Origin of the sequence: Candidatus Photobacterium acropomis (assembly GCF_030685555.1) — a bacterium.
GTDB classification, from domain to species: domain Bacteria; phylum Pseudomonadota; class Gammaproteobacteria; order Enterobacterales; family Vibrionaceae; genus Photobacterium; species Photobacterium lucens.
In genome coordinates this window covers 173,015-288,357 of the sequence record NZ_CP131608.1, presented here as the reverse complement: position 1 = coordinate 288,357, position 115,343 = coordinate 173,015, and the positions used below count along the sequence as shown (strand labels likewise).

Genomic DNA, 115,343 nt, shown 5'->3' with positions numbered 1-115,343 from the left:
TTTATCTGTTAGCGCTTTATATGAAAGAGCATAACATTGAATTTAATGCTGGCGCTCACATGTTCATCATCACAGGTGGTGGCTGGAAAACAAAGCAAAAAGAAGCGCTTAATCGTCAAGATTTCAATCAGCTATTAATGGAAACATTCAACCTTTTCCATGAAAGCCAGATTCGTGACACCTTCAACCAAGTAGAGCTAAACACTTGTTTCTTTGAAGATAACCGTCAACGTAAGCATGTTCCGCCTTGGGTATATGCTCGTGCACTTGATCCTGTCACGATGATGCCAGTTGAAGATGGTCAAGAAGGCTTAATGAGTTACATGGATGCCTCCTCGACGAGTTATCCAACCTTTATTGTAACGGACGACATTGGCATTGTGCACAACATCAAAGAGCCGGATCTATTCCAAGGAACAACCGTTGAAATTGTTCGCCGTTTAAATACCCGAGAACAAAAAGGCTGTTCATTATCGATGGCGACCAGCTTGAAATAAGCAACAGGACTGAATGATGATTTTTAATTGCAAAATAATAAAAATTGAAGCATCTGATAGCCATGTTTTTAAGGTGTTTATCAAGCCAGACCAATGCTTTCAATTCAAAGCCGGTCAATACGCTATTGTCTATTTGAATAATAAACAGCTACCTTTTTCTATTGCTAACAGTCCAACCTGTAATGAATTAATTGAATTGCATGTTGGTGGCTCAATCAAAGAATCAGCTATAGAAGCAATTTCGCATTTTATCGATGCGTTTATTCATCAAACCGAGTTTAAGATCGATGCGCCACATGGTGATGCTTGGTTACGTGATGAGAGTGAATCGCCACTATTACTAATCGCTGGCGGCACAGGCCTATCGTACATCAATAGCATTCTTCATCATTGTGTTTATAAGCAGTTATCACAGCCTATTTACCTTTACTGGGGGGTAAATAACCATCAATTGCTTTATGCAGATCAACAACTTAAATCATTAGCTGACCAGTTTCCCAATGTGAAATATGTGCCCGTTGTCGAGCATGAACACACAGAATGGGACGGCAAAATTGGCAATGTCATTGATGCTGTAATGGATGATTTTGCCGACTTATCTGACTTTGATATTTATGTTTGTGGTCCATTCGGTATGAGCCGAAGTGCGAAAGATATTTTTACCACAGAGAAAAAAGCCAATGTCGGAAAAATGTATTCTGATGCGTTTAGTTATATGTAGTTAAAAATCATTCATCTCATTATTTATGGTTTTTATCTCAATCAGTCATTAATCATTATTTTTACTCTATTTATTGGGTAACTGCTGGCTTATGCCTGATAAATAGAGTTTTTTATAGGGATAGTATGTTTACAGGAATAATAGAAGCAGTTGGAAATATCAGCGCCATTATTCGTAATAACGACGATATTTCAATGGTTATCAATACCAATCGGCTTGATATTTCGGATGTAAAACTTGGCGATAGCATTGCTAGCAATGGCGTTTGTTTAACCGTATCTAAATTAACGCCAACTGGATTTGTTGCCGATCTTTCAACAGAGACATTAAAGCGTACTGCTTTTCACAGTTACCACGTTGGACAAAAAATCAATTTAGAAAAAGCCATGTTACCCACCACACGCTTTGGTGGTCATATCGTTTCTGGGCATGTTGATGGTATTGGCGACATTATTGAGTTAAAGCGAAAAGGTCGCACCCTTGATATGTGGATTACCGTGCCAATTCACCTAAAGAAATTCGTTTCCGAGAAAGGTTCAGTCTGCGTTGATGGAACCAGCTTAACCATCAACGCTGTGTATCAAAATGTCATTAAATTAACCATAGTCCCTCATACGTTAGCTAACACGACACTTGCCAATGCCACCGTTGGTCAAAAGGTCAATATTGAAGCCGACATGATGGCACGCTACCTCGAACGATTAATCAGCATTGATAAACAAGAATCTAAAAAAAACACTAACGTCTCTATGTCTATATTAGAGAAGCACGGCTTTATCGTATAACTCACTTACGCTGTTGATAAAAAAGGACCTGTTATGACTTTAAGTAGCGCCCAAGAAATCATTAATGATATCCGTCTGGGTAAAATGGTGATCTTAATGGATGATGAAAATCGCGAAAATGAAGGCGATTTGATCATCGCCGCTGACATGATCACCCCTGAAGCGATTAATTTCATGGCGACTCATGGGCGCGGGTTGATCTGCTTAACGTTAACCAAAGAACGCTGCCAGACCTTAAATTTACCGCTTATGGTGCAAAACAATCACGATAAGTTCTCAACTGCATTTACCGTTTCAATAGAAGCTGCCACCGATGTTACGACCGGGATCTCTGCTTATGATCGTGCGAAAACAGTACAAGCCGCCATTGCTCCTAATGCCAGTGCTAATGATATTGTGATGCCAGGTCATATTTTTCCCTTAATGGCGCAAGATGGTGGCGTATTAATTCGTGCCGGTCACACTGAAGCTGGCTGTGATGTTGCACGTTTAGCTGGGCTTGAAGCCTCTAGTGTTATTGTGGAAATTCTTAATGAAGACGGCACGATGGCACGCCGACCTCAACTCGAAGTCTTTGCTCAAAAACACGGTTTAAAACTGGGAACGATTGCTGATTTAATTGAGTATCGTACCCAACGAGAAAGCCATATTGAACGTTTATCAGAAAGTGAATTATGCACTGAGTATGGTGTTTTTAACTTAATCACCTACCGTGACACCATTGATAACCAACTGCATTACGCATTATGTAAAGGTGATATAAACCCTGATAGTGAGACCTTAGTCCGTGTCCATGTTAAAGATACACTGAAAGATATTTTGCATACTGGCGCAACGCAATGGTCTCTACAAGCGGCCATGCAGCGCATTCAAGCCGACGGTGGCGTATTAGTGATCATCAGCCAAATTGAGCCCTCAGCGATGATCCTAAATCAAATAAACCACTTAGATTCAGAGCATCAAGCAAGTTCACCTTTACCTATCGCACCGCAATCCCGACAAATTGGTTTAGGATCGCAAATTCTGTCTGAATTAGGGCTACGCAAAATTCGTTTACTGTCTTCTCAGAGCCAACAATATCGTTCTTTATCAGGATTTGATCTTGAGGTTGTGGAATATATTTGTAACTAGTAAACACTTAGATATTATTGATTCATCATTCTTTTTTACAAATACACTTAGGAAGCTCCATGAATATTATTGAAGGTGCGATCACAGCACCCCACGCCAATGTCGCGATCATCGTTTCTCGTTTCAATAGTTTTATCAATGACAGTCTATTGTCTGGTGCATTAGATACCCTACAACGCCAAGGTCTTGTTAAAGAAAGTAATATTACCGTTGTTCGTTGCCCAGGAGCATACGAGCTACCTTTACTGGCGCAACAACTGGCAAAAAAAGGCAGTTATGATGCCATTATCGCTTTAGGCTCAGTGATCCGTGGCGGTACTCCACATTTTGAATATGTTGCAGGTGAATGTAATAAAGGTTTAGCGCAAATTGCGTTAGAGCATCAAATTCCAGTCGCGTTCGGTGTCCTTACAGTGGATTCAATCGAACAAGCCATTGAACGTGCAGGAACAAAAATGGGAAATAAAGGTTCAGAAGCGGCATTAAGTGCACTAGAAATGATCAACGTGCTAGCGGAAATCGAGCCTTAATTTCCTTATATTTTCACCCGTCATGATGGCTATGATGCCCTACTTCATCATAGCCATTGCCCTTCTAAAGCAATGAACTCAAATAGAATTACTAGGAATATTATGATCACGGTAAGAGCCCGAGTGCCTTTTAAAATCGGGCAAAAAAGTCAGATCCCAGCGGAGTTATTGTCGTTTCATGGCTTTAATTCAGGTAAAGAGCATGTCGCAATTATTTTTAAACAAGCAGATACCACAACCGCCCCTTTAGTTCGCTTACATTCAGAATGCTTAACTGGTGATGTCTTTCATTCTTCGCGCTGTGATTGTGGCGAGCAGCTCAACGAAACAATAGAAAAAATGCACCAATTCGGTGGGATCATTTTATATCTACGTCAAGAAGGACGTGGAATTGGTTTATACAATAAAATCGATGCCTATCACTTACAAAGCCAAGGCATGAATACCTATGAAGCCAATAACCATTTAGGTTTCGCAGATGATCTACGAGATTTTAGTGAAGCGGCAAAAGCATTAATGGCATTAGGCATAAACAAGATCCGTTTAATCACTAACAATCCAAAGAAAATCAATGAACTTCAACAACATGGCATTGAGATCATGGATGTGGTTAACACTCAGGTACACATCAAACAAGACAACGAAGATTACCTAAAAACAAAAGCGTTACACGGCCATCACAACCTCTCTTTATGATCAGCGCAACACGTATATTGAGCGCCCCTAGACAAGAAATTAACGCCGACTAATATTGCGCCATTTAACAATACGTCACCCCTTATGTTAAATGGCGAAAAAACAACCAACCGCTAAATTCACCGCACAGAGTTACCCACTAAATTTGTGGATAACACAATATTACCTTTACTTTTCAACACATTAAGTTTTTCAATAGAAATACGTAATAATCATTACTATTTTCGAAAATATTAATAAATCCCCAAAACGTAAAAAGCCGCACTATTGCAGTGCGGCTTGGTGTTGCTATCAGTGTACTTACTCGGCACACCAATATTGTTACGCTTCGCCACTCATTACGTTGAGCTTGCCGTGTTCGACATAGAAGGTTCGAACCGCTATTTATTGGCGAAGAAGCAAATTTTTAAAAGGTGTCACTTACCAAATTGTTAACAACTAAGTTTTCACTTAGAAGCTTTTACATGCGTAGCTCTTACGATGTTGCTTTTTACTGTGTTGCTTTGTCTACTTTTCACATGTTGCGCGATGCAACTGAGTGATTACTAACAACGGGTCAAAGAGGTCTATTAATAATCACTGATACCTGTACCCGTGAGTCTATGAAATCAGCTTCAATCCTCCGTAAGCTCGAGTAACTATCTCAATACAGGTTAAATTAAATATGGTCGATAATCGCCAAATAGGCAAATTTATCATCTAAAAAATCAGCATTTTCTAACAATATCATTATTTTCATCTAGTTAAGTTCCGTTTTTCTCGTCATTTATTTCTCTTACTCGCAATAACATAGACACTCTTGATCTATTTATCGATACTGACATCAAATTTTATGTTGCAGATACAACAAAGTGAGAATATCATCACTCTGTATTTTGTTGTATGGGTAACAATAATGAAGAAAAATATTTACGCCATCATGCTATATAGCGTCATTGGTTTTGCACTTGCCTTCTCTGCGTTTTTATTAATTGCAGATAACGTATCGCCATTTACCACACAAGCCACCTTGTATAAATCGGTGGTTAATATTGCCCCTGAAGTCTCTGGCAATATCACGCATGTCGATGTCATTAATGGTCAACACGTTAGCGCCAATCAGCCTTTATTTTCTATTGATGCCAAGCCTTATCAAATTGCCGTTGAACAAGCAAAAGCGGAATTACAGCAAGCCAAAGAAGCCAATGCTGGCACATGGCAACAACTTGCAGCAGCAGAGCAAGTGGTATTGCAGAAAAAAACCTTATGGAAAAATGCGCAGACCAAGCTAAATCGCTATCAAACCTTGAGCCATAAAGGCTTAACCACTCGCCAAGAGTTAGATGATGCCATCAGCGCTGCAGATGTAGCAAAAAGCGCCATTTCAGCAGCACAAGCAGATGTACTTAAAATAAAAGCGACGCTATCAGGTAAGAAAAACACCGCAGCCGTTGAACTAGCACAAGCTAAATTGGCACGTGCTGAGTGGGATTTATCTAATACTACGGTTGTGGCAAAAACAGCGGGAACAGTAAGCAATTTACAATTAGATGCAGGGACTTATGTGAATAAAGGTACCCCTATCCTTTTTCTTGTGAATGAAAAGAACAGCTGGTTAAGCGCTGATTTTAACGAAAAAGGTATTGCCCATTTACAACCTGAAAATCATGTATTGATAAGTTTTGATTCCCAACCTGGACGTGTATTTAAAGGTGAAATAGAAAACCAAGATCGCGCCGTGTTTGATGCTAGCAACCCATTAACGCAATTATCAACGGTCAGTAACGATTCACGTTGGATCCGCGAACAACAAAAAATCCGTACTCGCATCGCAGTCAACGTACCGCAGCAAGACGTGATTTCAGGCTCTCGCGCGAGTGTTATCGTGCTCAATGGTAATCCTATTTTAGATGTGATCAGTAGTGCTTGGATCCATGTCATTGCCCTATTCCGCTACATCTACTAAGCGATAATCTCAGGTGAGTGAAGTATGAAACAGTTAATTAGTACAGATGCACTACGCACTAGCTTGATTGTATGTATCTGTATGATGTTCGGAAAACTTTTCCATGTTAATTCACATGTCTATTTTGCTTTATTTCCGATCATCATCGCGACAAAAGTCAAAGACTACAGTTGGAAAGGATTGAGCAAAACCTTCGCCTTGGTATTGCTATCGGCTTACTGTGCGGTTTTCGTATCTGAGGTTTTTAGTGATCACCCTTTTATTATTTGGACGATCAGTATCGTACTCTTCGATCAACTAAGAAAACGGGCAGATTCTCCAGCCAAAGTGGGCGCACTGTTCATGCCAACCATTAACTGGATTTTAAATGTTGTCTTTGCGCTACATACCACTATGGATATGCCGCAACGTTTACACGAAGTGGGACTCGCAATTGTGGTGAGTATCTGCGTTACCAAGCTGTTTTTATGGCTATTGCCACCTAAACCAAAGGCAGGATTTGGCAAACCAAAATCAACGCCCGTTACTGCTAAACAACGTTTAATATCAGTCAGCTTAATTGGCTTGGGTCTTGGCTTTCTAATGATTGTCGATCTGGTTTCTGGTGCATTTTGTATGGTGCCTGTGATTGCAGCAGCCACACAAACCAGCCGAAAGGCTTATTTAAACGTAGTGAAATCACGCTTTATTACCCAAGTAGGTGGATGTGCCATTGCTGCGGTATTTATGCTATTTATCGCGGGCTATCAAAGTAACATTATTCTTTACGGCTTAGGGCTATTTGCGCTTATCTATGCCATTACCCATAAAATTTACCATGATCAAGGTCCACATCAAGAACTGCACGCCGATATATTACTGGCTACCATGTTGCCCATTCAGCTTTATATGTCGAACAGTGAGTTAGGATTAAGTAGCACTTTTCTTCGTGGATGGGAACTTAGCTGTACTTTAGGTATATTGGCACTGTTTTATTTTCTTACTACAACGAAGCAACGTTATGTCACAGAATTACACTGATATTCCAGCACTCAATGAAAGCCTGTCTTTTACTATGGGACTGGCTTACAAACAGTTTCGCAGCCTTGCTACTTCTGCGTTAGCCACTGAATTTGATATTACGTTAGAAATGTTAGGTGCATTACGTGTACTAGGGCATTTAGGTGAAGTTCCGCAACAAGCGGTTTCTGATGCGCTTCATCGTGAACGCTCAGTCACTAAACGCTTAATCGATAACTGCATTAAACGTGAGTTAATTACGGTTAAGAAATCAGAGCAAAATAAAAAAGCACGCTATCTGGTGATCACTGAAAAAGGTCACGACATCGCACAAAAAGCAACGCAATGTGTCGCCAATATCAATCACGATTTCTTCGCCCCATTAAGCGATGAAGAGCGTGATATTTTATTCAAACTTAACAAAAAATTAATTCGCCACGATATACTCGTTAATTCGTAATTCATTTCAGGGACAAATACGATATGGATATTTTCGTTGTCGATGCTTTTACCAACCAACACTTCAAAGGTAACTCGGCGGCAATCATGCCAGTTACCACTTTTCCAGAAGCCGCATTAATGCAGCGTATAGCGGCAGAGAATAACTTATCAGAAACGGCTTTTATCCTCCGTAACAGCGAGAATAATTACGCTATTCGTTGGTTTTCACCACTAACAGAAATTGATTTTTGTGGTCATGCTACCCTCGCATCGGCATTTGTTTTATACGAGTATTACAACCTCAAAGGCAAGATCACCTTTACCACAGAGCACGTCGGCACACTGACAGTAGAACAAAACCATGATGGCAACATTGAAATGAATTTTCCTTGCCAAGCAGGTCTGGAAGTAACGCCACCGAAAGCATTACTGGATGGTCTGTCGATTGCGCCTATCAAGGTGTTACAAAATCGCCAAGCCTACATAGCAGTATTACCGAATGAGCAAGCAGTACACGATATTGTCTGTGATTCAGAGCGACTTAAACAGTTAGCGCCTCACGATATTGTAGTAACAGCCCAATCATCCCAATACGATTTTGTATCTCGTTACTTCTGGCCCGCTAATGGGGGTTATGAAGATCCTGTAACCGGATCTATTCATACTGCACTTGCTCCTTATTGGGCACAGCAGCTCGATAAACGTGAATTAACCGCTTATCAAGCCTCACAACGTGGTGGTGTTTTACACTGTAAAATGATCGAAGATGATCGAATTATCATTTCTGGATCGGCAGTACTATATCTCCGTGGCAAGGTTTACTTATAAGCCTGAAAAAGTGCCAATATCAACAAAGGAGAGATAACCGTTCTCTCCTTTTTTACCGATACTGTTTTAGATTTACTGGCTGTAATCATTTCTTCGAGCAAGATCACCTGTCAGATATTCAATAAACTCGATCTCTAGATTGTTATCATCAAGAAAATAGACGCTACGACGATAAGGGTGATCGCCGCCCCAATGATCTAATTCATAGCCTGCATTCTTAAGCCTTGCGACGGTTGAATCGACACTTTCTACTACAATACCTAGATGCTTAAAACCAGATTGATCGCCTTTCCAATCTGGCACTTTCCCAACACCACCCGAGCTAATGGCAATATAACTGTGTTGATCACCAATGTGATACCAATGGATCGGTTTACCAAACCAATCATCCAGTTTTCCTTCTCCACGTACCTCCCATTTAGGTAACGCCGTTAATAAAAAGTGGATGGTTTGCTCTGGCTTTTTAAGTTGAATATTGATGTGTTCTACATATCCGTTCATGACGTTATTTCCTTGTTGTTATTAAAGTATGTCGCCACTTTAATTCCTCAAGCTAACTTGAGGTCAAGAAGATCATAAAGTTAAAAACCAGCCACAATTAGCAGCATAAAAACGCATATATAAAACATAGAACCGAATAAACACCTATTATTTAAAAACTTATAAAATTAAAAACCAATCTATTAAATATAAATATGATCAGACGAATTACATCGCAATTTAAAATATATTTAATTAACAAATTAACATTAAATTTCAATATAATAGACACACTTAGAATATATAACCACAAAAAGACAGAATGAAAGAATTAATCAGAAATATAATTATTCTAATTACATCATTTATATTGATAGCAAGCCTACCTTTAATCATCGGCATCTTTATCATTTAACGCTATATATTGTTCTCTAACTTTATACGTAAATGAAATTGCTCTATTACTGATAACTAGAACATCATTTAAATACCGTTCTATTTAGCAAAGGAATAATATGACAGCCAAAAATACTTACGAGCCATTTCAATAAAAAACACAACCTTAATGAAAAGTTCATTAATAGAGTGTTAAAGCGATAAAAGAAATAACTTTTAAAACATTATCCTATTCGCTTTTTATAAAACTTCATCGCTATCTTAATTTCCGTCCAATCAATAATATCAAATGGAAAGGATTGAAATGAAGCATACCCTCCGCCCTAAACTCAAACGTTATAACAATAAAATCATCCTTGCTGGCTCTTTAATGCTGACAGCGATGCCAACCTTGGCAGCTAACGTAAACATTGCACCCTCACAACAATCTCCGATAGCCAAAGAGAAGACCCCCATGTTTGTCAGCTTCGGCTTTGACGATAATGTCACTGAAGATGGACTTGCTTGGGTGGTAGACATGCTGGCGTCTTATAGCAACCCACAAGGTCACGACACTTATGCAGGAAAACCGCTATCAGCCAGTTTCTTTGTTAACTGTGCCACAGCAAGAGGCAATGAGGCGATCACCAACCTGTGGAAACTCATGAAATATCAAGGTCACGATATTGGTAACCACAGTGAAAGCCATCCACATGATGGCGCGGGGACAATGACAGCAGAGCAATGGGACAGTGAAATTGCAACCTGTAACCGCTTTTTAACGGCCTCAGAGCAAGAAGACGGCATAGGTGTTGAGAAAGTATATGGTTATCGCGCCCCATTTTTAACTTATAACGACAACTCACTCACCGCACTTATCAATAATGGTATTAGTTATGATGTTAGCTTCCCTGCTGGTATTTCGGGGGATCAAAATGGCACCAATAACCTTTGGCCCTACACTTTAGATAACGGTAGCCCTGATCATGATGTTGCGGTTAATGGCGGCTGGAAACCTGCCATCAATCATTATCCGGAGCTGTGGGAAATTCCACTACATACACTGATTGTGCCACCGAATGATGTCGTTGCCGATTACGGCTTAAACTATTCATTACGTGACAAAATCGCAGCCCGTGTACCTTGGTTTGATACACAATCAGGAAAAGGCGATAACTTTGACTGGAACCTTTACTCAACACCGACCTACTTTGCCGCAGGTCTCAATGCCAATGATGTGCTCGCCATATATAAGTACAATTTAGATCTACGCCTTGCCGGGAACAAAGCACCTCTCGTGTTAGGACTACACTCTGATTTCTATGGCTACTTAAACGGTGAAGAACACGGTGATAAGCCGGAAACCACCGTAGCATCACGCCGTTCGGTACTCACACAATTCATCGCTTATGCCTTAAGTAAACCGGAAGTCCGTTTCGTTAATCACAAACAGCTGATTGATTGGATGGTAACACCAGAGCCACTCACGCTATGTGCCGATAAGCAATGGCAACCACATGATACCTATCAAAAAGGCGATACCGTTGTATTTAATGATAAAACCTATGTCGCTAAATGGTGGACAAGCCATCAAATCCCCGACTTATACCCATCAGCACCTTGGCAACCCCTGCCACACTGTATCATGCCCAAATAGCAACATAATTAGCTGATATTCAAATAAGGAGGCTCAGTCCTCCTTATTTTATTTTGCGATCTTGAGCGTAAAAACAAACAAAACAACGCAAACGATTGCCATTAATTGCATTAAATCGTGCTCACATCACATTTATTTACCACTAGAAAGTTACTATGCAGCACGGCAATTCCCCACCGTTATTTCTATCAATAATATGGATAATTGAATGAAACTAATTAAAACTCTTGCTGCTGTTGCGATTTCATCTGCTTTATTAACAGGCTGTGTATTTGAAAGCGACAACGATGTGATCCCTGTTCGTGAAGTCTCTGTTGCTACGTTTAACCTGTCATTTGACCGCTTTACGTTTGAACAACTTGTCGATGAGATGCAAACAACACCGTCTGTACAACAAACATTAGTGGATGGTTTTATTGCCAATACGCTAAGTGCTGATGACAAAGCGAAAGCACTAAAGATCATTCAAATCAGAAACGTTGCAGCCATTATTCAAAGCCAACGCCCTGATATTATTTTACTGGCAGAATACAATAACGATGGTACAGGCGATGACTTATCCGCCTTAAAGGGTTTCCAAGATAACTACTTATCAGTAGGACAAAGCCTAAATAGCATTGATGGTGGCAATACCCTATCACCAATTCACTATCCATTTACCGAAAGCTATGCAACAAACACAGGTTTAATGAGTGGCTTGGATCTGAATAACGACGGGAAAGTAAATAGCGGTCCAAATGATGCGTGGGGCTTTGGTCAATATCATGGTCAGTATGCGTTTGCTCTCATGTCTCAATTTAAAATTGATAATAAAAACACTCGTACTTTCCAAACTTTCAAATGGAAAGACTTACCGACAGCAACCATGCCTGTGATCAACAACTGTAATGATGAAAAAAATAAAATTCCAGCAGGCATGAGTTGTGGAGATAACTGGTATAGCGATGCTGAGTGGCAACAATTACGTTTATCATCGAAAAACCATGTTGATGCACCTGTGATTATTCCAACACCTTCTGGTGATCAAGTAGTACATATTCTCATGTCACACCCAACACCACCGGTATTTGATACTGTTACAGAAAATAACAAGCTGAAAAACCGTGATGAAATCCAATTTTGGACTGACTATATCGATGGTGCTGAGTTTATTTACGATGACAACGGTAACAAAGGCGGCCTAGCGGATAACGCCAAGTTTGTGATTGTGGGCGATCTTAATGCCGATCCTGAAGCAGGTGACGGCTTTATCGAAACCATCGATACCCTATTAAAGCATCAGCGTGTGAATCAAGAAGCGACCAATGGCGCTTATGTTCCAACCAGCTTTGGTGCTGAATACTGCTTCCCAAGTGGTGAATGTCGCCAAGATAACCCATACCCTAATCGTTTAACCAGCACCTTTGGTTTACAAGTGGATCACGCAATTCCATCAAGTAATCTAAATATTGTTGATTCTGGTGTGTACTGGCCTGCACCGAACGAAGCTGGCTATTTACTGATGAACGATGAGCGCATAGGTAAAGGCAAGGGTAAAGATATTTCATCGGATCACCGCATGGTATGGCTAAAAGCCCGTTTTAATTAATCCATCACGATAAAAGCCGATCATCAGATCGGCTTTTTTATCTCGTTATCATTTATCCGCAGCAGAGAGTAACTTTTCTTCAAATGATAAAGTGGCGGCATTATGCTCAAACACCACACCTGAATGCGATCGTTCTGCCGTTTTTCCTTCCATATAACGATAACTTAATACTTGATTCTCATTCATCGTATCAAAGCTAACATTGCCTTTAAAATCGCCATCTTTAGCCAATGCCATAGAGTTAAAGAAGAAAATAAAAGCCGCTAAGATTGATGTTTTAAATACAGTTTTCATACTCATTTCCTTTTAACTACAGAGAAAGTAATTTCTTATTGTGTTCAACAACTTGTAAAGATACCGCTAGGAATAAAATATCTTTCACTAAAAAGAATGATGTCGTAGGAACACCATCAACCATTTTCCATGTATCAGGCGTTGTGAATAAAAAGCTTAACGTCACAATTGAAAGGACACTCGCTAGAACACCGAAAAACACCCCAGCTTTTGGATTAAAGAAGCTATAAATCAAACCAACCGCAATGATGATTTCACTGATACCAACTAAATTTGAAACACCCTGAACAGATAAAATGCTATATAGCCAGCCCATAAGCGGGTGGTTTTTCACTAATGGCTCTATTGCTGCTGCTTCTGTGGGAGTAAATTTAAAAATACCGATCCACAGTAAAAGTAAAACAACACCGAAAACGCCAGTTTTATAGCTTAAAGGCGTCCTAACCCAACCCGATGACTGCTGCTTTATATTATTCATATTATTTACCTACCAAAAACAAAATTAAACTAAACGGTTTAGTTTAATTTATGTGCTAATTTATCACCTGTCAAGATTTTTGAACTAAACAGTTTAGTTTGATAAAATAAAAGGCAATGACGATTGAGGTAGCTATTTATGTCCAAACAAGAACAAAAGAAAATAAATATTATCAATAAAACCATTGAGTTATGTTCTAAATATGGTTTTCATGGCACCAGTATGGACAACATCACGTCAGCAACGGGTGTATCGAAAGCAACTATTTATAAGTACTTCAATTCAAAAGAGAATTTAATAGCCGAAGCGCTCGCAATCTTTAGCCAACAAGCGATTGAAAAACTGGAATTACTTTACAGTGATAACACCCTAACGTTAGAGCAAAAGCTGTCTAGCCGATTTGATGGACTATTAGACTTGTTTAATCGACATGCTTTTCATGGCTGCTATTTTCAATTGGCTTACAGTGAATTTAATCAAATTGATCCTAATATCGGCCAAATTTGCAGCGGCTATAAACAAAAACGATTAACAATGTTAGATGAGTTATTGCAGAACGAAGGGATAAAAGACGCAACATACAAGGCGAAACAAGCCGAACTTATTTTCAATGGCTTACTTGCTACTTTGCAAATTACAGAAGATCAGTCCCTGATCCCAATCGCCAAAGACATGTATCTGACTGCGATATTAAAAAGCTAATACTGCGATTATTTTATTTGCATTTTTGAGGTCAAAACAAAATAGCACTCTTGCCATTATCGCGTATATTAAATGATAACGACTATCATTTAATTAGGCGGTATTTATGGACACAAGCGAACTACTTCCACTCTATGTTGTTATATCTCTAGTTTTGTTTCTGTTTTTTGTCGTGTTTTTATACATCCAACTTTCCATTAAAGCGAAAAAAGACAGTATTGGTGGCTGTTGCATAAAACAAGTGAAAGACGAGACAAAAAGTAAAACCGATACGCCATAATTTTTCTAAAGAGTCACACATTATGTGGCTCTTTTTCTTTATGACATCAAACATTTCTCCCTTCTTTATGTTTTCTTTCCCTAACAATGGCATAGTTATTTAAAACCTAATAAGACGAGTAACACATGGAATTGAGTGTAGGACAAGTTGCGAAACGCGCAGGAGTCAGTGTTTCGACATTACATTTTTACGAACAAAAAGAACTGATTATTAGTTATAGAACGGCGAGCAATCAACGTCGCTATAAGCGCTCTGTACTGCGCCGTATTGCTGTAATTAAAGCGGCGCAAAATGTCGGTTTAACGCTGCAAGAAATCAAACAAGCCTTAGCTCATATCCCATTAAATGAGAATGTGAAAAAAGAACAATGGGAACAACTGTCTACGATTTGGCATCAAAAACTTGAAGAAAAAATGCATGAATTAAAGCAACTTCAAACTCAGTTAGGGAGTTGCATTCAGTGTGGCTGTTTATCAATGGAAAGTTGCGCGCTGTATAACAATAACGACAGCAATGGGATCATGACAGCAGGAGCAAAACTCAGCGCTCCAAAATAATAGAACGTGTATTAATAGAGAAAAACTATAGTTCTACCTTACGGAGCATAACTTATCAAAATTAAAACAGTCGCTAAGCATCAATGCCCTACCGCATATATTCCACTCAGTTTTCATGTAACTAGCACTTCGTAACGCGTTGTTGCCCCTTTAGTATTTAGAACAGATACTCATTCTTATAGTTTTCTATTTAATAAGACTAATTAAATACATTTCTTACTTTCTATATTTCAAATAGACACTTTGAAACAAAATAATGCAATCAAGCTCATGATATTTATGAATTAAAGTGATTATGATTGTGATGCTTTAGGGAGCTTATTTTGCGTGAAAGTAAGAAGGCTTATTAATGCACTATTAAGCTTCAAATGCGAGCCTATGTAATTCTTACTTAATGGATTTAAATAGAAACAAGGAGAAACGGCATGACAAACGAAGATCTAAGTGTAAAAGCGTTAGCAGCAGTATTCTATGAATTGAATAAAAAAGGAATAGATATTGGATCAATTAAGCAATCAGCAAAAGCCGGAGTAATGGGAACTGAAAAATATGCTCCAGCAAGTACTGCTCATAAACCAAAGGTTGTAGACGTAATCGAAAAAGCGTATGAAAGTGCTCAGTACTACATTGGACTAGATGCCTAACAATAAATTCATGAAGAGTTAAGTTAGTTGCTGTGTTGCTCACTACTTAACTAAGCTTCATATGAAAATCGAGGAAACAATATGTCTTTTATTTATCATACTCATAAGTTTAGAAACGCTCTGGCGTACTTAATTGAATTTGAGTCGTATAAGTTACTCGATTGTAATGGATGGGCTTGTTTGAATAGTTTTCCAAGCGGAAGCTGTGGAGTCGTATCTGATTTATTAGGTACCTACCTAAAAGAGAAAGGATTTTCTGGTGTTAAAGTCATTCGTGCAAATACACAGAGTGAGATATTCCCGGGTATAAATTCACACGCTTGGGTTGAAGTTAATGGAAAGTATGTAGACATCACTGGTCATCAATTTCCTCAAGTATCTAATTCTCGCATTTCTATTCAGGATAAACATCCGTCGGGTTGGTTGTACCGCTATGCTCAAGAAGCGAAAGGCGACTTTGCCTATGATGAAGGCGAGCCATCAATTGACATTTACACTGAATTGTATCAATTAGTAGCGCAGCGAGCGGAGAGCATGTAACAAATAAGAATATGTGTCACTCTGCCGACACTATCCAAAGTGTTGGACAAGCCCAAATAGAGCTGTATCCATAACACGCTTTTGTCCAAAAATAGGTTAGCTCATGGGTATGTATAGCTTTTAAAAGATAGATAGCATTTTCTGGTAATAATCAAAACGAAAAAACGGCTCGATGCTTAAGCAAAGAGCCGTTTCTCCGTTCCATATACTTTGGGGTTCCAAACCAAAGTATCACCCGAGCCGTTCCACTCGGAAAATCATTGCGTTACTGCAAGTTATGCGTGCAATAATGCCATTGATTCTTTTGCAATTACCCACTCTTCATTAGTTGGGATAACCATTGCAACTGGCGTGTTTGGCTTGGTGATCACACCTTGTGCGCCAAAACGTGCTGCTGCATTTGCTTCTGTATCTTCTTGGTAACCGAAGATCTTCATTAGGCGAAGAATTTCGCTACGGATTGGCATTGCGTTTTCGCCAATACCGCCTGTGAAAATCACAGCGTCTAGCTCATCTAATGCCACCATGTATGAAGCAACGTATTTCGCAACACGGTAAGTAAATAGTTCAAATGCTAGCTTAGCACCGTGGTGATTTGGATGGGTCTCATCTTCCATCGCTGCAATAATGCCACGACAGTCGCTGGTAAAGCCTGACACACCTAGGAAGCCAGAGTTTGTTACTAGCTCTTTCTCTAGACGATCTTGCGTCCAACCTTTCTTCAATAGGTACTCAAGAATACTTGGGTCGATATCACCACAACGGGTACCCATCATCAAACCAGCAAGTGGCGTAAAGCCCATTGATGTATCAACACTTTCACCGTTTTTAACCACACATACTGATGCGCCGTTACCTAGGTGAACAGAAATGAAGCTTGAAGCCTCAACTGGCTTGTTCATCACTTTTGCAGCTTCACGTGTTACGAAGTAGTGGCTAGTACCATGGAAGCCGTAACGACGGATGTTGTACTCTTTGCTAACTTCTTGAGAAATTGCATAAGTATATGCTTTTTCTGGCATTGTCTGGTGGAATGCAGTATCAAATACCGCGTACTGAGACAATGTTGGGAATGCTTTGCTTGCTGCACGCATGCCGATAACATGAGCAGGGTTGTGTAATGGTGCGAGATCGCTTAGTGATTCGATATCAGCGATAACTTGCTCATCAATTTTCACGGTGTGAGCAAATAGGTTACCACCTTGAACAACACGGTGACCAACAGCCACGATGTCTTCTTTCATACCTAGCTCATCAACAAGCGCTACGATACGGTCAACAGCTTGTTGGTGGTGGTTTTCTAAACCGTCTAATTTGTATTCGTGTTTTTCGCCATTTACTTTCCAGCTTACTACTGCTTCAGGGAGGCCAAAGCACTCACCAAGGCCACTTAACGTAGCTTCACCGTTGACAGTATCAATTAAAGCAAATTTAAGTGAAGAACTACCAGAATTGATTACAAGAACTAAAGAATTGCTCATGGTTATCTCATCAGAATTTTTAAGGGCAAATTTCGGATATTGCTATCCACCTTGAAGCCAGCTCACTGAAAATGTCGAAAAATATATCTATCAACAAGCTTGCCTAACCATCTTACTCAATTTTATTTGAAAGTCTCAACTTTTGTTTTAAAAAAGCCTCAAAAATTGATTTTTTACTGGTTTAGATCAATTTTATAACTAGAAATCGATTTCATCCGCATAAAAATGCACCAAGCATTCAAATTTAGTTGAGTATTTACCGTAGAGTAAACCATAAAAAAGCGGTTTCAAGCATCTAATAATTGTAAATCTATGTAATATTGCGCTGTATCAGGAGGTTATAATAACAAAAGAGAATAAGAGAGGTCCTCTACAAGGAAAACATCAATCCCTTAGAGAATATTTGTGGATTTTTTTGCTATATTCAATTTTTTTTGATGTGCGTTAAATAATGTTGATAAAGCGCATCCACTTGCGAGCTACACATCAACGGCATGGCTGCTTTTAACTCGTCTTTTGACCAATGCCACCATTGCATTTCCAATAACATTGCTATGTGGGGCTCTGAAAAACGTTTTTTCACACAGCGTGATGGATTACCGACCATGACGGCATAAGGTTCTACATCTTTCGTTACTACAGCACGAGTCCCAATCACGGCACCATTTCCAATCGTAACGCCAGGCAGAATGACACATTCCGCGCCCAGCCATACATCATTGCCAACGACGGTATCCCCTGCTCGCTTGATCCCTGACTTTACGCCTTCGCCAAATTCCGCAAAATCAAACGGGAAGCTGGAAATCCAATCATGTCGATGACCTTGATTACCTGACAACATAAACACCACGCCTGATGCAACTGAGCAATAACGCCCGATGATCAATTTATCAACGTCACCAAAAATGCCCGATTGCCACACTTCTGCACTGGATTTATCACCGAGTAAATAGTGGACGCATTGATCTTCAAAATGATGTTGGTGGTAATAGCCAGAATAGTAGCTGTAGTCTCCCACATCTATATTAGGATTTGTGATGTGGCGTTTGATCTCATACCCCCCTAACCAAGAGGGAAAAATAGTGGGTTCCATATCAAACCTTCTTTGTTCTTTGTGCAATAAACTATGTATCCCCAAGTGACTTCAATGACATGTACCCATTGCTGCAAGTTATTCTCATTGAATCTAGTACCTTGATGCGACTTAGGTATATTATCTGGTGGTACTCATCAATTGGGATGTAATAACAATGATTGCTCAACTTTATACCGCTTATTTAGGTGAACTTTACGGCATTGTTTTTTTTAAAACCTTTGCTGAAAAGTATAGTGACGATAGCCATAACGACAAATGGCAAACATTAATAAAAGTAGAAGAGCTAACAGCCCAGCAATTAAAAGTCGGGCTTGAAGCACTGGGACATCCTTGCGCTGATTATGATCAAGAGATGGAGCAAAAAGGCTTAGCGGATGCTCAAAAGTGGTTATCACTACCATGGAAAGAGTTAGTCGATACTATGGTGCCGTGGGTTGCTCCCTATCAACAGCGTTACCAACAACAAGCCGATGAAGCGACTAAACACCAAGCCCTCTTTACTCTTGTCGCAGATCATGAGAATGCGATCTATGACTATCTGCTCGCAGAGCAGCGTAATGAAGCTAACAGCCTTGATATATTGACTGCATTTATTAACAAATACGCATAACTCAAATTATGAGCAAGGTTTTACTATTAAACCTTGCTCCATTAACCATCTAATAATTAAAGAAAAATAATTCATCCGCCTTACTTTTACACCTAATTTCTAACAGTTTAATAACTATACTCTTTCATTTCCCTGACAAATGAACACTGTTTTAAATAGAGAATACCCCCAACTTATTCACCCAATGAATAACTCGTTACTGAAACGAAGCCACGGTTTAATTAAGGAATCTGACTTTGAAAAAGAAATTACTATTACTTTCTCTACTTGCTTCAACATCGTTAATCGGCTGTAAAGCACTTCCTATTCCATCAAATGCGAACATGGCGAATCCCGCTGCCACTTACTGTGTGGATCACGGCGGTCAGTTCTTAACGAGAAAAAACATGGATGGTAGTGAAACGGGCTTATGTCGTTTCCACGACGGAAGCCAATGTGATGCATGGGCATTCAAACGTGGTACCTGTAAAGCAGGTGCAGATGCACCCATCGTTTATGGCGCGACGCAATAAATAATCACTCTCATCACTAAAAAATAAACATCGGAAGGTAAAATATGAAAAAGTTACTATTAGTTGTTGGTTTACTACTTTCAAGTTCTGTTTTTGCACACGGTAACCCAGCATCAGATTACTGTGTACACCATGGCGGTCGTGTTGAGCTGCGCACACCTATGGGTGGTAATGGTCAAGTGGGTTACTGTGTATTTAACGACGGTAGCGCATGTGAAGAATTTGCCTTTATGCGTGGTGATTGTAAACCATCAGGTAAAACCCGTGAGCAACGTATGGTTGAGCACTGTATCAACAAAGGTGGTTACGTAACGGGTAATTCTTGTAAGTTCACTAAATGGGGTACCACTTGTGAGCTACACGATTTCTACAACCACAAATGTAGCAAGAAAAAAGGCTACAAAGTTTGGTAATAAGCAAATAAAAAGAGGGAGCACTTCCCCCTAGCTCCCTACTTTTATGATGAACAGCTCAACTACGGTTGGGCTGTTTTTGTTTCTTTCTCTTTGATGGTTTGAGAAGAGCTTGGTATGGCTAATGATGGACTCGACCATTGAGTGCCCCAATCATTGGCATTTAATGGCTCAGATGTCGGCTCATCATCCGCCACTAATTGTTGCGTTTCTTCAACCTCTGTTACTTCGCTCTCTGATAATAAGCTCTCCGTTGGAGGTGTTAATAATGATGCCTCACACAATAGTTCGATATCAGCCAAGGTTGGACGATAACCTTGGCGAGCATAGATATTATCAAGCAGCGCAATGATGGTATGAGGTTGAACTGGTTGCTGTTTTAAAGCCTTATACACTTCTTTCGCTATGTTTTGCACATTGAGAATAGATTCGATGCCAATTAGAGGTGCCGCTTGATCTCTTGCTTGACGAGCTTTTTGATAACCACTGGCATAAGCCATCGAAAACCAAATATAAGCCACCGCAGCATCATTCGCAGTTGCCCCTAAATGCATTTTCCCGACCAAATATTGCGCTTCAGGATGATTATGTTCAGCGGCTCGCTCTAGCCAATATTTCACTTTCTGCGGATCGGCAATGACACCTAGCCCCGTTTGATAACTAAAGGCGGTTTTCATGATGCCTTCGACATCATTTAATTTCGCTGCACGCACTCGCCAGTGAAATGCTTTATATGGCAAATAATGATCGGTATCTTCAACCGCGTACCATTCAGATAGAAACAATAATGCAGGCAAGTGATCAAATTCCGCAGCTTGCAGTATGTTCTCAACACCTAACTCACTGTTCGCCTCTACGCCTTTTCCTTGGATCAATAACAGACCAAAATGAAACAGTGCTTCAGGGGTATTTTGCTTTGCCTCAATCAATGCCTGCCAATAATTAGCTTTTAGTAATGCTTGTTTATCGGTGCTATCACGACGATACAAACGAGCTAAGGCATATTGCGCGATTTCATTACCTTGATCTGCGGCCTTTTCATACCAAGCTATCGCCTCTTTTAAATTGGTGTTCTCATATTCTTTCGCTAACGATAATTGGCTGGGGATATGTCCTGTACTGGCTTTATAGATCTTCTCTTCATGCTCAGCTTGTTTGGCTTTTTCCAATACTTGCTTGTACTTAATATCTTTAGCAACCTGCTGTTGTTTTTCTGTTTGCTGCGTTTTTTGCGTCACAAAATAGCGTGAAATCAACCACCCTAAAATGATAATCGGAATAATAAACAGCCAAATTAGATGAGACATACATCCTCATGCATATGGTGGAATACTATTGATGATTATCGGCTAACAGCCAATAAACTAAAGCATTTGACTGTCAGCATTAGACCTTGATCATTGTTCCGTGACTCGAGCTTTGCGCATTGCATATAGCTAAGCAAGATAAAAGGATATAAAAGCCTGAACTATAGGCTAATTATTGATTTTTACTCGGTAGACTACCAAGCCTGATTCACCACCTAATAAAGAGCCATTGAGCGACCACAAAATATCACCTCGATAACCAATATTATTACTCCCATTTGGGGTCGCGACATTACAGGTAATCGAGGTCGGCAGTAATAATGGATCACAAACAACCACTTGCTGGATCACGGTAAAATCAGGCGTACTATCATGAAGTACCATATCTTCTATTGTTCCAGTTCCGGTATTAGTAAAACGGAGTCGGTATTCAAGAATATCGCCAGGGTTAGCAACATTGCTGATCCCTTCTGGTGTCCCTTGGGTGATATTACGAACTGTTTTAGTGAGTTTTAAGTGTCCACTATCAGTAAATAACACTGAAATGGTGTCGTTATTATTTAGAACCTTAGTCACACCGTGATTTACATTAGCGCTGTCTTCAAACGTCATATCAGCACGAACAAAATAATCGAGCATGGAGTCAACGCTAATTGCGCTGGGTGAGAAGATTTTACTGATCACACAGATCTGCCCATTCGCTCGGCCCTGATACGGATTAGCAATTGGTGTATCATCCGGATCAAGAGTGGCATCACAATTCTTGTCTTCATATAGCATGACATTCCAATCAGGGTTATTCGGTGAGCTTGTTTCATTTTCAAGCGTAATACGAACGATACCTGCGGTATATGTGGTTAAACGGTGAGAAAGAAGTAACGTACTCGCTGTTTTCATCACTTCAGAGTAATTAGGTGAGAAGGTCGGGGCTTTAACTTTACCAAAATTTAAGTTATCAACCTGATCACCAGCTTGAGCGGTGATCGCCATAATATTATCGGTAACATCAGGATTAGTGAGTTGGCTAATACTACTGTCACTTTGCTCACTAATATCAATCCATGGAGATTGAGCCACCACCTTCACCAACAAATTTTTATTGGCGTATTTAACCGGTAGGGTAAATTGATAAGCACCGCTGCCAGCAGAAACCGTTGTCGCAATAATATCGCCAGTGGTAACGCCTGACACACCCGTGTCATTGAAAATCACTTGAACAGTAAAGTTTGCAACCCCCTCTTCACCACTTTCAATCACCCCATTGTGAGCAATACCTGCGATATTTCCGCCGTTATCGTTAAAGATCTTCCCACTTAAAACAATCTGATTAATGATTTCAAATTGATGATCTTCTACCTCACCATCAGAGACATCCGTATTAGCATCTAATGCGCCAATAGCATCAGTGGTGATCCGTAAGCGAACATAACTCATGCCAGAATTGGTTGTTATATCAAGCCCATTCCATGTCAGTAACGCACTACCCTCTAATGTGGTTGAATTATCATTGCATGTCGCTGATGTAAACTCATCGCCATCAAATGTGCCATTACGATCGCTATCTATCCACCCATATACTGTGGCACCTAAATCTGTGCCATCAAAATCATTACACGGCACCGTTAAGCTATACGCAGCCGCATTAGCATTACTGTTAACCAGTATTAACCCCTCAGCTAATGCATCTTCATCATCCGGCGTGATCCCTTCATTATCATCATCTGTGGCATTATTATTGTTATCTATACCGTCAGTAAAACGATCCTCTTCATGATCCGGTGGCACTGCGCCTAAGTAGATATTGACGTTATCTCCTCCGTTTGCCCCTGCCTGTAAACCACCATAACTGCTCGGTGCATCACCATAATCCACTTTGGTTGAACGAAAGACATAGGTACAGTTGTAGTTATTGCCATTAGTCACAGTCAGAGGGTTTGCACATGAAAACGACACCAACTCATAATCTGCAGGTCCAGTCCAAGTAAAACTATAATTACTCGGTGTCATCGCTTTACTGTCACCAGATGTAAAACTAACCGCAATATTGCTGGTATCTGTTGCGATAAGTGAGAAATCAGAAGCTAATGCAGAGCCCGTTTGAACAACAGCATTTAAGGTAATATTGGCTTGAACAAATGAATAAGCACGAAAACGTACCTTGTCTAATGCTGCACCTTGTCGACCATTAAAACCCGCTAAGGCTTGTCCTGCTGGCGCAACAATACGGTTATAGTAAGTCCCCGGATAGTTACGATCTGGACCTATTTTACCTGTAGAAGGTGAAGCTGGTGCTGCTGCAATTTCTAACCGCTTGGAGATTTGATTATAAGTAACTTGCGCGCAGTAGAGTCGAAACCAACCCATTACTGGCCAGTCTGTTGTATCAGCATCGACACCAACAACTGCCTGATTCGCTGGACAAGATCCTGTATATAATGTGCCATTAGGAACGGAGCCACCTCCCCACCCAGTGACACCAACCTCGGTTAATGTTGCGTTATTATTCACGACAGTGATTTGAGAGCAACGACCACGTAGCGCAATACCATCAAGGTTTCCCCCTGTATTTTGATTATAAAAATCAAAGCCAGTCATTAATTGACCTGAAGGACAGAGCTTTTCAGGAAATTCCCCACCACCATTACCACCGATATCAACCAAAGTGCTTTGATAAACCAATCCAACACCTTCTGCAGCGTCTACTGGCTTCATCATTGATAAGAAAGAAAGGAAAAAAACAGTAGCGACTACTCGCATAACGCAACGCATCATAAAAACCACCCTAGCTTTATAATCAATAAGTTAGAACTATCTTCTTTATAGTTATTCTTAATTTGAAAACAGACTTAGCATGGTTGAGTATATTTTATTAACAATATGCACTTATCTCATTAGTGAGATATGTAATGAATCAATAAGACAATTCTCAGAACAATGATCAAGGAAAGGTTGTTCTTAATTAAGATAAAGATCATCGTTTTTAGTATTACTATTTTATTTTAAAGATCCTTTTAAATCTTATAGTTATAAGATATAGCCATTTGAGTACAAAGATCCTTGATCATGCTTCCGATGTGCCAATGAATGATAAGCACCCCATCTTTTCATCGATATCCTAACCACATTGATTTTTAAGTATTTTTTTATCACATTTTTCAATGATCTTGCCTTGATCATCTTTCCAATTGATCTGACAAGTACCGTTAATTAGCCACTCATGATCATCGTTCCGATGTAAAATCAACAAGTTAAGAATCTCGCTCTTTTATTATCAATAAATTCATCATTCGATCGCTTTGATATTCGATAATCAAATATCTTTAACCGATAATAACTGACGCTATTTAACTTCATATCGACCTTAAGGAAAATTAACAACATGGATCAACAAGCGCACATAGCCACATTTATAGAGCAGCATCATCTGCTAACTTTATGTGCTTCTTTTCAGTCAAACTTATGGTGCGCCAATTGTTATTATGCTTTCGATAAACAAACAATGGCGTTATATATTATGACCTCACCTGAAAGTAGACATGGTAAGTTAATGATATGTAATAAATTTATATCAGGAACTATAGCACCAGAGCCTGATGACATTAATGATATCCAAGGAGTTCAATTTTCAGGCGAGGTTAAACTACTTGAAATAGAGGAAGCTAAAAATGCTGAAAATATCTACAATCAGCGTTTTCCAATTGCAAAAAAGATCCCATCAAGTTTATGGAAAATTACGCTAAATGAATTAAAAATGACGGATAATAGGATAAAATTTGGATTTAAGCTTAGTTGGCAAAGATATTAGCTTTGTTTATATTTTAAAAGCATAGATTTCAATTTTACAAGTTTGTCAATAGGTGATTTCCCCCCTATTTTGTTAACAGAAGCTTAGTTATAGTTACTGCCGCTGGTTATTAGGTGTTTTCATCTAAAAAATTAGCATTATCCGAAAGGATTGATCAGAAAAATATAATATGCACCCTCAATTATATTTTCTGATTACCTCTTCTACACGTCGTACAGAATTATGCTCTTTAGAGCCAATTCTTGTTTTGCCGGTCTTTATGACCGGCTTTTTTTTGCTTTTACGTCTAATATATAAGCACCTTGTCACCTATATATTTACAAAATTAATAATCTAATTAGAATATCGGGGTTGGCTGTATTTTTAGGCAATATATGAATTATCAAAATGCTTCCTTTTCACCCCAAATATTCGACCAATTACCCGGTTGTTGGGGATGTAAAGATATAAACTCGACATTTGTTTATGCTAACCCTGAATATGCAAAAATGATTGGTTTCGATAACCATCTGGATTGCATAGGCAAAACAGATCATCAAATGCCAAGTACAACATGCGAGTCGGCCGAACAATATAAAGAACAAGATCTCATGGTTGTCCAAACTGGTAAAACCATTAGAGTGCTAGATATTCATCCTTACCATGACGGTAAGTGGCGAGTTCACCTTTTCACAAAAACACCATGGCGCGATCATAATAATCGTATTATTGGCACTATTTTTTCAGGTATCGAGCTCAAAGATACAGCGGTACTTGAAGTGGGTCATTGGCTTTGTCGAGCAATCGGCCTGGCAAAAGAACAGCAAGATCCAACTCAATTAAAAATTAATGTTAAAAAAGAAGACATCGGATTAAATACACGCGAATCTGAAGTGCTCTTTCTTCTGCTCTATGGTAAAAAACCACAATACATTGCCAAGACGCTCGGAGTAGCGGTAAAAACAATAGAAAATTATGTTTTACGCTTACGTGAAAAGTTTAATGCTAATTCTAAAGGTGAACTTTTGGATTTAGCATTAGAGTTTGGGTATGGCTCTAATATTCCTGAAAGCATGTTAAAAACACAACTTTCTATTGTCTTAAAAGATTAAGCAGCAAATAAAAAGAGCAGACTTTAAATCTGCTCTTTTTATTTTTATGGTGCTAAACGATCAATTTCCCATTGTTCAGTTTTATCATGATATAGAAAACGATCATGTAATCGATGCTCACCACCTTGCCAAAATTCAATTGAATTTACTTTAACTCTAAAACCACCCCAAAATGTCGGTAGTGGCACTTCTCCTGCTAAAAACTTCTGTTTTAATTCAAAGAATTTACCTTCAAGAGCTTGGCGTGCAGTTAAACGCTGGCTTTGTTTACTCGCCCAAGCAGCGATTTGGCTCTCTTTCGGACGAGAAGAGAAATACGTTAGCACTTCACGTTTTGATAAAGGCTCGACAACACCTGTAATATGAACCTGACGCTCAATCATGTGCCATGGAAAATGTAAGCTAATTTTATTATTTTCTTTGAGTTGTTGCGCTTTTCGACTACCTAAATTGGTATAGAAAACAAAACCGTTTTCATCAAAGTGCTTTAATAAAACAATACGTTGAAATGGCTGACCATGCTCATCAACTGTCGCAACTGTCATCGCTGTTGGATCAGGCAATTGAGCATCTACCGCTTGCTTTAACCATGCTTCAAATAGCACAAAAGGATCGGCTGGTAGATCATCACGACGTAAGCCCCCTTTTACATACTCTCTACGGATATCAGCTAATTCCATTTTAATCTCCAGAAGTATAAGTTTTTTATTGCTTAAATCTTAGTCATGCCCTTTTGGAAGCAAACACTATTTTCTTATGAATATAGGGCTTATTTGCAAAAAGAAATAGACTCATCTATCGAATTTCAACAATAAATGACAAAGAGTACAGTGGCATTTAAAGAGATTTGATAAATTAGACTTAACAATAATTATGATTTAGTCAGCATAAGAATCTATTTCTTCTTGCATTTATGTTGGGCTAGTACTCTACCTTGGTGCTCAGACTATGACACTCTTTAAACGACAAATAATAAGTATTACCACACTAATGTGCTCTGTACTTGCACTCTCAGCAGGTTCGCAATTATATACTGGTTATAATGCAGTCAGCGATCAGCATATTTCCAGAACAAGTGAAGATATAAATCGAGCTTTAGATACATTACCCCCAAAATTATCAATACTTGATAATCAAATAATTACTCGCCGTCAAGAAAGTGAACTGGTTGAAGTTTTAAATTATCTTTTTCCAGTACAGCATTACAATCATAGCGCATTATTATTTGCAGATTCGACACCACTGATCCGCATAGATCATGATCGTAGTATCAATAATGTTCCGCAATGGTTTCAATCCTTTTTTACTATCCCAGAACATATTGAAAAACGTACCGTTAATAACAATAACTATGATGTGGGTATTGTTGAAGTCAGTGCTTCACCTCGTTGGGCTTATACAAAATACTGGCAACTCTTTAGTGACACGCTTATTTATCATTTTATTTTAATGCTCGCTGGTGGCGGTCTTATCTATTTGATAAGTAAAAAACATTTTGCTTCATTGCAACGCTTAACCACACGTGCTCAAAACATTGATAATCTTAATCAAGCCCCACTGTCATTACCTGAAGAGTCAGATATCAAAGCCATTGTGCGCGCTTTTAACAAGCTGACTCATCAGTTAGATATGAATTTTAAAAACCAAGCAAATGAAGCGGTTAAACTTCGCGAACAAGCTTATTTAGATCCAATATCTGGATTAGGTAATCGAAGTTTTTTTATTCATCAAATCAGCTCTTGGCTTGATGAATCACATAAAGGTGGTTTAGCACTCATTCAAACAACACTGATCAGTGATTATTATGAACATAAAGGTTATCAAGCCGGTGACAAATTAATTAAACAAATTGCATCACGCTTAAATGATGTGATCACCTACAATGATGCCACAATCTCTCGCCTATCACGTGATGAATTTGCCATTTTGATCCCTAACCTTTCTTCTGAAAAGCTAGCGTTATTGGGCAAGATGGTTTTAAAAATCTTTACTGATGTTGAACGTAATTCAGACATTGATAGCGCAACAACAACCGATATTGGTTTGGTTTATAACGAAGCACGTTTAACCCCTAGTCAGTTACTTACACAACTTGATAATGCACTCACTCAGGCAAAACTCACACCTCATGAATCCATTGCATTAATCAAAGATCCAACCAGCCACGATACTCTAGGTAAACAACAGTGGAAACAACTGCTAGAACAAGCCATTAATGAAGATTTATTCCAATATAAATTTCAGCCTGCAACTCTAGAAAATCGTAGTATCTATCATTATGAAGTCTTTACTGGTATTCAGAAAAATAAAGACTTCTATTCTGCTGGACAATTTCTTGGTGCCATTGAAGATCTTAAAATTGGTAGTTGGTTTGACCGACATGTTATTGTTACCATAATCAACCGCTTAAACGCAGACAGAACCATTGGCCCATTTGCGATTAACGTAACAAATAGCAGTATTACAGATCCCAGTTTTATTCGTTGGTTAGACAAACTATTAGCGAACAATACTCAGGTTGCCTCTCGTTTGTTTTTTGAATTACAGGAAATCAGTTGTATTCGAAATACTGATGCAACCAGCATTTTATGCAGTATGATAAAACGTCACCGTTTTGGTGTGGGTATCGATAATTATGGTCGTCATTTCCAATCTCTTAATTATTTAAAAGAAATCAATCCTGACTACGTTAAAATTGATTACGCTTATACCTATCAGTTAAATGACCAAACAAAATCAGCCGTTCTTTCCTCTATCTGCCGAACTGCACATAGCTTGGACATAAAAGCGATAGCAACTCGTGTAGAAACAGAAACACAGTTAGAACGCTTATCAGATTTATTTGTCAGCGGATATCAAGGATTTATTACAGAGAAATACACTCAACTTGAAAAGGTATAGTATTTACACTGTAAATTAAAAAATAAAACCAGCATGATTGCTGGTTTTTTTATACGTAAAAAACTTACTAATATTAAAACATTCATCATCGACCTGCTCCACCATTCGACTTTACTAAACTGCGTATAACAAGTGAATGAGGACAATTCGAAAAAGCTATACACAATATCGTACAAACCTATCTACTAAGTGTTTTACCATCCCATTAATTATTGAATAGCGTCAACAATAATCACTTCTCCAGATAATCAATGACTATAATCCCAAGCATATGAATCCTTTCCCTCAAACGCTAAACGTAATATCAATTTACACTGTAAACTTACCAGCTCAAATTTAATCGATTCTGTAAAGACTTTTACTCCTCTTAATTTACAGTGTAAATACAGTTAAGCATTTACCCCACAAACAAACCAATATACAAACAACTGCATACAAATAATAAGAGCAAATTTATTAAGCGTTTAAAACCATAGATTGAAAACACCTTCCCTGAGTATTGAGTATTGAGTATTGAGTATTGAGTATTGAGTATTGAGTATTGAGTATTGAGTATTGAGTATTGAGTATTGAGTATTGAGTATTGAGTATTGAGTATTGAGTATTGAGTATTGAGTATTGAGTATTGAGTATTGAGTATTGAGTATTGAGTATTGAGTATTGAGTATTGAGTATTGAGTATTGAGTATTGAGTATTGAGTATTGAGTATTGAGTATTGAGTATTGAGTATTGAGTATTGAGTATTGAGTATTGAGTATTGAGCAGTGAGCAGTGAGCAGTGAGCAGTGAGCAGTGAGCAGTGAGCAGTGAGCAGTGAGCAGTGAGCAGTGAGCAGTGAGCAGTGAGCAGTGAGCAGTGAGCAGTGAGCAGTGAGCAGTGAGCAGTGAGCAGTGAGCAGTGAGCAGTGAGCAGAAATGCTAATGGCAAGATTTACAGTGTAAAGTCATTCATGAATTTACACTGTAAATAAAAAAGTAAACCAATTTACACTGTAAACAGTCTTCTTCTATGGTGATAGTTAAACATTACTATCGCTATCCAATACAAGATAGTGACCTACAAATGTCCGTAATGCCGCTTCAGCCTGCTTTTTACCAGTAAAACTAAACCGACTCACCACATCAGACCAAGATTGTTTTTGTAATACTTTTGCTACAGCCAGCAATAATTCGTCAGAATAACTTTCCTTATTATTCAAAATAAACTTGCTCAACTTCATTTCTAAACTCGCGACGACCGTATCATAACCGAAACTGCCATGAGCAAAACTAGCCAATTGCATCGTAATTAATGACGGAGATAAAGAGTAAGAAACAGAACGTTGGGCACTGTGACGATATAATAAAAGAAACAATAACGGTGATAGTTCTGAAAACTGCTCAACTCGTTGTGCGCTAAATGTCGCAGAGAACAATTGCTTTGCATCATCCAACCACAATGAATGACAACCAGGATTAATGGCTTTGACCATTAACAAAGAATGATGACCACTGGCACTGTCTTTAGTAATACCTAATCGAATCGGTTCAAACTGAGATTGAGTCCAAAACGAAACCAACTCAGGCGTCGAACCAAAACTGGTTCCGATATAATCCATTGCTTGAGCTTTCGCTAATTGCTCTGCGGCCTCAATTAATTGCTTTCCAATCCCTTGTTGTTGCAACGTTGGTAAAACTGCAATACGTAAAATACGATAACAACGTTGCATTGCTGCCGTTTTAAATCCTAAATGAGCGGCAACCGATTGTGCCAGTAAATGCCCTTTGGGACGGCGTTTACCTTGCACAACATCCGTTGCAAGTGCTTCATCAAAACCACCTTCTTTGACCAATAAACAACAGCCAATGATCTCACTACCAACACGAGCAACAATGACTTGCTGACTATCATCATTTAGCAATTGCTGAACATCATTCGGTGATGTTTGATAATGAGCGTTGATCAGTAAACCAACCAGCTGAGACAATAAATCAGGCGTTCGCAACAACTCCGATTTGTCGAGCAAACCGTATTGAGTCTCCCCTTTAGAAAAAACGGACAGCATTGAATGTTCGGCATCAAGCAATAATGCCTTAAATACCCAAGCTTCAAGGGGATCGTTGACAGCCCAACGAATAGGTTGATCAAGGTGCAGCCCACGCCATTGCGGCATTTTCTGATTGAGTGCTTGTTTGAATTTAATTTCAAAACCTCGTCCCGTACCTTCATACCCGTGAATTGTCGTGGCAAAAACAAGACGATTATGGGCATCAAGCAATTGAGATAATGTATCTGCCGCAATAGCTGCCGCTTCATCCACTAAGATAAGATCGAAGTCTCGTGCTGTTTGACAAATCATATCAGCAGCGACAAAAGTCAATTCACTACCCTGGCAAATAATACGATGAGGATGAGAACAATCAGGTGCGACTAGTCGTTGGGTAGCATGTGAAAAGAGAGTCGAAGCACAAGCAAAAGACGGGGCTGTAACGGCAATTTTTATTTTGCGCGATCCCATTAACTCAGCAGCAGCAATACCTAATGCAGAAGATTTTCCTCGGCCTCTATCTGCTGATAACACTAATGGTCGTTTACGATGACCAGTACTGACTTTTAAAATACCCTCAACTGCCAATTCCTGCTGTGTCGTTAAACAATATCTAGGTGCTGTCGATACATAGTCACTTACGGAACGCTCAGCTATCGAAGGGAAAATCAATGGTGGTATTGATATATTTTCAGTTAAGGTGATCACCTCTTCCATCGCAGAAACAGCCGCAATATGTTGAGTAAACGGTAGACATGATTGCATCTCAGACCATGCTGTAGGTAGCAGTAATAACATCACTCCACCACCACGGATCGTGCCGGAAAGCGCACCGAGTACATTGGCATCTATACCATCATGAGCATTAATAATTAAACAATCAGACTCTTGCCCTAACCACTGCTTGGCATTTTTAAAACGGCATGACGGCAAAGCAATTGGTGCTGATTCTCCTGCCCATAATGTGCTTGGATAGTGTTGAGAAAACGCCATAGCGATCTCTGTTGACCAATCTAACGCCCCCTCGACAATCACTAATCGTCGACAATGGCATTGAACAGAATTATCACGTAACTGAGAAATAAAAGGAGGAAGTGAAGACAACATAAAATGATCCAAGCAACACAGATTGGCTGAGATCATAACATGCGAAAGGAAATTACAAGGTAAAAAAAACCACGCTCATTTGCGTGGTTTTTTAAACGGCTTATTTTAAGTAATCATTTAAATAAGCAAGAATGTCGCTAACTTGGCGATCACTCATTTTTTTCAAGCGCAGTTGAAGCTTATCACCATCGCGGGTGTAGCTCACTTTGCCCTTGATCAACTCTTGTGATGATGGCTTCTCTACGACCGCTTTTGGTTGTAATGCATCCCCCATCTCTTCAAGTTTTACCGTTACTTCACGAGTAATACGGCTGATCCCTTGTGCATTAATGGTTTTCCATAATGCCGTTTTATCCGAGCTTAGCTCTTGGATCATGTGCTTTTGCTGCTCAGGCGCTAAACCAAAGAACACACGGTGAAGTTTGACAATTGTTGGGCGGCCTAATTCCCCAACACTAGGGTATGCCATCAACAATTCCATTGGTAAACTTGCCGCTTTTAATGCACCACTCACTAACGCTTCACTACATTGACAGTAACGTGCTAATTCTTTTTGATCAGCCACTTTGCCGCTATCAAGTAAGTGCTGCATCTCTTTACCACGCTCATACAAACTCAGTGGTTTATGGGCGTTAGCAACATCAGAAAGAAACTTAGCATGTTCGCTATTAATGCCTTTCGCCACATAAATAAGAAAATCTTTATGGGCTAAAATACACGACATGCGACGACGACTACCGTCGAGCACTTCAATTCGACCATCGTCTAACCAACGACCTACCGCCGGATACTGCTGTCCGCGATCTTTCAACGTCGATAAAATATCAGCCAGTGCATGCTCGTTTAAAAATGCCTGCTCACGCGCATTTTCTGCAAAAACGATCGTCTTCGTACTAACATCATCAGCATTAATTTTTACTAATTCAAACGCGACTGTTTCTTCACCCGCAACCGCTAATTCAATCACAGCTGCTTTATCACGTGCTGCTGTTTGCGCTTCTGTAACGTTGGTTGCTCGACGTTTGTCAGCTTTACCAAACAGACGAGCATTAAGATCAGTCGTTTTAATTGCCATCTGTTATTACTCCTCGTTAAGATTTGCCCAATGGCTATGCATCACACGCTCAAGCTCTAGACCGACACGTTGAATAGCTTCTTGAGCGGTTGAAAGGGTCTTTTTACCCCCTTCAAACTCAGCTGCCGTTAGATCAAATACTGTGCTGTAAGTATCAGCACAAGTCTCAAATGCACGACTTCTTGGTACTGTTGCCATCATCACTTGATCACGTAATAAATAGTTCATTTCTGTTAACACAGAAACTTGCTTTTTATTATCGTCTTCAAACATAGTTGGCATTAAACGAATAAATTCTAACCCGTGCCACTCTTCCGGGAACATTTCATAAACCGTAGGTAAATGCTGGAAAAAGTTAACAGTAGAAGCCCAGTCAAGACGCTTAGCCGCACATGGAATGATCAGTGCGTTCGATGCATACATTGCATTCCACACTAATGGATCGATGTGAGGACCTGTATCAATCATGATGATGTCAAATTCATCAGCAATAGGATCAATCACTTTTTCTTTTAGTAATCGAACGATATCAAGGTCTTGATTTACAGCTAGATCCTGCCATGCATCAGCGTTAAACATCGCATCTTCTGGGAAAGCAGCAATGGTTTTTAAGTTAGGATATTGGGTTGGCATCACCACATTATCCATCACAAAGTTTTTATCCATCTGCACGCCTTCAGGCACGTTATCCAGCATCACGTCTACGGCTGAGTAAATAGTTTCTTGTTTACCCACACTAATCAAAGGGTTCAAAAACAAGCGTAATGAGCCCTGTGGATCAAGATCGATAAGACAAATACGGTAACGCTTATCTAAATCTAATGCTAAACACGCCGCAAGATGAACCGCAGTCATCGACTTACCCGTACCACCTTTTTGGTTCTGCACATTCACAACCCAAGGTTTACGCCCTGCACCTTCACGCTCATAGAAAGCCGGTTTTTTAGCCGCTTGCATTAATTTATGCGCTTCTTCTAAGGTAATAGAGTAGTGGTTTGCATTGTTCTTGGTAAATTGATGGCCATCTGCTTCCATACGAGAAATCGCATCATCTAATTTACGACGGGTTAAACCTGAACGTGTTTCCATCAATGCTTTAGACATCGGTGGGAATAATTCCTCACGACGCTCTTCTAAAACAATCTCAATTCGGTCCGCTTGTACTTGTTTTGTTTGCTCAGCAATATTGAGCAAATTTTGGATCGTCTGTTCCCTATTCATTATCACTCTTCGCCATGATGATTGACTGGTTAACATTGTACAGCAAATACAAATTACAACAATAAAAAGCTGAACATTCAGTGTGATGTCAATCTCAAGTCAAAAAGCGAAAAAAATATAAAAAGCACAATATTTAGAGGAAATAATGCAGATAGGTTGTCATTTTTTAATGATTAATGACCTTTAAATCACGACAGATTTAAAGTGTTACAGCGTCACTTCTTTACAATGTAAATTGGAATTAGCCAGAAGAATGAGAAATATTGGCTAATTTACGGAGCATGTATTTTCAATTTCAACACCTCTGAAAAATGGATAAAAACACAGCATAATTAAAGATATGATGAAATTGCTTAATTTCATAGCCATTTCAACACTAAAACCAAATCTCTAGCTGAAATCAGTCGATTTTAAGGAGATAGAAGCGCACCAAAACAAATTTGATCATTAACACACTTGATCATTGTTCCGTCGAAATTGTCTTGATCATGAAACGATGATCAAGATAATTGCATCGCATCAGCTCACTGCATTTACAGGGTCAAAAGATCGAGGGGGCTTGGAAAAATGATCAAGATAAATAAGTAAATTTCAGTCCAATCGAATGAAAATACGGAAGCATGATAAATAGGAGATAATTTACGGAGAATGTAGATTCAATAAGGGTTTAACTGACAAAATTCATCATTAGAATAGGCATATTTATTATTCAACAACAAAAATAACGGTAAATTGAAATACACCAACACCGACTTGATCATTTTTCCGTAATAATAGGCCCAGAACTCAATGTAATATGACCGTATCAATAAGTGTATTTTCAATTCAATGCCAACAAAGCCGAATCACAACAAAGAATGATATCGGTTATAAAACCAGCAACCATCATAAATCAGCACTACAAATACAAACACTTGATCATCTTTCCAGACCAAATAAGCCTCATTTGACCACTTACTACGATAAAATTGAGCTTCAAAAAACGAACCCTGTGGATAACTCTGTACATAACCATTGAAAGAATCATGATCATGCTTTCAAACTTGTGATGATCATCGTTTCACATTCATGATGATCATCTTTCCAATGCTATGATGATCATGTTTTCAGGCTTGTTATGATCACGTTTCCGATAATGCGTTGATCATTGTTCCATAACTGTGTTTTACAATCATTTTTTAAAACAATAAGTTAAAGACCGTTTTCAAATCAGATCATAAGATCACTTAATCAATAAGATCAGAAATAAACATAAAGATCAGTATTAAAAATCTTTAAACAAAAAACTTTATTTCTTGATCTTTTTCTATTAATCTTTGCGGAAAGATGATGGATCTACGGTCAATGACAGATGAAACCACCCCGTAATAGTGACAATACCCCCGTTGAAAAGATATTGATCGAAGCACCACGATCACACAAAGATGGCCATTTATTTGCGATCCCAGCAAGCTTGGTTGACTGGCTTCCTCAGTATCAACACTTTAAAGGTGTCACTAAAAGTATTATTGAATTACTCAATATTATTTCGTTACGTGGACTATCAAGCCAAGATGGTTTGGTTTCAACAACTGAACTTGTTGAAGCGACAGAAGGGCAATTAACCCGTGCTGCGATCCAACAACGCTTACGTGCTGCGGTAAATGTTGGTTTATTTAATCAACAGCCAGTGAGATTTGAAGAAGGATTAGCTGGTAAAACCATGCTACACCATTTCATCAATCCAGCATTGCTGATCTCTCAACTCGGCACAGGCAGTTTGCAATCAGATCAGTTCAAAGAGAAAGAAAAACAAAAACGTTCAAAAGCTTTAGCGCAAAATCACGTTAATCGTCGTTTATTGACTGAGCATGGCTTAGGTACACCACCGACGATGCCTGATGAAGCGGATCAAATTGTAGTTTCACCGACCAGTTGGGCAGGGATCATTGATCAAGCATTAGCTCCGCCACGAACCAAAAAAAGTTATCAAAAATCAATGGTCGCGATCAGTGGTACCAAAGCTATCATCGAAACACGATCATCTAAGTCGATCATGACTGTTGACGATCTGATGACACTTTTCGCCTTATTCACGCTGACGGTGCAATATCACGATCACCATATTGCGGATTATGAGATCCAAGCGCGCTCAATGGTGAATAAAACCCCTGTTTATATCACTGATATTTTGGCGTTACGTGGCAAGAAAGACAGCGGTCCTGCACGTGATTCAATTCGTGAAAGTATTGATCGTATTGAATTTACTGACTTTCAGTTACACGAATTAACGGGGCGTTGGTTAAGTGAAAATATGCCGGAAGGATTTAAAAGTGATCGTTTCCGTTTTATTGCTCGTACGATCACAGCCTCTGAAGAAGCGCCACAAGAAGGGGAAGATGGTGAGATCAGGATCAAGCCGAACCTGTATATTTTAGTATGGGAACCCTCGTTTTTTGATGAGCTGCTAACGCGCGATTATTTTTTCCTATTTCCGCCAGAGATCTTACGTCAGCATACATTGGTGTTCCAATTGTATACATTTTTCCGTAGTCGTATGTCTCGTCGGGTCAATGACTCGATGCTGTTAAGTGAGTTAAATCAAAAGCTTGCCAGGAATATTGAATGGCGTCGTTTTTCTTCTGATTTGATCCGAGAACTGAAGAAATTAGCTGAAGGAAAGGTCACAGACAGCATCTTTGCGGTTAATTTATGGGGATATCATCTTACGATCAGTGCCGAGGATCTAGACAAACGCTATACCGATTATCGTATTGATATTAAGTGTGACGCTGATGAAGTGATCCGTTTCTCTCGTGCAAAAACTTACAATGAAGGTAAACGCACCATGGCACCAACCATGCCAAACCCGTTGCGTAATGAGATTTTACCTAAGCAAGAGTTAGAGCAACTGTCAGCTATCATTGATGGTGAGTTTGAGCCGATCCAGCGAAAGCCAGCACGACCAAAAGGGCGTTTAGGACGTCGTATTAAGCTGCGAAAGCACTTGGTAGAAATCAATGCTGATGAATTAACGATAATCTTATCTAAATATACCTCTCCAGAGGCGCTACAACGCAGTATAACAGCCTTATCGGCGATGACTGGACATTCTTCATCTGCAATTACAGAAGAGTGTCAGGGGTATTTAGAGAAGCTTGATTGGCTTTATGTTGCTGGCGAGAAAGTCAGTTACGAAACGCTTAGTAAAACGGTCGAGCTCTACAACAGTCGTCAAGATGAACGTCATTTATCGATTGAGCGTTTAATTTCGGGACTCGCTGTGCGGCGTAAAGTGTGTCAGTTAGTCCATGAAGGCCATATTAATGAGCAGGTACTAAAAGCTCTCGACGATGTCGCCAAAGGCATTTAACTTTATATAAACTTTCAAAAAAGAGCGTAGAAATAACGCTCTTTTTTTCATTTATTTAACGGAACAAGTCGAAGTTAGTGTATCTTATCTAGGGTACTAATAACTTTTGTGAATGTTTTCTTTATACGTTGTTTACGTGTGTAAAACATCACACTGGCGAAGGATTGATAGTGGGAAGATGGGTGTGTTGAAGCATAAATTAATTAAAACGCTATTTTGTTTTACGTTAACTGTTCAGTCGTTAAGTGTTTATGCTGATAATGCCGATCGTCCTCATGTCGATCGTCAACGTATTGGTTTAGTTTTAAGTGGCGGTGGAGCCAAAGGCGCCGCACATATTGGTGTGCTGGAGGTGCTTGAGAAAAACCGTATTCCTGTTGATATTGTCACAGGTACCAGTATGGGGGCTTATGTTGGCGGTATGTATGCAATGGGCTTAACGGCCAAAGAAGTTAAGCGTCGTACGTTCAATGTGGAATGGCAAGATGGTTATCTCGATCGTGCTGAACGAAATGATCTTACGTTACGTCGTAAACAGCAAAGTGATACATATCAATTACATACCGATATTGGTCTTGATCTCAACGGAGAGTTTAAATCAAGACCTGGTGCTTTTCAGGGCCAAGGTTTTGCCAAAATCTTACGTGAAGTCACTGATAATTTACCGTCACTCACTTCTTTCGATCAACTTGCGATCCCTTATCGTAGCGTTGCAACAGATATCGCCTCAGTAACGCCAGTCATTCTAAGCTCCGGTCATTTAGCGACAGCGATGCAAGCGTCGATGACTGTTCCTGGCGCATTAAAACCCGTTCATCTTGACGGCAAGTTATTGGTCGACGGTGGTGTCGTCAACAACATGCCAGTCAATGTTGCACAAGCGCTTGGTGCTGATGTCATTATTGCTGTCGATTTACGCGATAATTTAATGCCAAGTAAAGAGCTTAATAGTGCGTTGAATATTGTCGCTCAGCTTACAACGTTCATGACCAATGCCAGTGCGGATGCTCAAAAAGCATTGATGGATCAGCGTGATGTTTATCTTCAGCCGGATGTCACCTTCATGACGGCAGCTGATTTTGATCAAATGAAAAAAGCGTATCTGGCAGGGAAAAAAATAGCGGAATTGGCCTTACCTAAATTACGTCGTTATCAATTGTCAGAGCAAGACTATCAAGCTTATACCAAAGAAAAACAAAGTCGTCGCAGTCAATTATCTTCTGCTACGGCTTATTATATCGATGATATAAAAATCAAAAATAATACGCGCTTACCTGATAGAACCTTATTGGCACAATTAAAGCTTAAAACGGGACGCGTGATCTCTAATGAAGAATTAGAGCAAGGAGTGAAGCGACTACAAAGTGAAGATATTTATGGTCGTATTACCTATCAAATAGAGCAAGAAGATGGCAAAAATGTTCTGCATATGGACATTAATGAGAAATCATGGGGGCCGGGCTATCTGAACTTCACTCTTGCCTTTGAAGATGATTTCGTTAATCGTTCTAATTTCTCTTTTGGGGCACAGTATATTTATACCGATCTAACGGATAAAGGCGGTGAGTGGTTAACTGAGTTTACCTTGGGCAGTTGGAAAAACCTTAATACTGCGTTTTATTTCCCATTAGATTATGAGCAGAAATACTTTACCGCATTTGGTGGTGGGATCAGTAATGAAGTGCGTAAATTCTCTCGCTTTACTTTTGATAACCAAGATAAAGGGCCTGCAGAGCTTTTCAATATTGAAGCGGAATATAGCCATGTTGAAGGATTTGCAGAGCTGGGTTGGAATTTAAAATCGTCTGCTGAAGTGAAACTTGGCTATAGTGTTCAAAAAGGTAAAATTTCCGTTCAAGCTGCTGATACGCAAGAAAACTATTTCTTACATGGCCCTTATATGAACATGACGTACGATGATTTAGACAATTTCTTCTTCCCATCATCGGGTCTATATGCCAATGCAAAAGTAGGATATAACCATACTCGTAGTGAATTCCATAACCGTGGCAAAGTGGATGGCGAAACTGTCTTTTATGATCTGTCGTTCAAAAAACCGTTGAGCTATGAACGCCATACCGTTGCGTTGACAGCTAAAGTAGCTGGATCAGATTCTGATGAAATGTTACCGATTTATGCACAAGCGTTAGGGGGCTTGTTTAATCTGTCCGGTTATCACCGCTATGAATTAAATGGTCGTTACAGCGCATTTACTAGCATGGTATATCGCTATCGCTTATTAGATAACAATTTTGGTGCATTTAAACTGCCTGTCTATGTTGGTGGTTCATTAGAGCACGGCGGAGTGTGGGATAAATCCTCTGAAGTGTCTTGGGATAGTGCTGTCACTGCGGGTAGCGTCTATGTTGCGGTGGATTCTATTTTAGGGCCTGTATACCTCAGTTACGGTTTAGCGGAAGGTGGACAGAACTCATTTTACTTATCGCTGGGTGGGCGTTGGTAATAGAAATTAAGTAAAAAGCGAAACATTGGTTCCGTTTTTTTAATACATTCTGGTGATGTTATCGATATTTGCATTTCCATGACAAATATATCTGAGGTTATGACAAAATCATTTGCGATATAACCTTTGTCTTTTCGTACAGGTTATTAATAGTTTCAGTAAGGATATTGAATATTAATAACATTCTGTGTCGAATAACTTTTTAGCGAGCTTTATGCTCGCTTTTTTTTATCTAAAAAAGTTTTATTTATTTTGGTTTTTTATTTGATTAAGAATAAATAATTAGGACTTATTTGATAAGAATATTATTTCTTTTAAACAAGACAAATAAATAAATCACCGTTTCTATACTCACAAAGTCAATTTATATCCCTATCAATTGAATAATAATATATTGAGTATATAGAGGCGAACCATGAAAATAATTCGGATATTTATCTGGTTAGCAATGTTAATCAGCATTGTTAGCTGTGGAGGTGGCGGTGGTGGAGAACCACAAACAACGGAGCCGCCGAGTGATGCCGTCACCGTTGATTTTACGCCTGAGTTTAGTGCATTTCGAATGGCGATACCGGTGGCAAACAGTGGCAACGTTGGTAAAAATACCGCGACGCCTATTTTGCTTGAAGGTATTTTACAAGCCACCAATACTGCAACCAATACGACAGAACAGTTTGATTGGAAAGCGTCTTTAGATCTTAATACCTTTACAGTGAGCTCAGAAACTACGATTGGTTTAGAGCCTGGCAATTATGATCTAGTGCTAGATATTGTTCATGATGGTCAGAAATACCATGGTGAAGCTAACGTTGATATTGTCGATGGTAACTCACCTGTTGCGATGAACTTGCACCCTGTGCTTGGTAAGGTGGACACCGATGTTTCCGTCAATCCTGAAATGGCTAAACTGTATTTTAGAGTCGATCCTAATGAACTGAACTTATTAGGCTTAGGTTCACCAGTAGTAGGGATAGGGCTCGATAATAATCAAGAGATGAAGTTCTTGATTAATAAAAACACCTCTCAGTCAGATCTGTTTTTTAATATTCAGTATGGTAGCTATTTAGTTAATATTAATTTTTATGATGATACTGAAAAAGTGGGGCATTTAGAGATCCCAAATCAGACTTTGAATATTGATCAAAATACGGCTGAAGTGAATTATGATGTTGTGCCATTAATGGGTGTGACAGTTATTTCATTTAATGAGCAGGGAGATAGCACTGAAATAATGGTGAAAATTCCAAGCTCCATTATTACTCATGTGAGTCAATTAGCCGATCTGCAAACAGAAATTAAACTGTTAGATCCCGATAATATGATCTTGTTTGATGGCATGATCACCTTTACACCTGTTACTGATGATCCTGATAGCTATGTTGGGGTTGTGCCAGTGAATTTAAATTTTCAGCAGTCACAAACGCATGGTTTATTTATGACATTGAAATTCTTTGATGTTGTTGATAATCCAAATATCGCGTTTGCAACTTGTACATCAGAGAGTTTCCATTTAGAGCACAATGATAAAATGGTTGGCTGTCAGGTGACTTTTAATGATACGACAGTCGATATTGTTACGGCATTAAATGCGTACTTTGTAGTGAATGTTTACGATGTTAATGGTAACCCTGTCAAAGATGCGCAAGTCTTCCTTGATAATGCAACGACCCCAGTAGGGGTAACGGGCTCTGATCCATTTACAACCGATGGTGCTGTCGTCTTTAGTGCATCGGTCGGTGATCATGATATTACCGCGAAAGCGATTGGTTATATTGCCCAAAAAGCGGTAACAGCCAATCCTTTGAGTATTAATAATGTTGATCTCTATTTAATGACACAGGAGTCACCACCAGCAGATACGGTGGAGCCATTTAACTATGATACACGTGTTACGATGACTCAAAATGTGCTTGTTGAGCCAACGACACAACAAATTACCCTTGCCAATGACATGATGGTAAGGATCCCACCGGTTAAGATTGATTTTGAGAAAAATACAGGTGTTGCTCGGGTTATTTATAACCAAACGGGCTATCTAACCGATGCCGATCCAAGTCAGTCCATTGAACAGGTTGTGATGGATTATCTTAATGCAAATAAAGAGTTATTAAATCTATCATCGACTGATATTGCCAACGTTGAACAGCAAGTATATGAAACGGCGGCAACTGGAGCGACACGTTTTTATCTTCAACAAAAACTGCATGGACGCGATGTATTTAATGCTTTACTACAGGTTAATGTGAACCGTGATGGACGCATTTTAAGTGTGAATAATACCTTCTCGCCAAATGTTGATCTGGTGGTGGTTGATAAACATCCTCCAACAGTCACCGTTGCTCAAGCGGTGATCAGCGCAGCAGAGCGAGTTGGGATAAAAGTGCGTCATCAGCCTGTGGTTGAAAGTGAAAATCTGGCTGACGATGAACAACCGACGGTGATTGATGCTGCTAGTGCATCCAGCGAAAAAGTGGAAGCTAAGTTGGTTTATGTACCAGTGAAAAATGATGAACTGCGTTTAGCGTGGTCATTTGTGCTGTTTACGCATGATCAACGTCACGTTTACCAAATGCTGGTGGATGCGAACAGCGGTGCATTGCTTGCGTATTTTGATCAAGTTGATGAAGACAGCTACGAGGTGTTCCCATACCCGGTTGAGTCACCAAACCATGCTGCACCGATCAATACACGCCAAGTGGAAAACAATCCGGCTGCAAGCCCTGGTTCACCATGGGGCTGGCATGATCTCAATGCTACATTAGGCGCTGAGCATACCATTATGCGTGGTAACAATGTTCATGCGTATAACGATTCAGATAATTCTGGCTCACCAACGGGATTAGAACCCGATTGTATGGCTGGGCTTAACTGTTTATTCCCACTGGATTTTGCACTGCCACCAGCTGATAGCAGTGAAGCGGCAACCGCAAATTTATTCCATTGGAATAATATTATTCATGATATTACTTATCTTTATGGTTTCGATCAGGCATCGGGCAACTTCCAAGTTAACCAATATGGTGCACCGGGTTTAGGTGGCGATGATGTGCGAGCAGAAGCGCAAGATGGTGGTGGGATGAATAATGCCAACTTCTGGACGCCTGCTGATGGTACTCGTCCGCGTATGCAGATGTACCTTTGGTCGTACACCACACCTCAACGCGATGGTGATTTTGATAACGCCATTATTGTCCATGAGTATGCTCACGGTATTTCTAATCGTTTAGTCGGTGGTCCCGCAAACATTAATTGCTTAAGTAATTATCAACGCCCATCAGAGGGGATCAGTGATCTGTATGCGCTCATGATGACCCAACCTGCGGGTATGGCTGGCACTGATCCTCGTGGTATCGGGACTTACGTATTAGGGCAACCGATCACAGGTGCGGGTATTCGTCCACAACAATACAGTACCGATCCTGCTATAAACACGTATACCTACGAGAGCATTGCGTCCGGGATGTCAGTGCCACACGGTATTGGTTCGGTCTGGACTCAAGCGGTTTGGGAAGTGTATTGGGCGCTAGTAACAAAACATGGTTTTGATGCCGATCTTTACAACTACACTGGTGGTAAAGGTAATCAACGTGCGATGTTGTATGTGACGGAAGGGCTCAAAAACACTATTTGTTCGCCAAGCTTTATTGATGCCCGTGACGGTATTATCCAAGCCGCGATTGACAATTACTCTGGTGAAGATGTGTGTTTGATCTGGGAAACATTTGCTGACTTTGGTTTGGGGACAGATGCAATATCACCAAGCAATAATAGCCTAAATGTGACCAATGGATTCGGTATTCCAAATTCGTGTGATGATACTGCTGATGTATGGGTTGAAGATACCCATTATGATTACTTTGGTACAGCACCAGATACAGGAAATGAGCCTGATGCCAATATGGTTGGTAAATCCATGTGGCGCAGTAAAGCAATTTGGAATCGCGTCATCGTTGGCAGTCCTGGCCCACATCAGAATCCTGAATTTGGTCAGAAAAATGAAATTTACGTCAATGTGAAAAATCGCGGTGCAGCTACGGCATTTAATACTACGGTTGAAGTGTATTGGGCACATGCATCTACAGGGTTAACTTGGCCAGCTGATTGGACGCTTGCGGGTACAGATACGGTAGCGAGTCTTGCTGTCGGGGCTGATGCTTTTGCAACCGTGGCTTGGGAGCCGCCATCAACAGGACATTACTGTTTAGTGGCGCGTTTGGTGAATCCACAAGATCCGATGACCAACCCTGAAACTACCGATATTAACTATAACACCCGTTATAACAATAATATCGCATGGCGAAACATGAATGTTGTTGATCTCCTACTTAACTATCAAATTGATGTTTCTGTGATCGCAAGAGGTAGTGTTGATCTAAGTAATAAGATCACCCTACAAATAGGGACTCAAGCGCAGCAGAAATATCTTGCTGATGGTGGGCAGATCTTGATTAATCTTGTTGAGTTTACAGGGCAAGATCAATGGGAACACATAACTCAAATCCCATATGTGATCCGTGATTTGTATGCATCATCAAACGCAGGTTCAAATATTAATGAAGGTAATGTGAAACTTCGCTTTATCGCTGATCCTATGCCGATCACAGATAGAGAAAGTGCACTTTACCACATTGATGTGATGCAGCTTGAAAGCTCGACGGGAACCCAAGATGAAGTGGGCGGTGTCTCCTATGAAATTATCACTCGTACTTATTTAACGGATTCAGATAACGATCAGAAACCTGATTTTGAAGACGAGGATGATGATAATGATCAAGTGCCAGATCTGCAGGATGCGTTCCCATTAGATCCAAATCGTTCTTAACGACAACAAAGACCAAATCAAAGCCTCGCTTCATAGCGAGGCTTTTTTGTCGAACGCTGGTGGCTGTCGGTTTAACATCTTAAAAACAGCTGTATCAAAACATGTTGAAACCATGCAAGGCAGTAATGAAGTGTAACAGGGAATAAATGGCACAATGTTATTGATTGCACCTGCTATATGAGCTGCCTACCATGGTTAAAATTATTGTTATGGATAACTGAACATGGCTTTTTTCAAGCTTAAAATCACTCATGGTCTATCACGCCATCCAGATATTATTACCACCACTCGAGATCCTAAAAGAGCACTGCAATTTTTAAAGCATGATGTGTCACCATACTCTCGTGGCTTTACTAAAATTGTGATTGTTGATAATAAACAATATGTTAAAAGCTTAGCTGAAAACCGCACTGCTGATTTTCAGTCAGACTATGTTTATGATGGTGAATGCAGTACAAGCGTGAGTTTATTAAGTAAGTTGTTATTTCTAGGCTGGAATAAATAACGTTTATAGTTTCGGTGGCATAGCCTCATCGCCTAAACGTTGGCGATATTGTTCAGGCGTACTGCCAGATTGTTTTTTAAATGCGGTGATAAAAGGTGAGGCTTGATGATAGCCCAGTGTCAGCGCAATTTCTTTTACTGATAATCCACTGCGTAATAGATGCAACGAGTAAATAAACTTTCGTCGTTGTCGCCACTCAGTAAAACTCATGCCTAATTTATCTTTAAAGTGCCGAGCCAGTGTACGTTCAGTGGTATGCAGCTGCTTTGCCCATTGTGCCAAGCTGCGATTATTGGTCGGGTTCTTCTCTAGCTCAATCAACATCGATTGCAGCAGCTTATCATCCGTGGTCGGTAGATATTGCTCATGCTCCTTACTCATTAAGACTTGATCAAACAGGACTTTCACTAAACGCTTATCTTGTGGTGTTTCTGGATTAACGATGCGTCGTTCACGCAGATCCTGCACCATCGCTTGCATCAAAGGACTGACTTCTAATAAGCAAGAATAGTGGGGTAATGCATTAGCAAGCGGCTTGGTGATGTTCATCGAGCAGTAATTTAAGCTACGGCGTATATAACTTTGGTGCTCAACTTCTGGCGGTACCCATAACGCATATTGAGGTGGTGCAAGAAAATGTTTGTTTTCGGCTTCCAGTTCAATGATACCGCCACTGATCAGCTGCAGTTGTCCCCAAGGATGACGGTGCTTTTCTGTTCCGGTATTAGGTAAGAAAATCGTATGACCAAAGAAAATCTCACTGGGTGGATTATTATCATCAAATAAAGGTTGGTAGACGTTCTTCATAAGCCGTGACTGTATTGCGCTAGGATAAGTTGCAGTATACGCAGTTTTTTATCAGATCGGCTAGATGTGGATCGGCTATTGATGCCAACTGATCCCACACAGCTGTAGTGATTTAAGAAAATTAGCATCTAAAGGATAGCGCCCAGATGTCGCGCCGTGCTGTGTTGTTGCGAAGACTTTATATTCTAAAAAATCACCTGTCAGCATCAGGTTAAAGAGATGCTTAGCAATATTACCCGTAGCAACAGTGTAGGGCGATGTGGTGTTTAATGCCTTTGCGGTAGCGGTACTAAAACTGAGTTGAAGCTGATCTCGCTGCGCCCGTTTACTGTTATTTAAATAAGGGCCATATCCTGCCAATATTCTCGGAGTGATGTCGACTTGCTGTTGTAAGTAATAAGGCATATCGGTTTGCTTGATCAAAAAACGATAATGGTTATCTACTTGTAATTGAATATCGCCCACAGGCAGCGGGTTTTCATCAGGGCTGTGCATCCCTACGCGAACTTCATCATTAGCCATATCGATAATAGGATAGAAACTGCTATGGGTTTGCATTGGCGATAAGGCACGAACTCGACAGGTTTGCTCACCAGTTAATTCATCTATAACGGTAATTGCTTCCCATTTTGCAGGATACATTACCACGCAGCTAGTGCAGCATAAGAGTAGTAGTACAGTGATGATTGGTTTTGGCATATAACATCCTTGTGATTGTTAACGTAATATCGTTGACCTCACTTATTTTCAGTATATGCAAGCTTTAATCCATATGTGGTGAATCAGTCACTATGACTGCTTAGAGCTTTCTTATGGCGTGCGATAATGTGTAAATTATCGCTAACATGTTAAAGAGATAAACACTCTGATCATTTGTTAGTCTAGCGATCGTTTTTTTGCAAATTTAGGCTTTACAGCTTTTCAATGTGTCGGTAATATTCGCCGCACTTACGGAGAGATGGCTGAGTGGTTGAAAGCACCGGTCTTGAAAACCGGCATACGTTAATAGCGTATCTAGGGTTCAAATCCCTATCTCTCCGCCATATTCTAGAGATTCGATAAAATCGGGTTTCATAAAGAATTGGAGCGGTAGTTCAGTTGGTTAGAATACCGGCCTGTCACGCCGGGGGTCGCGGGTTCGAGTCCCGTCCGCTCCGCCAACATTTAGCTTTAACGGTAACGTTAAAGACACGAAATTATGTGCCGACTTAGCTCAGTAGGTAGAGCAACTGACTTGTAATCAGTAGGTCACCAGTTCGACTCCGGTAGTCGGCACCATTATTTCGGTGGGGTTCCCGAGTGGCCAAAGGGAGCAGATTGTAAATCTGCCGGCACTGCCTTCGAAGGTTCGAATCCTTCCCCCACCACCATGACAATTCCTCCTTAGTTCAGTCGGTAGAACGGCGGACTGTTAATCCGTATGTCGCTGGTTCAAGTCCAGCAGGAGGAGCCAAATAGAAAAGCCCGCAAGCAATTGCGGGCTTTTTTATATCTGAAATTCACCTATCCGTTTATTCATCTTTCTTGGCTTTATAATGTAGATAGCATGCCTTAATTTGTATTATTTATACTATTTAAAGTCTCTCTAACCGCTTAATAAATATCAGCTTTGCAATAATTACTAACAAACTGCATATTTGTTAATCGAGCGATCGTTTTTTTGCAAATTTAGGCTTTACAGCTTTTCAATGTGTCGGTAATATTCGCCGCACTTACGGAGAGATGGCTGAGTGGTTGAAAGCACCGGTCTTGAAAACCGGCATACGTTAATAGCGTATCTAGGGTTCAAATCCCTATCTCTCCGCCATATTCTAGAGATTCGATAAAATCGGGTTTCATAAAGAATTGGAGCGGTAGTTCAGTTGGTTAGAATACCGGCCTGTCACGCCGGGGGTCGCGGGTTCGAGTCCCGTCCGCTCCGCCAACATTTAGCTTTAACGGTAACGTTAAAGACACGAAATTATGTGCCGACTTAGCTCAGTAGGTAGAGCAACTGACTTGTAATCAGTAGGTCACCAGTTCGACTCCGGTAGTCGGCACCATTATTTCGGTGGGGTTCCCGAGTGGCCAAAGGGAGCAGATTGTAAATCTGCCGGCACTGCCTTCGAAGGTTCGAATCCTTCCCCCACCACCATGACAATTCCTCCTTAGTTCAGTCGGTAGAACGGCGGACTGTTAATCCGTATGTCGCTGGTTCAAGTCCAGCAGGAGGAGCCAAATAAAAAAGCCCGCAAGCAATTGCGGGCTTTTTTACGTTTGGATTATCTAAAATAGAGTGGAAATGTTGCTGCTTTTTACTCTATCTACCTTCCTTTGAATGTTTTGTTAAAACACATTAACGTATTAAGTGACGGGTCGTGATCTTGCAATAAATACTGTTTGCTATTACAAAGCCCGTGTTTTTCTAATGCAGCTATCCAATAATCAATACTTTGAAAGTTTCTTAATTCTGCTTGATTGTCTAGCCAGCTGACATTGATCCCAGCATTAAACACGGTATGCACTAACGAACAAAACGTGCGTTGCTGTGTTGTTTCCGCATCGTGATCTCGTAAGATAAAATAACCATCGGGTTTAAGTACTCGACAAATAGAAGCAATATAACCGTCGAGTTTATCTGGCGGGCAGTGATGAAGCCCGATGTAGCAGGTGATCAGATCTAAACTATTATCTGCAATGATATTGTCAGGGATAGGATCATAATTATTGAGAGCGAAAAACTCACCAACAGGTTTAATACTGCCACGCTCTGCGATCTCTGCTAGTGAGTGATCGGGCATGACGTCATTAGAGATAAATACCTTGCCAGAGAGCTTCAGTGCTTTTTTCAATCCATGAACATAACGCCCTGTCGAGCCGATTTCTAAATACCCTTCAAGATGATGCTTAGCTGGTAATATCACTTGGGTTTGTTTGATCATTTCCCGTTTTTGCTTCGCTAAAGCGGGTAGCGCATAACGTATATCGCCCAGTGCTGGTTTAATATCAACTAGCGCATATTGAAGCTCTTCATAGATAGCTTCATCGTTATTAAATTGCTGACATGTATCGAGGATCAGCTGGTGGAATTGATGCTCTGGATATAAGTGATAGATGTTTTGCAAAAACAGATAGAAATTATCTCGGCCTGAAATCGTGTTATAGACTTGACGAAATTCAGACTGATTAATCTCGTCTGGGCTAAATAATCGCAGATCGTCACTCTGGCGGTAGTATTTCTCCCATAGGCAATGGCGAAAGCGATAGTTGGGATCCCATTTCTCTTTTAATGTAAACAGTGCAGTTGCATTAGGGTAGGCACGATGAAACTGATCAAACCGAGCATGGGGCTGATAAGGCAGATAATAACAACCACCAGCATGAATAGCGGCTTCGATAAGCTCTCGAGTCCAAATTGCAACACGGGTTTGATCGGCAGGGCTTGCCCCTTGTTTGTAGTAAAGCACAAAGGCAAATACCTCTTCTCTTGCCCAAGCAAGCAGGGTTCCCGGATCTTGTTTAGCATGACGAATTGAAATATTGACTGTGTTTACTGCATAACGCTTTAAGATCTCTGTCATGGCAGGAGTAAACTTTCCAATATTAGCGACGGGAATAAAATACTCTTGTAAGACGTAGGTGGTTTTCTCTCGCGAGATCGGTTCTAACTCTGCCACATCATAATTGGCTTCATCATTTCGAGTTGTGATCTTGTTACGCCAATACAGCAAAGGCTCATAAATGTATTCTCGCAGCCAGTAACCAAAGGGCGCTTCTGTGATGGTCCATAGCATATATTTCTCTGCTAAATACAGCTTGCGGGCTTTTCTTGGGGCTGCATTAACGGCCTTGTCAGTGCTTTCCCATGTGATCGCTTGCACCTTATCAAAATGAGGCGGCAGCATATCAGCGTTATGAAAAACAGCATCCGAGTTGGTTTTAATATTACGATTAAAAAAAGCAGGATATTGAGAAAGCGGCATTTTGGTATGTAATCGCTCAATATGACTATCTGTGGTGAGCGATAACTCGACTTCAACAATGATCCCAATCGCACCGTAACCACCAATAGCACCATAGAATAGCTCACTGTGCTTCGTGGGAGAGGCAACAACGGCTGTGCCATCTTCTAATAACAGTAGGATTTCATTAACCGATAACACCAAAGGTCCTAAACCAACATAGCGACCATGACAATTGACGCTGAGTGAGCCACCGACCGTGAAATTAGCATAGGTCTGCATGATCTTGACTGCCAGCCCATCATCTTTAATTGCTACTTGTATATCTCGCCAACGAGTCCCTGCTTGAACACGGATCGTTTTTGCTTCGACATTAAGATCAAGAATGCGATTTAAACCTCGCATATCAATATGCAAAGAACCTTCATAGGCGATTTGTCCACCCATACTATAACGCCCACCACCAATAGATATAGGCTTAGTGGTGGTGTTTAACATTGTTTGTAATTGCTCTATTGTCCCTGGAATATAAACCTCATCCACCGCAATCGGGTAAAGCCTTGAAACTTCTTTGATGACATTGATATAGCTTGGCTGCTGGCTTGCGTGAGCTTTATCGTCTAAGACATAACGCATTCTCAGCAAGATAGGTAAGCCATGCTGTTGATAGAGTTCTTTAGAGCCTGATTGTGATACTTGGGTAAAGCCGTAATCGTTATAGAAGCGAATAGCACCTTGATTGCACTCTGTCACATCTAATTCGATATAACGGTAACCTTGCTGTTTTAATTGCAGGCAAAGAGCATCAAGGATCGCCGTACCTATCCCTTGCCCACGGGCGGACTCACAAACTGCAATATTATTGATATAAAACGCTCCCTCTGAGGGTAAAGGTACATAGCCTTCTAGCGCTTTACGTACGGTTGTGAGCAGATGAGCTTTTAATGTTAGTGGCATTGCTATTAATAGCTGGATAGCACCCATTAACTCTTGTTGTGTGAGCTGGTGGCGGGAATAACCCAGCACCGCGCCTTTGATTTCGTTGTGTTGTGAATACGTCCAACCAAAGCGATAACTAAACAAGCCACTAGAATGAGAATAGAGTTTTTGTAATACCGCTAAGGCTGTGGCTTTATCGCCAAACATAAACTGCATCAGTTCATGGCTGCTGTCATAGATACAGTGGATAAGAGCGTCGCTATTAGACGGATTAGCGCGCTTGAGTGGGGATAATGAGGCTTGCTGTTGGGTCATAGTGTAATGCTTCCTATGCATGCCAAAGAAATGATTCAGCTTTATAGTGAAAATAAGCCAGATCCAAGTCACTTAATAGCGGTATGTGTTGTTTTGGGATAGATAATTAAGCCTGTTGAAATATCTTGTGTATTTGCAAAGCTTTATAGGTATAAGTCTGGTTCATATTTAGTGTCTTGTTAAATAAAAAGAATGAGACAGTCTTGCTGCTAAACGGATGAACAGATTGGCGCATAGTGGTATGATCATCGGCTGTTTTACCTGTGATACTTGGATAAGTAATGAATTTTGACCGTATTGTGTGTTTCGACCTCGAAATGTGTTGTTGGAATGATGGCCGCACATCCAGAACCGGTGAAATCATCGAGATTGGTGTCGCTGAGCTGGATCTCAACACAGGAAAAATCGTTCGCAGAGCACAGCATTATGTGAGGCCTGCCAAAGATGAAATCTCCCCGTTTTGTACTGAGCTAACTGGCATTAAGCCTGAAATTGTAGAAAAGAACGGTAAACCGCTTTCCGTGATCTTAAAATCGATCGAGCAGAAATTTGGTGGTCGCCATAAAATTTATGCCGCATGGGGACATGATGATCGTATTTTGAAAAAAGAGTGCTTAGCAAAAGATCTGAAGGTGCCGTTTAAAGAGTATTTAAACTTAGCCACCTTATTTAAATTGCAGCGTCATGTCACCAATAAGCGCTTAGGCCAACGTGCTGCGATGGAAATTGCCGGTGTTGAGTGGGAAGGCCGTCAGCATTCAGGTTATGTGGATGCGTATAATTTGGCTCGCCTAGCTGCGACGATGTTTTGTGACAAAGAGTCCGATCAGGCTCAGTAATTGTTTGTTACCATCATTGAATGTGTTTTTGTAAAGCCGACTGATAAAGTCGGCTTTGTTGTTTATATACCCAAGTGACAGCCTTGTTCTTTTATTTATTAAAGAGTATTACCCAATGTCAGAACTTTATTCAAAACATGCCGTTAAGTACGATCAGGTGATCCAAGCGAACATCTACAATGCCATGTATGACTTTCCTACCATGAAAAAACTAATTGGTGAGGTAAAAGGCAAAGATATTATCGATCTTGGTTGTGGCTCAGGGGTTTACGCTAACTACTTTGTTCAACAACAAGCAGGGCAAGTCACCTGTATTGATTATTCTGCTGAGATGATCGAATTAGTGAAAACCAAGTTGGGGGATAAGGTGAATGCTTACTCGCACAATGTAGCAGAAGGATTACCTTTTGTTGCCGATCAAAGTGCAGATTTAGTCGTCAGTGCATTGATGATCCACTACCTTGAAGATTTAGCTGCACTTTGCCAAGAAGTGCACCGAGTACTCAAGCAAGGTGGAGAGTTTGTTTTCTCAACCCATCATCCGTTTGCTGATTTTGAATGTTCACTGTCTGGTAATTACTTTGAACGTGAGTTTATTCGTGAAACATGGGACACCGTAGGCGAGCCTGTCGAAGTGGCGTTTTATCGTCGCTCCCTGGCGGAAATTACTCATGCGTTAACCGCTCACGGTTTTGTGATTGCAGCATTAAGCGAAGGTGAGGTGTTGGAAGAAGCGAAAGCGATTTGTGAAAAGACGTATCAGTATTTAACCACTAAGCCTAACTTCTTGTTTATTCGTGCTGTAAAGGCCTGATGTATTTCTCACCTCTCTACTTATCGAGAGAGGTGAGTACTTTCTACTCTTTGATCACTTGGGTACTTTCACCACGCTCTTGCTTATCTTGTTGCTGGGCAAAATCGGCAAGTTGTTGAAACTGAGTTGGCTGCCAAACGATGACATTTTTAAGTGCTGGTGGTAGCTTGCTAAAGGTTGGTTCGTTGCCAACTTTGTGTAAATACAATTCAGCCCACTGAGTGCTGCTATCGCCGTTACTTAATTGGTTTGATAACGTCAGTGGGGTACCGCCTTTCACTCCATTAGGGTGTAACGTTAAGCCTAACTGATAGTCTCGTTTCATCACGACCCATTTTTGAGGTAAACGAGCTTCGTGATCCCACCATCGTCCATTTAGCTGCTGAATTTGGTGTTTAGTTTCTTGAGTTGAAACACTACCTAATTGTTGTAACTGTGCGGTAAATGCTGTCGTCATCGCTTGAGCAAAGCCTTCTGGTGACAACTTAGGTTGTTGGGTTAACACTTGTTTAGCCGTAATAGCACCTAACATATTGGAATAGAGATCTTCGGGTGAAAAAGCGGAGACCAACTCAGGAAAGCCGATGATAGATTGATAGCCAAACCATTGGGCGATTTCATGCCATTGTGCTAAACGAAAAGCAAGTAATGCGGCAAGCGTTAGGCTGTAATCATGCCTTTCTTGCGCAGTAAGTGTTTGCTTACTTTCTTTAAGGCGAATATGGCGAGCACGTAATTCAGCAGGTAGGATAATACGATGATCTGTACCTAGATACTGGTGGATTTGCTGATATAAGTAGTAGGTAAAATCAGCGGTATCACGGACATGGGCGGTATCAATAAATCCGCCTTTTGTCGTGTAGATCAGTCCGTTAGTTTCATCACCTAGTCCAAGTAAACTGGTGATTACGTTCTGAGAGCCATCATTGTAACGGTGTTTGCCGAGTCCTTTCTTATCAACAATATTCTCAACGGTAAAAAAAGGCACTGGTAGCCCAAGCAACTCTGTTTTGAGATCTTGCCCAAAAGCACAGCAAGGACGCACCCCAACGGGCGCATCTAAAGCATGACTATAAGGGCTCATGAGTAGCGCAATGAGGCTAAATCCTGCAAAAAATGGAGAGGTTATTTTCATTAAAAGGCTTCATTAATGTGAAAATAAAAACCTGAGCTGTCTTTACCAAGGGCATAATCAATACGAACATTGATCCGAGGCTTAAAAGCGAAACGATAACCTACACCAAAGCTAGGCAAGAACTTACTTGATAGTAACTGCTCACTTTTATTTGCAATATTACCGCCACCTAGCCAAGTCACCACACCATGACGATGATTAAAGCGATGTCGCCACTCTATTTGTCCAGATAGTAAATAACGATCACGGTATTGCCCTGTGTAGTAACCACGCATTCGTTCATCGTTACCCATCTCAGCATAGCCATACCAAGGAATATCACCATCTACTCGCTGCCCGTAGACATCCCAAGCCAGAATGTTATTGCTATCAAGTTGAACATATTGGCGGTAGTTCAGGGTCAGGCGTGTGTAATTTTGATCAGAGCCTAATGCGGTTTTGTAATCGACCCATTCCGCAAACCACAATTGTCCACGGTATGGGTTGGGTTCAAAGTCTCGGCTGTCATATTCCAACGCAATGCTTATACCACTGCTTTGTTGATTTGAAAGTTTGTGCTCACCAACCCCATTTGTCTTTTCTAAGGTTTGTTGTGAATAATGTTGATAGTCCCAACCTAAACTCACGTATTGATGAGGTAAAAACTGGTATGACACCTTTGGCGCAAGTTTGATTATCTGACCATTATACTCACGTTTATTGTTGTCGTTTTGCGCCGCAGCTTTTCCTACTCCCCAGTAATGTTGGGGGGAATGGCTGATCCATGCATCCCCAATCAAGCGCAGTTTGTCTTGCTTTAAGTAGCTGCGATTTTCAACCCCTAAACCATAAGAGCCTATTGAGGAGATGTAGGATTTGATTGCCAAGGTGGAATATGGTGTCTCTGGCGTCCAGTCGTTAGGTGAGTAAAGTCCTACTGCCGCCATACCAAACCCTACCCCTTGTTCTGGGTTAGCAAACGGCCCTGGCAATACTCCCCAATCAATACCTTCTGAAGTATCAATTGTTTCACTTGAGCCAAGTTTTTCCAGCAGTTGATCTACCCAGCCGGACTGTGCTGTTTCAGCATGGGCTAGGTAAGAAAAGCTACTAACAATCAATAACGGGGAAAGCTGCCAAGGTTTCATGGTTGATCTCTGACCTAAAAACGAAAATCAATGGAGGTGAAAATACTGGTACGATCGCCAAAGCCGGCTTCAGCCAAAAAGTACAAACTTGGGCTGACTTGATATTGCATACCTACGATTGGGTTCCAAGGTGTCGACAGTTGTTGCTCGATATGGAAAGTGCCATCTTTCACTAAAGGATGTAATGCTGCGGGTAAATCTAAATCGGTGAGTTTTCCTGATAAAGATTGCTCAACGTTTTGATACATAGCGCCACCCCAAACTCGTAGTGGTACGCCTTGTTGATAAAAGTCGTAACCGATACGAGGACTGATCACCCATGCTGATATACTGCCGTCGATGACGGTTAGCTCAGTTTCGGTATAGCTAATATCAACTAAGCCAAAGATTTGCTTATATCCCCCCGCCAGCACTACACCACCACCATATAAATAGCCATCAAGATCAAGTTTGAAGTTATCTATACGACCTTTAATGTGGTGATCTGGACGATTTGGGAATAAAGGCTTAATTGCAACATCGTAGTTTACTGCGGTCTCTGATGTGCCCGTCATCTTGCCACCGAGTACATACAGGTTCAGAAACGGAAATAACCACATATCAGCACGTAGGGTAACGACTTCACTGGTTTGTGAGCCTTGTTCAGCTTGCATATCGATATTTCGCACAAAAGAAGGCAGTTCTAGACCATTAAAGCCAATGCTCGTCACGTCAATGTTTTGCTCTAACGCCATGTAGCTTAAGTTAAAACCAATCGGTTTTGGGAGTTCATAGCCAAGAGCTTCCGCTTTTTCTTTCCAAAGAGGGAGAGTAAAAGATTGAGCGTAAGAGAAAGAAGAAGCTAACGCTAAGCTACCGAGCAGAAGAGAGTGCGTTAATCGCATGTGTGCTATGCCCATAAAAAGAGATAATGGCGCGCATTCTAAAGGGCTATTTTTATCTAGTATACGTAATAGCATGGCTATAACGTAACCAGATGTAACATAACTATACCTTTTTGTTTATAGGGCGGTTTTAAGGCTTTATTGTTTGTCTGGTTTTTATCAGTAATGGGTTATCTCGCTTTAGATTTCACTTTACCCATGTCGCTAATGAGTGCTGGAATAGCTGTAAGAAAGATTGGTAATTTATCACCTGTGAGTGGTTGTTATAACAGAAGGAAATAATGTGATTATTCGTTTAATGGAAGAGGCTGATTTACAGCAAACAGCACAGGTGCATCAACAGACGTTTGTACGTCAGCAACGCTCTTATGAGTGGATCAAATGTAACTTTAACGCTGCTCCACGTTTTTTAAATTTTGTCGCAGAGCTTAATGGGGAAGTGGTGGGTTACATTGTGTGGGGACAGAAAAGCGGCTTTCGCCCTGAAGTGATTTTAGAGTTAGAGCAGCTTGCCGTTTTACCTAGTCATCACAACCAAGGAATAGCGACCCAATTGATCACCCAATCGCTACCCCAAGTGAAACAGTTATTAGCGGAGCAAGGCAGTAAATTAAAGCACATCATGGTCAATACTCGAGCTGATAACTTTGCGCAACAGATTTATCAGAAGTTATTAGGTGCAGAAGTGGAAATGACGATCAAATCGCTCTATTCCGCTGATGAAGTGTTTATGATCGCCCGTAACGTTTGTCCGGATTAATACTGCTTTGTAGTTTATCTCTGCGTCGTATTTGCCCTCATATCTAAACAAGATAGCCGTTAAACTGGCTATCTTGTTTTGTTTTAGGCTTTATTATCAGTAAAGGCGTTTTATCGGTGAGAAAGCATATGTCGCATCAGTTAGAAGAATTGGATCTCAATTTAATACGGTTATTAAAAGCGGTGGTGGAACATCGCAGTATTAAATTGGCAGCGATGCAGTTAGGGATCTCACAGCCAAGTGCAAGCCGTGGCGTGGTGAGGCTTAAACAGTTCTTTAATGATCCGTTGTTTGTGCGCAAAGCCCACGGGGTTGAGCCATCTCCCCTTGCGATCCGTCTTGCTGATGAATTTGACAACATCTTAGCGCCAATAGAAAAAGTGTTACTGGAGTTCTCTGAATTTAAGCCAGAAACTTATCAAGGCTCGATTTCGATTGTGGTTGATCCCTATTTGATGGATGAGCACGGTCAGCACTTATTATCTTGCTGTCACAAAGCGTTTCCACAGGCGTCATTGGTATTTTCGAATTGGGATAGCGTCAGCCAAGATGACATGCTGGAAGGCAAAGTCGATTACTGCATTCTGGATCAAGAAACGGACATTGCGAAAGACATTTACATGCAGCCACTCTTTAAGGAAAAGCGAGTGATCTTGGCGAAAAAAGATCACCCGACACTTCAGCTAGATAGTAATGATTGGGCATCGGTGGCGTCATTACCATTAGTCTCGCTGCCAGCACCTGCCGCTTACAAGCCGTTGTGTACCGTTGAATCTGAATATCAGCGCATGGGTTATGAGCCAAAAGTGTTACTCAAAACCTTCAATTTACGAGTCGCTTGCCAAATGCTGTTAGAAACCAATGCGATCATGTTTGCCAGTGAAAGTACTGCCGATTTAATGTCGGAATTATATGCCTATCCGATGCCTGTGGTGAACCGTAATTTCAGTCATTTTGTGGTCTCAGGTGGCTATCTTCAAACCCATCGTAATTATCCGCTTTACCAACATTTACATCAGGTGATACAGGCTGCCTTCGGTTAAATGTTTTGATCATTTGTGTTTCATTTCCCCACTAAGAGATATTCAAATTTGAATATCTCAATTACCTATTGCGCTTTTGTGCTCTGCGGTAATCTTGCTAGTAGATACATTAACTTTATGTATTTTCACTATGAGAATGCGTGAAATTTGATGCTATCTACCTAAAAAATAGCATAGCGGAGTCAATCATGTGGTTAGCACGGATATTCTTATTATTAGCCATTGCCGCAGAAGTGGCGGGCACCAGTACCATGAGCCTTATTTCCAGTGAAGGGGGAAATTGGGGTTACTGGGTGATGTATGCACTGATTTGTGTGTCGTATTTCTTCTTATCATTGGCAGCGAAAAAGATCGCTATTGGTGTGGCCTATGCGGTTTGGGAAGGGCTAGGTATTGCGCTTATTACAATGGTTTCAGTGTTTGTGTTTGATGCACAGTTAAATACGCAAGAGCTGATTGGTTTAGCGATGGCAACCGTCGGGATCGTATTAGTGACACTCGGTGAAAGCCATAACGATAACAAAAGTCATTCGCCCACCAGCGTGTCGGCATAACAACAGGAGGCAATAAAATGAGTCAATTTTTCACATTATCATTTGGTTTTGTTGTCCTTGCTGCGTTTGTCGATATTTTAGCGAACATGGCATTAACCCGATCAAACGGTTTTAGCCGTAAACGCTGGGGCATTACTGCCATTGTGCTAGTCATGTTGGCATTTACCCTGTTAGCGCAAGCGGTGAAAGAGATCGACTTAGCGGTAGCGTATGCGTCATGGGGAGCGATTGGTATTTTAGGTACGGCGATAGGTGGCTCGCTACTGTTTAAGCAAAAACTTAAGCCTATCGGTTGGGTCGGGATTGCAGTGGTGATCGCTGCGGTGATTGTGATGAAAACAGCGTAATGCGTCTTTCAAAAATATATAAAGAAAGCCCAATGCGATATTTAATCCATTGGGCTTTTTGCTGCCTTTCTCTGCGCTGAATATTGGGAAAAAGCATTACTCGCTGAAATTCAACATGTTCTGCTCGAATGGCTGAAATAGCCTTGCTTTCAGTGCTGATTAATATGTCCGACAAAAGAGTTATGATGTCCGATCAGAGATATATGTATCTTAAAAGACGTGACAGAATAGCCTCGTTAATGATTCAGATGTAGGTATCTGGACTAGAATAATTTGAGAAAGGCAGACAATGTTCTATCTATTACCCTTAATTACCGTTGCAATATGGGCAGGGAACGCCATTGTCAACAAGATGGCATTCAGTGTCATTGATCCCGGCGCAATATCGTTTTATCGCTGGTTCTTCGCATTAGTCATGTTAACTCCTTTTGTTGCTAAATCTGTTTGGCGTGATCGTGCGGTGATTAAACCTTATCTAGCGAAATTAGCATTCCTTGGTTTATTAGGCATGGTGCTAAACCAATCGTTAGGTTACTTCGCAGCAGCGACAACCACGGCAACGAATATTGCGCTGATCATTTCATTAGTGCCTTTGATCAGCATGTTCTTGAGCGTACCGTTATTAGGGCAGCGTTTATCACCGTTTGCCTTAGTTGGTGCAGTGCTATCACTGAGTGGTTTAGTGTTGATGCTAAGTCACGGTCATGTAGAAAGTTTAGTGTCGCAAGGTATCAAGCAAGGTGACTTCTTAATGCTGATCGCAGCGTTAGTTTATGCACTATACTGCGTGCTACTAAAGCGTTGGAAAATGCCGTTCTCGACGTGGAAATCGGTATACGTGCAGTGTCTATTTGCGGTCATCATGCTAACGCCACTACTACTTAGTAGCGATCGTATGGCAATCACCGCACCTGCTGTACCGCTGATCGCTTATGCTGCATTGCTTGCATCAGTGATTGCGCCTTGGTTATGGATGCTATCAATTGAACGTTTAGGTGCCGATCGCACAGCGATGTTCATGAACCTATTGCCAATTATGGCAGCAGGCATTGCGAGTGTAATGCTCAACGAGCAATTAGAGTCTTACCATTACATTGGTGGCATCATGGTGTTAACTGGTGTGGCACTGGCTCAGAAACGCATTAAGGCGAAGAAAGCGAAAGTGGCAATGACCCCTGCTTAAGCTCTAAGTTGATATAAAAACGCCGTTGTACTCAAGCTTATTCAAGCTGTGTACAACGGCGTTTTTTTATGTCTGATTTTTACGTCAGAGAGTTAACTTGAACCATTAAAGGAAAGCTAACAATGGTGAGATACAGAGTAAAATACCAGTAATAATGATCAAGTAGGTCGCTGTGCCTTTGTATTTGTTCAATGTTGGCACCTTGTACACCAAGTATGCTGGGATCAAACAGCCAACGATGCCGAAGATTGGCGAACAAATAGAAGTGAACGATAAGATCGGTAGATTCAATGCCACTGCCGTCCATGCGATCAGAATAATAAATACCGTCGTCAGTTTATTTACTAGCTCTGTATTGATTTCTTCATGGGCATACTTGCGTTCAAGAATGTTCATTGCCAGCCCTTTACACGCTTCTTTAAACGCCAAGAACACCCCAAAGAACGACGTCACGACCGCAAAGATGTTGATCACGATACCCACAATCGTTGCCCAGCTACCCGGGAAGTAGTGAGCAATCATTGCCAATGCCGAGATATTCTCTTTCATGGCATGTTGGGCTTCCGTTTGGCTGATAGCAAAGGTAAACGACACTGCAAAGAAGAACACCACCACAAACAAAATACTAAAGGCAATGGTCATCGCACGTGAGGCTTTATAACGCGCCACTTCAATGGATTTTTCATGTGAACGGTATGAAATCACCATTGGGCTTAATGATTGAATAAACAAAATCGAGGTGAGGGTAAATGGTAAGGTGATGATCGCATCTTTGATCATCTTGCCCCAGTCTCCCATTGAGGTAATGTTGCCAAAATCCCATTGTGGGATCAGCAGTACGCCCATCACAGCGACTAAAGCAATCACGGTAACTGCCATAAAGCCTGAGATCTTAAATAGGAACTTTTCACTTTTCGAGCCGATGTAACTCAGCAAGCAGATCAACGCTAAGCCATAGAAAATATTGTGGTTTAAACGGCTCTCGGTTACCCCAAAGGTATGTAAATAAGAGGCACTGTCATTGGTAATGGCAAGGGAGTACACCAATACCCAAATCACTAGCATGATGAAATATAAAATGCCTAAGGCGATACCCCAGTTTTTACCAAGATAACCACTGATCACCCCAGGGTAGTCGGTACATTTTTTTGATTCAGCAAGAGTATTGATAAAGAGTTTCTGAAACAAATACATGGCAGGGTAGCCAATGACAGAAGACAGCAAAAAGACCCATAGGCCCATTACGCCAACTTGCACAGGGAGAAAAACAATCCCAGCGCCAATTGCCATACCGATGCTCATTACAATCCAACCAATATCAACACTGTCGAACTTAGTGGCAGCTTTCCATTGTTGAGGTGTCATGTTGGCTTGTTGATAGAGAGGACGTTCTTTATCAGAGAGGGTGGTGTCTACTTCAGATTTAGTCATATATCCCAGCTTATAATCATTGTTATGCTGACAGCGAATGATCGGATTATGGATCTGGTGTTATATTTCCTAAATAACTAAAAGTAATAACATATCTCTTAAAAAGATATAGAACAGGTAATTTCCTGCTTTTAATGATTGTTTTGTTTTTAGTAACTAACAAGGAGGAAAACTTACTCTTTTTCAGAAGAAAAAAGAAAAGCTATTTAATTGCAGGAAAGTACCACCAGCGAGCTATCAAACGCTGGTGGTGTGAAGAATGATTACTTATTAACCATGATATCAAGGATTTGAACATCAGTATGGGTCATCGCCCCATTCGCTAGTGCTGACAAGTTACGAATAGTGCTATCAACATCATCCGCCACAATGCCTTCACAGCCTGTAACTCGAATACCATCTAATGCCATTAATGCCGATTTCACCGCCGAGCCTGCTGCAGAAGAGACTTTCATCGCACAGCTTGCTTTTGCACCATCACAAATGATGCCCGTAATATCACCGATCATGCTACAAATCGCGGCACTGATCTGTTCAAAGTTACCACCTAATAGCCATGTAATACCTGATACCGCACCCATTGATGCCGTGGTTGCACCGCACAATGCCGATAACTTGTTTTGATGACTCTTAATATAAATCGCCATTAGATGAGACAGCATCAAGGCTCGAATTAAATGTTCGCGATCAGCGTTAATAAAATCAGCAACCACAACCACAGGCATGGTCGCGGCAATACCTTGGTTACCAGAGCCAGAGTTACTCATCGCAGGCTTCATTGCACCGCCCATACGCGCATCAGAAGCGGCAGCAGTACGGCGTAAAACATCCGTTAATAGACCGCCAGAGAGTAAACCACGATCAACATTGCGCTGGAACGTTGCGCCAATTTCTAACCCGTATTTGCTGTTTAACCCTTCATGCGATAGCGCATCGTTAAGCTCGAAGGCTTGTTCAATAAACGCAATATCGTCAAGCGGTGCTTGGGTGGCAAAATCAAATACATCTTGCGCACACGTATCAATAAAAGGATTGTGATGGTTGTCGTCAGCTTGCTTGGTTTGCGGCTGTGCTCGGAACGTCGTAATGCCATCAAGCTCAATGGCTAATACTTGGGTATGAGTATCAGCAATCGTCACCATAGCGCAGTGATCTTGGCTGTAGATACTCACTTGGGCATAAAGAATGTTGCTGACATCTGCCACACCAACACTTACTTTGTTGGCATTTAATAACGATTTAGCTTGTTCAACATCGCTGTCGGTAATGTCTTTTAATACTTCTAATTGTGCTTGGCTGTTACCTGCTAGGGCACCAATTGCAGCTGCGATGGCTAAACCTGCCATGCCAGTGCCCGGTACCATTACTCCCATGCCGTTTTTCATTAGATTTGGTGATACTTTCACTTCAATGTGAGTGATGGTGCGATCTTGTGATGGAAATTGCTCCATCGCGATAGCTGCGGCAAGCGCCACAGAAACAGGTTCGGTACAACCTAATGCAGGAACCACATCACGTTTGATCACGTTAATAAATGCAGGCCAAAGATCCGTTCTCATCACAACCACCTTTACACTCCAACAGGAGAAAAAATAAGACCAAAAGAAGAAATAGAAAGCAGGTGTTGTCCTTTATCCCTTTTATTAATAAGGGTATGGAAAACGAGGCAAATATACGCTCGATATCGAAGAAAAAAATTGCCAATTTCGGGTCAAATTGAGCTAGAAAGAGAAAGGTTTTCTCCCATTTGAACCTAAAAAAGTGCCTTTGCAAGCGATATCACATATTTTGTAGTGATGGTTTTCGCAAGGAGCTATCTTTAATTTGTATGTTTTTATGTCGAGATTGTAAGAAACATACGTTTTTAAATAAGAAATATGATTTATCGGTAGCGCAAGATAGGGGTTTATAGGTATGATCGCCGCGCAAAAATAAGGTTGATGGAAACATCAGCCTTTTATTTTTGATGAAAAGGAAAACGTTTGCGTTGCATAGCCTCAGACGTTTTTAGCTGAAAAAAGCATCGTTACATAGATTAAATAGGAATTTACCATGTCTGCTGACAGCACACATCAACGCCCATCTCATTCTGAGCCTCAAAGTAAACTGGATCGTTACTTTGAAATTTCTGCTCGTGGTAGCAATGTTAAACAGGAAGTGATTGCAGGTTTAACCACCTTTTTAGCCATGGTGTATTCCGTGATTGTGGTGCCAAGCATGTTAGGTGCGGCAGGGTTTAATCAGGGCGCTGTTTTTATTGCGACCTGTTTGGTAGCAGCATTTGGTTCATTATTAATGGGCTTATGGGCACGTTTACCTATGGCCATTGGCTGTGCGATTTCATTAACGGCCTTTACTGCATTTAGCCTTGTATTAGGGCAAGGGGTGAGCATTCCAGTTGCCTTGGGCGCAGTGTTCTTAATGGGTGTAGTGTTTACCGTGATCACCGTAACAGGTGTACGTACTTGGATCATGAAGAACATGCCAAACGGCATTGCACACGGTACAGGCATTGGTATTGGTCTGTTTTTACTATTGATCGCAGCTAACGGTGTTGGCCTTGTGATCAAAAACCCAGCCGAAGGTTTACCTGTTGCGTTTGGTGATTTCACTGCATTTCCTGTGATCATGTCGATTTTGGGTCTAGCGGCAATTTTAGGTTTAGAAAAGCGTCGTGTACCGGGTGGCATTTTATTGGTGATCATTGCCATTTCTATAATCGGCTTAATCTTCGATCCAAAAGTGACGTTCCACGGTTTCTTCGCACTGCCAACATTCGGTCAAGATGGTGAATCGCTACTGGGCTCAATGGATATCATGGGCGCATTAAACCCAGTGATTTTACCAACGGTACTGGCATTGGTAATGACTGCTATTTTCGATGCAACAGGTACTATTCGCGCCGTTGCAGGACAAGCGAACTTACTTAACGAGCGTGGTCATATCATCAGTGGTGGTAAAGCCCTAACCGCAGACTCAGTAAGTAGCATCTTTGCAGGTTTCGTTGGTGGCTCACCAGCCGCAGTTTATATTGAATCAGCAGCAGGTACAGCAGCTGGCGGTAAAACAGGCTTAACCGCAACAACGGTTGGCGTATTGTTCCTGTTTATGTTGTTCTTAGCACCGCTTAGCTACCTAGTCCCTGCTTACGCAACAGCACCTGCACTTATGTATGTTGGTCTATTGATGCTAAGTAACGTAAGCAAGCTAGATATGGAAGATTCTGTTGATGCGTTATCTGGTCTATTGTGCGCCGTGTTTATCGTGCTTACCTGTAATATCGTAACAGGTATCATGCTTGGCTTTGCTGCACTAGTGGTGGGTCGCCTTATCTCTGGTGAAGTGAAAAAGCTCAATATCGGTACAGTATTAATTGCGATTGCGCTAGTCGTATTCTACGCTGGTGGCTGGGCGATTTAATCGAACCTTAGATATTTCCGTCTATACTGAATAAATAATTAAAAACCCACGCTTTGTGGGTTTTTTTATACATAAAAGCTGAAAAAACATTGTTTTTTATCTGCCAAAATGTACTATCATCGGTTCATATTATTGTATGCGTTTACATTCACAGGCGTATTTATGAAAAAGACTTTATTAACACTGTTGTTCGCATCTTGCTTCAGCACTGCAGCCAATGCATGTACGGGTATTACACTGGGTACAACAGGCAATGATCATATCCAAGCTCGTACTATCGAGTGGGGTCATAGCGATCTAAACAGTAAGCTAATTGTGTCTCCACGCGATTATAGCTACACCGCTACCATGCCAGATCAAAAGCAAGGTCTAACATGGAAGAGCAAATACGGTTTTGCTGGTATTTCAGTAAGTGATGATCGCTTCATTGCGGAAGGTATTAACGAGAAAGGTTTAACAGCAGGTCTGTTCTACTTCCGTGGTTACGGCTCTCTTGCGAAATACGATCCGAAAAACACTGCCAATAACATCACAGATATGGACTTTGTTCGCTGGATGTTAAGCCAATACTCAACAGTGGCAGAAGTTGAAGCGGCACTAAGCAAAATCAAGATTGTAACAGTGTATTTTGATGAGCAAGGTAATCCTTCGCCAACGGCACACTGGCGTGTTTCTGATAAGCAAGGCAACAGCATTGTTATCGAAATTATGGATCACGGCAAAATCAACATTCATAAGAACACCGCTAAAGTGCTAACCAACTCGCCAGACTACAACTGGCAAGTAACGAACCTAAACAACTACATTAATTTGCATCCGGGTATCAGTGCTCCGCAGAAAATTAATGGTGTAGAAGCACAATCGTTTGGTGTGGGTTCTAACTTTGTTGGTCTACCGGGTGACATTTCACCACCATCACGCTTTGTTCGTGCGGCATTCTATGTAAATAGTGCCCCTGTGATGAAAACTTCACAAGAGGCGGTATCGCAAGCGTTCCATATTCTGAACAACTTCGATATTCCAATTGGTAGTGAGTTTAACGATAAGTCGCACATTCCAGATCTACCAAGTGCGACACAGTGGACATCGGTTATAGATCAAGGCAATGGTTTGTTGTTCTACAAAACCATGCACGACAGCACTATCCGCCGTGTGGATTTATCTAAGCTAGATTTCAATGCGAAAACTGAGCACAAGCAGCCGCTAGATAACGGTAAGTTCTCTTACCAAGATGTGGTTGTGAAGTAATTCAGGCACAGGTTGAAATAAACAAAAGGGCAGAGTTTTCTGCCCTTTTTTGTGGCTGGTGGATGAGTGATTTGAATTGCTAACTCATTTTTGGAAAAAATTGGTTAGAGTATTAGTCCTATTTTGACTAACAGATATTAGGAAAAGTAATGATAGTCCTGTTAAGAGTTAACGTTACATTACTTTTTATCTAGGTGCTCGTGGACGATAATAGTTTCAATTGGATTAAGTGGTCGTGTGGAACTCACTTCATTACCATTAGATGTAACAACACCACTGTCGATAAGAAGATTTAAGATATAGTTTTTATCCTCTTTTTTCATCATGTTTACTTGTTCAAAAGGCATTTTTTCATAAGCTGTGACATAACTTTTGAGTCCGTCTTCACCGATAGGAGCCTTGCTAACTTCACATTGTTTGTTTTCAATACTTATAGCTTGAGTTTCAATAAAGGTATTTACATCAGAGCCATCGAGGACGATGATTTTTCCATCTATATAATGGGGAAAGCCATTTAACTTTTCATAGTTTATTGAGTTTTCAAGTTCTTTAAATCCCGCACCCTCAATATTAAGGTTATGATTTACAGCTTCAAAATAGAGGTCTACTGTAAAGTTGAATAAAGCTGGATATATATCTACATATTTCCCATAGTTGATGGTTACTTCTTTCAAATACCTTATCGTCTGTTTCGATTTTAGATTACGTATTGCATAATCGACCACTTCACGAGGCAACAAGCTCATGAGTTGAACTTCAGCATGCACCATTGTTACAGATGCAAGAGAAATAGCTTTAGAAGAATTAAGTAACTCTGATTCGTGAGTAGCAAAATTTCTTAGCGCTTTTAGAGCTCGATAACGTTTGTTTTTGCCAAAATTAACCGCTTTTACTTTTTCTAATTTCTCGCATGCACTGCACATTACAGAGAGTAACTCTTTAAGATCATCTGCATCCGATGAAGCACAGTACTTGAAATATTTGTTGAAGAATCGGGATAATTCTATTTCACAACTTTTTAGAGGGGTCATGATAAAAACTCATTATTAATACTGCTGCGTATTTTAATCGAGTTAGTTCACCTATGGAATGAGTTTCACAATTAACAGTTTATTAATTAGCATTCTTACTTTTACATAAAGGTGCATGCATTAATTACAATATTCATTTCGTTTATAAACATCATGAACTTAAATCGCAGCTTTTATCTTTTAAAGTGTTTTTATGGATAAAGAGTGTAAAAATCGTAACGCAAGATACGAAAAAACCCCGATTGGTAGTCGAGGTTTTTTCTATTACGTACAAAGCGCACGCGATCCAACGAAATCCAATATATGATAATTGACAGGGTAGTGCAATACATATTGAAGTCAGGCGGCGTATTATACTGATATTTCAGCACAGGAATAGTCATAAAATAATTATTTTTTATAGTGTTATCAGTGTATTGTGCGTGCCTAATTTTACAGATATACTCCGCAAACTGGTTGAGCGTATGCAAGTTTAGACTTCCACTTACCTGAATGGTAATTATTATACAAACAGCGAGCAAAAATACGTAATGACCGTAGAAATACCGTCTTAACGAAATTTTCTTAGCAGAGTTTTAGGCAATAAGCCAAGTCTGTTTGCAGCGAGTGGTGTCGGCAAATACGCCCAAATCGGAAGTCGGGCGCACGCGATTCAACAGTCAGCAGGAAACCTACTTGGCGAATCCAAGGGCGAACTAGGCGAGTCCAGTCTTCCTCCTAACCAGAGGAATTGTACAATGAAACCTTACCCTAAGTGGAAAGAAGAAGTTGGCAAATTACTGTGTGGTGCGCTTGCGAAAGCTATCCTCAGTAAGTTGTTCATGATGTTTTAAGCATCATTTGGCGATTTAAGACGATCTAGCCCCGTTGCTTTTGCTTCGGGGCTTTTTTCTATATGTCATTTTAATATTTTCTCATCACAGAACTAAAGAAATGTATTTAGTAATCCTTTTACTCACCCTCTCAGACATTAATAAAGTCAAAAAGTAAAACTAATCCAAAATCACGTTAATTCGATATAAATGAGTATTAGGTCTAACAAGTAATGGGGCAATTACTCTGTAGGACAATAGTGGTTATTTTTTAGCTGATTTTAAGCCGTATTGTTCTAATTAAACCATCTCGCTTTAATTCAAATATTGTCTATTGGTAATGTTGGGTTGAAGTTATTTTAAAATCACTTGTTAGATCGTGTACCTGAAACTAATGTGACTATAGTGATGAGTTTTTTAGTGATAAATGATATGACTATGAGAGTTTTAACGAATATTTCAGTAAGTCTTGCTGAATTTAAAGCAAACCCAATGAATGTTGTAGATAAGTCAAATGGGGAGGCTGTCGCTGTACTTAACGGTAATAAGACTGCATTTTATTGTGTGCCTGTCGAAGAATTTGAAAGGATGATCGACAAGCTTGAAGATCTGGAATTACTTACTGTTGCTAAAGAACGTGAATCTGAAGAGAGTATTTCGGTCAATATTGATGATCTATAAACTTAATTTTCGCAATGTGATGAAACGTCTTGATAATAACTATCATGATCTTAATTAATATTTTCCCCACAAAACAAAAAGCCTCACAGTGAACATTCACCATGAGGCTTTTTTGTCATTTTTAGCTCAGATTACCAAGTGTATTTAATACCTGTGCGGTAACGTGTTTGGCGGTTATCGGTGTAACGGCTTTGGCTTACGTTACCCACTTCAATAAATGGACGCCACATGGTGCCTTCTGCGGTTTTGTAGGTGTACATCAAGCGGAAGTTATGTAGGTAGTTAGTGTCTTTATCATCAAATTGTGGCAGTGCGCCGCTTTCCATTTCTTTCCATACTTGGAATTCGTATTGGAAATCCCAGTCATTGGTGTTGTAGCCAAGCCAGAAGTCAGCTTGTTGAATTTTAGATACATAAGCTTCGCCAGCAGTGTTGTTCATGCTGTAGTCCCAAAGTTTCCACTTGTAACGACCTTGCACACGAATACCGTTATCGAAGCGGTAATTTAAACGTGCGTATGGCACATACACTAAACCATCTGAAGTGAAATCTAGCGACAAGCCACCAATACCGACCAAGTTAGGGTTGAGTTTGGTGTAGTAAAACGCTGAGAATTCAGAGCCGTTCATGGTCATGCCATCGAACATGGTGTCTTTTTGATCGTTGTTATAACGTGCGTCTAATTCAAAGCCGATGTTCTTGCCGGTATCTAAGAAAGCCTTAATGCGATCACCATGTTTTTTTGCACCATCACGGTATTCGTGGCGGTATTCAATAGTGGTTTTATAATCGTTCGCAAAGGTGAAGCCAGAAGCTGAAACTAGGGTAGTTGCTAGCAGTACTTTAGTAATGGTGTTCATGGATTGTCCTTAATTTATATTAATGTGCTTACGCTTGGTTATTGTTGTGATGCGGCGTAAACATGTGTTGTTTAGGGTTTAAAACGCGATGGAACAGGGATCATAAATACGCATTGGCACTGTGTGCGGGAACGGTTGTTGGTCGCCACGGATCGCCAGTGTGCTCAAGCCAAGGGATTAACTCGTCTTGAATTAATTTCTCAATCAGCATTGGGTTTGCTGCGGCAATATTTTCCATTTGATAAGGATCGATCTGGTTATCGTGCAGCACGTAAGTCAAAGGTTTACCGACTTTACGATCGATCATTAAGGTGTAGCGTGAGGTGCGGATACCACGTCGACCATAAGACTGACCGCCATACGGCATAAAGGTGTAGAACTGGGAGCTTGGCTCTTTATCGCCTTTGATACCTTTAATGGTGTTGGCGAAGTTTGTGCCTTCTACGGTATCTGGGATCAGATCTTCCATGCCCATTAAACCTAATAAGGTTGGGTAAATATCAGGGGCAGAGAACAGTAGATCATGTTGTTGTGCGTTGATCTTACCCGGCCAGCGGAAAATCATTGGAATACGCATCGCTTCATCGTAGTGAACGTTTTTGGTTGGCTGACCATTTGAGCCCATACAACAACCGTGATCAGAGAAGAACACCACAAGCGTATCTTCAGTTAGGTTTAAGCGATCTAGCTCATCAATAATGCGTCCGAATTGCTCATCAACGCCGTTAACCATCGCCATGTACTCTTTAAAGTATTTAGGGCCATAGCCTTCTTGATAGGCTTTATCCCATTGTACGTTCGGGCGGTTATTCAGCTGTTGTGAGGTTTTGCCACTAAAACGATCAAGGTATTTTTGTGGTACTTGATCATAAGGAGAATGTGGCGGGTTCATGGAAACCACTAGGGTAAATGGCTGTGAGCTATCACGGTATTGACCGTTTTCATTGCGTAAGTATTTGATCGCAATATCAGCTTCGTGCTCAGGGCTCCATTGATTGATATGTAGTGGCTTATCTCGTGGGGTTTCATTCGTCCAATAGATTGGATTCATGTGTAAGTCATACGTACCGTAGGCATACCAGAAATCAAAGCCATGACGACGATCTGGGGCTGTCCAATCGTTCCAGTAACGTCCTTCCATTGGGTTATTGTAACTTGGTACAAACGGCGTTTCTGGCGCATCTAAGTGCCATTTGCCAATGTAACCCATGCTGTAGCCTTGTTGTTTCAGTAGATCAGACCAAGTGACGGTGCTTTTCTTTAGCTCAATACCAAAGTCTTTACCGCCAAATTGCCCTTCAACACCAGTATGGCTATTGCCTTGAATACCGTTGCGATACGGGTATTGCCCTGTCATTAACATGCCGCGAAATGGGGTACATAACGGGAAGTTAGAAACCGCTTGGCGTAGTACGGTACTTTGACGGGCAAATTTATCTAAATTTGGCGTCATGGATGGGTCTTGTTGCATGAAGCCTAAAGCGTGCGTACGAAATTCATCAGGAAAGATGATGACGAGGTTTGGCTTTTTTTGTGAGCCGCTTGCGCTTGTTTTCGGTGATGTCGCTGCTTGGGTGTAGCCAGCCGACAAAGTTGCAGCAACAGCGCCACTGGCAGCCATTCCTTTTAGTAATCCCCTACGTGATATAGACATTAACAAATCCTTATTAATTGAAAATATATATTGCGAGAGTATTTGTGCTTTGAATTGCTTCGGATCGTAAGGTAATGAAAGTAAATTGACTGCGTTATTGATCACATAAAAGAAAATGAAAGCTAAAAGATGTAATTATTTGCTCTGTTGCACTGATAAATTTCGTTAAGTCTAGGTATTTTATAAATTTAGATGATAGGAGAGTTGGTTTATTGACTTTCGTTCTATATGATAGAAGCACTTCCGTAATGTTACGTAAGATAAAAATGAAACATATCGAAAGATTGTGAAAGGGTTCAAAAGTTTTATCTTTCTGCGTTGTGACATTGTTTTTTAGGTGTAAGCTGAATTCGAAATCAAATGAAAGCTAGTAGTTTGGTTTCACAAGGAGACAAAAGTGAAAAGTGCAATCGAAAGGCGAATGGAAATCGTCACCGTGGTTAATCAAGATGGTAAAGCCCGTGTTGAGGATCTCGCCGAAAAATTTAATGTCTCAAGTGTCACTATTCGCAGTGATCTGAGTTTCTTAGAAAAGAATGGTTATGTGGTGCGTTCTCATGGTGCTGCAATTCCAAACTCAGGTGTGATTGCTGAATTAACGATTCATGAAAAGCGTCGTAATAATGCCGGAGTTAAATCTCTTCTTGGAAAAGCGGCTGCTCAACTGATCCATAGTGGTGACACAGTCATTCTAGATTCTGGGACAACAACAAGAGAAATCGCCGCCAGTTTAAAGGCGATGGATAACGTTGTTGTCATGACTAACGGTCTGGATGTGGCAATGGAGTTATCTTCAGCACCCGGTGTTGAGGTTTTGATGTCAGGTGGTGTTCTTCGTAAAGAAGCACTGTCTTTTTCGGGCTCACAAGCAGAAGCTGGCCTTAAAAATTACCGCTTTGATAAGGTGTTTTTAGGGGTTGATGGTTTCGATTTGCGAGCAGGTATCACCACACACAGCGAACAAGAAGCGAGTTTAAATCGTTTGATGTGTGAAATTTCTGAACAAGTGATTGCGGTGGCGGATTCTTCTAAGTTTGGTAAGCGTAGCTGCCACATGATCCGCGAGTTTGGAAATATTGATATCTTGGTAACAGATTCCGGTATCCCTGAAGATTACCTTGCTGGTCTTCGTGATATGCGCGTTGAAGTTATTATTGTCGAAAAGGAAAACTGACCATTAACTCCATGATCACATTACAGATGTTGATTGTGGAGTTAATTAATGAACACCCTGCAAAGCCTCGTTCAACGTCACAAAGCTGGAAGCCAAGTCGGTATTTATGCGGTGTGTTCTGCACACCCTCTGGTTATTGATGCGGCTATTCTTCAAGCACAAAATGACAATTCTGTCTTGTTGATCGAAGCGACTTCCAACCAAGTTGATCAATTTGGTGGTTATACAGGTATGACGCCTGTGGACTTTCGCAATTTCGTTTTAGCGAAAGCCAAGCATTACGATTTCCCTTCATCTAACGTCATTTTCGGTGGCGATCATTTAGGTCCTAATCGCTGGCAACACCTACCTGCTGAAGAAGCGATGCAAAAATCAGAAGATCTGATCGCCGCTTACGTCAGTGCTGGTTTTAAGAAAATCCATTTAGATTGCAGCATGGCGTGTGCTGATGATGTTAGCCCGTTATCGGATGAGACTGTGGCACAGCGTGCGGCACGTTTAGCTGTGGTTGCGGAAAGCACAGCAATAGCGACTTTCGGTGCAAGCGATTTGGTTTACGTGATTGGTACAGAAGTACCAGTACCGGGCGGTGCTGCTGAAACCTTGAATACGGTCGATGTCACTTCACCGCAAGCCGCAACGAAAACAATCGAAACCCATCGTAACGCATTTGAATCTTTCAATATTGGTCATATTTGGTCAAGAGTGATTGGTTTAGTGGTGCAACCTGGGGTGGAATTTGATCATATTGGGGTTATTGATTATTGCTCAGAAAAAGCAAATTTACTGAGTAAGGTTGTCGATGATTATCCGCAAATGGTGTTTGAAGCCCACTCAACTGATTACCAAACTCAGCAAGCGTATAACGAACTGGTTCGCGATCATTTTGCCATTTTAAAAGTAGGCCCTGCACTGACGTTTGCGATGCGTGAAGCCCTGTTTAATTTGTGCGAAATCGAAGCTGAAATTATTCCCAAAGCCCATTGCTCTAATTTGCGCGAGTTAATCGAAACTCGGATGTGTGAAGCACCAGAGCATTGGCAAAAGTATTACCACGGCAGTGAATCTGAGCAGCGTTTTTCTCGTTGTTTTAGTTTCAGTGATCGGATGCGTTATTACTGGCCTGATGATGTGATTAATCAGGCGCAAGCCACCTTATTTAGAAATTTATCTCGGGTCGATATTCCGTTGCCCCTTCTTAGTCAATATATGCCAATGCAGTTTCAACATGTCCGTGAAGGATTGATCTCGTTAGATCCTAACTCATTGGTATTAGACACAATTTGTCAAGTATTACGTGCTTATTCAAAAGCATGTTCAGAACAAGTAGTCGTAGAGGTTTAAACACATGGAACAGTATTTAGGTTATTCAGAGTCAGATTTAGCGCAGTTATCAGGATATTGGACTGCTAAAGAGATCTCTCAGCAGCCGGAGAGTTGGCTAAGAACCAATGCGATTATTCAAGAGTGCCAAATGCAAATTCGTGACTTTATGGATAAGGCATTTTCACACCCGAATTTACGCATTGTTTTAACTGGCGCAGGGACATCTGCTTTTGCTGGACGTTCATTGGCACTTGGGCTTTCTCAGCATTTAAAGCGTCGTGTTGAAGCGGTATCAACTACCGATATCGTGTCCAATCCTAACCAGTGTTTTGCGGAAGATATTCCAACGCTGCTGGTGTCATTTGCTCGCTCTGGTAATAGCCCAGAAAGTGTGGCGGCAGTTGAGCTTGCTAATCAAACATTGTCGCAGTGTTACCACCTGGTACTGACCTGTAATGGGGAAGGAAAGTTATACAAACGTTGCAAGAATGATGCGCAATCATTTGCACTTCTAATGCCAAGCGAAACAAATGATCAATCTTTTGCCATGACATCAAGTTTTTCATCAATGATGCTGGCGGCTTTTTCGGTTTTAATGTATGACAACGTTTACACGAAAGATATCGAAAGCATTTGTAAGTGTTCTGTGGGTTTGATCAAAGATTTAAATCAACAAATCAAGGATACTGCTAACCATAGCTTCGAAAGGGTTATTTATTTAGGCAGTGGTGGCCTACAAGGACTCGCACAAGAGTCGGCGCTGAAATTACTGGAGCTGACCGCAGGTAAAGTGGTTGCGATGTACGATTCGCCATTAGGCTTCCGCCACGGTCCTAAATCGATTGTGAATGAGAACACCATGATTGTGGTTTTCATCAGTAATGACCCATATACCCGTAAATATGATCTGGATCTGTTAGCTGAAATTTGCCGCGATAACATCGCAGCGCATGTGGTTGCCATTACGGCACAAGCGGATGCACTTGAAACGCAAGCTGAAGTGATTCAAGTACCGAACATGGATGATGTGACAGATATTGAATTGCTTTTCCCTTACATGCTGTATGCGCAAATGTACTCGTTCCACCGTTCACTTGCGCTTGGGAATACACCTGATAACCCATGTCCTACTGGAGAAGTTAACCGTGTAGTACAAGGAGTTACTATCCATTATTTATATGATTATTTGAAATAATTACGAAAGGTAGAACTATCATGACAACGCCAAATATTGTATGGACACGAATTGATGAACGTTTGCTACATGGTCAAATTCGTATTACGTGGGGTAAACATTCTGGTGCAAACCTTATTCTGGTTGCTAATGACGATGCCGCTGAAGGCCCAAATGCTGCTTTCATGCAGGCGGGTATGAAAGCATCAGCAGGTGGTGAATATGCGGTTCGTTTCTTCTCGATTCAAAAAACCATTGATGTGATCCACAAAGCATCAGCACAACAAAAAATCTTCATCCTTTGTAATAACCCAACTGACGTTGCACGTTTAGTGGAAGGTGGTGTGCCAATTACACATTGTAATGTTGGCAACATGCACTACCACGAAGGTAAACGCCAAATTAATAAAACGGTCTCTGTGGATGACAAAGACATCAATGCGTTCGAACGCATGGTGGCAAAAGGGGTAACGTGTACGATTCAAAATACCCCAGATCAAAACCCAATCAATGTACTTGAACTGGCGATGAGCGCGGCATAACAGCGACAGCCTAATCCAAACGTGTAATTAAGGAAAGAATCATGTTTTTAGAAGCTACGTTAGTAGCGGTATGGGCATTTTTCTGTGGTATCGATAAATACGATGTCGCATTAAACATTCACCGTCCGCTGATCACAGGGCCAGTTGTTGGCTTCATTATGGGCGACATGCAAATTGGTTTGATCGCTGGTGCAACACTGGAATTAGCATGGTTAGGTCTCGTGCCTAACGCAGGTGCTCAGCCGCCAGATGTCACCCTAGGTACGATTGCAGCAGTTGCTTTTGCGGTAATGACAGGTCAATCAGCAGAAGTGGCAATGGGTGTCGGTATGCCGATTGCGGTATTGATGCAGATGTTGGTGATTGGTTTCTTCGCAATGACATCATTCACTATGGGTAAAGCGGATCGCTATGCAGAGCGTGGAGATTCTGCTGGTATCGATAAGCTACTTATCACCACCATTTCGTTACGTGCGCTGCTCTATGCCTTAGTTGCCTTCATCACCGTTTACTTTGGTGAGCATGCCGCAACCTGGATTGATGAAAATGCACCAAAAGCGTTACTAACAGGTCTTGGTATTGGCGCGAAAATGGTTCCTGCGATTGGTTTTGCGATGCTACTTAAAATCATGTGGTCAAAAGAAGTGGCAGGTGTGTTCTTCATTGGCTTCGTAATGACAACGTACCTAAAACTACCAATCATGGCTGTCGCAATTATCGGCGCATCCATTGCAGCACTTTACTACTTCTTTAGCGGTTCAAACAACGGTGGCTCAAACAACCAAGTAGAGGAATTTGAAGATGGCATCTGATATCACTGCGGGCACACTTCGCGATAAAAACACGGAACAACATGTCAATTTGGTTGATGATATCGATGCATACCAAGACACCACACCACGTAAAGTGATCACTAAAAAAGATCTGTGGTTATGTTCAATCCGCGGCTTATTCATGGAAGGTAACTTTAACTTCGAACGTATGCAGGCTGGTGGCTTTGCTTACTCGATTATTCCAGCGTTAAAGAAAATCCACGGTAACAATAAAGCGGACTTGGCAAAGGCATTAAAGAACCATCTTCAGTTTTTCAATGCGTCACCGAAATTGTTCACCTTCTTGCTTGGTACTGCCATTGCGATGGAAGAGAACAAAGAAAAGCCATCAACAGTGAACGTAATGAAAGTCGCTGGTATGGGACCAACAGGTGGTATCGGTGATGCTATCGACCACATGACTTTGATGCCATTAACCCTAGCGTTAGGTGCGTCAATTGCAATGGAAGGTTCGATTGCAGGTCCGTTCGTGTTCTTCTTCTTGTACCAAATTGTTCACTTTGCAGTGTACTTCGGTTTGATGTTCATGGGCTATAAAGCAGGTACTGCTGCAATGGTGAACATGAGTGATTCAACCGAGAAGCTGGCAAAAGCGGCCAATATTATGGGTATCTTCGTGATTGGTGCGCTCTCCGCCACCTTTATCAAGGTACAGACCACCGCCTCGGTCGAACTGGGTGGCAAGGTGGTCGAGCTGCAATCGGCACTGTTCGATAAGATCATGCCAAACCTGCTACCACTGGCGTTAGTGTTCTTTATGCTCAAGCTGGTGAAGGGAACAGGTTTCTGGGCTAAACCGCCAGTGCTGATTTTCTCAACCCTAGCTGCCGGTGTTATCGGTCACTTAATCGGTATTTTGTAACATATCCACATCAACGGTGAGTGCATCACCAATACGTTTGAGGGGGAAATGCTCCCCCTCCTTTTTCAAAGGAAAGGATCATGATTGGTATTGTTGTTTCGGGTCATATTCATTTTGCTTCAGGCATGGAAACGGCGGTGCGCGCCATTGCTGGTGAGCAAGAGCAAATGCTGTTTATTGATTTTGTAGAAGGCATGTCGACACAAGAATTAGAGCAGTCATTACGCCAAGCGGTACAAGATGTGGATAGTGGTGATGGTGTGCTGATCTTAACGGATATTCCTGGTGGTTCGCCGGCTAACCGTGCATTAGAAATCATGATGGATACGCCAAATGTTGAGCTGATCGGTGGCGCGAACTTACCGATGATCGCCAATGCTGCTTTTGAGCGTGATGATGCTGAGTTAACTGAGCTTGTCGATACCTTACTGGATATTGGTATGTCATGCATGAAGGACATGCGCCGTGAGCTGAATAACATCATGGAGCAGCCTACTGAACTTGAATGTGAAGATGGACTGTAATGATGCGATTTGCTCTTCATCCACAACGAATTTTTACGTCAACGGGGATTGCTTACAACCAGTACGTCATTGTTAATGATGGGAAAATTGAAGCGATCACCGAAACAAAACCGCTTGATTGTGATGTAACAGAGCTTGAAGGGCAAACCTTAGTGCCGGGCTTTATTGATATTCATATTCACGGTCGAGCTGGGGCGGATGTGATGGATGCAACCCCACAAGCACTACAAACCATTGCTGATGCTTTACCGAAAACCGGTGTGGTGGCATGGGTTGGTACAACGGTGACTGCGCCCTGGCAAGACATCATCAACGCACTGCAACAAGTACGTGAGTTTTGTCAGCAACCAAAGCAAGTGGGCGCCAAGTTATTAGGCAGTTTTCTCGAAGGGCCATATTTCACAGAAGCGTATCGAGGCTCGCATCCAACCCAGTATTTACAAGCGCCAAGCATTGCAGCGTTAGCTGAATTAAAAGAAGTGGCGGGTGATTCGCTGATCCGTGTGGCACTAGCGCCTGAATATCAGGGCTCAGATGAAGCAATTCAGTGGCTAACTGCCGAAGGGATCAAAACATCCATTGCCCATACCAGCGCTAACTTCGAGCAAGTTACCACAGCGCATCAACATGGCGCAGATTGTGGCGTGCATTTATTTAACGGCATGAGTGGTTTACATCATCGTGAGCCGGGTTGTGCAGGGGCGGTGCTGTTTCACGACATGCTGGCAGAGCTGATCGCTGATGGTATTCATGTTCACCCTGTAATGATGCAACTGGCATATCGAATGAAAGGTTATCAACAGCTAGCGTTAATCACCGACTGTATGCGTGCTGGTGGATTAAGTGATGGTAAGTACCAACTTGGTGCGCAGATGATCACCGTTACTAATGGTGAAGCACGTACCGATGATGGTTCGCTGGCAGGCAGTACTTGCAGCTTAGATCAAGCGCTTCGCAACATGATCATGCTGGCGGGTGTCCCTGAATGGGAAGCAGTGCAAATGGCAACGTCAGTGCCAGCCAAATATCTAGGGATTGATGACAAGTTAGGTTTTATCAAACCCGGTTACAACGCCAGTTTTGCGCTATTAGATCCACAATTTCAAATTCAAGCAACCTTGATTGATGGACAGTGGCAATAAGCCACCGCTCAAGGTACGAGATTATCGTCACTCATCACTCAAGAAGCGAGTGAGTGAATAACATGATGTACGAGGTTATACATGGAAATTCGTCAACCAATTCATAGTCAACATGCAAAGCAACTTGATACCGCAGGTTTACGTGAACAGTTTTTAATTGAAAACATGTTCCAAGCAGGTCAAATCAATCTAACTTACAGCCATATTGATCGCATTATCGTGGGTGCGGCTGTGCCGACTGACAGTGCGATTGCTTTTGAAGGCGGTAAAGAGATCGGGGTTGATTTCTTTTTGCAGCGTCGTGAGCTAGGTGTGATCAATATTGGTGAAGCTGGCCTTGTGATTGTCGATGGTGAAACCTTTGAAATTGGTGCACGTGAAGCGATTTATGTCGGTATGGGCGCACAAGATATCCGTTTTGAAAGTGTCATGGCGGATAAACCAGCGCGTTTTTACCTAAACTGTGCGCCTGCACATCACAGCTACCCAACCCGTAAAATCACCCGTGAAGATGCATCACCAGAGCAGATCGGTAGCCAAGAGAACTGTAACGTTCGCACTATCTACAAATACCTTCACCCGTCTGTATTACCGACTTGCCAGCTATTAATGGGCATGACTGAATTAGCGCCGGGTAGCCTATGGAATACTATGCCTTGTCATACCCATGAACGCCGTATGGAAGTGTATTTGTATTTTGATATGAGCCAAGACAACATCGTGTTCCATTACATGGGCGAGCCACAAGAAACACGCCACCTTGTGGTACGCAATGAACAAGCGGTGATCAGCCCAAGCTGGTCTATTCACTCAGGTGTGGGTACTGCAGCTTACACCTTTATTTGGGGCATGGTGGGTGAGAACCAAACTTTCCACGACATGGACCATGTAGCGATGGCTGATTTGAAATAAGTCTGTTTTCGCCACCTTTCTATTACTGATTAAAACGAGATGCAAAGCATAGCTAAGTCATAACGATGGCTTGGTCGGGACTTTGCATCTTCAAAAAGGATTTAACATGAATAATCTATTTGATTTAACAGGTAAAGTTGCCATCGTTACAGGTTGTAATACAGGCTTAGGTCAAGGCATGGCGCTAGGTTTAGCGAAAGCGGGGGCTGACATCGTGGGTATTGGTCATCAAGCAGCGCCTGAAACACAAGCGCAAGTAGAAGCGTTAGGTCGTAAATTTCACTACATCACTGCCAATTTAATGCAGCAAGATCGCCTAGAAGCGATTGTGGCAGAAGCAGTCGAAGTGATGGGTAAAGTAGATATCTTAATTAACAACGCTGGCATTATCCGTCGTGAAGATCTCCTGAAATTCTCAGAAAATGATTGGGATGATGTGATCAACATAAACCAAAAGACATTGTTCTTCTTATCGCAAGCTGTGGCTAAACGCTTTGTAGAGCAAGGTAATGGCGGCAAGATCATCAATATCGCCTCTATGTTGTCGTTCCAAGGCGGGATCCGAGTGCCATCATACACAGCAAGTAAATCAGCGGTGATGGGTTTAACTCGTGCATTGGCGACAGAGCTCGCGCAGTACAACATTAACGTTAATGCAATTGCTCCGGGTTACATGGCGACCGATAACACCGAAGCACTGCGTGCAGATGAAGCACGTAATGCGGCTATTTTAGAGCGTATTCCTGCCAGTCGTTGGGGCTTACCGTCGGATCTTGAAGGTCCTGCGGTGTTCTTAGCATCAAGCGCAAGTGATTACGTTAATGGTTACACCATTGCAGTAGACGGTGGCTGGTTAGCTCGTTAAGGAGAAGCATGATGACAGCATTAGGATCAAAGCAAGATATTTTGATGGCAATGAAACGAGTTTACCGCTACCAAGCACAAAACCAAACTCGTAGCGTGGTACGTCGCAGTGGTAAAACCCGTTTTATTAAAGATACGGATTGGGAACGTGGGGTGTTTTGGTCATGTGTGTCAGCGGCATGGTTGGCAACTGATGACACGGAATACCTTGATGGGGTGATGAACTACACCTTACATACCGGCTTTAGAACTGGCCCTAATGATCGTTTCGCTGATGATCATATTTGCTGTCAGGCTTACCTTGATGTTTACCCTGTGGTGAATCAACCAGAAGCATTAGAGCCAACCATTAAAGCGCTAGATGTAATGGTGAACACGCCAGAGCAAGGACGTAAAGATTGGTGGTGGTGTGATTCTCTGTTTATGGCACCACCAAGTTTTGCTGCACTTTCGCAAGTAACTGGCGAGACGAAATATTTAGATTACATGAATACCGCTTTCTGGGATTCCGTTGAGCACTTAAAAGATCCAGAAACAGGGCTGTTTTATCGTGACTATCGCTATATTCCAGATGGTAAAGACAGTGAATTACGTGAAGTGAATGGTGAAAAAGTCTTTTGGAGCCGTGGCATTGGTTGGGTATTAGCTGCTGTTCCTCGTTTAATGGCACGTATGCCAGAAGATTATGCCGAGCGTGAACGTTACTTAGCGTTATTTACTGACTTAGCCGCTGAAGTGATCAAATACCAACAAACAGACGGTTTTTGGCGTACCAGCTTATTAGATCCACAAAGCTATCCTGCCAAAGAGAGCAGTGCGACTGCCTTGTTTGTTTACGGTTTAGCGTGGGGTATTAAGCAAGGTCTATTAGATGCTGAAACCTATCTCCCTGTGGTTGAAAAAGCATGGGCTGCGCTACAAACCTGTATTCATGACAACGGCATGATCGGTTGGGTACAGTTGCCAGCGTTTAACCCTCGTGATGTACAGTTTGAACACAATATCGATTACGGTGCAGGGGCGTTTTTATTGGCGGGTACTGCTGTTGTTGAATTAGTGAATTAATAAAAAATATAAGTTTTAATGGCTAGGTAAATTGAGCCGATGGTGATAACGCTTTTGTTATGATCATCGGCTTTTCTGTTTTTTAAGAGAGCGTTTTATAAAATTAGGCGGGAATAACATAAAGCGATTTTCGTTTATTTGCTGTCACTATTTTCGTTTGTGATATGTTGTCCGATACCGATTTTTTGTGTTTATGCTAAAAGCAAAATATTGATCTTCGTTGTGTTTCGTTTTCTTTCTTTTGTTATTTTTTATCAACAAAATAAAAACAAAAGGACCTACAATGAAAACGTTATCATTACTCTCTGTTTCTATTGCCCTTGCTATTACCCCAAGTGTTGTTTCGGCAACGGTTAGCGATGTGGCATTGCATCAACCGACTGATCAAATATCAACCTTGCAAAACACGTCATCTGAACAAGAAGCCTTTCATCAACTGCGTTTAAAGTGGTCAGAAAGTTTTTTAGGCGCACCGAGTGCTGCTTTTGATGACAAGCTAAAGCAAATGGTGATCACAACCAATAATGGCGCTCAAAAGCATTGGGATAGTATTAATACTGATGCTGCTCGGGTTTCATTGTGGAATGATTTAGCACTTGATGATCAAACCGAAGCGGGTAAAAAAGTATTAGGGGCAAACTTACGTACTTCCTATCAACGTCTTTTTATTATGGCGAAAGCGTATCAATTACGTGATGGTGCGCTGCAGCATAATCCGCAGTTACTTGAAGCGATCATTGATGGTTTAACCTTCTTAAATCAGCATTACTACAAAGTAGGTGTGAAAGAGTGGGGTAACTGGTGGCATTGGGAGTTAGGGACGCCAAAAGATATTCATAATATTCTTGTGGTGTTATATGAGCAGCTTCCGCCAGCGTTAATTGCCTCTTATCTTGATGCAACTCGCTACTTTACTCCGCTTCCAACTCACTTAGGTGCTGGACCTGGGGCTGATACATCAAGTAATCCTCATTACCGTGAATCAACAGGTGGCAACCGTACCGACAATACCCTAGTGGTGTTATTACGGGGGATTTTAGCGAACGACAGTACCGAAATTACCGCAGCGATCAATGCGCTTTCTCCTGTGGTGAACTATGTCGAACAAAGCGATGGTTTCTATCAAGATGGTAGCTTCTTACAGCATTACGATATTGCCTATAACGGTACTTACGGCAATGTGCTTTTGGGCGGGCTCGGGGCGCAAATGAGCTTGGTTGCCAATACGCCGTGGCAAGTGACCGATCCCAAATTACAAGAGATCTATCCGTTAATCTTTAAGAGTTATGCCCCATTGCTTTACCGTGGCACCATGATGGAATTTGTTAATGGTCGTGCTATTTCTCGCCCTCAAGAGCAAGGACATGGTGTGGGTCATAATGTATTAGCATCGCTACTTCATTATATTGATGGTGCGCCAGCACAGTATGTCACACCGCTTAAACAGTTAATTAAAACTCAGATCAGCCAAGATACGTATATCGATTTTTTTGAATCACTTAACCATGTTGGTAACTATCAAAAAGCACAACAATTAGTCCAAGATGAAACGATTGTTGCAAAAGATAATCAACTGGGCTTTTTCGCTTTCCCTGCGATGGATCGTGTGGTTTATCGTACCGATGATTGGGCATTTAGCCTTGCAATGCATTCAAGTCGTTTAGGTAACTTTGAATGTATGAATAACGAAAACCGCAAAGGTTGGTTTACTGGTGACGGCATGGGTTATTTCTATAACCAGCAGCTCGATCATTACCATAATTACTGGCCTACCATTGATAGCTATCGTTTAGCTGGCACTACGGTTGATGATCAGGTGATGGGTGACTGTGAAGGTCAACGTAACCAAATCAAAGGCGGTCGTAAATCACAGATGGAATGGGTCGGCTCGGTAACATTAGACGATGCTGGTAGTGCTGGTATGGATTTCTCTAACTGGAATGACACCTTAACGGCTAAAAAATCGTGGTTTATGTTTGAAGATATGGTGGTGATGCTGGGTTCTAATATTGAATCGAGCATAGGTGCGAATGTGACGACAACCGTTGCCAATCGTAAGCTTTCGGAACAGGGGCAAACCGATATATTGGTCAATGGCGCTCATTGGCAAGCAGATCAGAATACAACAGTAAAAAGTTTGCTAATTGATAACCCAAGCGTGGAAGACAGTGCATTAGGTTATGTGTTCTTAACCCCGACAGAGTTGGCAGTAAAACGTGATGTTCGCCAAGGTAATTGGAGCGAGATCGGCACTAAAACGGGCGATGTTAGTGCTGAGTTTGTAACGGCAACTATCGATCATTCTCCAGCCTTAAATAGCTACGCTTATGTTGTGCTACCTGATAGCGATCTTGATGATATCGCTGAGTTTGTTGAAGAAAAGCCAATCAAGGTATTAAGACAAGATGACGTTGCGCATATCATTAAAAACAAAGAAGACAACGTGATTGCCGCCAATGTTTGGCAACCACAAGCGGTTGAGATCACATCGCAGATCACCGCTGTGGGGAAAATGGCATTAATGGTGGAGAAAGACGATGGCGAGCATCATATTGCGATCAGCGATCCGCTACAAACCCAAACCTTGCTTGAACTTGAGTTTAAAAAGCCAGTGAAGATTAAGTCAGATCCAGAGCAGCGCTTACAACTAGGTGAGCGCCGCACGCTAGTCATTGACGTGACTGGATTAAAAGGTCGCAGCTATGCCTTTACGGTGAAATAGCAATGAAGGATGGAGCTGGCAAACCAGCTCCATTTTTTATGTTAGAGGGCATAAAAGAAAGACAATAAACCTAAGATCACCAGTAATAGTCCAGATACTAAATCGTTATATTTACCTAGCCATTTGCCGATCACATTGTTACCTAAATGGTTACCGAGATAAGTCAGTAAGATACTGGTAACAAACGTCAGTATTGTGATTAAGTTGATATTAAGTCGAGACACACTCCCTAGTATCCCCACACCAATATTATTGATTGATAGTAATATTCCTAACCCTATTGCCGCTTTGATCCCAAGATCTTTGTTGTCGTCATGGCGTGTTTTTTTATTGTTCGAGAAGCTATTACCAATAGACCAGAGCCCAAGTCCGATAAAAACAATCGAACCAATATCTGATGATTCTTGATGCGAGATCAAATGGGTTAACCATTGCCCCAATACCATTGAAAGGTAAGTCACGATGGCTGTGATCAGCGCAATAATAATATTGGGTACTAAGGCAATACGTTTGTTTTGTACGCCATAAGAAAACCCAATAACAAAGTTATCGAGGTTAGAAGAAAGGCTGAACAGTAAAGCGAGTATGAAGGGCATAACAGTAGAATGAAAAAGTGGTTTTATATGCGATTCTATCGCTGCGTACGAGTGCTTTTGTTGCAGAGTTAAGTTGCATTTTTGTATAGGGGGTTGAGAACTGGAATTACGGATATGCTCTTGGTTTTCTCTATTGGTTTTCAAATTGGAAAAATAAACAGTATTTAACTTTCATTTGTTTTTGTTGTTGTGATCTTAATCTGCTTTATCTTTCGTATTCTTTCGTAATATAGCGGAATTATGAAAGGATAAGAAAGTAAAGGAAAGAACATGACAGCAGCACGCTTTCACATGATGGCAAAACCAACCAGTTATCGCTGTAACTTAAAGTGTGAATATTGCTTTTATCTTGAAAAAGAAGCGATGCTTGATGAGGTGAGTGGATGTGGAAGCACAGGAACTCAACAACCTGATGTGATGCCTGAACCTATTCTAAAACGCTATATTCGTGATTATATTGCCTCGCAAGATAGCGATCAGATCGATTTCTCATGGCAAGGTGGAGAGCCAACCCTTGCAGGGCTTGATTTCTACCGCAATGTGGTGAAATACCAGCGTCAATATGCCAACGGCAAAACCATCACCAATAGTTTTCAAACCAATGCTGTTGCTATCAATAAACAGTGGGCGCAATTTTTTGCCGACAACCAGTTTTTAATTGGGGTATCTATCGATGGTACGCCAGATATTCATGATAAATACCGTATTTCAGTCAATGGTAAACCGACCTTTGAACGGGTGAAACGTGCGATTGAATACCTGATTGAGTATCAAGTGGAATTTAACGTCCTCACGGTGATTAATGATCAGAACTGGGATAAAGGCGTACAGACGTATCAGTTTTTAAAATCATTGGGTGCTCGTCATTTACAGTTTATTCCCATTGTTGAAGTGGAAGGCTCTGCACAGGGCTCATCTCATCATTACGCTACCGCCAAAGATGCACCATTAACTCACTTCTCTGTGCCTTCTCATGGCTATGGTCAGTTCATGACAGAGGTTTTCGATGAATGGCTTAAAGAAGACGTAGGCACTGTTTATGTGCGTATGTTTGATAGCGTATTAGCGACATGGTTAGGTTATCCCGCATCGGTTTGTGTGCAGTCGAAAAACTGTGGTCAGGCGATGGTGATTGAAGCTAATGGCGATGTTTATTCCTGTGATCACTATGTTTATCCGGCTAACCGCTTAGGCAATGTGGCTGAACTGTCACTAACGAAAATGGCAACCAGTAAACAACAGCAACGTTTTGGACAAGCAAAGTCTGCCAAATTAACTGAGCAGTGCCAAAGCTGTGAAGTCCATGGCTTATGTTATGGCGGCTGCCCGAAACACCGTATTGTTCAGCAAGATGGGCAAAAACATAAACACAATTACTTGTGCCCGTCGTATCAAAAGATCTTCCGTCATACTGCACCTGCAATGCACTTAATGAGCCAAGCAATCCGACAAGGGGGAACGGCCGCCGATGCCTTGCCAATGATTGCCCATGCTCGTGGTCAACATGCTTTCTCGTAACATCCTGTTTTTGTAACACCTTATAAATAAACAATTAATCCAATATTAATAACGATTGAGACAAGGAGTGAATCATGGATCTGTCCTCGATGAAGAAGACAGTGGTTGCCAGTTTAGTTGCCACAGCATGTGTTGTCGCACCGGTTACCACCTTTGCCGCTAAACCTGCCGAGCAACCAAACGTGTTGTTAGTGATCATGGATGACTTAGGTACGGGTCAGTTAGATTTTGCGTTAGATAGTTTAGATAAAGCGGAATTAGCGAAACGCCCTGTGCCTGCACGTTATCAAGGCGATCTAGATAAGATGATTGATGCGGCTAAACGAGCCATGCCAAATGTGGCACAGCTGGCGCAAAACGGGGTCAAGATGACCAATGCTTTTGTGGCGCATCCTGTGTGTGGCCCTTCTCGTGCGGGTATTTTCACGGGTCGTTATCCAACCAGCTTTGGTACTTATAGTAATGATGATGCGTTGCAGGGCATTCCGCTTGATATCAAATTATTGCCTGCATTATTTCAAGAAAATGGCTATCGCACAGCCAACATTGGTAAGTGGCACAATGCGAAAATAGCCAGCAAAAATAAAGTCGCAGCAGAAGCGCAAACTCGTGACTATCACGATATTCAAATTCCGGTGGTCGGTGAAGGTTTTGGTCCTGAAGAGCGTGGTTTTGATTATTCCTATAGCTTCTATGCATCGGGTGCTGCGCTGTGGAATTCCCCGGCAATTTATCAAAATGGTAAGAACATTCCTGCACCGGGCTATTTAACCCATAACCTGACCAATGAAACCCTGAAATTCATTGAGCAAAGTGGCGATAAGCCGTTCTTTATTAACCTTGCTTACAGCGTGCCGCACATTCCGCTAGAGCAAGCGTCACCGGCAAAATACATGGATCGCTTTAATACTGGTAACGTTGAAGCGGATAAATATTTTGCTGCGATCAATGCTGCTGATGAAGGTTTAGGTCAGATCATGGATCTGCTTAAACAAAAAGGTGAGCTAGAGAATACCTTGATCTTCTTCTTGTCTGATAACGGTGCGGTACATGAATCGCCAATGCCAATGAATGGCATGGATCGTGGCTATAAAGGACAGATGTATAACGGTGGGGTACGTGTTCCTTTCGTCGCATCTTGGCCGAAACATATTCCTGCTGGTGGCAAGAGCGATACCTTAATTTCAGCACTTGATATTCTGCCTACCGCTTTAAAAGCTGCGGGTATTACGATCCCGCAAGAGATGAAAGTCGATGGTCAAGACATCATGCCTGTGCTTGCTGGTAAAGCTGAGCAATCACCGCATGATTATATCTACTGGGCAGGACCAGGTGCGAAGCACTACAGCGAAGAAAATGATGGTTTTTGGTACGGTTACTGGAAGTGGATCACATACGAAAGCGATACGATCCCGAATAATCCAAACCTTGAAAAACTATCAAAAGGCTCATGGGCGATCCGTGATCAAGACTGGGCATTGTATTTCTACGATGATGGCTCAAATAAGGTGAAACTGTTCAATGACAAGTTAGATCCGTCAGAGTCACAAGATTTAGCGACCAAACACCCAGAGAAAGTCGCTGAAATGAAAAATGCATTTTATGACTGGATCAAAAACAAGCCAAAACCAGTAGCATGGGGGCAAGATCGCTACCATGTGTTAACTGAATCAGCTAAACCTGCGCCAGCATTAGCGCAGAAGTAATGTGAGTTAACCTAACCAAGAAAGTCATGACAAGGTGTATGGCTTTCTTTTTGTTTCGTTTATAAGTGACGGGTTCATCCTTTTTTATTCTTTATTATTTTTTAAGTCGCTTTGATTATATGTCATGGAAGGAAATACAAATGACGACGAAAACACCTGAAAAACAGCCTTCAACCTCTTCTTCTGAGCATATTGAATCTCGAATTAAACACATTGTTGCTACTGAGCGTCCGAAAGTGCCTTATGAACATCCTGATGCGAAGATGTATTGGCATTTGTTTAAGCAGCGTTTGATCCGCCTAAAAATGAAAAAGCCTGCTTATGATAAGCATGATCAACAATTACAGGCATTATTTCAGCAACAAACCGATCTCAAATTGTTATGCGATAACTTAGCCAAGTATGTGACGGAAGCGTTTTGTCACTATAGCGTTTGGGATCATAGCCATGCTTATTACCCAGGTAGACCAAGCCAGCAAAGCGCCAGAACCGATGCAGTGGAAGGCGTAAGCCGAGTATTACCTGTATTGGCTGCATGGCTGCATTTTAGCCATGAATCACAGATGAGTGGGCTAGATGGGCAACGCATTGATGTCGTTAAAGTGCTCTCTCAAGCATTTTTGGCAGGCACTGATCCTAACCATCCCGGTTATTGGGGGGTATTACATGATTGCGATCAGCGGGTGTGTGAATCTGCCGATCTTGCTCTTGCGTTATGGCTGTCAAAAGAGTGGGTGTGGCAGCACTATAGCAAGGCTCAGCAGCAGCAGGTAAGTCTGTGGTTTAAGCAAGTAAATAGCCTAATAACAGTCGATAATAACTGGCACTTATTCCCATTAACGGTGCAATTTGTTCTAAAAGCCCTGACGGGTGAAGATTGTATTGATCACGATAAATATCAACGTATTAAAGTGTTTTTTGTCGGTGATGGTTGGTTCCGTGATGGGGCGAAAGGCAATTATGATTATTACAACGCATGGGGATTTCACTACTCGCTCTATTGGCTTGATCAAATTGACCCTAACTTCGACCCTGAATTTATCCATCAATCACTGAGTGATTTTGTCGAAGGTTATCGTTATTTCTTTACTCCACAAGGGTTGCCTTTCTTTGGTCGTAGCGCTTGTTATCGCTTAGCCGCCGCAGCTCCTTTGTTAGCCGCAGTTGATCAACATAGCTCTGCGATTTCGATGGGTGAAGCGAAAAGGGCTTTTCGTTTAAATCTAAATTACTTCATCGGTAATGGTGCGATGCAGTATGGCGCACCGACTCAAGGTTTATTCCATGATGATGGACGTTTAGTTGATAACTACAGCGGCCCTGCCAGCAGCTTTTGGTCGATGCGTGGATTAATTATTGCGTTATACATGGGTAACCGTTGCCAACTATGGCAAGCAGAAGAAAGCCCACTGATGATAGAGCAACAAAGCTATGACTTTGATATTGAAGCGATCCAAGCCAATGTTAAAGGTATTGCTGAAACTCAAGAAATTGTGGTTACGTTTAAACAGGAATATACCGAGCAGCAAGATCCGCTATCACGTCGGTTAGAGTTTCAGTCTTATGCCAATAAAGCCCTCGAAATGCTATTAGGCCGAGCAGAGCGACCTAAAAACAATTTATTGCGCAAAGGGATCACCAGCTACAGCTCGAAGATGTCACATTTCTTTTAAACCGCATTTTAAAGCATAAATAAAACAACCGAAGTTGAGCGTTGCTCTGCTTCGGTTTTTTAGTGCTTTGTCCTCTTTATCTGCGTTGTCATTTAGTCTTTTTGTTAATTTCGTAAGTTAACGAAAGTCTATTTATCTTTATTTTATTACTTATTTTCGATTTGAAAGTGGTTATGTGATCAAGAACGCTTTATTTGCATTTATTTTCGAATAATATCCTTATCGAAAGTTAACGAAGGATTGAGGTTTTCTATGTTTTTGGTTTCATCTCGCGAAATGCTGCACAAAGCGCAACTGGGTGGCTACGCTGTCCCTGCGTTTAATATTCATAACCTAGAGACGGTGCAAGTAGTTGTCGAAACAGCTGCCGAGATGCGTTCTCCTGTAATTTTGGCTGGGACGCCAGGTACCTACAGTTACGCAGGTACAGACTATCTGGTTGGTATTTGTAAAGAAGCGGCAAAACGTTTTGAAATGCCAATTTCGCTGCATCTTGATCATCATGAATCTTTTTCTGATATTCGCCAAAAAGTAGAGGCGGGTATTAAGTCAGCCATGATCGATGGCTCGCACCATAGCTTTGAAGAAAACATCGCCCTAACTCGCCAAGTGGTTGAGTTTTGTCACCGTTGGGATTGTTCGGTTGAAGCAGAGCTTGGTCGCCTTGGTGGACAAGAAGATGACTTAATCGTGGATGAGAAAGACGCACTTTATACTGATCCTGATGCTGCTGTTGAGTTTATTCGTGCAACGGGTGTAGATTCATTAGCGATTGCGATTGGTACAGCACACGGCATGTACAAAGAAGTGCCTCGCCTTGATTTCGACCGTTTAGGCATGATTCGTAGTAAAACAGATACGCCATTAGTGCTACATGGTGCATCAGGTGTGCCGGATGCCGATGTACGTCGCTGTATCGAATTGGGTATTACTAAAGTGAACGTGGCAACAGAGCTTAAAATTGCGTTCTCTGATGCAGTAAAACAGTACTTTATTGAAAATCCAAAAGCGAATGATCCTCGTCACTACATTATTCCGGGTAAAAATGCGATGAAACAAGTCGTGATGGATAAGATCCGTGTTTGTGGTAGTGAAGGTAAGCTGTAATCACTGAGTCACCTTTCATGGTTATCGAAACCAAATGAAACTCAGACTTAACGTATGCGCTTAGCGTTCGTTATTAGCTATGTTTAACTTCCCCCATAACCCGTTAAACATAGCTTTTTTTATTTTTGCATTGGAGAAAATCATGGAATCACTCCAGTCACTATCTAAAAAAGTCGCCATTATTGGCGAGTGCATGATTGAACTAAGTGGTCAGCCATTCGCCCAACAAGAGCAGCGTTTTGGTGGCGATACATTAAATACCGCTATTTATTTATCTCGCTTATTACCGCAACTCGCTCCGACCTATATCACCGCACTTGGTCTTGATAACTACAGCAATCACATGATCCATGCTTGGCAAAAAGAAGGGATTAATTGTGATTATGTGCTGCGTGAAACTCACAAATTACCGGGCATGTATGCCATTGAGATTGATCCCAATGGTGAGCGCAGTTTCCACTATTGGCGTAATGATTCAGCAGCGCGACAAATGTGCGACCATCCCCAATTTCGTGCCGCTGTTGAGTACATGAAAAGCTGTGATTTAGTGTATTTATCTGGGATCTCACTGGCGATTTTACCTGATCACGGCAAGATGAAGTTACTTGCAGCATTAGCTGAAGTACGTAACGCTGGGGTGAAAATCGCTATCGATTCTAACTACCGTCCTCGTTTATGGCGTAGTCGTCAAAATGCCAAAGAATGGATGTCTCAGCTCTATAACGTGGCTGATATTGCGCTGGTAACAGCAGATGATGAAGACTTACTTCATGGCACAGTTAATAGCTCACCTGATGTGATTGCCAAGCGCTTATCCAATGTTGAACAAGTGGTGGTGAAGTTAGGTAAAGACGGTGCGCAGTGGTTTGAACTCGGACAGTCGGGCATCGTTCAAGGCAATGTGGTTGATAATATTGTTGATACTACCGCTGCAGGAGACTCATTTAATGCTGCGTTCTTAGCAGCTTGGGCATTAGGTATGCCAATGAGTGAATGTTGTCACTGGGGTAACCAGCTTGCAGCACAAGTGATTCAGCATAAAGGGGCGGTGATCCCTGAAACTTTTACACGTTCTTTAACAAAATTGATGGATGAAAACTTATGATGACTCAAGCATGGATAGCAAAATTACGTGATTTAAAAGTAATGCCAGTGATCCAAATTGATAATGCCGATGACGCAGTGCCGTTAGCCAAAGTATTGGTTGAAAATGGCCTACCTGCGGCTGAAATTACGTTTAGAACCGCCGCTGCTGCTGAATCGATTCGTCGTATTCGTGAAGAGTTCCCAGAGATTGTGCTGTGTGCAGGAACGGTATTAACCAAAGAGCAAGTCGATGCTGCCATTGAAGCGGGGGCTGATTTTGTTATTAGCCCTGGGTTTAACCCAACCACAGTGAAATATTGTATTGAAAACAATATTAAGATGATCCCGGGTGTGAATAATCCAAGCCTAGTTGAACAAGCGTTAGAGCTTGGTGTCACTGCGCTAAAGTTTTTCCCAGCAGAAGCTTCTGGTGGTATTAACATGCTTAAATCCTTAACCGGTCCATATGGTCAAATTGAGTTGATGCCAACAGGTGGGGTAAATCCACAAAACCTGTTGGATTACTTAGCCATTCCTCAAGTGGTTGCTTGTGGCGGAACATGGATTGCACCAACGGCAGCGATCAATGCCCATGATTGGGATAGCATTGCTCACAACGTACGTGAAGCGGTGAAGTTGACTCAGCAATAGGAGAGTAAAATGTCTGAAACTAAACGTGTTGCTGTGTTATTGGCTGATGGTTTTGAAGAAGGGGAAGCGGTTGTCTTTATCGATATCATGCGTCGATTAGACATTGAGGTTGACGTGCTATCGTGCATGGAAACTACAGCGCTCAATACTTACTTTAAAACTAAAATCACCGCAGATTTTACTTTAGCTGATAAATTTGATGACACTTACGATGCAGTCATGATGCCGGGCGGCCCGCAAGGAACCGATAATCTGTCAGCAAACCCGAATGTGATTGCGTTCCTAAAACGCCATATTGCAGCCAATAAGTACATTTGCGCTTTGTGCTCATCGGGCGCCAAAGTATTAGCGGCACACTATTTATTGCAAGGTCGTCCGTATACGACAGGTGATAAATTGGCGGATAAATTTGACGATGGGGATTTTCAGCTAAAGAAAGTGGTGGTTGCTGATAACTTCATTACAGGGCGAGGTTTAGGTGTGAGCTTTGAGTTTGCTTTTACTGTTGCCAAATACCTGCTTGCTGATAATCAAGAGAAAGTCGATTGGCAGGCAAACCACATCTACTTTGATCATTGGCCTTTATAACAGCGTTTTGATTGCAATGTTTGAGTATAAGAAAGGGTAACTTAGGTTGCCCTTTTTTGGGTGGAGAGTATTTATCAACAGCTTCAAGATAGAGATTGCATACCTGCATATCAAATATGGATTATTGAAAAGATCATAAATGCAATCTTGCATTTTATTCATCAATAAAAACACCTATTACATACGTGTGAATTGATTATTTACTCTGTTAAACCGTAGTTTTTATAATGCTATTGAGACTATGGGTTTGAGCTTAATTTATTAATATTCAATTGGTTAAGATTGTTTTTTGGAAGTGGAGGATAAGTGACTATATAAACAAGAATTGAAACTAATTAAGCATGATGTTCAGTTTTTCTTAATGCTCCATTTATGAATAACTAACGTTTCATTTTTACCATGATGACAAATAATCGAAAGTTGATAAATTAAAAACATCAACGGGGCGCATGGTTCCGTCGCTATTTAATATTTTGATTTAAGGTGTAGTAATTATGAAAGTAGTAGTAGAAATTTTAGAAGCTGGTAAATACCGTGATGTTGCATGGGAAGGTGAGTTTGTTTCAGCTAAAGGTGAACTACGTGCTGTTACTCCTTCATACGCTGCACAGTTAATTAAACAATCAAAAGCAGCACTTTATACTGATGCTGATGGCGAGATGTCATTTACCTATAAATAACTTAAATATGTTAAACGGTATATTTAAGTTTTTTAGCTAAAAGCAAGGAGACTCAAGTTATGAGTCTCCTTTTTCTTTATTCTTTGGATGATTTTTAATCATTATTTACAATGTAAATTTAAAAATTGATGGTATCAAAATGTGGGTTTGCAGTATTGGCATGCATAGAAGCAAGATGATCTAACACGATGGTCGATACGGTATTATCCACTCTGAGTTCAATACATTCTTCTCTCTGAGCGTTGTAGCAAGTATCTTGCGCAATGCCTGTCACAGTTTCACCATTTCTATAAGTAAGACTGATATTTAGGTGGAGCATGCAGGCAATTTCAATGTAATCGTGTTGGTGACAACTTATCATAATAATTGCTCCTATCTATTTCTTAATAATGGTGATTTTAGATTACTGTGTGTATTAAGACTATTCAAAATCTGCGCGTAATATTTTGTATTTTTACGTGTCGGCTCAATGTTTTTCTTTTATTTACAGGTCATTACTTTGTAAATAACCACTCCGATCGTCTTTCTAAATTAATAATATAATTATTTATAGTCTTATGTGAAAAAAGCGATAGTGATTTTAGCTCATTAAAAAGAGTCGTGGGCTTTATGCTGTATGGTTCTCACCTTGTAATATGAGGCTTGTTTTTATTGTCTTTGTTGTATATCTGTAGATCTTTTTGTTTTGTTTTTTTATTTAAATTTCAATGGCTTGATGGTTTTCTTGTGTTGTTGATATAGAAGGTTTAAATCAATAGTTATGGATATCATTTGCATCACAATGATGTTTTCAATAACTGTGTAGAGTGTGATATTGGTGAGTATTAAAGTAGCCGTATTATTGCAATGTGCATAAAAGTACGCCATATAACACGGTTTTAACATTTTGAAATTGCCGCTAGCAATGTATCGCTTATATATATTGATAACTAAAATGAGTTTTTAAACATTAAAATATATAGCGTTACTCTTATTATGCAGTTTGGTTGGTATTTAAAGCTTATTTTAGTTCTGAAAGATAGCGACATCGTATTCTAAAAGGAATTAATAATGACGAAAATAACTCCAATAGCGTTACTGCTGGCGGGCTTCACTGCATCAAGCAGTTATGCCATGAATCCACAGCCAGATCCTGAAAATCCGGGCGGTTATATTATTGAGCGCTCAGAGATCAAAGCCGCAGAAGATGCAAAAACGGCTGACCCAATGTATGACGTATGGGCTAAAGCCTTAGAGACCCGTCCAAATACCATTGTAGAAGCTATCTACCCAGATGCTGCAACCAACCCTGATAACGTCAAACGTGTTGAGCGCGTGTTCCCTGAAACGGAGTGGAACTTCTTAACGCAAATGGCGGCACCTGAATATACCTATACGCGTTTCTTACGTGCGATTGGTAAATTCCCTGCGTTCTGTGGCGACTATACCGATGGTCGTGATGCTGACAAGATTTGTAAAACTTCTATTGTGACGGCTTTTGCTCACTTTGCACAAGAAACTGGCGGTCATATTAGTAAAGATAACTATTCAGATAACCCATTAGCATTGGAAGAGTGGCAACAAGCATTAGTGCATGTGCGTGAAATGGGGTGGTCTGAAGGTCAAGCGGGTTATACCACGGGATGTGGTCAGAACGATTGGCAAAATCAGCGTTGGCCGTGTTCTGATGGTCAGGGTTATTTCGGACGAGGTGCAAAACAGCTTTCTTACCACTTTAACTATGGTGCTTTCTCTGAAGTGATGTTTGACGGTGACGCTACAGTGTTACTGAATAATCCAGGTTTAGTTGCTGATTCATGGTTAAACCTCGCTTCTGCCATTTGGTTTTTCTTAACGCCGCAAGCGCCAAAACCTGCCATGTTGCATGTGATTGATCGTACATGGAAACCATCACAACGAGAATTAGATGCAGGTATTACCTATGGCTTTGGTACTACGATTAACGTGATCAATGGTGGTATTGAATGTGGTGAGCAAAATAAAGATAAAGGCCAACCGGTTAACCGTATTCGCTACTGGGAAGGCTTAGCAGAGCATTACGAAATTGCTATCGCAGCCGACGAGAAAAATACTTGTTGGCAGCAAACACCTTATGGCAGTTTAAACCTAAATGGTGCAACCGATGTGCTTTATACCAATTGGGATGCGAACTGGAAATATTACTCAGATCGCCCAGGTGGTGTTTCATTTGAGTGTGAGCTAGTGGGTTTCCAAACGGCTTATTCTGCGCTAGTTGAAGGTGACTACGAAAAATGTGTAGAAAACTTCTATGGCTCTCACGCCAATTGGCCTGATGTCCGCGTGGTTGATAAATTACCAGATACCGACAAGCCTGTTGATCCTGTAGACCCTCCTGTTGATGGTGTTGCTGCATGGGAAAGCAATAAAGTGTACGTTGGTGGCGACAAGGTGAGTTATCAAGGTGCTGTCTATAAAGCCAAATGGTGGACACAAGGCGATAACCCTGCAAGCGGTGGCCCTTGGGCACTAGAAAGTGGTACTCCTGTAACACCAGATCCGGTTGACCCTGTAGAGCCACCAGTAGATCCCGTTGACCCGGTTGATCCTGTGGAACCACCTGTCGACCCAGTAGAACCTGTGGATCCGCCTGTAACAGGATCGCCAGCATGGGATGCGAGTGCAATCTATGTTGGTGGTGACAAGGTCAGCTATCAAGGTAGTGAATACCAAGCAAAATGGTGGACGACGGGAAATAAACCTGATGCAGGTGATCCTTGGAAAAAGCTATAAAAACGCGAAGTAAATAAATCAACACCCCGCAGTCAGTGACTTCGGGGTGTTTTTTATAAACTGATATTCTCAAAAGGATAGTTAAAAGGCTGTTGAATAATGATCCTATTGTCGTCGAGCGAAATGACCTCTACCAGTAATTTTGTGATATCGGGAGTGATGAACAATTCTCCTTCATAACTGCCTTCTATGATTGCTGTAGCAACGATGCGATCCTCGTAATTAAGGATGTAATTGTTATCATCATCGACACGGTAATTTCGATAGATATTGACGTATACATCGCTTGCTAATGGATTATTAACGTCCACAGAAATAGTGCGCAGATCACCTGAAAAGTTGACGTCATTTGCGACATCTAAAGTTGGGAAGGTCTCTTTATCTTGTTCATCTGCACGTTCTTCCTCGTTAGAGCCATCACTATTATTTTCAATTTCATCCTCAATCTCATCGAGCAGATTTCCGATTTGGTTGATTGAGTCTTCAACTGTATCGTTAACTTGGTTCACAATCTGATTAGCTTGATCGATGGGACTTTCCGTTAAACAGCCTGATAGAGAAATAGAAGCAATAATCATCCCTCCAACGTAAAAATACTTCATGTTCATTACTCCTCAGGTAGTGAATAGACTTTTGATGCTTCAGGGCGAATAAACCATGTCTTATCGGTTGTCCCATTACTATTGATATAGTCTTCAATTTTAGGGTAAGCAGCTAAAATGCTTTTCCCTTCTATTGGATTATCCCATTGCGATGGAATGAGAATGGCAAAAGGGATCCCTGAGTTATTGCGATAACTGTTGCAGTTATTTTCGACACCACAACTGACACTGGCATTCTCTGATTGATCATTACCGCTTTTAAATAAGCTTGTATTGGCTTTGGTAGTTGGTGAAAAGTCTTTTAAATGTATTTCTAAACTACGAGAAGGTGGGCTAGGGAAGCCATGGCCATCATTCGGTGCAGCAAAGATAAACGGGTTGAGATAGGGATGTAAGTGTTCTGGATAATCAACAGGAGTCGTGAATTTGATTGCCATAGAAGCTTGAACCGTCACTTCTTTATCCAGATCACAATCAGCATAGACACGCAAAAATCCATTTTCACATTCAGAGCTAAAATATTCTTTTATTGCATCGGTAAAGATCAAAACCGCTTCATCATCAGGGCTATCAGGCTCTTCTAAAACGGAAGATTTGTATTCGTTGTTGATAATGACATAGCTACTATTGGCATCAATACTTGAGGCCGAAATCCCATCAAGTTTGATAGCAAAGCCATTGTTATAGCCAGCACCGTAGGCTTGTAATTTAATATCAATGTTAAGTCTTGATAGCTTGCCCGTGACGGTTTCTTGAATGTGACCAACACGGTACTGAATGACAATATCATTAAAATCATAATCATCTTGATTTGGCCAACGATCTTCAAAAGCTAAGGTTGCGTAGGTACCTTGAGATGGGTACCAGAAATAACTTTCTTGAGTGTCGTAACTGGTGATGGTGAGAGGGTAGTCTTCAACTTCACCACGACCGCCAGCACCTTGCACCAAGATATTCGGCGCGTCATTTAATCGAAATCGTGCCCATGTTTGATTTGTTATAGCTGCATCACTTGGGACATTAATCGCCAGTGTATGAGCACCACCAGTAAGAGCAACATCTTGGATAACATTTTCATTTATATCGAAATTACCGTTGTTATCCCAATCGATCCATGCAGATAAATAACCAGTGGCAAAGCCACCAACTTGCGCGGTAATAAATGTATTGGCGCCTTGATGTAAGCTCGGAGTCGTAAACGTTATCCCTTGATCATCATCATCGCTGCCATTGTTATCAAAAAACGGATAAAACTGAGCCAGTAAATCTTGATCGGGTTTCGCCCCAAGATAAAGATGTGTTGATACTTCATGGCGAGCACCATTGACCGATAGTGAAGTGCCGTATGAGTTAGGAGCATCACCAAAATCATACCCCTTAACAGCAAGTACAGCCTCACTGCATCGTGCAATATCGACGGTATTCTCTACATTCGGTAGCGTTTGTAGCACTTCGTAATGGAAACTTTCCTCATTATCAAAAGGTGTTAAATCATCAAAGATAAATGATTCACCTGTTTGCGCATCAATAATGTACAACATGCCATTACTATCAAAGAATTGACCACTAAAAGTACGTAGTCCTTTGAGCCCAGTGGCTGCAGTGATGGCAATATGATTGTTTTCTAGTGATTGAGAAAGATCGAAGCGATGAATATTTTTACTATCATCAAGGGCATAGATTACCCCTTCAGGGTGAACGGCAAGATCAGATAAATTATAAATAGCGTGCTGTGCTAACAATAATTGGGTTGCGATTTGCGTTGATAGATCAACTCGCCATAATCCTTGTGATTTAGCATACAGATAAAGCTGATTGTTATGGATATCGCCCGCGCTATAGTCATGCTGAGGCAGATCTTCTATTCCTATGGTTTCAGCCACAAAACCATTATTTATTCGGACAATATTTTCTCCCATTACCCCATAAATATAATTATCAGTAGCATTAAACCCTAACGCATCGAATGTGTTGCTAATAGCACCTGCGTTACTGGTTTGTCGATCGATATCGACAAAAGAGACATTCGCTGTGTCGTGAAAAAGGTAGCCTATCGTAGGACAAGAAGAAAAAGGGTTAGCGGTACTTGGACTGCTATAGGTGATAAACAAAAAGGGTAAAGCTAAAGCAATAAAATGAGACTTCATTATTACCTCACATCATATTGAGATAAATAAAACAGGGGGACTGTTCTTGTCCATCAACATTAGTGCCACATTTTTATTGTTTACATAACAATAGCTTGAAAAATATACATCTCAATTTTTTTTAGTGTTTGCAAAACGCTATGAATAATAAAAAGCGGACATATTTGTTTTCATCCATCATAAAATAGTCAGAAAACGATCTAGACTTCTTTTTCAAAAGCAAGAGTACTGTTGCTTTTTTGAGTGCTAGTTGCATATTTGGTTGAAAAGTGACTGCTTGAACCTTTTTTCGATTTTTTCCCTTTACAGCAGCAGGTTAGCTAGATATTATTCTTCGCACTTACGGAGAGATGGCTGAGTGGTTGAAAGCACCGGTCTTGAAAACCGGCATACGTTAATAGCGTATCTAGGGTTCAAATCCCTATCTCTCCGCCATATTTCATTGTTAAGCTTCGGCTTGATGATAAAACGAAATTTTTGTGCCGACTTAGCTCAGTAGGTAGAGCAACTGACTTGTAATCAGTAGGTCACCAGTTCGACTCCGGTAGTCGGCACCATTATTTCGGTGGGGTTCCCGAGTGGCCAAAGGGAGCAGATTGTAAATCTGCCGGCACTGCCTTCGAAGGTTCGAATCCTTCCCCCACCACCATTCTTTGCTGTAATGCAAAGCAGGCATCGTATAATGGCTATTACCTCAGCCTTCCAAGCTGATGATGCGGGTTCGATTCCCGCTGCCTGCTCCAAACAATTCCTCCTTAGTTCAGTCGGTAGAACGGCGGACTGTTAATCCGTATGTCGCTGGTTCAAGTCCAGCAGGAGGAGCCAAATAGAAAAGCCCGCAAGCAATTGCGGGCTTTTTTACGTCTGAAATTTGGCGTCATTATTTTAAGCCTGCCTGACGATAACTGTTCATCATTTGTAGACACTACGAGAATACGAACTATCAGCTAAACGCATTATTCATTTCGAATTACATTTTCATACAAGTATCACATTCATATCTTTAAATTATCGCTCACACTTTATTTAAACCGTCGTAAACTTAACAACTAACTGATTTTCATATCGTGAATATCAATGACTTACAGTATGATGAAAACATCTTATTTTCTGAACTATCATCATGTCTAAAACCATTGATTTTTATGACCAAAATGCGCTTATTCTGAGTGAACAGTACCAGTCGTTGAGCTTTGAGCAAGTGCATCAAAATTGGCAAGCACATTGGCCTGCTAGTTCATCAAAAAATGCTTTGAAAGTGCTTGATGTTGGTGCAGGAGCAGGACGTGATGCACTATGGTTTGCGAAGCATCATTGTGATGTTTATGCGATAGAGCCTGCGCAAGCATTGCGTGAACAAGGTGAAAAATATACGCAAGAGTATGCTTATAAAATCGCTTGGCTTGATGATCAATTACCAGAGCTAAACAGCATTGTTGAGCTTGGTATTCGCTTTGATTGTATTTTGTTATCTGCAGTCTGGATGCATCTTTCATCTTCTGTGCGTGAGCGTGCTTTTCGTAAATTATCCAACCTTCTCGCTCCGAGTGGTAAATTAGTGATCTCGCTGCGCTATGGCGACTTTTCTGATGATCGAAAAGCTTATGATGTCAGTGTTGAAGAGCTAGAACAGTTGGCACAGAAACATGCGCTTCAAGTTAACTTGATTTCTGACTTAGACGCTGATGAATTAGGCCGCAATTGCGTGCAATGGCAAACAGTAGTGATGCAGTTGCCTGATGATGGTACAGGCGATCTGATCAAAGTTCGGCAAATCATTGTGAATGATGCCAAATCTGCTACTTATAAATTGGCGTTACTACGTACACTTTTACATATCGCAGATGCACATCCCGGTGCGGTACTTAGCCGTGAAGATAACAAAGTACGTTTACCGCTAGGCTTAGTGGCGCTGTACTGGATACGACAGTTTAAGCGCTTGATAGACATTGATATTGACGGTTTTGGTATTCAGCAAAGTAGTGATAGTAAAAAAGGTATTGGTTTTGTAAAAGAACAAGGCTGGAAAAAGCTGACGCATCTTAGTGCAGATGATTTATCAATAGGAGCTATGTTTGTTGGTGATGAAGCAAAAGCGCTCCAAACTGCAATTCGAGATAGTTTAAAAACGATTCAAGATGGTCCTGTTACCTTTATTTATCAAGGTGATAAAAAGAATACCTTATTTCAAATGGAACGAGAGAAAGCACGTACAACGGATGCTTTTGTGCTTGAACTTGAAGCGTTAGCTGAGTTTGGTAATTTCGTGTTAGACGAAAGTTTATGGGAATGTTTGCGTTTATATAGTAGTTGGATTGAGCCATTAGTCGTTAATCAATGGATAGCGGAAATGCGTCGCTATAAATTAAATGAAGAGCGAGGTATTCCTCTACAAACCTATTACGATTGCTTGAAATGGATTGATGAAAGCCATGATACCCGTGGTGTGCGCCAAAAGATCAAGGCTTTACAGCAAAAAGGTGTTGAGCTGGAAAGTGTTTGGAGTGGTAGACGCTTACAATCTGATTATCAAGTGGATCACTGTCTACCATTTGCTTATTGGCCGAATAACGATAAATGGAATTTATTGCCTGCAAGTAAAACCGAGAATAACCAAAAACGAGCACGTGTGCCGACTCGACGTCGTTTAATTGATTCGAGAGAGCGTATCGTTAATTGGTGGCAAATCGCGTGGCAAACTGAGCAAGAGCAGAAACGTTTTTTCGATGAAGCCGTATTATCTTTGCCTCATTTACCGTTAGCTTGTCGCAGTTTTGATGATGTTTTTGAAGCGATGGGCTTGCAAGTTAATGGTGTTAAAAGTCGCTTGCTTGTTGGTGAGTGGTAAATCTGTGGGTTGAGGTAATAGCTTTGAGCAGGCTATTACCCCAACAAGCAGATCGACGATAGCGAAGCCGGTGATGTGTTGCTGCTTGAAAAGATGGTTCGCCTCAATCGTTTACCTTGGTTGGAAGGAAACCCTTAAAAGCTCGGATTGTGGAAAAAGGGTTAGTGATAGTAGTGGCAGACCAACCTATGACCTATTCTGTGTTCAGTTCGTGTGAACAAAATAGCATTAACTGAGTTTATGCTGGAGTTCGGAGTCTCTATGGCTCGTGATGATTACGAAACCTTCCATAAATGCCAAGCGCAATTACCTAATGTTAGACTCTAATGGAGTTCTTAGAGCTAAGTTAGATAGCGGGCGTGGAGGAAATAGTAAGACTAGCCGAGTTAAAAGATCGACTAGCAATGTCCAGCGAAGCGTCAAAAAAGAAAAGGTAGCGGCTTAGATTGCTATCTTAGAAGCTCGAATATTTTGCATTCTGAGCCGTTCACAATGGTAAAGGCGCTCAAGTATTTGGACTTGAGAATGGTGTTGGTTTTGGAAGTACAGAATTTCATGTGCTTCGAGCTAAGAAAAATATCTGCTCATAATTTATCTATTTTCTTACAAATACATCTGGGTTTATGCTTATGGGGCTGGAAAAGCTTGACGCCTAGCGACACCCCTTAAGCTCTAAGGGATCAGATTACTGAAACCGAAACGGCTTAATACGCTAAGATCCACCGTTCACCCCCTATGTGACATCCTACATCATACAGGGGCATTGTTATCAAATTAGGTCATTATCCATGCTAGTTTTTAACTGCACCAAAGCCGCTGTCGACTTTTTTACCGTCACGCGCAAAGGCGAGAAAGTATCAGATCTTGAACCTGCGCCACATAAAACCATCGCAGAGTCGATTGAAACGCTCGTTTTTCCAAACGATATTGAGGCAGATCAACATGGTGGATTTCAATGGCAATGGGTACTGCATTGCGTCTCCATCAAGCGTAAAAAATACCTCATGGCAATGGACTATCAAAGCCGTTTTTGTATTACCCTTCTAGCTGGTAAAAAAGGCGATATTTATCATTTTCTTAATACCTTCGAGCCGATGCTAAAGGCCTGTTTCCACACTCTAGCTAATGACAATGGTATCGACACGCTCGAGATTGAACACTGTATAGATCATTACGACAGAGCTGTGAGTAGCTGTGCGTTCCATCCTCGTAGTGATCGTAGTGTCCAAGCACACCTCAATGACGTGTTTTGGCACCTTGAACGCCACTGCTATGAAGATGGCATGTTATTTGAAGATGTTGATCTACTTGGTTTTAACTTATTTGCAGGTCAATTTCCTCGTAATAGTAAACACAAGAAGTCGCATTTTTTCTCAAATCAAGAATTGTTGAGTCAATGGCAAGAGTGGGTACAGGAAAGCCAACCGATTGATATGAGTAATGTCATTGTGTTGAACGACGTCAAAAAGAGATAGAAAGCTTGTTTTCAAACTCTTATATCTATATTGATTGTATCGTTATGTACCTATGCTAAAGCAATAACGTTAGAATAATACCAGTAATACCACATGTGACCAGTATAGAAAAAGGCCGGTCTTTTCTTCGTAAGAAGGCGTTTTTTCTGAGGATGACTTATGGTTGTTTTAATGACTTAATGTTTTTGTTTCTATATTTGTCATAGTTGCTTGCGCATTACAATTTGCCACGCGTTTATTGGTTAACCTCTAAAACGATGGTCAGTATTTGTTGAACACTGCAGTACCATTACAACATGAATCCTCACCATAAGCAGAGATGTTTACGGTGAGGAGTTATCTGTTTGATTACAAGGCGCTAGCTTTTCAATTTTAATATTTCGGGTGTTTTGGATGATTCCAGCTCAGCAGAAATAGCACTTTCATGTCGATGACTTTTGCCTAAGTTCACAAAAATGCACAGGATAATACCTGCGGCTAATCCCCAGGCAGCGCCTTTGGTTGCGATAACCGCTGCCATTACTCCTGCAATACCCAAATCATTGACGGTTTTTGATTTTGTGACCCCAACACGAAATGAAACAAACCCTTGAATTAAGAGCGTTGCAGCCAGTGCAATACCTAAAACCGGTTTTACTAAGGTCACGATAGGTAACAAAAAGTAGCCAAGGGTAGTGCCATAGCGATAGGAAATCGCCCCATCGTGGATCGATTTCATGGTTTGTGCACCGAGCTTAAAACGCTCACACACTACCACTTGCATCGCTGCGGCTAGTGGTCCACATAAGGTGATCGTAGGACCGAAAATACCCATTAAGACATTGCGCGTTCCAAAGATGATGTTTGATCGATTGGCATTAAAATCGATGTGTTCATCAGGGCGTTTTTTGCTGGCATCATCGAGTAGGCATTTTGCTTGAATCACATCACCAAAAACAATGATGTAGGTCGAAACTACAGAAGGCAGGCTTAGAATGAACATTTCAAGCGGCGGCATACCAAGACCAAATATTGTCCAGTTATTAAATAACTCCCCAAAAGCTAACGTCGAAAACCCCCATTCAATATTAGGCATTGGCACTTCACCCACTAAAGGGGCAATGACAATGGCAAGCGCGATGATCGGTAATGAGCCTAAATTGGCAAGGACTTTGGTAAAGGTATTGAGGTTACGCTGACTTTTAAAATGGCTTGAAAATAGCAAATAAAACCCGACCCCCGTACACACCACAATCGAAATTGGAGCTTGTTCAAAGCGTCCACCATCAATAAGTACTGAGTTTACCGCTGCAATACCAGCACCAATAATGATCCCTGATTTCATCGCATCGGGAACGATGGTTGCCACTCGCTGACCAAGCCCTGTTATGCCTAGCAAAATAGCTAACGCACCGAGTGACATTTGAAAAGCAATTAAGGCATGGACACGTTCAATGCCAATATCAAATTGGTTGAGATATAAAATGACGAGGGGAATGGCTGGGGTGACCCAACCGGGAATAATGGGATCGCCCAGCATTATGTGCATAAAATACAAGAGACCGTTAATCACAACGATGGTCATCGCAACCTCAAACGGCATACCTAAGTATTCTTGTAAAATGGGGATCATGCCAAGGCATACTGCGCACAGTAGTAATCCTTGCATAAAATCCACTTTCTCAAAGCCAACATGAATACCCGGAATCCGTATTTTGAAGATCCCTGCCCGAATATAAGGCTGCTCTTTGCCAAATTCTCTTTTCATACTTCAACGCCCAAAATCATATAATTCAACCGATAAGGACTTAGGCCTGCGAGGCAAAAGCGAAACAAAATCGCTATCGATTGAATTACATAAAAGCACTCTAAAACGATCAACGATTCAGAGTGCTTATATGATGGATTAGATGGCTTGCTTATAAAGCTCGATCATATCTTCAAGGGTGGTTTCACGAGGGTTACACAATACGTTACCGCTCTTCATGGCATCGATGGCCATTTCTTGAATAAATTCCGCTTTTACGCCAACTTCTGAAAGTGTTCTTGGGATATTCAGATCGTCATTTAATTTCTGAATCTCTTCGATTAGCATCTCAGGGGTGAAGTTTTCTACTTTTTCATTACCTTCACGAATGAAGTTATAAATCACTTCATAGCGACCTTTATCCGCAACGGCATTAAATTTCATCACTGTTGGCAACAAGATGGAGTTTGCAACGCCGTGTGGTACGTGGAAAAAAGCACTGACAGGGTGGCTCATGGCATGTACGTTACCTAATCGTGCCCACGCAAAGGCGATGCCCGCAAAATTACTGCCCACCATCATGGCGCAAGCCGCTTCTTCATCTTCGCGGTTTGCCACGAATTTACGAAGGTTTGCGCCAATCAATTGCATCGCTTTTTCTGCCATGGTGTCGGTAAATGGCGAGGCATTTTTCGAAACATACGCTTCAATCGCATGGATAAGTGCATCGACACCACAAGCGGCGGCAATAGAGGCGGGAGCGGTCATGATAAGCTCAGGATCTAATATCGCGTATTTTGGTAAAGTTTCGTAACTGACCACCGAAAATTTGTAGTTAATGGCTTCGTCGGTAATTACCGAAGAGGCGGTCGCTTCACTGCCTGTCCCTGCAGTGGTTGGAATGGCTATCATTGGCACGATAGGACCTGGGACTTTGTTCAGACCTTCATAGTCTTTAATATCGCCACCAAATTTTGCCAAAATGCCTACGGTTTTCGCTACATCTAAAGGACTGCCGCCACCAAGAGCGACAATACTTGATGCACCACATTGGTTATACAGTGCAGTTGCTTCGTTAACGACGGTGATGGTTGGGTTAGGGATCACATCGAGATACGTCGTGCACTGAATGCCACCTGCTTCGATGATCTCCTGAACTTTTTTCACAACCCCAAGGCTTTCGAGACCGCGATCGGAAATTAAGAAAACATGATCAGAGTGATTGTCTTGTAAAATTGCAGGCAGTTTATTTAAGCTACCAAGACCAAATTCGATGTTTTGTGGAACTTTGAAACTGAAGTCTTTCACGACATATATCCTTTCATAAACAAGCTATTGTTCGAACTTGTTTGATAAGCGTGCCGATCTTATTCATTTACGATCGGCACTGAATGTTTGTTTTTTAGATTAAAGATTTACAAGGTTAAGTTTGCGTTTTTTCATCACATTCATCGCATAACCACCTAGGATCACCACAGAAGACAGTGCGGTTGCAAGTTGCATATTGGCTGTCCATGGAATGTTGCTTAGCAGCATGTTGGCACCGATGATGAGCAGTACGACATACACAATGCGTAGGAACTGTTCGCGGTTGATTTTCTCTAAGAAACGCATACCAAAATAGAAGCCGATCCCCGCCATTGGCAGACCGATCAGAAGCGCACTGTTTAACTCGCTGGTAAACGCGCCATTTTGGTATTGGTTGAACATGTTCCAACTGTTAAGTACCACCCACAGCATGGTCATGGTATTACGGAATTTCTTCTTATCTTGTACGGCTTCTAGGGTGTAAACAGTGATAAGTGGTCCACCGATGTTAAAAGCACCGTGCACAATACCGCCTAAGATCAGACAGCCGTAACGGAACACTTTTTTCAACAGAGTATCGACCGCTTCACCTTCATCAATGTCTTTGATGATCAGCGGTTTAACCACATGTTTATGAAGGTTCATCACCGCAATAACCGTTACCATCGCACCGATTAGGATTTTCGCGGTTTGTGGCGAGATCTGGTAAAATAGATATTGACCAATGAAAATACCCGGTGCACAAAGGGCGACAATTTTCGCGAGATCTTTCCAAGAAATGTCTTCACGGCCTTTAATGGCAAGCCAGCACAGAAATGGAATGGTGATGGCGGTTCCATAAGGGACGCCCATGGTGGTGCCTAATAATCCGTTAGTCACGGCAGCGGCAATCACAGTACAGCCAAAGCCTGTTGTACCTTGCACGAAAAAGCCGACCACTTGCATTAAACCCACAAGCACGTAGTCAAATTTAAAAATAAAGTCCACGATGTTTACTCCAAGAAAGTAGGTAGCCACCAGACTACCTACTAAGGTTTAATGGCAATTAGAAACGAAGCTCTGTGCGAGAGATAAGATCGTCTTGCAGCGGTTTGCCAAGCTCAACAAAGTACGCGCTGTAGCCTGCTACTCGAACTAACATGTCTTTATAAAGCTCTGGATTTTGTTGTGCTGCGCGCATCTTGTCGGCACTAATGACGTTAAATTGCACGTGCATGCCTTTTTTCGCCATGTACTCATCAACAAAACTGATCAAAATGTCACGACCTTCAATACCGCCAACAGCATCTTCAGGGAAACGAAGGTTTAATAAGGTTCCGTTCGTTGCCAAGCTGTGATCGACTTTTGTCACTGAGTTCACGATAGCCGTTGGACCTGAAATATCATGCGAGCCGCCAGAAGTATGAACCGGCCCCATGTTGTCAGAAATCGGCTCTTGCGCTTTACGACCATCAAGAGAGGCGTTCATAAACAGTCCCATACCTACGTTGGCATTGACGGTGTAGACGCCCGGGCTAAAGTGGCCACCACGTAGAGTTGGACGACCTGCGATGTTTTTGCAGTAACATTCGAACATGTACTTGAACAATTCATCAGCTTCATCGATATCGTTGCCGTAGTGCGGGATCTTAGAGCTATTGACTAAAGCAAACAGTCTCTCATGACCTTCCCAGTTATCGCGAAGGGCATCAAGCAGCTGTTTACCGGTGTAAGATTTGTCTTCAAACATCAGTTTTTTGATGGTAGCAAGTGAGTCGGCACAGGTTGCAATGCCTGCCGCTTGTGGACCAATACCGTTGTACTTCACGCCACCTGCGGTCATATCGCGACCCGATTCAATACAACCTTCAAAGAACGCAGAAATGAATGGTGTTGGTTTTAATGCTGCATGCACTTTGTCGGTGATGTTTAAGCAACTGCATAGCTGATCACACCAAAATTCAAATTGCTGATTAACGCTCTCTAATACCTCGTCAAACGACTGATACGTTTCAAGGCTGCCAGTATCTGGACCTAACTGCAGATCGGTATTTGGACCTGACACTAAACGGCCGTGATTTAATACCATTTCCATCATTTTGGCGGTATTGACATAGCCCGCATCTTGCCAGCCGTGCTCTTTACCCGGAATGGTCGGCTCCACACAGCCAACAACAGCGTAATCACGCGCTTCTTCAAGTGTCACGCCTTTTGCCAGCATGGCTTTAATAGCTGGAATGTCGTTGAACAGTTTCGGGTGACCATAGCCTGCACGAATACATTCAATAGCTTTGACTTTTAGTTCATACGGTGTCTTTTCGTGCATACGTAGACAGACCCAAGGGTTCATCATACGAGTGTGAACCGAGGCTTCTAGCATCAACATGGTCAGATCGTTGGTTGCATCATTACCGTGAATATCGACACCACCGATGGTTAAGCTCTCCCCACCAAAACCACGACCATTACGTACACGAACTGTGCCTTTGTCTTTCAGTTTGGTTGGGTTGTTCATCTTCACATACAACACTTCGATAAGCTCAAGAATGAAGTCTTTTGATGTGCCGTTGTTTTGAATGTCAGCTTGGTAAATTGGGTGTAACCATTGATCCATACGACCGTAAGAGATCGAGTGACCATTACCTTCAATTTGCGTCATGGTCACGGCAAAGTTAAACAGCTGAATGGCTTGCCAGAATGTTTGAGGTACGCCGCCAGCGATCTGATAGCAGTTCTCAGCCATAGTCGCGAGCTCTTGTTTTCTTTGCTCATCAGCTTCGTTTGCTGCCATTTCGCTAGCAAGATCAGCATAACGGGTAATGTATTTTTTCGCTGCGTTTTGGGTGATCAGTGTCGCTTTGTAGTAATCGCGCTTGCTGGCGTATTCCACGTCTTTTTTCGATAATTTTGCTAGTGCAGTTTCCGCTTGCTCAATTACACCATCAAAGCCTTGGGTCATTAGTTTGGCAAAATCCATGGCAAAGTGACCGATGCCAGCAAAGTGGTAGTTATTGGTTTGGAAAATTTTCTCACCCATGTGAGAGCCGTTTTTCTGATCTTGATCGAGGGTTGCGGTGATCATTTCGTTAACGGTTTTGCCTTTCCAGTAGGCACAAAGCTCTAGAATTTCAGCGCGCTCTTCATCGTTGCGAATGTAGAATTGATCGTTGCTACGCTCTTCAAACGGCGAGTTAGTAATTTCATCGATGATCCAGTCAACTGAAAACTCTGGATAAATCGGTGATGCTTTAGCTGGTGCTGCAATTTCACCTAAGATCAGATCTTCATCGTAAATGTATAACGATGTGTTTAATAAGATATTTTCAAAAGCGTAAGCGCACTGAAGAATTCGCGGGGCAACTTCATTGTTTTTAAAGGCTTCAGTGACAAGACGCAGACGTTCAACATCGATCTCATACGGACGATCTAGAAACGTTTGACGTAAGCGATTTACACGAGGGTAGGGAGACCAATCTGCGTGACCGACTTCATAGCCCAATCCATAGACTTTATCGAAGGTATCGACACCAATCGCATCCGTGCGATGTTCTTTTGCTAAATTTGCTTCCATGTAGCAATTCCTTATTTTTTAAAATGAAATAGGATAAACATGAGTAAGGACAAACGATTAATACCCATGTTTTTTCTATGTCATCTTGTCTTGTTATTTCTCTTTGGTGCCAACGACACAATGAATACCACGCTCGTTAAAGTAGCGTGCAATGTCATTGACTCGGTCCTGAAACGTTTCACGATCAAAAACCAGTTCACTCATTTTGTAAGGCAGGCCTAATGATTGGTATTTCTCTTCACCAAGGCGCATGAAGCTGAGTAATTGCAGCGTTCTGACTTTATTACCCAGTTCATTGATAATGAAATCGGCGGTCGCTTCGATATTGGTATCGTCGTCATTGATGGTCGGAATGACAGGGATCCTCAAAATGAATGCTTTGTCTGTTTGCGCCAGTTTTTTCAGGTTGTTTAAAATGCGCGTGTTATCGACACCGGTGTGTTTTTTATGGATCTCGGTGTCCATGTGTTTGATGTCAGAAATCACCAAATCTGTGTATGGAAGGATTTGCGCAATCTTGTCCCATTTGCCGTAAAAGCTTGATTCTAAACAGGTGTGAATATGTTCTTGCTGGCATTGTTGAAATAAGGCTGTGACAAACTCACTTTGCAACAGAGGCTCTCCACCTGAAACGGTGATACCACCACCTGAGCGCTCATAAAAGCCAATATCTTTGCGAATGATGGTCATGCACTCATCAATAGATAGCGTTTTTCCCCACGCTTTAATGGCGTCAGATGGGCATTCTTGTTGGCAGGCAAGACAGTTGGTGCAGGCGTTATAGTTAATGCCTGTCAGTTTTCCTTCTTGAAAAAGCAACATGTCACTGTTTGGGCAAATATCTTTACACGCGCCACATTTTTCCTCAGTGATGCATTGACTCTCATAGACGCCCGGTTGGATGTAATGCTTTAAACTTTCAGGGTTGCCGCACCAATCACAGCGTAGCGGACAACCTTTTAAAAACAATTCAGTACGAATGCCCGGACCATCATCGATGGTGAATAATTGAATATTAAATACCTTTCCGTGGTGCTCTGTTTGGACTTCTTGTTGGCACATCATGACTGTAATCTGCTTCCTTGCATACGTATGCAAGGAAATGTAGTCGAATGTTATATAGCATTTATTGACTTACATCAGAATCTTATAAATTCTTGGTGTTAGCTGTCCTTTATCGTGATAACTATCACTATTTATTTGTGACTTTAAAGTTAAAAATGCTATTAAAAAGAAGGAGAGTCGAGTGATGCATTACCTAGAGAAGGGAAGTAGAAGATTATAAGTAACGGGTAGTGAATTAACTTTTCTTTAATTTACCCATTACCATAACGTTAGAATACGATTAACAAGTGATTAGGATTGGCGTTCAATAAGTTTACCTTTATATAAAATATATTGTCCTGTTTTGTTACTCTTGCCATGGATACGGTTAAAAAGATCGTCAACTGCAGAGCTACATATAGTGTTTGTTGGCGGTTGGATTGTTGAAAGCTGATACGATGGCCAAGAAGCCATAGGGATATCATCAACACCAAGAATTTTAGGACCTACGTAATTTTTCATTTTGAAGCTTTCAAGGACACCAATAGCAACAATGTCATTAACGCAGAAAATCGCATCAATATGTGTAAGTGTATTGATAAATGATAGTGCGGCCTTCATACCCGATTCTAAATCAAATGAGGCAGGTATTTGAACTGGCTCGGTTAAGCCTAGCGCTAGTGTTCGCTCTCGAAAACTTGCCCATCTTTGTTCGCATGTGATTGATCCAGATTCATTTCCCACAAAGGCAAAGGAAGAACAGCCTTTTTCAAAAAAATAATCTGCAGCTTGAGTACCTGCTTCATGGTTATCTAAACCAATACAATTAGCTTTAAAGTCACCAATATATCGATTGATAAAAGTGAGGCAAACCCCATGTTGCTCACATTGTTCTATAACATTACTTATTAATCGACTAGTTGCGATGATAAGCCCATCAACTTGATACTCAAAGGCTCTTTGGATGGCAGAGTTTAGATCTCCATTGGATATTGGGCATAAAATCGCTTGTCCACCTTTAGCTTGAATTTCGGAGGCTAAAATACGTGCTTGTAAGTCGTACATGGGGTTTAAGCTACTATCAAGTGCGATAGCAATTAATCCTGAACGGTTTGAAATCAAACTACGAGCCAGTGCATTTGGTTTATAGCCAAGTTTAGCGGCTCCTTCTAGAATATAAGCACGCTTTTCTTCACTGATGCTCGCTTTAGGGCTAAAAGCCCGAGAAACCATCGATTGGGAAACCCCTAAGTGCTTAGCTATGTCATTTGAGGTTAAGTTTGATTTCTTCATCCGTTTTGTATCATCTACTTTATATCGCGTAATTTTATTCTGTATTTTTTACTGCATCAATAGTAATAACTTAAGGAGAGGAGGTTGAGTAGATTTTAGTTAGGTAGGAATCAGGATAAATTATGCTTGAAAATTTTTGAGTAGCTAATTGTTCGGCTATTCAATATGAGTGATTTAAATATGCGTTCAAGAATACTATGGATTTAATCAATAAAAGTAGCGACCATAAAGTTAGTCACTACTTTTATATATTTATTATTCGAACATCTTATTATAAGAATGCTTTGTATGGCAGTTCTGGCTCATCGATAAAGATATCTCTAAAGCCGCGGAAGTGTTGATAGTGCATACGACCTTTATCTGTAGGGTAAGTGTATTTACCACCTACTTGCCAGAAGAAAGGAGAGAATTGATATTGCAGACGTTCTTTTTTCATATTCCACAATACTTCAATTTCACGAGGATCGTTTTGGAAGTTTGCCCAAATGTCATGGTGGAAAGGCACTACAACTTGGCAGTCTAATGCTTCACCGGCACGTAAAATATCAGATGATGTCATTTTATCTGTTACGCCACGAGGGTTTTCACCATAAGAGAGTAGGGCTACATCGATTTGATACTCATTACCATGTTTCGCGTAGTAGTTTGAGTAGTGGGAATCGCCTGAATGGTAAACTGAGCCGCCGGTTGTTTCAATTAAGTAGTTCACGGCGCGATCATCCATACCATCTAGAATATCTTTATCTGTAGATGATGTGCCTTCTGGTAGAGTAACTAGTGCGGTACGGTCAAATGAATCTAATACTTTAATTTTAACGTCACCCACTTCAATACAATCACCTACTTTAGCAATAATACAACGCTCAAGAGGAACCCCCCATTTCGTCCATAAATTTACACATGCTTGCGGACCAATGAATTTAACGTGATCGCCGCAATTTTGAAGTACAGCTGCAGCTACGTTTACATCAATATGATCAGCATGATCATGGCTAGCAAGCACAGCATCGATTTCAGTAATACCAAAGGGATCCATGACGAAAGGTGAAGTACGTAAGTTTGGCTGTAATTCACGCACGCCACCCATACGCATCATTTGGTGTTGGTTATTCATCAATTGGTTTTTCTGTGTTTTTTTACCAGTACCACACCAGAAATCAATTGAAAGGTTGGTGTTTCCTTCCGTTTTTAGCCAAATACCAGTACAGCCTAACCACCACATAGAAAAAGTATTTGGTTCAACGACTGTTTTAGTGATTTCTTCATTTAACCACGTTCCCCACTCAGGAAATGTATTTAAAATCCAAGACTCACGAGTAATTTCATTAACATTAGCCATATAATTATACCTTTAGTTTCAATATTTATTTTTAATAGATGTAGGGGATCTAGAGCACCTTTATTTAAAGGTGCTCAGAGGTTATTTAATTATTATTTGTTTTATACTAAATAGACTTTTGTGCCTTTTTTCTCAATGGCACTAATTACGTTTTTATCTGCATCTTTACCTGTTATTAATATGTCTATTTTTTCTGAAGGACAAAACAACATACCTGTTCGTAATCCTATTTTTGAGCTATCAACAACAACAACTAATTTATCTATTTGCTCTAACATTTGTTGCTCTGTAACAGCTGTTAGCATATTAGTTTTAAATAGTCCGTGTTCAGTAAGCCCTTTACCACTGGTAAACATCCAGTTTCCAGCATAGCCTTCTAACGCATTAGGTGTTGGGTTTAAAAATATATTTTGTGCTTTATTGTATTGGCCACCAATAATAATGACGTCGTTATGATCTTCTGTGATCAAATAGCTCGCTAATGGAAAGTAATTCGTAATAACTTGAATATCTTGTCCTACTAATTCTCTTCCTAATAAAAATGCAGTAGAGCCACAGTTAATAACGACACTATCACCTGGATTGCATAATTCGGCGGCTTTCTCTGCAATCTTGTGCTTTTCTTGATAGTTATCTGCACTGTTTATATTTAGTGGCGTCCATACTTCTTTTGTTGTACTTAAGCGCTCTGCACCATTTCTTATTTTCTTCAGTTTACCAAGTTCATCTAGCT

The 115,343-nt window shown here is 41.2% G+C and carries 94 protein-coding genes and 15 tRNA genes (2 of these 109 running past the window's edge); 75 read left to right on the top strand and 34 right to left on the bottom strand.

Features of this window, described 5'->3' with window-relative positions; translation table 11 throughout:
* From luxE to Q7657_RS01280, 10 genes are all read left to right on the top strand, one after another.
* A protein-coding gene (luxE, locus tag Q7657_RS01325) for a long-chain-fatty-acid--protein ligase LuxE (RefSeq protein ID WP_053987807.1) crosses the window boundary here: on the top strand, positions 1 to 497 show its final stretch. The gene continues 625 nt to the left of window position 1, outside the view; only the last 497 of its 1,122 coding nucleotides appear in the window; the start codon falls outside the window, past its left edge; it ends in the stop codon at positions 495 to 497.
* A 13-nt stretch (positions 498 to 510) separates the two neighbouring features.
* The gene (gene luxG, locus Q7657_RS01320) at positions 511 to 1,218 is read left to right on the top strand and encodes a flavin mononucleotide reductase LuxG (RefSeq protein ID WP_498827185.1); all 708 of its coding nucleotides are present in this window, start codon (positions 511 to 513) and stop codon (positions 1,216 to 1,218) included.
* A gap of 125 nt (positions 1,219 to 1,343) precedes the next feature.
* Positions 1,344 to 2,003, top strand: coding sequence for a riboflavin synthase (locus Q7657_RS01315; protein WP_053987805.1), 660 nt, complete (start codon positions 1,344 to 1,346; stop codon positions 2,001 to 2,003).
* A 33-nt stretch (positions 2,004 to 2,036) separates the two neighbouring features.
* On the top strand, positions 2,037 to 3,134 hold the full coding sequence (gene ribBA / locus Q7657_RS01310; protein ID WP_107167176.1) for a bifunctional 3,4-dihydroxy-2-butanone-4-phosphate synthase/GTP cyclohydrolase II: 1,098 nt from the start codon (positions 2,037 to 2,039) through the stop codon (positions 3,132 to 3,134).
* 59 nt (positions 3,135 to 3,193) lie between these two features.
* A complete protein-coding gene (ribH, locus tag Q7657_RS01305; RefSeq protein WP_107167177.1) occupies positions 3,194 to 3,664 on the top strand; it encodes a 6,7-dimethyl-8-ribityllumazine synthase in 471 nt (156 codons plus the stop codon).
* Positions 3,665 to 3,766: 102 nt separating this feature from the next.
* Positions 3,767 to 4,360 (top strand): GTP cyclohydrolase II, encoded by a 594-nt coding sequence (locus tag Q7657_RS01300; RefSeq protein ID WP_053987802.1) that lies wholly within the window; start codon positions 3,767 to 3,769, stop codon positions 4,358 to 4,360.
* Between the two features lie 895 nt (positions 4,361 to 5,255).
* Positions 5,256 to 6,305, top strand: a complete 1,050-nt coding sequence (locus Q7657_RS01295) for an HlyD family secretion protein (RefSeq protein WP_107167178.1) — start codon at positions 5,256 to 5,258, stop codon at positions 6,303 to 6,305.
* A gap of 24 nt (positions 6,306 to 6,329) precedes the next feature.
* Entirely contained in the window at positions 6,330 to 7,325 is a 996-nt protein-coding gene (locus Q7657_RS01290; RefSeq protein WP_107167179.1) for a DUF2955 domain-containing protein, read from the top strand.
* The gene (locus tag Q7657_RS01285) at positions 7,306 to 7,764 is read left to right on the top strand and encodes a MarR family winged helix-turn-helix transcriptional regulator (protein ID WP_107167180.1); all 459 of its coding nucleotides are present in this window, start codon (positions 7,306 to 7,308) and stop codon (positions 7,762 to 7,764) included. Before Q7657_RS01290 ends, Q7657_RS01285 begins: the two co-directional genes overlap by 20 nt.
* Before the next feature lie 23 nt (positions 7,765 to 7,787).
* Positions 7,788 to 8,573 carry a PhzF family phenazine biosynthesis protein gene (locus Q7657_RS01280; protein ID WP_107167181.1) on the top strand — a complete coding sequence of 262 codons (786 nt, stop codon included), beginning with the start codon at positions 7,788 to 7,790 and terminating at the stop codon, positions 8,571 to 8,573.
* A gap of 72 nt (positions 8,574 to 8,645) precedes the next feature.
* On the opposite strand, the gene Q7657_RS01275 is transcribed toward Q7657_RS01280, so the two are convergent.
* Positions 8,646 to 9,074, bottom strand: coding sequence for a VOC family protein (locus Q7657_RS01275; RefSeq protein WP_107167182.1), 429 nt, complete (start codon positions 9,072 to 9,074; stop codon positions 8,646 to 8,648).
* Positions 9,075 to 9,753: 679 nt separating this feature from the next.
* Between Q7657_RS01275 and Q7657_RS01270 the strand changes: the two genes are divergently transcribed.
* The gene (locus Q7657_RS01270; protein ID WP_107167183.1) at positions 9,754 to 11,085 is read left to right on the top strand and encodes a polysaccharide deacetylase family protein; all 1,332 of its coding nucleotides are present in this window, start codon (positions 9,754 to 9,756) and stop codon (positions 11,083 to 11,085) included.
* 208 nt (positions 11,086 to 11,293) lie between these two features.
* Entirely contained in the window at positions 11,294 to 12,673 is a 1,380-nt protein-coding gene (locus Q7657_RS01265) for an endonuclease/exonuclease/phosphatase family protein (RefSeq protein WP_107167184.1), read from the top strand.
* Between the two features lie 48 nt (positions 12,674 to 12,721).
* Here Q7657_RS01265 and Q7657_RS01260 read toward each other — a convergent pair whose 3' ends face one another.
* On the bottom strand, positions 12,722 to 12,967 hold the full coding sequence (locus tag Q7657_RS01260; protein WP_107167185.1) for a hypothetical protein: 246 nt from the start codon (positions 12,965 to 12,967) through the stop codon (positions 12,722 to 12,724).
* A 16-nt stretch (positions 12,968 to 12,983) separates the two neighbouring features.
* Positions 12,984 to 13,445, bottom strand: coding sequence for a DUF417 family protein (locus Q7657_RS01255; protein WP_053987793.1), 462 nt, complete (start codon positions 13,443 to 13,445; stop codon positions 12,984 to 12,986).
* A 138-nt stretch (positions 13,446 to 13,583) separates the two neighbouring features.
* Between Q7657_RS01255 and Q7657_RS01250 the strand changes: the two genes are divergently transcribed.
* From Q7657_RS01250 to Q7657_RS01230, 5 genes are all read left to right on the top strand, one after another.
* The gene (locus tag Q7657_RS01250; protein ID WP_053987792.1) at positions 13,584 to 14,147 is read left to right on the top strand and encodes a TetR/AcrR family transcriptional regulator; all 564 of its coding nucleotides are present in this window, start codon (positions 13,584 to 13,586) and stop codon (positions 14,145 to 14,147) included.
* A 106-nt stretch (positions 14,148 to 14,253) separates the two neighbouring features.
* Positions 14,254 to 14,427 (top strand): hypothetical protein, encoded by a 174-nt coding sequence (locus Q7657_RS01245; protein WP_008988585.1) that lies wholly within the window; start codon positions 14,254 to 14,256, stop codon positions 14,425 to 14,427.
* A gap of 125 nt (positions 14,428 to 14,552) precedes the next feature.
* Positions 14,553 to 14,984, top strand: a complete 432-nt coding sequence (gene soxR / locus Q7657_RS01240; protein WP_008988584.1) for a redox-sensitive transcriptional activator SoxR — start codon at positions 14,553 to 14,555, stop codon at positions 14,982 to 14,984.
* Positions 14,985 to 15,409: 425 nt separating this feature from the next.
* On the top strand, positions 15,410 to 15,628 hold the full coding sequence (locus Q7657_RS01235) for a hypothetical protein (RefSeq protein WP_107167186.1): 219 nt from the start codon (positions 15,410 to 15,412) through the stop codon (positions 15,626 to 15,628).
* Positions 15,629 to 15,709: 81 nt separating this feature from the next.
* Entirely contained in the window at positions 15,710 to 16,168 is a 459-nt protein-coding gene (locus Q7657_RS01230; protein WP_107167187.1) for a hypothetical protein, read from the top strand.
* A 275-nt stretch (positions 16,169 to 16,443) separates the two neighbouring features.
* Here Q7657_RS01230 and Q7657_RS01225 read toward each other — a convergent pair whose 3' ends face one another.
* Positions 16,444 to 17,649, bottom strand: coding sequence for an acetate/propionate family kinase (locus tag Q7657_RS01225; protein ID WP_107167188.1), 1,206 nt, complete (start codon positions 17,647 to 17,649; stop codon positions 16,444 to 16,446).
* Between the two features lie 424 nt (positions 17,650 to 18,073).
* Positions 18,074 to 18,742, bottom strand: coding sequence for a CatB-related O-acetyltransferase (locus Q7657_RS01220; protein WP_107167189.1), 669 nt, complete (start codon positions 18,740 to 18,742; stop codon positions 18,074 to 18,076).
* 157 nt (positions 18,743 to 18,899) lie between these two features.
* Here Q7657_RS01220 and Q7657_RS01215 point away from each other — a divergent pair, with 157 nt between their 5' ends.
* The 3 genes from Q7657_RS01215 (at position 18,900) to Q7657_RS01205 (ending at position 20,280) form a co-directional block, all read left to right on the top strand.
* Complete coding sequence (locus tag Q7657_RS01215) at positions 18,900 to 19,355, top strand: hypothetical protein (RefSeq protein ID WP_053987788.1); 456 nt, start codon at positions 18,900 to 18,902, stop codon at positions 19,353 to 19,355.
* Positions 19,356 to 19,591: 236 nt separating this feature from the next.
* Positions 19,592 to 19,867 carry a putative hemolysin gene (locus Q7657_RS01210; RefSeq protein WP_053987787.1) on the top strand — a complete coding sequence of 92 codons (276 nt, stop codon included), beginning with the start codon at positions 19,592 to 19,594 and terminating at the stop codon, positions 19,865 to 19,867.
* 44 nt (positions 19,868 to 19,911) lie between these two features.
* Entirely contained in the window at positions 19,912 to 20,280 is a 369-nt protein-coding gene (locus Q7657_RS01205; RefSeq protein ID WP_053987786.1) for a DUF333 domain-containing protein, read from the top strand.
* Positions 20,281 to 20,342: 62 nt separating this feature from the next.
* Here Q7657_RS01205 and Q7657_RS01200 read toward each other — a convergent pair whose 3' ends face one another.
* Positions 20,343 to 21,587, bottom strand: a complete 1,245-nt coding sequence (locus Q7657_RS01200; RefSeq protein WP_258178293.1) for a tetratricopeptide repeat protein — start codon at positions 21,585 to 21,587, stop codon at positions 20,343 to 20,345.
* A gap of 168 nt (positions 21,588 to 21,755) precedes the next feature.
* A complete protein-coding gene (locus Q7657_RS01195) occupies positions 21,756 to 24,359 on the bottom strand; it encodes a GEVED domain-containing protein (protein WP_107167190.1) in 2,604 nt (867 codons plus the stop codon).
* A 607-nt stretch (positions 24,360 to 24,966) separates the two neighbouring features.
* Between Q7657_RS01195 and Q7657_RS01190 the strand changes: the two genes are divergently transcribed.
* On the top strand, positions 24,967 to 25,392 hold the full coding sequence (locus Q7657_RS01190; protein WP_107167191.1) for a YhbP family protein: 426 nt from the start codon (positions 24,967 to 24,969) through the stop codon (positions 25,390 to 25,392).
* Positions 25,393 to 25,766: 374 nt separating this feature from the next.
* Positions 25,767 to 26,483 carry a helix-turn-helix transcriptional regulator gene (locus Q7657_RS01185; RefSeq protein WP_053987783.1) on the top strand — a complete coding sequence of 239 codons (717 nt, stop codon included), beginning with the start codon at positions 25,767 to 25,769 and terminating at the stop codon, positions 26,481 to 26,483.
* Between the two features lie 44 nt (positions 26,484 to 26,527).
* Here Q7657_RS01185 and pdxH read toward each other — a convergent pair whose 3' ends face one another.
* Positions 26,528 to 27,163, bottom strand: coding sequence for a pyridoxamine 5'-phosphate oxidase (pdxH, locus tag Q7657_RS01180; protein ID WP_053987782.1), 636 nt, complete (start codon positions 27,161 to 27,163; stop codon positions 26,528 to 26,530).
* A 268-nt stretch (positions 27,164 to 27,431) separates the two neighbouring features.
* Here pdxH and Q7657_RS01175 point away from each other — a divergent pair, with 268 nt between their 5' ends.
* The gene (locus Q7657_RS01175; protein WP_258178294.1) at positions 27,432 to 29,384 is read left to right on the top strand and encodes an EAL domain-containing protein; all 1,953 of its coding nucleotides are present in this window, start codon (positions 27,432 to 27,434) and stop codon (positions 29,382 to 29,384) included.
* 1,019 nt (positions 29,385 to 30,403) lie between these two features.
* Here the strand turns inward: Q7657_RS01175 and Q7657_RS01170 are convergent.
* The 3 genes from Q7657_RS01170 to Q7657_RS01160 all read right to left on the bottom strand — a co-directional run bounded on the left by Q7657_RS01170 (position 30,404) and on the right by Q7657_RS01160 (position 34,814).
* Positions 30,404 to 32,518, bottom strand: coding sequence for a tRNA(Met) cytidine acetyltransferase TmcA (locus tag Q7657_RS01170; protein ID WP_107167484.1), 2,115 nt, complete (start codon positions 32,516 to 32,518; stop codon positions 30,404 to 30,406).
* Between the two features lie 100 nt (positions 32,519 to 32,618).
* A complete protein-coding gene (locus Q7657_RS01165) occupies positions 32,619 to 33,593 on the bottom strand; it encodes a ParB/RepB/Spo0J family partition protein (RefSeq protein ID WP_107167485.1) in 975 nt (324 codons plus the stop codon).
* A gap of 6 nt (positions 33,594 to 33,599) precedes the next feature.
* Positions 33,600 to 34,814: an AAA family ATPase gene (locus Q7657_RS01160; protein WP_053986397.1), complete on the bottom strand. Its 1,215-nt coding sequence runs from the start codon at positions 34,812 to 34,814 to the stop codon at positions 33,600 to 33,602.
* A gap of 1,351 nt (positions 34,815 to 36,165) precedes the next feature.
* On the opposite strand from Q7657_RS01160, the gene Q7657_RS01155 reads away from it, so the two are divergent.
* From Q7657_RS01155 to Q7657_RS01140, 4 genes are all read left to right on the top strand, one after another.
* Positions 36,166 to 38,166, top strand: coding sequence for a replication initiator protein RctB domain-containing protein (locus Q7657_RS01155; RefSeq protein ID WP_053986398.1), 2,001 nt, complete (start codon positions 36,166 to 36,168; stop codon positions 38,164 to 38,166).
* Positions 38,167 to 38,344: 178 nt separating this feature from the next.
* The gene (locus tag Q7657_RS01150; protein ID WP_107167486.1) at positions 38,345 to 40,630 is read left to right on the top strand and encodes a patatin-like phospholipase family protein; all 2,286 of its coding nucleotides are present in this window, start codon (positions 38,345 to 38,347) and stop codon (positions 40,628 to 40,630) included.
* Positions 40,631 to 41,045: 415 nt separating this feature from the next.
* Positions 41,046 to 45,452, top strand: coding sequence for a M36 family metallopeptidase (locus tag Q7657_RS01145; RefSeq protein ID WP_107167487.1), 4,407 nt, complete (start codon positions 41,046 to 41,048; stop codon positions 45,450 to 45,452).
* 223 nt (positions 45,453 to 45,675) lie between these two features.
* Complete coding sequence (locus Q7657_RS01140; RefSeq protein ID WP_107167488.1) at positions 45,676 to 45,957, top strand: hypothetical protein; 282 nt, start codon at positions 45,676 to 45,678, stop codon at positions 45,955 to 45,957.
* Positions 45,958 to 45,960: 3 nt separating this feature from the next.
* Here the strand turns inward: Q7657_RS01140 and Q7657_RS01135 are convergent, their stop codons facing one another.
* Together Q7657_RS01135 and Q7657_RS01130 are read right to left on the bottom strand one after the other, a co-directional pair.
* Entirely contained in the window at positions 45,961 to 46,764 is an 804-nt protein-coding gene (locus Q7657_RS01135) for an AraC family transcriptional regulator (protein ID WP_107167489.1), read from the bottom strand.
* Positions 46,765 to 46,839: 75 nt separating this feature from the next.
* The gene (locus Q7657_RS01130; RefSeq protein ID WP_107167490.1) at positions 46,840 to 47,463 is read right to left on the bottom strand and encodes a hypothetical protein; all 624 of its coding nucleotides are present in this window, start codon (positions 47,461 to 47,463) and stop codon (positions 46,840 to 46,842) included.
* A gap of 253 nt (positions 47,464 to 47,716) precedes the next feature.
* On the opposite strand from Q7657_RS01130, the gene Q7657_RS01125 reads away from it, so the two are divergent.
* The 10 genes from Q7657_RS01125 to Q7657_RS01080 all read left to right on the top strand — a co-directional run bounded on the left by Q7657_RS01125 (position 47,717) and on the right by Q7657_RS01080 (position 48,981).
* Positions 47,717 to 47,807 (top strand) — tRNA-Ser (locus tag Q7657_RS01125).
* 40 nt (positions 47,808 to 47,847) lie between these two features.
* Positions 47,848 to 47,924: transfer RNA gene (locus Q7657_RS01120), tRNA-Asp, on the top strand.
* Between the two features lie 42 nt (positions 47,925 to 47,966).
* Positions 47,967 to 48,042: transfer RNA gene (locus Q7657_RS01115), tRNA-Thr, on the top strand.
* A gap of 7 nt (positions 48,043 to 48,049) precedes the next feature.
* Positions 48,050 to 48,134: transfer RNA gene (locus Q7657_RS01110), tRNA-Tyr, on the top strand.
* Positions 48,135 to 48,141: 7 nt separating this feature from the next.
* Positions 48,142 to 48,217, top strand: a tRNA-Asn gene (locus tag Q7657_RS01105).
* Positions 48,218 to 48,480: 263 nt separating this feature from the next.
* Positions 48,481 to 48,571 (top strand) — tRNA-Ser (locus Q7657_RS01100).
* 40 nt (positions 48,572 to 48,611) lie between these two features.
* Positions 48,612 to 48,688 (top strand) — tRNA-Asp (locus Q7657_RS01095).
* A 42-nt stretch (positions 48,689 to 48,730) separates the two neighbouring features.
* Positions 48,731 to 48,806 (top strand) — tRNA-Thr (locus Q7657_RS01090).
* 7 nt (positions 48,807 to 48,813) lie between these two features.
* Positions 48,814 to 48,898: transfer RNA gene (locus tag Q7657_RS01085), tRNA-Tyr, on the top strand.
* Positions 48,899 to 48,905: 7 nt separating this feature from the next.
* Positions 48,906 to 48,981, top strand: a tRNA-Asn gene (locus Q7657_RS01080).
* A gap of 86 nt (positions 48,982 to 49,067) precedes the next feature.
* On the opposite strand, the gene Q7657_RS01075 is transcribed toward Q7657_RS01080, so the two are convergent.
* Positions 49,068 to 51,959 (bottom strand): GNAT family N-acetyltransferase, encoded by a 2,892-nt coding sequence (locus tag Q7657_RS01075; protein ID WP_107166496.1) that lies wholly within the window; start codon positions 51,957 to 51,959, stop codon positions 49,068 to 49,070.
* A 281-nt stretch (positions 51,960 to 52,240) separates the two neighbouring features.
* Between Q7657_RS01075 and Q7657_RS01070 the strand changes: the two genes are divergently transcribed.
* Both Q7657_RS01070 and Q7657_RS01065 read left to right on the top strand, forming a co-directional pair.
* Complete coding sequence (locus Q7657_RS01070; RefSeq protein ID WP_053986721.1) at positions 52,241 to 52,798, top strand: 3'-5' exonuclease; 558 nt, start codon at positions 52,241 to 52,243, stop codon at positions 52,796 to 52,798.
* Between the two features lie 115 nt (positions 52,799 to 52,913).
* Positions 52,914 to 53,612 carry a class I SAM-dependent methyltransferase gene (locus Q7657_RS01065; protein ID WP_107166495.1) on the top strand — a complete coding sequence of 233 codons (699 nt, stop codon included), beginning with the start codon at positions 52,914 to 52,916 and terminating at the stop codon, positions 53,610 to 53,612.
* 43 nt (positions 53,613 to 53,655) lie between these two features.
* On the opposite strand, the gene Q7657_RS01060 is transcribed toward Q7657_RS01065, so the two are convergent.
* The 3 genes from Q7657_RS01060 to Q7657_RS01050 are packed head-to-tail and all read right to left on the bottom strand — an operon-like array spanning position 53,656 to position 56,758.
* Positions 53,656 to 54,747 carry a DUF4056 domain-containing protein gene (locus Q7657_RS01060; protein WP_107166494.1) on the bottom strand — a complete coding sequence of 364 codons (1,092 nt, stop codon included), beginning with the start codon at positions 54,745 to 54,747 and terminating at the stop codon, positions 53,656 to 53,658.
* Entirely contained in the window at positions 54,747 to 55,874 is a 1,128-nt protein-coding gene (locus tag Q7657_RS01055; RefSeq protein WP_107166493.1) for a BamA/TamA family outer membrane protein, read from the bottom strand. The genes Q7657_RS01060 and Q7657_RS01055 overlap by 1 nt, the downstream gene beginning before the upstream one ends.
* A gap of 14 nt (positions 55,875 to 55,888) precedes the next feature.
* The gene (locus tag Q7657_RS01050; protein ID WP_107166508.1) at positions 55,889 to 56,758 is read right to left on the bottom strand and encodes a hypothetical protein; all 870 of its coding nucleotides are present in this window, start codon (positions 56,756 to 56,758) and stop codon (positions 55,889 to 55,891) included.
* 298 nt (positions 56,759 to 57,056) lie between these two features.
* On the opposite strand from Q7657_RS01050, the gene Q7657_RS01045 reads away from it, so the two are divergent.
* The 5 genes from Q7657_RS01045 (at position 57,057) to Q7657_RS01025 (ending at position 60,645) form a co-directional block, all read left to right on the top strand.
* A complete protein-coding gene (locus Q7657_RS01045; protein WP_181319874.1) occupies positions 57,057 to 57,518 on the top strand; it encodes a GNAT family N-acetyltransferase in 462 nt (153 codons plus the stop codon).
* Positions 57,519 to 57,646: 128 nt separating this feature from the next.
* Positions 57,647 to 58,561: a LysR family transcriptional regulator gene (locus Q7657_RS01040; protein ID WP_107166491.1), complete on the top strand. Its 915-nt coding sequence runs from the start codon at positions 57,647 to 57,649 to the stop codon at positions 58,559 to 58,561.
* Between the two features lie 188 nt (positions 58,562 to 58,749).
* Positions 58,750 to 59,115, top strand: coding sequence for an SMR family transporter (locus Q7657_RS01035; protein WP_498827168.1), 366 nt, complete (start codon positions 58,750 to 58,752; stop codon positions 59,113 to 59,115).
* 17 nt (positions 59,116 to 59,132) lie between these two features.
* Entirely contained in the window at positions 59,133 to 59,462 is a 330-nt protein-coding gene (locus tag Q7657_RS01030; RefSeq protein ID WP_107166489.1) for an SMR family transporter, read from the top strand.
* Positions 59,463 to 59,751: 289 nt separating this feature from the next.
* Positions 59,752 to 60,645 (top strand): DMT family transporter, encoded by an 894-nt coding sequence (locus Q7657_RS01025; RefSeq protein WP_053986705.1) that lies wholly within the window; start codon positions 59,752 to 59,754, stop codon positions 60,643 to 60,645.
* A gap of 105 nt (positions 60,646 to 60,750) precedes the next feature.
* Here Q7657_RS01025 and Q7657_RS01020 read toward each other — a convergent pair whose 3' ends face one another.
* Entirely contained in the window at positions 60,751 to 62,010 is a 1,260-nt protein-coding gene (locus Q7657_RS01020; protein ID WP_107166507.1) for an SLC5/6 family protein, read from the bottom strand.
* A gap of 329 nt (positions 62,011 to 62,339) precedes the next feature.
* Positions 62,340 to 63,635: an L-cysteine desulfidase family protein gene (locus Q7657_RS01015; RefSeq protein ID WP_107166488.1), complete on the bottom strand. Its 1,296-nt coding sequence runs from the start codon at positions 63,633 to 63,635 to the stop codon at positions 62,340 to 62,342.
* 493 nt (positions 63,636 to 64,128) lie between these two features.
* Between Q7657_RS01015 and Q7657_RS01010 the strand changes: the two genes are divergently transcribed.
* Together Q7657_RS01010 and Q7657_RS01005 are read left to right on the top strand one after the other, a co-directional pair.
* The gene (locus tag Q7657_RS01010; protein ID WP_053986702.1) at positions 64,129 to 65,496 is read left to right on the top strand and encodes an NCS2 family permease; all 1,368 of its coding nucleotides are present in this window, start codon (positions 64,129 to 64,131) and stop codon (positions 65,494 to 65,496) included.
* A gap of 162 nt (positions 65,497 to 65,658) precedes the next feature.
* On the top strand, positions 65,659 to 66,744 hold the full coding sequence (locus Q7657_RS01005) for a linear amide C-N hydrolase (protein WP_107166487.1): 1,086 nt from the start codon (positions 65,659 to 65,661) through the stop codon (positions 66,742 to 66,744).
* Between the two features lie 179 nt (positions 66,745 to 66,923).
* Here Q7657_RS01005 and Q7657_RS01000 read toward each other — a convergent pair whose 3' ends face one another.
* On the bottom strand, positions 66,924 to 67,775 hold the full coding sequence (locus Q7657_RS01000) for a hypothetical protein (RefSeq protein WP_107166486.1): 852 nt from the start codon (positions 67,773 to 67,775) through the stop codon (positions 66,924 to 66,926).
* 1,244 nt (positions 67,776 to 69,019) lie between these two features.
* On the opposite strand from Q7657_RS01000, the gene Q7657_RS00995 reads away from it, so the two are divergent.
* Positions 69,020 to 69,268, top strand: a complete 249-nt coding sequence (locus Q7657_RS00995) for a type II toxin-antitoxin system Phd/YefM family antitoxin (protein ID WP_107166506.1) — start codon at positions 69,020 to 69,022, stop codon at positions 69,266 to 69,268.
* A gap of 131 nt (positions 69,269 to 69,399) precedes the next feature.
* Here Q7657_RS00995 and Q7657_RS00990 read toward each other — a convergent pair whose 3' ends face one another.
* The gene (locus Q7657_RS00990) at positions 69,400 to 70,128 is read right to left on the bottom strand and encodes an oligogalacturonate-specific porin KdgM family protein (protein ID WP_023935004.1); all 729 of its coding nucleotides are present in this window, start codon (positions 70,126 to 70,128) and stop codon (positions 69,400 to 69,402) included.
* Between the two features lie 100 nt (positions 70,129 to 70,228).
* Positions 70,229 to 71,782 (bottom strand): sulfatase family protein, encoded by a 1,554-nt coding sequence (locus tag Q7657_RS00985; protein WP_107166485.1) that lies wholly within the window; start codon positions 71,780 to 71,782, stop codon positions 70,229 to 70,231.
* A gap of 397 nt (positions 71,783 to 72,179) precedes the next feature.
* Here Q7657_RS00985 and agaR point away from each other — a divergent pair, with 397 nt between their 5' ends.
* The 12 genes from agaR to Q7657_RS00925 all read left to right on the top strand — a co-directional run bounded on the left by agaR (position 72,180) and on the right by Q7657_RS00925 (position 84,922).
* Positions 72,180 to 72,956, top strand: a complete 777-nt coding sequence (agaR, locus tag Q7657_RS00980) for a transcriptional repressor AgaR (protein ID WP_107166484.1) — start codon at positions 72,180 to 72,182, stop codon at positions 72,954 to 72,956.
* A gap of 48 nt (positions 72,957 to 73,004) precedes the next feature.
* On the top strand, positions 73,005 to 74,300 hold the full coding sequence (gene kbaZ, locus Q7657_RS00975) for a tagatose-bisphosphate aldolase subunit KbaZ (protein WP_107166483.1): 1,296 nt from the start codon (positions 73,005 to 73,007) through the stop codon (positions 74,298 to 74,300).
* A 4-nt stretch (positions 74,301 to 74,304) separates the two neighbouring features.
* Positions 74,305 to 75,477, top strand: a complete 1,173-nt coding sequence (locus Q7657_RS00970) for an SIS domain-containing protein (protein WP_107166482.1) — start codon at positions 74,305 to 74,307, stop codon at positions 75,475 to 75,477.
* A gap of 20 nt (positions 75,478 to 75,497) precedes the next feature.
* A complete protein-coding gene (gene agaV, locus Q7657_RS00965; protein WP_107166481.1) occupies positions 75,498 to 75,998 on the top strand; it encodes a PTS N-acetylgalactosamine transporter subunit IIB in 501 nt (166 codons plus the stop codon).
* 41 nt (positions 75,999 to 76,039) lie between these two features.
* Positions 76,040 to 76,810 carry a PTS N-acetylgalactosamine transporter subunit IIC gene (gene agaW, locus Q7657_RS00960; protein ID WP_053986694.1) on the top strand — a complete coding sequence of 257 codons (771 nt, stop codon included), beginning with the start codon at positions 76,040 to 76,042 and terminating at the stop codon, positions 76,808 to 76,810.
* Positions 76,800 to 77,693, top strand: coding sequence for a PTS system mannose/fructose/sorbose family transporter subunit IID (locus Q7657_RS00955; protein WP_107166480.1), 894 nt, complete (start codon positions 76,800 to 76,802; stop codon positions 77,691 to 77,693). Before agaW ends, Q7657_RS00955 begins: the two co-directional genes overlap by 11 nt.
* A gap of 80 nt (positions 77,694 to 77,773) precedes the next feature.
* Positions 77,774 to 78,217 carry a PTS galactosamine/N-acetylgalactosamine transporter subunit IIA gene (gene agaF / locus Q7657_RS00950; protein WP_107166479.1) on the top strand — a complete coding sequence of 148 codons (444 nt, stop codon included), beginning with the start codon at positions 77,774 to 77,776 and terminating at the stop codon, positions 78,215 to 78,217.
* Positions 78,217 to 79,359, top strand: a complete 1,143-nt coding sequence (gene nagA, locus Q7657_RS00945) for an N-acetylglucosamine-6-phosphate deacetylase (protein WP_498827161.1) — start codon at positions 78,217 to 78,219, stop codon at positions 79,357 to 79,359. Before agaF ends, nagA begins: the two co-directional genes overlap by 1 nt.
* A gap of 81 nt (positions 79,360 to 79,440) precedes the next feature.
* Entirely contained in the window at positions 79,441 to 80,271 is an 831-nt protein-coding gene (gene kduI / locus Q7657_RS00940) for a 5-dehydro-4-deoxy-D-glucuronate isomerase (protein WP_107166477.1), read from the top strand.
* A 106-nt stretch (positions 80,272 to 80,377) separates the two neighbouring features.
* Positions 80,378 to 81,136, top strand: a complete 759-nt coding sequence (gene kduD, locus Q7657_RS00935; protein ID WP_053986691.1) for a 2-dehydro-3-deoxy-D-gluconate 5-dehydrogenase KduD — start codon at positions 80,378 to 80,380, stop codon at positions 81,134 to 81,136.
* 8 nt (positions 81,137 to 81,144) lie between these two features.
* Positions 81,145 to 82,200 (top strand): glycoside hydrolase family 88/105 protein, encoded by a 1,056-nt coding sequence (locus tag Q7657_RS00930; RefSeq protein WP_107166476.1) that lies wholly within the window; start codon positions 81,145 to 81,147, stop codon positions 82,198 to 82,200.
* A 283-nt stretch (positions 82,201 to 82,483) separates the two neighbouring features.
* Positions 82,484 to 84,922: a polysaccharide lyase 8 family protein gene (locus Q7657_RS00925; RefSeq protein ID WP_107166475.1), complete on the top strand. Its 2,439-nt coding sequence runs from the start codon at positions 82,484 to 82,486 to the stop codon at positions 84,920 to 84,922.
* Between the two features lie 41 nt (positions 84,923 to 84,963).
* Here the strand turns inward: Q7657_RS00925 and Q7657_RS00920 are convergent, their stop codons facing one another.
* Positions 84,964 to 85,518, bottom strand: a complete 555-nt coding sequence (locus tag Q7657_RS00920) for a manganese efflux pump MntP (RefSeq protein ID WP_107166474.1) — start codon at positions 85,516 to 85,518, stop codon at positions 84,964 to 84,966.
* 270 nt (positions 85,519 to 85,788) lie between these two features.
* On the opposite strand from Q7657_RS00920, the gene Q7657_RS00915 reads away from it, so the two are divergent.
* The 8 genes from Q7657_RS00915 to Q7657_RS00880 all read left to right on the top strand — a co-directional run bounded on the left by Q7657_RS00915 (position 85,789) and on the right by Q7657_RS00880 (position 94,527).
* On the top strand, positions 85,789 to 87,036 hold the full coding sequence (locus Q7657_RS00915) for an anaerobic sulfatase maturase (protein ID WP_107166473.1): 1,248 nt from the start codon (positions 85,789 to 85,791) through the stop codon (positions 87,034 to 87,036).
* A 74-nt stretch (positions 87,037 to 87,110) separates the two neighbouring features.
* Positions 87,111 to 88,742 carry a sulfatase family protein gene (locus Q7657_RS00910; RefSeq protein WP_107166472.1) on the top strand — a complete coding sequence of 544 codons (1,632 nt, stop codon included), beginning with the start codon at positions 87,111 to 87,113 and terminating at the stop codon, positions 88,740 to 88,742.
* 140 nt (positions 88,743 to 88,882) lie between these two features.
* Positions 88,883 to 90,415, top strand: a complete 1,533-nt coding sequence (locus Q7657_RS00905; RefSeq protein ID WP_107166471.1) for a DUF2264 domain-containing protein — start codon at positions 88,883 to 88,885, stop codon at positions 90,413 to 90,415.
* A gap of 252 nt (positions 90,416 to 90,667) precedes the next feature.
* Positions 90,668 to 91,522, top strand: a complete 855-nt coding sequence (locus tag Q7657_RS00900; RefSeq protein WP_053986684.1) for a tagatose bisphosphate family class II aldolase — start codon at positions 90,668 to 90,670, stop codon at positions 91,520 to 91,522.
* 142 nt (positions 91,523 to 91,664) lie between these two features.
* Positions 91,665 to 92,627: a sugar kinase gene (locus tag Q7657_RS00895; RefSeq protein ID WP_107166470.1), complete on the top strand. Its 963-nt coding sequence runs from the start codon at positions 91,665 to 91,667 to the stop codon at positions 92,625 to 92,627.
* Complete coding sequence (locus Q7657_RS00890; protein ID WP_107166505.1) at positions 92,627 to 93,259, top strand: bifunctional 4-hydroxy-2-oxoglutarate aldolase/2-dehydro-3-deoxy-phosphogluconate aldolase; 633 nt, start codon at positions 92,627 to 92,629, stop codon at positions 93,257 to 93,259. Before Q7657_RS00895 ends, Q7657_RS00890 begins: the two co-directional genes overlap by 1 nt.
* 9 nt (positions 93,260 to 93,268) lie before the next feature.
* Entirely contained in the window at positions 93,269 to 93,847 is a 579-nt protein-coding gene (locus Q7657_RS00885) for a DJ-1/PfpI family protein (RefSeq protein WP_107166469.1), read from the top strand.
* A gap of 494 nt (positions 93,848 to 94,341) precedes the next feature.
* Positions 94,342 to 94,527, top strand: a complete 186-nt coding sequence (locus Q7657_RS00880; RefSeq protein WP_053986681.1) for a hypothetical protein — start codon at positions 94,342 to 94,344, stop codon at positions 94,525 to 94,527.
* 118 nt (positions 94,528 to 94,645) lie between these two features.
* Here the strand turns inward: Q7657_RS00880 and Q7657_RS00875 are convergent, their stop codons facing one another.
* Positions 94,646 to 94,888 carry a Rho-binding antiterminator gene (locus Q7657_RS00875; protein ID WP_053986680.1) on the bottom strand — a complete coding sequence of 81 codons (243 nt, stop codon included), beginning with the start codon at positions 94,886 to 94,888 and terminating at the stop codon, positions 94,646 to 94,648.
* A gap of 689 nt (positions 94,889 to 95,577) precedes the next feature.
* On the opposite strand from Q7657_RS00875, the gene Q7657_RS00870 reads away from it, so the two are divergent.
* A complete protein-coding gene (locus Q7657_RS00870) occupies positions 95,578 to 97,278 on the top strand; it encodes a chitinase (protein WP_107166468.1) in 1,701 nt (566 codons plus the stop codon).
* Positions 97,279 to 97,331: 53 nt separating this feature from the next.
* Here the strand turns inward: Q7657_RS00870 and Q7657_RS00865 are convergent, their stop codons facing one another.
* Both Q7657_RS00865 and Q7657_RS00860 read right to left on the bottom strand, forming a co-directional pair.
* A complete protein-coding gene (locus Q7657_RS00865; RefSeq protein ID WP_146146413.1) occupies positions 97,332 to 97,880 on the bottom strand; it encodes a hypothetical protein in 549 nt (182 codons plus the stop codon).
* Between the two features lie 5 nt (positions 97,881 to 97,885).
* The gene (locus Q7657_RS00860) at positions 97,886 to 100,027 is read right to left on the bottom strand and encodes an LruC domain-containing protein (RefSeq protein WP_107166467.1); all 2,142 of its coding nucleotides are present in this window, start codon (positions 100,025 to 100,027) and stop codon (positions 97,886 to 97,888) included.
* Positions 100,028 to 100,371: 344 nt separating this feature from the next.
* Between Q7657_RS00860 and Q7657_RS00855 the strand changes: the two genes are divergently transcribed.
* From Q7657_RS00855 to Q7657_RS00825, 7 genes are all read left to right on the top strand, one after another.
* Positions 100,372 to 100,462, top strand: a tRNA-Ser gene (locus Q7657_RS00855).
* Positions 100,463 to 100,508: 46 nt separating this feature from the next.
* Positions 100,509 to 100,584, top strand: a tRNA-Thr gene (locus Q7657_RS00850).
* A 7-nt stretch (positions 100,585 to 100,591) separates the two neighbouring features.
* Positions 100,592 to 100,676: transfer RNA gene (locus Q7657_RS00845), tRNA-Tyr, on the top strand.
* Positions 100,677 to 100,695: 19 nt separating this feature from the next.
* Positions 100,696 to 100,770, top strand: a tRNA-Gly gene (locus Q7657_RS00840).
* A 6-nt stretch (positions 100,771 to 100,776) separates the two neighbouring features.
* Positions 100,777 to 100,852, top strand: a tRNA-Asn gene (locus tag Q7657_RS00835).
* A 298-nt stretch (positions 100,853 to 101,150) separates the two neighbouring features.
* Positions 101,151 to 102,875: a class I SAM-dependent methyltransferase gene (locus Q7657_RS00830; protein ID WP_107166466.1), complete on the top strand. Its 1,725-nt coding sequence runs from the start codon at positions 101,151 to 101,153 to the stop codon at positions 102,873 to 102,875.
* Between the two features lie 788 nt (positions 102,876 to 103,663).
* Positions 103,664 to 104,350 (top strand): DUF6933 domain-containing protein, encoded by a 687-nt coding sequence (locus Q7657_RS00825; protein WP_107166465.1) that lies wholly within the window; start codon positions 103,664 to 103,666, stop codon positions 104,348 to 104,350.
* Positions 104,351 to 104,708: 358 nt separating this feature from the next.
* Here Q7657_RS00825 and Q7657_RS00820 read toward each other — a convergent pair whose 3' ends face one another.
* From Q7657_RS00820 to ulaR, 8 genes are all read right to left on the bottom strand, one after another.
* Positions 104,709 to 106,097: a hypothetical protein gene (locus Q7657_RS00820; RefSeq protein WP_107166464.1), complete on the bottom strand. Its 1,389-nt coding sequence runs from the start codon at positions 106,095 to 106,097 to the stop codon at positions 104,709 to 104,711.
* A gap of 138 nt (positions 106,098 to 106,235) precedes the next feature.
* Positions 106,236 to 107,384, bottom strand: a complete 1,149-nt coding sequence (locus Q7657_RS00815) for an iron-containing alcohol dehydrogenase (protein WP_107166463.1) — start codon at positions 107,382 to 107,384, stop codon at positions 106,236 to 106,238.
* A gap of 99 nt (positions 107,385 to 107,483) precedes the next feature.
* Positions 107,484 to 108,371, bottom strand: coding sequence for a sulfite exporter TauE/SafE family protein (locus tag Q7657_RS00810; protein WP_202443261.1), 888 nt, complete (start codon positions 108,369 to 108,371; stop codon positions 107,484 to 107,486).
* A gap of 58 nt (positions 108,372 to 108,429) precedes the next feature.
* Positions 108,430 to 110,934 carry a (2S)-3-sulfopropanediol dehydratase gene (hpfG, locus tag Q7657_RS00805; protein ID WP_107166462.1) on the bottom strand — a complete coding sequence of 835 codons (2,505 nt, stop codon included), beginning with the start codon at positions 110,932 to 110,934 and terminating at the stop codon, positions 108,430 to 108,432.
* Positions 110,935 to 111,027: 93 nt separating this feature from the next.
* Complete coding sequence (gene hpfH, locus Q7657_RS00800) at positions 111,028 to 111,999, bottom strand: (2S)-3-sulfopropanediol dehydratase activating enzyme (protein ID WP_258178278.1); 972 nt, start codon at positions 111,997 to 111,999, stop codon at positions 111,028 to 111,030.
* A gap of 291 nt (positions 112,000 to 112,290) precedes the next feature.
* On the bottom strand, positions 112,291 to 113,271 hold the full coding sequence (locus tag Q7657_RS00795; RefSeq protein ID WP_107166461.1) for a LacI family DNA-binding transcriptional regulator: 981 nt from the start codon (positions 113,269 to 113,271) through the stop codon (positions 112,291 to 112,293).
* 271 nt (positions 113,272 to 113,542) lie between these two features.
* A complete protein-coding gene (gene ulaG, locus Q7657_RS00790; RefSeq protein WP_107166460.1) occupies positions 113,543 to 114,610 on the bottom strand; it encodes an L-ascorbate 6-phosphate lactonase in 1,068 nt (355 codons plus the stop codon).
* Positions 114,611 to 114,711: 101 nt separating this feature from the next.
* Positions 114,712 to 115,343, bottom strand: the 3' portion of a protein-coding gene (gene ulaR / locus Q7657_RS00785; protein ID WP_107166459.1) for an HTH-type transcriptional regulator UlaR. 124 nt of this gene lie beyond the right edge of the window; the window shows 632 of its 756 coding nt (coding positions 125–756); its start codon lies off the right edge, out of view; the stop codon is at positions 114,712 to 114,714.

Excerpts from the sequence above, each read along its gene's own strand:
- Q7657_RS01255 (WP_053987793.1), bottom strand. The coding sequence starts at position 13,445 with ATGAATAATATAAAGCAGCAGTCATCGGGTTGGGTTAGGACGCCTTTA.
- Q7657_RS01295 (WP_107167178.1), top strand. The coding sequence starts at position 5,256 with ATGAAGAAAAATATTTACGCCATCATGCTATATAGCGTCATTGGTTTT.
- Q7657_RS01220 (WP_107167189.1), bottom strand. The coding sequence starts at position 18,742 with ATGGAACCCACTATTTTTCCCTCTTGGTTAGGGGGGTATGAGATCAAA.
- Q7657_RS01075 (WP_107166496.1), bottom strand. The coding sequence starts at position 51,959 with ATGACCCAACAGCAAGCCTCATTATCCCCACTCAAGCGCGCTAATCCG.
- Q7657_RS00820 (WP_107166464.1), bottom strand. The coding sequence starts at position 106,097 with ATGAAAAGAGAATTTGGCAAAGAGCAGCCTTATATTCGGGCAGGGATC.
- Q7657_RS01035 (WP_498827168.1), top strand. The coding sequence starts at position 58,750 with ATGTGGTTAGCACGGATATTCTTATTATTAGCCATTGCCGCAGAAGTG.
- Q7657_RS01250 (WP_053987792.1), top strand. The coding sequence starts at position 13,584 with ATGTCCAAACAAGAACAAAAGAAAATAAATATTATCAATAAAACCATT.
- Q7657_RS00970 (WP_107166482.1), top strand. The coding sequence starts at position 74,305 with ATGGAACAGTATTTAGGTTATTCAGAGTCAGATTTAGCGCAGTTATCA.
- Q7657_RS00955 (WP_107166480.1), top strand. The coding sequence starts at position 76,800 with ATGGCATCTGATATCACTGCGGGCACACTTCGCGATAAAAACACGGAA.
- Q7657_RS00895 (WP_107166470.1), top strand. The coding sequence starts at position 91,665 with ATGGAATCACTCCAGTCACTATCTAAAAAAGTCGCCATTATTGGCGAG.
- Q7657_RS01160 (WP_053986397.1), bottom strand. The coding sequence starts at position 34,814 with ATGAATAGGGAACAGACGATCCAAAATTTGCTCAATATTGCTGAGCAA.
- Q7657_RS00830 (WP_107166466.1), top strand. The coding sequence starts at position 101,151 with ATGTCTAAAACCATTGATTTTTATGACCAAAATGCGCTTATTCTGAGT.
- Q7657_RS01000 (WP_107166486.1), bottom strand. The coding sequence starts at position 67,775 with ATGACCCCTCTAAAAAGTTGTGAAATAGAATTATCCCGATTCTTCAAC.
- Q7657_RS00995 (WP_107166506.1), top strand. The coding sequence starts at position 69,020 with ATGACTATGAGAGTTTTAACGAATATTTCAGTAAGTCTTGCTGAATTT.
- Q7657_RS01045 (WP_181319874.1), top strand. The coding sequence starts at position 57,057 with ATGGAAGAGGCTGATTTACAGCAAACAGCACAGGTGCATCAACAGACG.
- agaF (WP_107166479.1), top strand. The coding sequence starts at position 77,774 with ATGATTGGTATTGTTGTTTCGGGTCATATTCATTTTGCTTCAGGCATG.
- Q7657_RS01285 (WP_107167180.1), top strand. The coding sequence starts at position 7,306 with ATGTCACAGAATTACACTGATATTCCAGCACTCAATGAAAGCCTGTCT.
- Q7657_RS01015 (WP_107166488.1), bottom strand. The coding sequence starts at position 63,635 with ATGAGAACGGATCTTTGGCCTGCATTTATTAACGTGATCAAACGTGAT.
- Q7657_RS00915 (WP_107166473.1), top strand. The coding sequence starts at position 85,789 with ATGACAGCAGCACGCTTTCACATGATGGCAAAACCAACCAGTTATCGC.
- Q7657_RS01060 (WP_107166494.1), bottom strand. The coding sequence starts at position 54,747 with ATGAAAATAACCTCTCCATTTTTTGCAGGATTTAGCCTCATTGCGCTA.
- Q7657_RS01195 (WP_107167190.1), bottom strand. The coding sequence starts at position 24,359 with ATGATGCGTTGCGTTATGCGAGTAGTCGCTACTGTTTTTTTCCTTTCT.
- Q7657_RS01315 (WP_053987805.1), top strand. The coding sequence starts at position 1,344 with ATGTTTACAGGAATAATAGAAGCAGTTGGAAATATCAGCGCCATTATT.
- agaW (WP_053986694.1), top strand. The coding sequence starts at position 76,040 with ATGTTTTTAGAAGCTACGTTAGTAGCGGTATGGGCATTTTTCTGTGGT.
- Q7657_RS01235 (WP_107167186.1), top strand. The coding sequence starts at position 15,410 with ATGACAAACGAAGATCTAAGTGTAAAAGCGTTAGCAGCAGTATTCTAT.
- Q7657_RS00880 (WP_053986681.1), top strand. The coding sequence starts at position 94,342 with ATGAAAGTAGTAGTAGAAATTTTAGAAGCTGGTAAATACCGTGATGTT.
- Q7657_RS01145 (WP_107167487.1), top strand. The coding sequence starts at position 41,046 with ATGAAAATAATTCGGATATTTATCTGGTTAGCAATGTTAATCAGCATT.
- ribH (WP_107167177.1), top strand. The coding sequence starts at position 3,194 with ATGAATATTATTGAAGGTGCGATCACAGCACCCCACGCCAATGTCGCG.
- Q7657_RS00825 (WP_107166465.1), top strand. The coding sequence starts at position 103,664 with ATGCTAGTTTTTAACTGCACCAAAGCCGCTGTCGACTTTTTTACCGTC.
- luxG (WP_498827185.1), top strand. The coding sequence starts at position 511 with ATGATGATTTTTAATTGCAAAATAATAAAAATTGAAGCATCTGATAGC.
- soxR (WP_008988584.1), top strand. The coding sequence starts at position 14,553 with ATGGAATTGAGTGTAGGACAAGTTGCGAAACGCGCAGGAGTCAGTGTT.
- Q7657_RS01020 (WP_107166507.1), bottom strand. The coding sequence starts at position 62,010 with ATGACACCTCAACAATGGAAAGCTGCCACTAAGTTCGACAGTGTTGAT.
- Q7657_RS01275 (WP_107167182.1), bottom strand. The coding sequence starts at position 9,074 with ATGAACGGATATGTAGAACACATCAATATTCAACTTAAAAAGCCAGAG.
- Q7657_RS01205 (WP_053987786.1), top strand. The coding sequence starts at position 19,912 with ATGAAAAAGTTACTATTAGTTGTTGGTTTACTACTTTCAAGTTCTGTT.
- hpfH (WP_258178278.1), bottom strand. The coding sequence starts at position 111,999 with ATGATGTGCCAACAAGAAGTCCAAACAGAGCACCACGGAAAGGTATTT.
- kduD (WP_053986691.1), top strand. The coding sequence starts at position 80,378 with ATGAATAATCTATTTGATTTAACAGGTAAAGTTGCCATCGTTACAGGT.
- Q7657_RS01190 (WP_107167191.1), top strand. The coding sequence starts at position 24,967 with ATGGATCAACAAGCGCACATAGCCACATTTATAGAGCAGCATCATCTG.
- Q7657_RS01270 (WP_107167183.1), top strand. The coding sequence starts at position 9,754 with ATGAAGCATACCCTCCGCCCTAAACTCAAACGTTATAACAATAAAATC.
- Q7657_RS00985 (WP_107166485.1), bottom strand. The coding sequence starts at position 71,782 with ATGTCTATATCACGTAGGGGATTACTAAAAGGAATGGCTGCCAGTGGC.
- agaV (WP_107166481.1), top strand. The coding sequence starts at position 75,498 with ATGACAACGCCAAATATTGTATGGACACGAATTGATGAACGTTTGCTA.
- Q7657_RS01300 (WP_053987802.1), top strand. The coding sequence starts at position 3,767 with ATGATCACGGTAAGAGCCCGAGTGCCTTTTAAAATCGGGCAAAAAAGT.
- Q7657_RS01290 (WP_107167179.1), top strand. The coding sequence starts at position 6,330 with ATGAAACAGTTAATTAGTACAGATGCACTACGCACTAGCTTGATTGTA.
- Q7657_RS01265 (WP_107167184.1), top strand. The coding sequence starts at position 11,294 with ATGAAACTAATTAAAACTCTTGCTGCTGTTGCGATTTCATCTGCTTTA.
- Q7657_RS01230 (WP_107167187.1), top strand. The coding sequence starts at position 15,710 with ATGTCTTTTATTTATCATACTCATAAGTTTAGAAACGCTCTGGCGTAC.
- Q7657_RS00910 (WP_107166472.1), top strand. The coding sequence starts at position 87,111 with ATGGATCTGTCCTCGATGAAGAAGACAGTGGTTGCCAGTTTAGTTGCC.
- Q7657_RS01215 (WP_053987788.1), top strand. The coding sequence starts at position 18,900 with ATGATTGCTCAACTTTATACCGCTTATTTAGGTGAACTTTACGGCATT.
- Q7657_RS01225 (WP_107167188.1), bottom strand. The coding sequence starts at position 17,649 with ATGAGCAATTCTTTAGTTCTTGTAATCAATTCTGGTAGTTCTTCACTT.
- Q7657_RS00925 (WP_107166475.1), top strand. The coding sequence starts at position 82,484 with ATGAAAACGTTATCATTACTCTCTGTTTCTATTGCCCTTGCTATTACC.
- Q7657_RS00865 (WP_146146413.1), bottom strand. The coding sequence starts at position 97,880 with ATGAAGTATTTTTACGTTGGAGGGATGATTATTGCTTCTATTTCTCTA.
- Q7657_RS01280 (WP_107167181.1), top strand. The coding sequence starts at position 7,788 with ATGGATATTTTCGTTGTCGATGCTTTTACCAACCAACACTTCAAAGGT.
- Q7657_RS01050 (WP_107166508.1), bottom strand. The coding sequence starts at position 56,758 with ATGCGATTAACGCACTCTCTTCTGCTCGGTAGCTTAGCGTTAGCTTCT.
- Q7657_RS00875 (WP_053986680.1), bottom strand. The coding sequence starts at position 94,888 with ATGATAAGTTGTCACCAACACGATTACATTGAAATTGCCTGCATGCTC.
- Q7657_RS00900 (WP_053986684.1), top strand. The coding sequence starts at position 90,668 with ATGTTTTTGGTTTCATCTCGCGAAATGCTGCACAAAGCGCAACTGGGT.
- Q7657_RS00905 (WP_107166471.1), top strand. The coding sequence starts at position 88,883 with ATGACGACGAAAACACCTGAAAAACAGCCTTCAACCTCTTCTTCTGAG.
- hpfG (WP_107166462.1), bottom strand. The coding sequence starts at position 110,934 with ATGGAAGCAAATTTAGCAAAAGAACATCGCACGGATGCGATTGGTGTC.
- Q7657_RS01200 (WP_258178293.1), bottom strand. The coding sequence starts at position 21,587 with ATGTCTCATCTAATTTGGCTGTTTATTATTCCGATTATCATTTTAGGG.
- ribBA (WP_107167176.1), top strand. The coding sequence starts at position 2,037 with ATGACTTTAAGTAGCGCCCAAGAAATCATTAATGATATCCGTCTGGGT.
- Q7657_RS00990 (WP_023935004.1), bottom strand. The coding sequence starts at position 70,128 with ATGAACACCATTACTAAAGTACTGCTAGCAACTACCCTAGTTTCAGCT.
- Q7657_RS01155 (WP_053986398.1), top strand. The coding sequence starts at position 36,166 with ATGAAACCACCCCGTAATAGTGACAATACCCCCGTTGAAAAGATATTG.
- Q7657_RS01065 (WP_107166495.1), top strand. The coding sequence starts at position 52,914 with ATGTCAGAACTTTATTCAAAACATGCCGTTAAGTACGATCAGGTGATC.
- Q7657_RS01150 (WP_107167486.1), top strand. The coding sequence starts at position 38,345 with ATGGGTGTGTTGAAGCATAAATTAATTAAAACGCTATTTTGTTTTACG.
- Q7657_RS01040 (WP_107166491.1), top strand. The coding sequence starts at position 57,647 with ATGTCGCATCAGTTAGAAGAATTGGATCTCAATTTAATACGGTTATTA.
- Q7657_RS01245 (WP_008988585.1), top strand. The coding sequence starts at position 14,254 with ATGGACACAAGCGAACTACTTCCACTCTATGTTGTTATATCTCTAGTT.
- Q7657_RS01260 (WP_107167185.1), bottom strand. The coding sequence starts at position 12,967 with ATGAAAACTGTATTTAAAACATCAATCTTAGCGGCTTTTATTTTCTTC.
- nagA (WP_498827161.1), top strand. The coding sequence starts at position 78,217 with ATGATGCGATTTGCTCTTCATCCACAACGAATTTTTACGTCAACGGGG.
- Q7657_RS01185 (WP_053987783.1), top strand. The coding sequence starts at position 25,767 with ATGAATTATCAAAATGCTTCCTTTTCACCCCAAATATTCGACCAATTA.
- Q7657_RS01005 (WP_107166487.1), top strand. The coding sequence starts at position 65,659 with ATGAAAAAGACTTTATTAACACTGTTGTTCGCATCTTGCTTCAGCACT.
- Q7657_RS01175 (WP_258178294.1), top strand. The coding sequence starts at position 27,432 with ATGACACTCTTTAAACGACAAATAATAAGTATTACCACACTAATGTGC.
- kduI (WP_107166477.1), top strand. The coding sequence starts at position 79,441 with ATGGAAATTCGTCAACCAATTCATAGTCAACATGCAAAGCAACTTGAT.
- pdxH (WP_053987782.1), bottom strand. The coding sequence starts at position 27,163 with ATGGAATTAGCTGATATCCGTAGAGAGTATGTAAAAGGGGGCTTACGT.
- Q7657_RS01030 (WP_107166489.1), top strand. The coding sequence starts at position 59,133 with ATGAGTCAATTTTTCACATTATCATTTGGTTTTGTTGTCCTTGCTGCG.
- Q7657_RS00890 (WP_107166505.1), top strand. The coding sequence starts at position 92,627 with ATGACTCAAGCATGGATAGCAAAATTACGTGATTTAAAAGTAATGCCA.
- Q7657_RS01165 (WP_107167485.1), bottom strand. The coding sequence starts at position 33,593 with ATGGCAATTAAAACGACTGATCTTAATGCTCGTCTGTTTGGTAAAGCT.
- ulaG (WP_107166460.1), bottom strand. The coding sequence starts at position 114,610 with ATGGCTAATGTTAATGAAATTACTCGTGAGTCTTGGATTTTAAATACA.
- Q7657_RS01135 (WP_107167489.1), bottom strand. The coding sequence starts at position 46,764 with ATGAAGAACGTCTACCAACCTTTATTTGATGATAATAATCCACCCAGT.
- Q7657_RS00870 (WP_107166468.1), top strand. The coding sequence starts at position 95,578 with ATGACGAAAATAACTCCAATAGCGTTACTGCTGGCGGGCTTCACTGCA.
- Q7657_RS01170 (WP_107167484.1), bottom strand. The coding sequence starts at position 32,518 with ATGTTGTCTTCACTTCCTCCTTTTATTTCTCAGTTACGTGATAATTCT.
- Q7657_RS01070 (WP_053986721.1), top strand. The coding sequence starts at position 52,241 with ATGAATTTTGACCGTATTGTGTGTTTCGACCTCGAAATGTGTTGTTGG.
- Q7657_RS01140 (WP_107167488.1), top strand. The coding sequence starts at position 45,676 with ATGGCTTTTTTCAAGCTTAAAATCACTCATGGTCTATCACGCCATCCA.
- Q7657_RS00795 (WP_107166461.1), bottom strand. The coding sequence starts at position 113,271 with ATGAAGAAATCAAACTTAACCTCAAATGACATAGCTAAGCACTTAGGG.
- Q7657_RS00920 (WP_107166474.1), bottom strand. The coding sequence starts at position 85,518 with ATGCCCTTCATACTCGCTTTACTGTTCAGCCTTTCTTCTAACCTCGAT.
- Q7657_RS01055 (WP_107166493.1), bottom strand. The coding sequence starts at position 55,874 with ATGAAACCTTGGCAGCTTTCCCCGTTATTGATTGTTAGTAGCTTTTCT.
- Q7657_RS00885 (WP_107166469.1), top strand. The coding sequence starts at position 93,269 with ATGTCTGAAACTAAACGTGTTGCTGTGTTATTGGCTGATGGTTTTGAA.
- Q7657_RS00930 (WP_107166476.1), top strand. The coding sequence starts at position 81,145 with ATGATGACAGCATTAGGATCAAAGCAAGATATTTTGATGGCAATGAAA.
- Q7657_RS01025 (WP_053986705.1), top strand. The coding sequence starts at position 59,752 with ATGTTCTATCTATTACCCTTAATTACCGTTGCAATATGGGCAGGGAAC.
- Q7657_RS00860 (WP_107166467.1), bottom strand. The coding sequence starts at position 100,027 with ATGAAGTCTCATTTTATTGCTTTAGCTTTACCCTTTTTGTTTATCACC.
- kbaZ (WP_107166483.1), top strand. The coding sequence starts at position 73,005 with ATGAACACCCTGCAAAGCCTCGTTCAACGTCACAAAGCTGGAAGCCAA.
- Q7657_RS01130 (WP_107167490.1), bottom strand. The coding sequence starts at position 47,463 with ATGCCAAAACCAATCATCACTGTACTACTACTCTTATGCTGCACTAGC.
- Q7657_RS01010 (WP_053986702.1), top strand. The coding sequence starts at position 64,129 with ATGTCTGCTGACAGCACACATCAACGCCCATCTCATTCTGAGCCTCAA.